Source organism: Halorhabdus tiamatea SARL4B, assembly GCF_000470655.1.
Taxonomy (GTDB): domain Archaea; phylum Halobacteriota; class Halobacteria; order Halobacteriales; family Haloarculaceae; genus Halorhabdus; species Halorhabdus tiamatea.
In genome coordinates, this window is sequence record NC_021921.1 from 55,747 (window position 1) to 168,102 (window position 112,356).

At 59.1% G+C, this 112,356-nt stretch carries 119 protein-coding genes and 1 pseudogene (2 of these 120 cut by a window edge); 50 read left to right on the forward strand and 70 right to left on the reverse strand.

Translation table 11 applies throughout. The features are described from left to right. Positions 1-454 carry the 3' portion of a hypothetical protein gene (locus HTIA_RS00280; protein ID WP_008525220.1) on the forward strand. The gene continues 263 nt to the left of window position 1, outside the view, so 454 of the gene's 717 nt are visible here — the last part of the coding sequence; its start codon lies off the left edge, out of view; it ends in the stop codon at positions 452-454. Between the two features lie 38 nt (positions 455-492). On the opposite strand, the gene HTIA_RS00285 is transcribed toward HTIA_RS00280, so the two are convergent. From HTIA_RS00285 to HTIA_RS00295, 3 genes are all read right to left on the reverse strand, one after another. Continuing rightward, positions 493-933: a cyclin family protein gene (locus HTIA_RS00285; protein WP_008525218.1), complete on the reverse strand. Its 441-nt coding sequence runs from the start codon at positions 931-933 to the stop codon at positions 493-495. Positions 934-1,522: 589 nt separating this feature from the next. Then, on the reverse strand, positions 1,523-2,887 hold the full coding sequence (locus HTIA_RS00290; protein WP_008525216.1) for a hypothetical protein: 1,365 nt from the start codon (positions 2,885-2,887) through the stop codon (positions 1,523-1,525). A 44-nt stretch (positions 2,888-2,931) separates the two neighbouring features. Next, entirely contained in the window at positions 2,932-3,909 is a 978-nt protein-coding gene (locus tag HTIA_RS00295) for a hypothetical protein (protein ID WP_008525215.1), read from the reverse strand. 138 nt (positions 3,910-4,047) lie between these two features. On the opposite strand from HTIA_RS00295, the gene HTIA_RS00300 reads away from it, so the two are divergent. Continuing rightward, entirely contained in the window at positions 4,048-5,046 is a 999-nt protein-coding gene (locus HTIA_RS00300) for a transcription initiation factor IIB (protein WP_008525213.1), read from the forward strand. Positions 5,047-5,298: 252 nt separating this feature from the next. Here the strand turns inward: HTIA_RS00300 and HTIA_RS00305 are convergent, their stop codons facing one another. The 3 genes from HTIA_RS00305 to HTIA_RS00315 form a co-directional block, all read right to left on the reverse strand. Continuing rightward, on the reverse strand, positions 5,299-6,636 hold the full coding sequence (locus tag HTIA_RS00305) for a hypothetical protein (protein ID WP_021029473.1): 1,338 nt from the start codon (positions 6,634-6,636) through the stop codon (positions 5,299-5,301). Positions 6,637-6,704: 68 nt separating this feature from the next. Continuing rightward, on the reverse strand, positions 6,705-7,262 hold the full coding sequence (locus tag HTIA_RS00310; RefSeq protein WP_198408533.1) for a DNA N-6-adenine-methyltransferase: 558 nt from the start codon (positions 7,260-7,262) through the stop codon (positions 6,705-6,707). A gap of 269 nt (positions 7,263-7,531) precedes the next feature. Next, positions 7,532-7,732: a hypothetical protein gene (locus HTIA_RS00315; protein WP_008525208.1), complete on the reverse strand. Its 201-nt coding sequence runs from the start codon at positions 7,730-7,732 to the stop codon at positions 7,532-7,534. A 125-nt stretch (positions 7,733-7,857) separates the two neighbouring features. On the opposite strand from HTIA_RS00315, the gene HTIA_RS00320 reads away from it, so the two are divergent. After that, positions 7,858-11,460: an Eco57I restriction-modification methylase domain-containing protein gene (locus HTIA_RS00320; RefSeq protein WP_008525206.1), complete on the forward strand. Its 3,603-nt coding sequence runs from the start codon at positions 7,858-7,860 to the stop codon at positions 11,458-11,460. Continuing rightward, a complete protein-coding gene (locus tag HTIA_RS00325; protein WP_008525204.1) occupies positions 11,460-12,008 on the forward strand; it encodes a TATA-box-binding protein in 549 nt (182 codons plus the stop codon). The genes HTIA_RS00320 and HTIA_RS00325 overlap by 1 nt, the downstream gene beginning before the upstream one ends. A gap of 230 nt (positions 12,009-12,238) precedes the next feature. Here the strand turns inward: HTIA_RS00325 and HTIA_RS00330 are convergent, their stop codons facing one another. The 4 genes from HTIA_RS00330 to HTIA_RS00340 all read right to left on the reverse strand — a co-directional run bounded on the left by HTIA_RS00330 (position 12,239) and on the right by HTIA_RS00340 (position 13,728). Next, entirely contained in the window at positions 12,239-12,466 is a 228-nt protein-coding gene (locus HTIA_RS00330; protein WP_008525203.1) for a hypothetical protein, read from the reverse strand. A 38-nt stretch (positions 12,467-12,504) separates the two neighbouring features. Continuing rightward, positions 12,505-12,651, reverse strand: a complete 147-nt coding sequence (locus HTIA_RS16545) for a hypothetical protein (RefSeq protein WP_008525200.1) — start codon at positions 12,649-12,651, stop codon at positions 12,505-12,507. Positions 12,652-12,856: 205 nt separating this feature from the next. Next, entirely contained in the window at positions 12,857-13,228 is a 372-nt protein-coding gene (locus HTIA_RS00335; protein WP_008525198.1) for a hypothetical protein, read from the reverse strand. A 17-nt stretch (positions 13,229-13,245) separates the two neighbouring features. Continuing rightward, on the reverse strand, positions 13,246-13,728 hold the full coding sequence (locus HTIA_RS00340; RefSeq protein ID WP_008525195.1) for a hypothetical protein: 483 nt from the start codon (positions 13,726-13,728) through the stop codon (positions 13,246-13,248). Positions 13,729-13,834: 106 nt separating this feature from the next. Between HTIA_RS00340 and HTIA_RS00345 the strand changes: the two genes are divergently transcribed. The 4 genes from HTIA_RS00345 (at position 13,835) to HTIA_RS16935 (ending at position 16,165) form a co-directional block, all read left to right on the forward strand. Next, complete coding sequence (locus HTIA_RS00345) at positions 13,835-14,845, forward strand: hypothetical protein (RefSeq protein ID WP_008525193.1); 1,011 nt, start codon at positions 13,835-13,837, stop codon at positions 14,843-14,845. Between the two features lie 89 nt (positions 14,846-14,934). Continuing rightward, positions 14,935-15,129: a hypothetical protein gene (locus HTIA_RS00350; protein WP_008525192.1), complete on the forward strand. Its 195-nt coding sequence runs from the start codon at positions 14,935-14,937 to the stop codon at positions 15,127-15,129. Continuing rightward, complete coding sequence (locus HTIA_RS00355; protein WP_008525191.1) at positions 15,129-15,440, forward strand: hypothetical protein; 312 nt, start codon at positions 15,129-15,131, stop codon at positions 15,438-15,440. Before HTIA_RS00350 ends, HTIA_RS00355 begins: the two co-directional genes overlap by 1 nt. Further along, the gene (locus HTIA_RS16935; protein WP_008525190.1) at positions 15,437-16,165 is read left to right on the forward strand and encodes a recombinase family protein; all 729 of its coding nucleotides are present in this window, start codon (positions 15,437-15,439) and stop codon (positions 16,163-16,165) included. The genes HTIA_RS00355 and HTIA_RS16935 overlap by 4 nt, the downstream gene beginning before the upstream one ends. 46 nt (positions 16,166-16,211) lie before the next feature. On the opposite strand, the gene HTIA_RS00365 is transcribed toward HTIA_RS16935, so the two are convergent. Both HTIA_RS00365 and HTIA_RS17270 read right to left on the reverse strand, forming a co-directional pair. After that, complete coding sequence (locus HTIA_RS00365) at positions 16,212-16,445, reverse strand: hypothetical protein (RefSeq protein WP_008525189.1); 234 nt, start codon at positions 16,443-16,445, stop codon at positions 16,212-16,214. Positions 16,446-16,447: 2 nt separating this feature from the next. Continuing rightward, positions 16,448-16,576, reverse strand: a complete 129-nt coding sequence (locus HTIA_RS17270; protein ID WP_275040304.1) for a hypothetical protein — start codon at positions 16,574-16,576, stop codon at positions 16,448-16,450. A gap of 111 nt (positions 16,577-16,687) precedes the next feature. On the opposite strand from HTIA_RS17270, the gene HTIA_RS00370 reads away from it, so the two are divergent. Beyond that, positions 16,688-17,305: an RNA polymerase sigma factor sigma-70 region 4 domain-containing protein gene (locus tag HTIA_RS00370; protein WP_008525188.1), complete on the forward strand. Its 618-nt coding sequence runs from the start codon at positions 16,688-16,690 to the stop codon at positions 17,303-17,305. Positions 17,306-17,347: 42 nt separating this feature from the next. Here HTIA_RS00370 and HTIA_RS00375 read toward each other — a convergent pair whose 3' ends face one another. From HTIA_RS00375 to HTIA_RS00410, 7 genes are all read right to left on the reverse strand, one after another. Next, positions 17,348-17,758 carry a hypothetical protein gene (locus HTIA_RS00375; protein WP_008525187.1) on the reverse strand — a complete coding sequence of 137 codons (411 nt, stop codon included), beginning with the start codon at positions 17,756-17,758 and terminating at the stop codon, positions 17,348-17,350. A 287-nt stretch (positions 17,759-18,045) separates the two neighbouring features. Further along, positions 18,046-18,684, reverse strand: a complete 639-nt coding sequence (locus HTIA_RS15380) for a 3'-5' exonuclease (protein ID WP_008525186.1) — start codon at positions 18,682-18,684, stop codon at positions 18,046-18,048. Positions 18,685-19,517: 833 nt separating this feature from the next. Beyond that, entirely contained in the window at positions 19,518-20,297 is a 780-nt protein-coding gene (locus HTIA_RS00390; protein ID WP_008525184.1) for a DNA cytosine methyltransferase, read from the reverse strand. Between the two features lie 77 nt (positions 20,298-20,374). Beyond that, the gene (locus HTIA_RS00395; RefSeq protein ID WP_021029469.1) at positions 20,375-20,812 is read right to left on the reverse strand and encodes a hypothetical protein; all 438 of its coding nucleotides are present in this window, start codon (positions 20,810-20,812) and stop codon (positions 20,375-20,377) included. Positions 20,813-20,897: 85 nt separating this feature from the next. Further along, on the reverse strand, positions 20,898-21,302 hold the full coding sequence (locus HTIA_RS00400; RefSeq protein ID WP_008525179.1) for a hypothetical protein: 405 nt from the start codon (positions 21,300-21,302) through the stop codon (positions 20,898-20,900). A 77-nt stretch (positions 21,303-21,379) separates the two neighbouring features. Then, positions 21,380-21,769 carry a hypothetical protein gene (locus tag HTIA_RS00405; RefSeq protein WP_008525178.1) on the reverse strand — a complete coding sequence of 130 codons (390 nt, stop codon included), beginning with the start codon at positions 21,767-21,769 and terminating at the stop codon, positions 21,380-21,382. A 51-nt stretch (positions 21,770-21,820) separates the two neighbouring features. Continuing rightward, the gene (locus HTIA_RS00410) at positions 21,821-22,258 is read right to left on the reverse strand and encodes a hypothetical protein (RefSeq protein WP_021029468.1); all 438 of its coding nucleotides are present in this window, start codon (positions 22,256-22,258) and stop codon (positions 21,821-21,823) included. Positions 22,259-23,143: 885 nt separating this feature from the next. On the opposite strand from HTIA_RS00410, the gene HTIA_RS00415 reads away from it, so the two are divergent. Beyond that, positions 23,144-23,899: a hypothetical protein gene (locus HTIA_RS00415; protein ID WP_044950578.1), complete on the forward strand. Its 756-nt coding sequence runs from the start codon at positions 23,144-23,146 to the stop codon at positions 23,897-23,899. Between the two features lie 205 nt (positions 23,900-24,104). Here HTIA_RS00415 and HTIA_RS16550 read toward each other — a convergent pair whose 3' ends face one another. Both HTIA_RS16550 and HTIA_RS00425 read right to left on the reverse strand, forming a co-directional pair. After that, positions 24,105-24,245 carry a hypothetical protein gene (locus HTIA_RS16550; protein WP_153802429.1) on the reverse strand — a complete coding sequence of 47 codons (141 nt, stop codon included), beginning with the start codon at positions 24,243-24,245 and terminating at the stop codon, positions 24,105-24,107. A gap of 544 nt (positions 24,246-24,789) precedes the next feature. Further along, positions 24,790-25,395, reverse strand: coding sequence for a hypothetical protein (locus HTIA_RS00425; protein WP_021029466.1), 606 nt, complete (start codon positions 25,393-25,395; stop codon positions 24,790-24,792). Between the two features lie 178 nt (positions 25,396-25,573). Between HTIA_RS00425 and HTIA_RS00430 the strand changes: the two genes are divergently transcribed. Continuing rightward, complete coding sequence (locus HTIA_RS00430) at positions 25,574-26,872, forward strand: hypothetical protein (protein ID WP_008525168.1); 1,299 nt, start codon at positions 25,574-25,576, stop codon at positions 26,870-26,872. Between the two features lie 73 nt (positions 26,873-26,945). Here HTIA_RS00430 and HTIA_RS00435 read toward each other — a convergent pair whose 3' ends face one another. From HTIA_RS00435 to HTIA_RS00490, 13 genes are all read right to left on the reverse strand, one after another. Further along, positions 26,946-27,152 (reverse strand): hypothetical protein, encoded by a 207-nt coding sequence (locus HTIA_RS00435; protein WP_008525166.1) that lies wholly within the window; start codon positions 27,150-27,152, stop codon positions 26,946-26,948. 315 nt (positions 27,153-27,467) lie between these two features. Beyond that, positions 27,468-27,689 (reverse strand): hypothetical protein, encoded by a 222-nt coding sequence (locus tag HTIA_RS00440; protein ID WP_008525165.1) that lies wholly within the window; start codon positions 27,687-27,689, stop codon positions 27,468-27,470. Beyond that, entirely contained in the window at positions 27,686-27,880 is a 195-nt protein-coding gene (locus HTIA_RS00445; RefSeq protein ID WP_008525164.1) for a Sec-independent protein translocase subunit TatA/TatB, read from the reverse strand. The genes HTIA_RS00440 and HTIA_RS00445 overlap by 4 nt, the downstream gene beginning before the upstream one ends. Beyond that, positions 27,880-28,038: a hypothetical protein gene (locus HTIA_RS16555; RefSeq protein ID WP_008525163.1), complete on the reverse strand. Its 159-nt coding sequence runs from the start codon at positions 28,036-28,038 to the stop codon at positions 27,880-27,882. Before HTIA_RS16555 ends, HTIA_RS00445 begins: the two co-directional genes overlap by 1 nt. Before the next feature lie 499 nt (positions 28,039-28,537). Next, positions 28,538-28,705 carry a hypothetical protein gene (locus HTIA_RS16560; protein WP_158413112.1) on the reverse strand — a complete coding sequence of 56 codons (168 nt, stop codon included), beginning with the start codon at positions 28,703-28,705 and terminating at the stop codon, positions 28,538-28,540. 2 nt (positions 28,706-28,707) lie between these two features. Beyond that, on the reverse strand, positions 28,708-30,183 hold the full coding sequence (locus HTIA_RS00450; RefSeq protein ID WP_008525161.1) for a hypothetical protein: 1,476 nt from the start codon (positions 30,181-30,183) through the stop codon (positions 28,708-28,710). 2 nt (positions 30,184-30,185) lie between these two features. Beyond that, positions 30,186-31,673, reverse strand: coding sequence for a hypothetical protein (locus HTIA_RS00455; protein WP_020935892.1), 1,488 nt, complete (start codon positions 31,671-31,673; stop codon positions 30,186-30,188). Then, positions 31,670-33,406 carry a hypothetical protein gene (locus HTIA_RS00460; RefSeq protein WP_008525159.1) on the reverse strand — a complete coding sequence of 579 codons (1,737 nt, stop codon included), beginning with the start codon at positions 33,404-33,406 and terminating at the stop codon, positions 31,670-31,672. Before HTIA_RS00460 ends, HTIA_RS00455 begins: the two co-directional genes overlap by 4 nt. A gap of 4 nt (positions 33,407-33,410) precedes the next feature. Continuing rightward, the gene (locus HTIA_RS00465; RefSeq protein WP_008525158.1) at positions 33,411-33,590 is read right to left on the reverse strand and encodes a hypothetical protein; all 180 of its coding nucleotides are present in this window, start codon (positions 33,588-33,590) and stop codon (positions 33,411-33,413) included. Continuing rightward, positions 33,590-35,698 (reverse strand): hypothetical protein, encoded by a 2,109-nt coding sequence (locus HTIA_RS00470; RefSeq protein ID WP_008525156.1) that lies wholly within the window; start codon positions 35,696-35,698, stop codon positions 33,590-33,592. The genes HTIA_RS00465 and HTIA_RS00470 overlap by 1 nt, the downstream gene beginning before the upstream one ends. Before the next feature lie 28 nt (positions 35,699-35,726). Further along, positions 35,727-36,545, reverse strand: a complete 819-nt coding sequence (locus HTIA_RS00475; RefSeq protein WP_021029462.1) for a hypothetical protein — start codon at positions 36,543-36,545, stop codon at positions 35,727-35,729. A 3-nt stretch (positions 36,546-36,548) separates the two neighbouring features. Beyond that, positions 36,549-36,740 (reverse strand): hypothetical protein, encoded by a 192-nt coding sequence (locus HTIA_RS00480; RefSeq protein ID WP_044950585.1) that lies wholly within the window; start codon positions 36,738-36,740, stop codon positions 36,549-36,551. A 678-nt stretch (positions 36,741-37,418) separates the two neighbouring features. Continuing rightward, positions 37,419-38,507 (reverse strand): tyrosine-type recombinase/integrase, encoded by a 1,089-nt coding sequence (locus HTIA_RS00490; RefSeq protein WP_008525149.1) that lies wholly within the window; start codon positions 38,505-38,507, stop codon positions 37,419-37,421. Between the two features lie 1,034 nt (positions 38,508-39,541). Here HTIA_RS00490 and HTIA_RS00495 point away from each other — a divergent pair. The 4 genes from HTIA_RS00495 to HTIA_RS00510 all read left to right on the forward strand — a co-directional run bounded on the left by HTIA_RS00495 (position 39,542) and on the right by HTIA_RS00510 (position 43,815). Continuing rightward, on the forward strand, positions 39,542-41,143 hold the full coding sequence (locus HTIA_RS00495; protein ID WP_008525148.1) for an oleate hydratase: 1,602 nt from the start codon (positions 39,542-39,544) through the stop codon (positions 41,141-41,143). Between the two features lie 41 nt (positions 41,144-41,184). Next, positions 41,185-41,835, forward strand: coding sequence for a helix-turn-helix domain-containing protein (locus HTIA_RS15560; protein WP_021029461.1), 651 nt, complete (start codon positions 41,185-41,187; stop codon positions 41,833-41,835). 88 nt (positions 41,836-41,923) lie between these two features. Continuing rightward, complete coding sequence (locus tag HTIA_RS00505) at positions 41,924-42,823, forward strand: nucleotide-binding protein (RefSeq protein ID WP_008525146.1); 900 nt, start codon at positions 41,924-41,926, stop codon at positions 42,821-42,823. Between the two features lie 617 nt (positions 42,824-43,440). Continuing rightward, positions 43,441-43,815: a hypothetical protein gene (locus HTIA_RS00510; RefSeq protein ID WP_008525137.1), complete on the forward strand. Its 375-nt coding sequence runs from the start codon at positions 43,441-43,443 to the stop codon at positions 43,813-43,815. A gap of 24 nt (positions 43,816-43,839) precedes the next feature. Here the strand turns inward: HTIA_RS00510 and HTIA_RS00515 are convergent, their stop codons facing one another. Together HTIA_RS00515 and HTIA_RS00520 are read right to left on the reverse strand one after the other, a co-directional pair. Beyond that, complete coding sequence (locus HTIA_RS00515; protein ID WP_008525136.1) at positions 43,840-44,214, reverse strand: hypothetical protein; 375 nt, start codon at positions 44,212-44,214, stop codon at positions 43,840-43,842. Positions 44,215-44,331: 117 nt separating this feature from the next. Beyond that, positions 44,332-44,685, reverse strand: a complete 354-nt coding sequence (locus HTIA_RS00520; RefSeq protein ID WP_044950591.1) for a winged helix-turn-helix transcriptional regulator — start codon at positions 44,683-44,685, stop codon at positions 44,332-44,334. A gap of 73 nt (positions 44,686-44,758) precedes the next feature. Between HTIA_RS00520 and merA the strand changes: the two genes are divergently transcribed. Continuing rightward, positions 44,759-46,210 carry a mercury(II) reductase gene (gene merA, locus HTIA_RS00525; protein WP_008525134.1) on the forward strand — a complete coding sequence of 484 codons (1,452 nt, stop codon included), beginning with the start codon at positions 44,759-44,761 and terminating at the stop codon, positions 46,208-46,210. Between the two features lie 107 nt (positions 46,211-46,317). On the opposite strand, the gene HTIA_RS00530 is transcribed toward merA, so the two are convergent. The 10 genes and pseudogenes from HTIA_RS00530 to phnG form a co-directional block, all read right to left on the reverse strand. Continuing rightward, positions 46,318-46,590, reverse strand: coding sequence for a hypothetical protein (locus HTIA_RS00530; protein WP_008525133.1), 273 nt, complete (start codon positions 46,588-46,590; stop codon positions 46,318-46,320). 133 nt (positions 46,591-46,723) lie between these two features. Beyond that, positions 46,724-46,846, reverse strand: a pseudogene (locus tag HTIA_RS17375) (RNA-guided endonuclease InsQ/TnpB family protein); the annotation flags it as partial. 218 nt (positions 46,847-47,064) lie between these two features. After that, the gene (locus tag HTIA_RS00535; RefSeq protein ID WP_021029460.1) at positions 47,065-47,841 is read right to left on the reverse strand and encodes a sugar phosphate isomerase/epimerase family protein; all 777 of its coding nucleotides are present in this window, start codon (positions 47,839-47,841) and stop codon (positions 47,065-47,067) included. Next, a complete protein-coding gene (locus HTIA_RS00540) occupies positions 47,838-49,004 on the reverse strand; it encodes an alpha-D-ribose 1-methylphosphonate 5-triphosphate diphosphatase (protein WP_008525131.1) in 1,167 nt (388 codons plus the stop codon). Before HTIA_RS00540 ends, HTIA_RS00535 begins: the two co-directional genes overlap by 4 nt. Continuing rightward, positions 49,001-49,729, reverse strand: a complete 729-nt coding sequence (phnL, locus tag HTIA_RS00545) for a phosphonate C-P lyase system protein PhnL (RefSeq protein ID WP_008525130.1) — start codon at positions 49,727-49,729, stop codon at positions 49,001-49,003. Before phnL ends, HTIA_RS00540 begins: the two co-directional genes overlap by 4 nt. Positions 49,730-49,731: 2 nt before the next feature. Beyond that, complete coding sequence (locus tag HTIA_RS00550) at positions 49,732-50,562, reverse strand: ATP-binding cassette domain-containing protein (protein WP_008525129.1); 831 nt, start codon at positions 50,560-50,562, stop codon at positions 49,732-49,734. Next, positions 50,559-51,566 carry an alpha-D-ribose 1-methylphosphonate 5-phosphate C-P-lyase PhnJ gene (locus HTIA_RS00555; protein ID WP_008525128.1) on the reverse strand — a complete coding sequence of 336 codons (1,008 nt, stop codon included), beginning with the start codon at positions 51,564-51,566 and terminating at the stop codon, positions 50,559-50,561. The genes HTIA_RS00550 and HTIA_RS00555 overlap by 4 nt, the downstream gene beginning before the upstream one ends. Further along, positions 51,559-52,689 (reverse strand): carbon-phosphorus lyase complex subunit PhnI, encoded by a 1,131-nt coding sequence (locus HTIA_RS00560; protein ID WP_008525126.1) that lies wholly within the window; start codon positions 52,687-52,689, stop codon positions 51,559-51,561. Before HTIA_RS00560 ends, HTIA_RS00555 begins: the two co-directional genes overlap by 8 nt. A 1-nt stretch (position 52,690) precedes the next feature. Next, positions 52,691-53,242 carry a phosphonate C-P lyase system protein PhnH gene (gene phnH / locus HTIA_RS00565; protein ID WP_008525124.1) on the reverse strand — a complete coding sequence of 184 codons (552 nt, stop codon included), beginning with the start codon at positions 53,240-53,242 and terminating at the stop codon, positions 52,691-52,693. After that, complete coding sequence (gene phnG, locus HTIA_RS00570) at positions 53,239-53,682, reverse strand: phosphonate C-P lyase system protein PhnG (protein ID WP_008525121.1); 444 nt, start codon at positions 53,680-53,682, stop codon at positions 53,239-53,241. Before phnG ends, phnH begins: the two co-directional genes overlap by 4 nt. Positions 53,683-54,075: 393 nt before the next feature. On the opposite strand from phnG, the gene HTIA_RS00575 reads away from it, so the two are divergent. Genes HTIA_RS00575 through phnE form a run of 3 tightly spaced genes read left to right on the forward strand, consistent with a single transcriptional unit; the run spans position 54,076 to position 56,772 of the window. After that, a complete protein-coding gene (locus HTIA_RS00575) occupies positions 54,076-55,020 on the forward strand; it encodes a PhnD/SsuA/transferrin family substrate-binding protein (RefSeq protein ID WP_008525119.1) in 945 nt (314 codons plus the stop codon). 10 nt (positions 55,021-55,030) lie between these two features. Then, a complete protein-coding gene (phnC, locus tag HTIA_RS00580) occupies positions 55,031-55,810 on the forward strand; it encodes a phosphonate ABC transporter ATP-binding protein (protein ID WP_008525117.1) in 780 nt (259 codons plus the stop codon). Beyond that, complete coding sequence (gene phnE, locus HTIA_RS00585) at positions 55,807-56,772, forward strand: phosphonate ABC transporter, permease protein PhnE (RefSeq protein ID WP_008525115.1); 966 nt, start codon at positions 55,807-55,809, stop codon at positions 56,770-56,772. The genes phnC and phnE overlap by 4 nt, the downstream gene beginning before the upstream one ends. Here the strand turns inward: phnE and HTIA_RS00590 are convergent. Next, positions 56,769-57,638, reverse strand: coding sequence for a helix-turn-helix domain-containing protein (locus HTIA_RS00590; protein WP_008525113.1), 870 nt, complete (start codon positions 57,636-57,638; stop codon positions 56,769-56,771). The two genes, phnE and HTIA_RS00590, sit on opposite strands and share 4 nt — an antisense overlap. Positions 57,639-57,841: 203 nt before the next feature. On the opposite strand from HTIA_RS00590, the gene HTIA_RS15625 reads away from it, so the two are divergent. From HTIA_RS15625 to HTIA_RS00605, 4 genes are all read left to right on the forward strand, one after another. After that, positions 57,842-58,864 carry a phosphate signaling complex PhoU family protein gene (locus HTIA_RS15625; RefSeq protein ID WP_008525111.1) on the forward strand — a complete coding sequence of 341 codons (1,023 nt, stop codon included), beginning with the start codon at positions 57,842-57,844 and terminating at the stop codon, positions 58,862-58,864. A 331-nt stretch (positions 58,865-59,195) separates the two neighbouring features. After that, on the forward strand, positions 59,196-60,857 hold the full coding sequence (locus HTIA_RS00595; protein ID WP_275040305.1) for a response regulator: 1,662 nt from the start codon (positions 59,196-59,198) through the stop codon (positions 60,855-60,857). Between the two features lie 72 nt (positions 60,858-60,929). Continuing rightward, complete coding sequence (locus HTIA_RS00600; RefSeq protein ID WP_008528742.1) at positions 60,930-62,234, forward strand: IS4-like element ISHti13 family transposase; 1,305 nt, start codon at positions 60,930-60,932, stop codon at positions 62,232-62,234. Between the two features lie 21 nt (positions 62,235-62,255). After that, complete coding sequence (locus tag HTIA_RS00605) at positions 62,256-62,489, forward strand: ATP-binding protein (RefSeq protein ID WP_008523886.1); 234 nt, start codon at positions 62,256-62,258, stop codon at positions 62,487-62,489. On the opposite strand, the gene HTIA_RS00610 is transcribed toward HTIA_RS00605, so the two are convergent. Further along, positions 62,486-64,585, reverse strand: coding sequence for a PAS domain S-box protein (locus HTIA_RS00610; RefSeq protein ID WP_158413113.1), 2,100 nt, complete (start codon positions 64,583-64,585; stop codon positions 62,486-62,488). The genes HTIA_RS00605 and HTIA_RS00610 overlap by 4 nt on opposite strands. Positions 64,586-64,775: 190 nt before the next feature. Between HTIA_RS00610 and HTIA_RS00615 the strand changes: the two genes are divergently transcribed. Next, on the forward strand, positions 64,776-65,981 hold the full coding sequence (locus tag HTIA_RS00615) for an MFS transporter (protein WP_008523884.1): 1,206 nt from the start codon (positions 64,776-64,778) through the stop codon (positions 65,979-65,981). Positions 65,982-66,271: 290 nt separating this feature from the next. On the opposite strand, the gene HTIA_RS00620 is transcribed toward HTIA_RS00615, so the two are convergent. Beyond that, positions 66,272-66,646: a hypothetical protein gene (locus tag HTIA_RS00620; protein ID WP_008523883.1), complete on the reverse strand. Its 375-nt coding sequence runs from the start codon at positions 66,644-66,646 to the stop codon at positions 66,272-66,274. Positions 66,647-66,783: 137 nt separating this feature from the next. Between HTIA_RS00620 and HTIA_RS00625 the strand changes: the two genes are divergently transcribed. Both HTIA_RS00625 and HTIA_RS00630 read left to right on the forward strand, forming a co-directional pair. After that, positions 66,784-67,020 carry a hypothetical protein gene (locus HTIA_RS00625; RefSeq protein WP_008523882.1) on the forward strand — a complete coding sequence of 79 codons (237 nt, stop codon included), beginning with the start codon at positions 66,784-66,786 and terminating at the stop codon, positions 67,018-67,020. A 94-nt stretch (positions 67,021-67,114) separates the two neighbouring features. Then, the gene (locus HTIA_RS00630; protein ID WP_008523881.1) at positions 67,115-67,900 is read left to right on the forward strand and encodes a TSUP family transporter; all 786 of its coding nucleotides are present in this window, start codon (positions 67,115-67,117) and stop codon (positions 67,898-67,900) included. Positions 67,901-67,964: 64 nt separating this feature from the next. On the opposite strand, the gene HTIA_RS00635 is transcribed toward HTIA_RS00630, so the two are convergent. The 4 genes from HTIA_RS00635 to HTIA_RS00650 all read right to left on the reverse strand — a co-directional run bounded on the left by HTIA_RS00635 (position 67,965) and on the right by HTIA_RS00650 (position 70,569). Beyond that, entirely contained in the window at positions 67,965-68,741 is a 777-nt protein-coding gene (locus HTIA_RS00635) for a methyl-accepting chemotaxis protein (RefSeq protein ID WP_008523880.1), read from the reverse strand. A 394-nt stretch (positions 68,742-69,135) separates the two neighbouring features. Beyond that, a complete protein-coding gene (locus tag HTIA_RS00640) occupies positions 69,136-69,753 on the reverse strand; it encodes a helix-turn-helix domain-containing protein (RefSeq protein WP_044950595.1) in 618 nt (205 codons plus the stop codon). 62 nt (positions 69,754-69,815) lie between these two features. Then, a complete protein-coding gene (locus HTIA_RS00645; RefSeq protein WP_008523877.1) occupies positions 69,816-70,076 on the reverse strand; it encodes a hypothetical protein in 261 nt (86 codons plus the stop codon). A gap of 61 nt (positions 70,077-70,137) precedes the next feature. After that, entirely contained in the window at positions 70,138-70,569 is a 432-nt protein-coding gene (locus HTIA_RS00650) for a hypothetical protein (RefSeq protein WP_008523876.1), read from the reverse strand. A 625-nt stretch (positions 70,570-71,194) separates the two neighbouring features. Between HTIA_RS00650 and HTIA_RS16565 the strand changes: the two genes are divergently transcribed. Genes HTIA_RS16565 through HTIA_RS00675 form a run of 5 tightly spaced genes read left to right on the forward strand, consistent with a single transcriptional unit; the run spans position 71,195 to position 74,143 of the window. Then, the gene (locus HTIA_RS16565; RefSeq protein ID WP_020935904.1) at positions 71,195-72,109 is read left to right on the forward strand and encodes a midas domain-containing protein; all 915 of its coding nucleotides are present in this window, start codon (positions 71,195-71,197) and stop codon (positions 72,107-72,109) included. Between the two features lie 33 nt (positions 72,110-72,142). Next, positions 72,143-72,451 carry a hypothetical protein gene (locus HTIA_RS00660; RefSeq protein ID WP_008523874.1) on the forward strand — a complete coding sequence of 103 codons (309 nt, stop codon included), beginning with the start codon at positions 72,143-72,145 and terminating at the stop codon, positions 72,449-72,451. A gap of 24 nt (positions 72,452-72,475) precedes the next feature. Continuing rightward, positions 72,476-73,327 carry an FAD:protein FMN transferase gene (locus tag HTIA_RS00665; RefSeq protein WP_242401905.1) on the forward strand — a complete coding sequence of 284 codons (852 nt, stop codon included), beginning with the start codon at positions 72,476-72,478 and terminating at the stop codon, positions 73,325-73,327. Further along, positions 73,311-73,598 carry a hypothetical protein gene (locus HTIA_RS00670; protein ID WP_008523872.1) on the forward strand — a complete coding sequence of 96 codons (288 nt, stop codon included), beginning with the start codon at positions 73,311-73,313 and terminating at the stop codon, positions 73,596-73,598. The genes HTIA_RS00665 and HTIA_RS00670 overlap by 17 nt, the downstream gene beginning before the upstream one ends. Further along, positions 73,598-74,143 (forward strand): hypothetical protein, encoded by a 546-nt coding sequence (locus tag HTIA_RS00675; RefSeq protein ID WP_008523871.1) that lies wholly within the window; start codon positions 73,598-73,600, stop codon positions 74,141-74,143. Before HTIA_RS00670 ends, HTIA_RS00675 begins: the two co-directional genes overlap by 1 nt. On the opposite strand, the gene HTIA_RS00680 is transcribed toward HTIA_RS00675, so the two are convergent. Next, positions 74,137-74,658 (reverse strand): winged helix-turn-helix transcriptional regulator, encoded by a 522-nt coding sequence (locus HTIA_RS00680; protein ID WP_008523870.1) that lies wholly within the window; start codon positions 74,656-74,658, stop codon positions 74,137-74,139. The two genes, HTIA_RS00675 and HTIA_RS00680, sit on opposite strands and share 7 nt — an antisense overlap. A 3-nt stretch (positions 74,659-74,661) precedes the next feature. Continuing rightward, on the reverse strand, positions 74,662-74,838 hold the full coding sequence (locus tag HTIA_RS17065; protein ID WP_242401906.1) for a hypothetical protein: 177 nt from the start codon (positions 74,836-74,838) through the stop codon (positions 74,662-74,664). 1,118 nt (positions 74,839-75,956) lie between these two features. On the opposite strand from HTIA_RS17065, the gene HTIA_RS00695 reads away from it, so the two are divergent. The 5 genes from HTIA_RS00695 (at position 75,957) to epsC (ending at position 80,333) form a co-directional block, all read left to right on the forward strand. Further along, on the forward strand, positions 75,957-76,514 hold the full coding sequence (locus HTIA_RS00695; protein ID WP_008523867.1) for a carboxymuconolactone decarboxylase family protein: 558 nt from the start codon (positions 75,957-75,959) through the stop codon (positions 76,512-76,514). Positions 76,515-76,516: 2 nt separating this feature from the next. Beyond that, positions 76,517-77,470, forward strand: a complete 954-nt coding sequence (locus tag HTIA_RS00700) for a sulfite exporter TauE/SafE family protein (protein WP_008523866.1) — start codon at positions 76,517-76,519, stop codon at positions 77,468-77,470. A 76-nt stretch (positions 77,471-77,546) separates the two neighbouring features. Then, positions 77,547-78,407: an SDR family oxidoreductase gene (locus HTIA_RS00705; RefSeq protein ID WP_008523865.1), complete on the forward strand. Its 861-nt coding sequence runs from the start codon at positions 77,547-77,549 to the stop codon at positions 78,405-78,407. Between the two features lie 20 nt (positions 78,408-78,427). Continuing rightward, positions 78,428-79,396 (forward strand): patatin-like phospholipase family protein, encoded by a 969-nt coding sequence (locus tag HTIA_RS00710; RefSeq protein WP_008523864.1) that lies wholly within the window; start codon positions 78,428-78,430, stop codon positions 79,394-79,396. A 61-nt stretch (positions 79,397-79,457) separates the two neighbouring features. Then, positions 79,458-80,333 (forward strand): serine O-acetyltransferase EpsC, encoded by an 876-nt coding sequence (epsC, locus tag HTIA_RS00715; RefSeq protein WP_020935907.1) that lies wholly within the window; start codon positions 79,458-79,460, stop codon positions 80,331-80,333. Positions 80,334-80,387: 54 nt separating this feature from the next. On the opposite strand, the gene HTIA_RS00720 is transcribed toward epsC, so the two are convergent. Then, positions 80,388-81,407 carry an NAD(P)/FAD-dependent oxidoreductase gene (locus HTIA_RS00720; protein WP_008523862.1) on the reverse strand — a complete coding sequence of 340 codons (1,020 nt, stop codon included), beginning with the start codon at positions 81,405-81,407 and terminating at the stop codon, positions 80,388-80,390. A gap of 123 nt (positions 81,408-81,530) precedes the next feature. Between HTIA_RS00720 and HTIA_RS00725 the strand changes: the two genes are divergently transcribed. After that, positions 81,531-82,076: a peroxiredoxin family protein gene (locus HTIA_RS00725; RefSeq protein ID WP_008523861.1), complete on the forward strand. Its 546-nt coding sequence runs from the start codon at positions 81,531-81,533 to the stop codon at positions 82,074-82,076. 28 nt (positions 82,077-82,104) lie between these two features. Here HTIA_RS00725 and HTIA_RS00730 read toward each other — a convergent pair whose 3' ends face one another. The 3 genes from HTIA_RS00730 to HTIA_RS00740 all read right to left on the reverse strand — a co-directional run bounded on the left by HTIA_RS00730 (position 82,105) and on the right by HTIA_RS00740 (position 84,892). After that, positions 82,105-83,472 (reverse strand): dihydrolipoyl dehydrogenase, encoded by a 1,368-nt coding sequence (locus tag HTIA_RS00730; RefSeq protein ID WP_008523860.1) that lies wholly within the window; start codon positions 83,470-83,472, stop codon positions 82,105-82,107. After that, on the reverse strand, positions 83,473-83,856 hold the full coding sequence (locus tag HTIA_RS00735; RefSeq protein ID WP_008523859.1) for a winged helix-turn-helix transcriptional regulator: 384 nt from the start codon (positions 83,854-83,856) through the stop codon (positions 83,473-83,475). A gap of 217 nt (positions 83,857-84,073) precedes the next feature. Continuing rightward, the gene (locus tag HTIA_RS00740; protein WP_020935909.1) at positions 84,074-84,892 is read right to left on the reverse strand and encodes a HesA/MoeB/ThiF family protein; all 819 of its coding nucleotides are present in this window, start codon (positions 84,890-84,892) and stop codon (positions 84,074-84,076) included. Positions 84,893-85,208: 316 nt separating this feature from the next. Here HTIA_RS00740 and HTIA_RS00745 point away from each other — a divergent pair, with 316 nt between their 5' ends. Next, the gene (locus HTIA_RS00745; protein WP_008523857.1) at positions 85,209-86,396 is read left to right on the forward strand and encodes a redox-regulated ATPase YchF; all 1,188 of its coding nucleotides are present in this window, start codon (positions 85,209-85,211) and stop codon (positions 86,394-86,396) included. 38 nt (positions 86,397-86,434) lie between these two features. On the opposite strand, the gene HTIA_RS00750 is transcribed toward HTIA_RS00745, so the two are convergent. The 3 genes from HTIA_RS00750 to HTIA_RS00760 form a co-directional block, all read right to left on the reverse strand. Then, entirely contained in the window at positions 86,435-87,547 is a 1,113-nt protein-coding gene (locus HTIA_RS00750) for a DNA topoisomerase IV subunit A (protein ID WP_008523856.1), read from the reverse strand. Beyond that, positions 87,544-91,686, reverse strand: coding sequence for an ATP-binding protein (locus HTIA_RS00755; RefSeq protein ID WP_020935910.1), 4,143 nt, complete (start codon positions 91,684-91,686; stop codon positions 87,544-87,546). Before HTIA_RS00755 ends, HTIA_RS00750 begins: the two co-directional genes overlap by 4 nt. Before the next feature lie 67 nt (positions 91,687-91,753). Beyond that, the gene (locus HTIA_RS00760) at positions 91,754-92,824 is read right to left on the reverse strand and encodes a TrmB family transcriptional regulator (protein ID WP_008523854.1); all 1,071 of its coding nucleotides are present in this window, start codon (positions 92,822-92,824) and stop codon (positions 91,754-91,756) included. A gap of 257 nt (positions 92,825-93,081) precedes the next feature. Here HTIA_RS00760 and gyrB point away from each other — a divergent pair, with 257 nt between their 5' ends. Together gyrB and gyrA are read left to right on the forward strand one after the other, a co-directional pair. Further along, positions 93,082-94,995 carry a DNA topoisomerase (ATP-hydrolyzing) subunit B gene (gyrB, locus tag HTIA_RS00765; protein WP_008523853.1) on the forward strand — a complete coding sequence of 638 codons (1,914 nt, stop codon included), beginning with the start codon at positions 93,082-93,084 and terminating at the stop codon, positions 94,993-94,995. Beyond that, complete coding sequence (gene gyrA / locus HTIA_RS00770; RefSeq protein WP_008523852.1) at positions 94,992-97,463, forward strand: DNA gyrase subunit A; 2,472 nt, start codon at positions 94,992-94,994, stop codon at positions 97,461-97,463. Before gyrB ends, gyrA begins: the two co-directional genes overlap by 4 nt. Positions 97,464-97,483: 20 nt before the next feature. Here gyrA and HTIA_RS00775 read toward each other — a convergent pair whose 3' ends face one another. Next, a complete protein-coding gene (locus HTIA_RS00775; protein WP_008523851.1) occupies positions 97,484-98,053 on the reverse strand; it encodes a hypothetical protein in 570 nt (189 codons plus the stop codon). A gap of 84 nt (positions 98,054-98,137) precedes the next feature. Here HTIA_RS00775 and HTIA_RS00780 point away from each other — a divergent pair, with 84 nt between their 5' ends. Then, positions 98,138-98,428: a DUF211 domain-containing protein gene (locus HTIA_RS00780; protein ID WP_008523850.1), complete on the forward strand. Its 291-nt coding sequence runs from the start codon at positions 98,138-98,140 to the stop codon at positions 98,426-98,428. Between the two features lie 3 nt (positions 98,429-98,431). Continuing rightward, on the forward strand, positions 98,432-99,013 hold the full coding sequence (locus HTIA_RS00785) for a VIT1/CCC1 transporter family protein (protein ID WP_008523849.1): 582 nt from the start codon (positions 98,432-98,434) through the stop codon (positions 99,011-99,013). An 81-nt stretch (positions 99,014-99,094) separates the two neighbouring features. Here HTIA_RS00785 and HTIA_RS00790 read toward each other — a convergent pair whose 3' ends face one another. Then, positions 99,095-99,598 carry an RNA-binding protein gene (locus HTIA_RS00790; RefSeq protein WP_008523848.1) on the reverse strand — a complete coding sequence of 168 codons (504 nt, stop codon included), beginning with the start codon at positions 99,596-99,598 and terminating at the stop codon, positions 99,095-99,097. A 79-nt stretch (positions 99,599-99,677) separates the two neighbouring features. Here HTIA_RS00790 and HTIA_RS00795 point away from each other — a divergent pair, with 79 nt between their 5' ends. The 4 genes from HTIA_RS00795 to HTIA_RS00810 all read left to right on the forward strand — a co-directional run bounded on the left by HTIA_RS00795 (position 99,678) and on the right by HTIA_RS00810 (position 103,628). Next, positions 99,678-101,015 carry an RNB domain-containing ribonuclease gene (locus tag HTIA_RS00795; RefSeq protein WP_008523847.1) on the forward strand — a complete coding sequence of 446 codons (1,338 nt, stop codon included), beginning with the start codon at positions 99,678-99,680 and terminating at the stop codon, positions 101,013-101,015. 296 nt (positions 101,016-101,311) lie between these two features. Continuing rightward, positions 101,312-102,136: an IS5 family transposase gene (locus HTIA_RS00800; RefSeq protein WP_008528768.1), complete on the forward strand. Its 825-nt coding sequence runs from the start codon at positions 101,312-101,314 to the stop codon at positions 102,134-102,136. Positions 102,137-102,198: 62 nt separating this feature from the next. Then, positions 102,199-103,173: a phytoene/squalene synthase family protein gene (locus tag HTIA_RS00805; RefSeq protein ID WP_008528461.1), complete on the forward strand. Its 975-nt coding sequence runs from the start codon at positions 102,199-102,201 to the stop codon at positions 103,171-103,173. A gap of 95 nt (positions 103,174-103,268) precedes the next feature. Further along, positions 103,269-103,628, forward strand: coding sequence for a cell division protein SepF (locus HTIA_RS00810; RefSeq protein WP_008528460.1), 360 nt, complete (start codon positions 103,269-103,271; stop codon positions 103,626-103,628). 9 nt (positions 103,629-103,637) lie between these two features. Here HTIA_RS00810 and HTIA_RS00815 read toward each other — a convergent pair whose 3' ends face one another. Further along, a complete protein-coding gene (locus HTIA_RS00815; protein ID WP_008528459.1) occupies positions 103,638-104,030 on the reverse strand; it encodes a DUF5611 family protein in 393 nt (130 codons plus the stop codon). Between the two features lie 48 nt (positions 104,031-104,078). Beyond that, a complete protein-coding gene (locus HTIA_RS00820) occupies positions 104,079-104,876 on the reverse strand; it encodes a DUF7093 family protein (protein WP_008528458.1) in 798 nt (265 codons plus the stop codon). 87 nt (positions 104,877-104,963) lie between these two features. Here HTIA_RS00820 and HTIA_RS00825 point away from each other — a divergent pair, with 87 nt between their 5' ends. After that, positions 104,964-105,257, forward strand: a complete 294-nt coding sequence (locus HTIA_RS00825; RefSeq protein WP_008528457.1) for a DUF6432 family protein — start codon at positions 104,964-104,966, stop codon at positions 105,255-105,257. A 1-nt stretch (position 105,258) separates the two neighbouring features. Here HTIA_RS00825 and HTIA_RS00830 read toward each other — a convergent pair whose 3' ends face one another. Together HTIA_RS00830 and HTIA_RS00835 are read right to left on the reverse strand one after the other, a co-directional pair. Further along, entirely contained in the window at positions 105,259-105,624 is a 366-nt protein-coding gene (locus HTIA_RS00830; RefSeq protein WP_044950600.1) for a DUF5658 family protein, read from the reverse strand. Between the two features lie 214 nt (positions 105,625-105,838). Next, the gene (locus tag HTIA_RS00835) at positions 105,839-106,018 is read right to left on the reverse strand and encodes a hypothetical protein (RefSeq protein WP_008528455.1); all 180 of its coding nucleotides are present in this window, start codon (positions 106,016-106,018) and stop codon (positions 105,839-105,841) included. 11 nt (positions 106,019-106,029) lie between these two features. Between HTIA_RS00835 and HTIA_RS00840 the strand changes: the two genes are divergently transcribed. Next, positions 106,030-106,632: a YIP1 family protein gene (locus HTIA_RS00840; RefSeq protein WP_008528454.1), complete on the forward strand. Its 603-nt coding sequence runs from the start codon at positions 106,030-106,032 to the stop codon at positions 106,630-106,632. 30 nt (positions 106,633-106,662) lie between these two features. Here HTIA_RS00840 and HTIA_RS00845 read toward each other — a convergent pair whose 3' ends face one another. After that, positions 106,663-108,156: a carboxypeptidase M32 gene (locus HTIA_RS00845; protein ID WP_008528453.1), complete on the reverse strand. Its 1,494-nt coding sequence runs from the start codon at positions 108,154-108,156 to the stop codon at positions 106,663-106,665. Between the two features lie 1,727 nt (positions 108,157-109,883). Here HTIA_RS00845 and HTIA_RS00850 point away from each other — a divergent pair. Together HTIA_RS00850 and HTIA_RS00855 are read left to right on the forward strand one after the other, a co-directional pair. Beyond that, on the forward strand, positions 109,884-110,285 hold the full coding sequence (locus HTIA_RS00850) for a DUF5805 domain-containing protein (RefSeq protein WP_008528451.1): 402 nt from the start codon (positions 109,884-109,886) through the stop codon (positions 110,283-110,285). After that, positions 110,282-111,349, forward strand: a complete 1,068-nt coding sequence (locus HTIA_RS00855) for a tyrosine-type recombinase/integrase (protein ID WP_008528450.1) — start codon at positions 110,282-110,284, stop codon at positions 111,347-111,349. Before HTIA_RS00850 ends, HTIA_RS00855 begins: the two co-directional genes overlap by 4 nt. 188 nt (positions 111,350-111,537) lie before the next feature. Here HTIA_RS00855 and HTIA_RS00860 read toward each other — a convergent pair whose 3' ends face one another. Beyond that, positions 111,538-112,356, reverse strand: the 3' portion of a protein-coding gene (locus HTIA_RS00860; RefSeq protein ID WP_008528448.1) for an energy-coupling factor ABC transporter ATP-binding protein. Its footprint extends 12 nt past the window's final position; only the last 819 of its 831 coding nucleotides appear in the window; the start codon falls outside the window, past its right edge — the gene reads right to left on this strand; the stop codon is at positions 111,538-111,540.

The window sequence follows — 112,356 nt, forward strand, 5'->3', positions numbered from 1 at the left end:
ACACAACAGATCCTACGACGAACTCTTCCACCGACTCGTCACCCGAGCGTGCGGTGCACAACCCACACCAGAACACGCCTACCCCGACAACATCCCCGAAGAAGACCGTGAAACCCAACCCGCACCCGACCCGTGCGCAGAGACAGACACTACTCTCGTCCAACTCTACAGGCACGTCTACGACGGTCTCAAAACCCTCCACGACATTGATGGCGTCACTATCCCCACAGATTTCCGCGAACGACTCCCACCCACCGACGATGGTAACATGGCGAGCGCCGGCGACGCCGCAGACACCCTGTACACCCTCCACTTCCACGGGTTCGCCGAACGGCGTGACGACATGGAAGCCTACAGTATCACTGACGACGGCCGGCAGTTGGTAAAACAAGACCCGGACCCGTCAACCCTACAGCACGGCGTCCCGCGCGACGAACTCCTCCCCAGTAATTAGTAACCACACACGCGCGTGTGTCCTCCGTCTCAGAACACCTACTCCTCACCAAACGCGGACGCGTCCGGAAGCTCAGGAATACCGCCCCCTCCCGCCAAGTGACTGAGCCTATCCCACGCCGCTCGCGTCTCAACGTTGGTATCACAAACCACCGCAACATCCACCGAATCCTCCGTCACCGCACGCTCCGCCATGTCATGCATCCATGAGCGTATCGAGACGGCCGTTGTACCGGTCGCATCCGCCACGGTGTCCTGCGACACTCCCGTACCAGTGAGCGCCACGCACGCGGCGTACAACGCCGCGCCAGCGAGCGCCGACCGGCGCGCGCCAGCGAACTCACCAGCGGGGAACGTCGTGTCTAAGATGTCTTCTGCGAGCCCGATCGCTCGTGGCGGGATATCGGGAGCAGCTGCAGGGGTTGGTAAGTACTGTTTCGGGTCGAGGTGTTCCGGTGGAACGGTTGTGTCTGTGCTCATATCCACACGTACGTCCCCTACCGGGATAACTTACAGATACGTTATGCGGTGAGTGTTCGTGTGGTGGTGACCGGGCGGTTCGGCCTCTACTATAATACGGGTTCTCAGAATCTAAGCCGAACAAGGGGGTGAGGGTTTATGTGTCTTTAAGTGTGTTCTACTATCACCCCCCATTTAATAGTATATAAACCCTCACCCCCTTATCGAATAGAATCCTGAGAACCCGTAGTATACAGTACGAAAAATCACGTCGGTAGTAACCCACTATGAGACAGAACGCTCGATAGGGAACAGCAACCGTCACACCGGCCGTTAGGCACCGCTGGGCAGTGAACGTGTTACGCAAACCGTTCACCACGACTGCCAGGGTTCGTTCTGTCAGTAAGATACCCAGAATATAAGTGACCAGTCGGGATGCGTCGACGTGCCGCCGTGACCGGCGCGGCGGTCTCACAGAGAGAGTGATGCCGGGAGTGTGTTCCTCCCGGCAACCCCTGACGGGGCAGTGGTTGTGGTGGTCGTGGTGGGCCACCACCCCGCCGCAAAACGACAGTCAGTCAGGCGTTATAAGCCTCTTCGTTTTCCGTTGTCACTCGTCTCGCGGGACTCGTGCTGCAGCGGCGAGGTTGTTCCCGTCCGGGAGTCGCACGAACGCTGGGACGTTGTCTCCACCGACGATCTCTGTGTCAGCTGCATCCGCGGCGTTCTCAAGGAACTCGATGTACTCGTCCTCGAATTTTGCCGTGTCGCCGTTTTCCGTCTCAACTAACGCGTAACCTTCTGCGTCACCGCGGTCCTCGCTTTTCGTGATATTAGTAACGCGCGATAAGTCTGTACTGTCACTGACGCTGTCACGCATTTCCCCACCGTCGTCTATACCGAATACGTTCGATGCACCCGACCACCGCGTATTAGAATCGGCGTCACGCCGGTCCATCAACCCGAGGAGCCGCCCGATCGTGTCACCGGTGTGGTCTTGGTCTGCTTCGGGGACAGTGCTGGCGATTCCGGTCGGGATGTCGTTGTCCAGTGAGTCCATCCCGTCCATAGTATCCGTGTCTACGAGTTCCTGCTGGCGTTCGGAGAGGTCGTGCAGGTCCTCGATGGCCATGACATCGTCGCTCGGGTGGATGTCAGCGGCTGTTTTCCCGCCGATGTACGGAATGTCGGTGAGCGGTGTCCGTCCGGGGTCGTCACCGCTCGCGGGGACGTCGGACGGGAGTGCGAATCCGAGCGTGTCAGGGTCTGTTACGGACTGTTTGATGTCGTGAATGGTTTCTTCACCGACGACATCGGCCCAGTCTTTCATGATGCGTTCTTGTGCAGCTGCTTCGTTGGTAGGATAGTCGCCGTACTCTGCGAGGTCGTTAGCGGCGTCGTACATGTCCTCGGTGTGCTCCGAGACAGCGTGTTCCAACAGGTCAGCGTTCAGGTCGGTGTTCTCGGTGAGCCACACGTCGTCCACGTCCAGGCTGATCATCGGGTCTTGGTGTTCGTTCTCCGGGTCGGTGAGTGTAAGATCGAACGGTCGGAACCCGAGCTGTTCTTCGATGTAGTCAGCTTGTTCGCGCGTGACTTCGGCGTTGAGGTCGGGCGTGAACCCGTTGATATCCTCGATTGCGGTTTCAAGCCGGTTGTCGTCGGTTACTTCTTTGACGGCTTGCAGGATGTCTTTCTCCCCGCTGAATTCTTCGATTGCGTCTGCGAGTTCGTCGGTGGTAGCTTCGCTGGCGACGGCTTGCAGTCCAGGGTCGTCCAGCGCTGCGGTGAGCGTGGTCCGGGGACCGTTCTCGTATTCCGTGTCCGGGTCGTACGAGTCTGGGACTTGCCCCGGTGTTTCGTCTACTGCACCGGCTGGGCCGAGGTACTTCCAGTGATGCTTCCCTCCGCTGTATTCGACGTGGTACAGGTACGGGCCTGCACCGTCGATGGTTTTCTTTACGATAGTTGCCATGCTACGCGTTGGTAGAACACGGGAGGGGATGCGCGACAGATACGTTACTCTGTGAGGATGTTATCGGCTTCGACGGCGTGCATAGCGTCATGCACGTCGGTTGGTAAGTCCTCCCCGCGCATGTCTCGGGACCGGGCTTCTGCGTAGAACTCTATCGGGTCGTGGTCCAGTCCTTGCCCGAACTCCTCGCCGATCGCGTCGCGGTAAGGGTCCATGGAGGCGTGCATGCGGTCCCATACGCCGCCGTCGTTGGCGTCCATGACTGACTCGATGTCCACGTCTGCGTCGTGGTACTCTCGTAAGTGAACGTGGTGCGCGGCTTCGTGCCAAAGCGCGTGCCGGGTGTCCTCAATATCAGTTCCGTACGACGTCACCGACCCGTCGTCGCCGTCACGGTACGTGTCACCGTTCAGCGTTATCGTGGGTTGGTAACCGAGACTGTTCCCGACGATGTCCTGCGGTTCCGGTTCGTACTCCGCGTTCACCCCGGACACGCCCCCGTGTTTCTCCGCGAGGTTCTCTCCCGGAGTGGTCGTGATTTTGTGGATCCCGTCCAGCACACCGGCGTCCCGGAGTTCCTCGATGTCCGCGACCGTGTCACGGAGCCGGTCCATGTCGTCGATGTTGGTGAGTGAGACTCGGATGTCGTGTTCGTGGTAGTGCTCGGTGATTTGATCGACTGCCCACCGAGCTTCTGAGTCGTACCAGTCGTCAGCACCACCGTACGATTCACCGTCCAGTATCCGGTCAAGAGTCCCTTCGTAGTGTGCGCGGTCACGTGGGGCGTCAGCGTGCGTTGTAGCCGCCCCTCCCGTGTCCGGGTCCGTGTGGTCGTCGTCGGTACCGTCGCCGTCAGCACCCGCATCACGGTCCTCTTGCCTGGTCGTCGTGACGGGGCCGGGTGACGTGTCTACCTCCCCGGCTTTTCCGAGGTACTCCCAGTGGTGCTGCCCACCGCCGTAGGTAACTCGGTACGCGTACGGCCCGTACCCGTTGATGCGCTTGTGAACGATCGTCGCCATACTCAGACGCAGGACACCGGGAGGGAAGCGCGACAGATACCGTCTTGAACCGCAGGACACCCGCCCGCCAGCGGCGCGTCGTTAGTAAACCGGCGTATCTGTCAAACTTGGTCATGGGGTGTGTATACTAACATACCCATGGCAGGCACCCCTACACGCCTCAGAACCCGTGAAAACGGTGAAACACGTACAAACAGTGAACAAAACACCGAGTCCAGCGAGGACACGACATCCCAGCAGACGTGCGGCGAATGCGGCGGTGACCTCACCCGCGACAACGGAGAAATCGTGTGCGAGGACTGCGGATTAGTAACCAGCGAGAACCGCATCGACCGAGGGCCGGAATGGCGAGCGTTCAACCAGCAAGAACGCGAGGAGAAAAGCCGCGTCGGAGCCCCTACCACGGACAAACTCCACGATAAAGGCCTCTCCACGAACATCGACTGGCAGAACCGCGACGCGTCCGGGACCCCACTCTCCAAATCCAAGCAGGAGCAGATGGACCGTCTCCGAGAGTGGAACACCCGCAGCAAGACAGCGACAAGCGCCGACCGGACGAAGCAAACCGGGTTAGCGGAAGTACAGCGCATGGCGTCCGCGCTCGGACTCCCCGAACACGTCGAAGAAACGGCGTGCGTGATGCTGAAACAGTGCGTTACCCAGGACCTGATGCGCGGTCGGTCGATTGAAGGCATGGCGACAGCGTGCATCACGCTCGCTGCACGGCAGTGTAACTGCCCGCGGCAGCCTGGTGACGTGTACAGCGTGTCACGGTTACAGGACCCGTCGCGCGTAGATTCTGACATCCGGTACGTCGCACGCGAGCTCGGTGTGGAAGCCGCGCCTGCAGACCCGCGCGAATACATTCCAGGGTACGTCGATGCCCTGGACGTGGACGACCCGGTAGCCGTCCGGGAAACAGCTGTAGACATGCTTGACACCGCCGAGAACGAGAACCTGCACTCCGGCCGCGCACCGACCGCGATCGCGGCCGCAGCAGTGTACTCCGCGACCGTTATCCACATTGAAGGCATCACGCAAGTTGACGTCGCACAATCAACCGATGCGTCCGCCGTCACGATCGGGAAACGGTACCCAGAAATATTGAACGCGTACGGCGTCCCGCAGTCAGCATAACACGGACCCTGCTGGTTGGTAACTGTGTTACGCAGGTTCTGGCGCGTTCAAACCAGGCGTGAGGGTATCACCGTCCCTGTCGATGTACTCATTTTCCACGAGTCGTGGGAGCACCGCTCGAACTGTGAGCTGCGTAACACCAGTCAGTTTGGTAAGACCACGGATTGTGATGGAACCGTGCAGTACAACGACCGCAACGATTGCCTGTGACCGAGCGTGTAACTCTCTCATTAGTAACCGTGAGAGACCGTGTTATTCGACCTTCGGTGCGAGCACGATCGAATCATCGTTCCCGAGCTCGATTTCGAGCGGGTGCGTGTCGTCGTTCCCGGAACGCATCACCGCGTCGTCGGGCAGCACAGGGTCGAGTAACTCCCAGTACGTGCTTGAGTACCGCGACTCCCCACCGCCCGCTGTCTCCATGTGCACCTCGCCGTCACGGTGTTCCACGGACTCCACGCGAGACATTTCATCCTGACTTATCCCACCCCAATCCTCACCGGTCGGACCGACTGACACCGTGTCACCCTGATCGGACGCGTACAGGTCGTCTATCCGCGAGTCAGTCATTTGCAGCGCACCGATAACGGCCGTCGCCGGGTCACCAGAACGGTCTGAGACGCGTGCGACGACGTCACCGACTGCGTCCGTGTTCTCCTTGATGTCAACGTCCACGGCAACGCGCTCACGCTGCAGGCTGGATAACTCACCGTAGTCTTCTAACGCGATCTCGTCACCGTTCGGATGGTTTTCTTTCGCCGTCGCGGGACCGACACCGTACAGGTCTGTGACCGGTGTTTTCCCCTTCTCGCCGGCGTTCGTTGGTATCGTGTCCGGGTGCGCGAACCCGAGTGCGTCCGGATCGCTCGCTGTGTCCTTCGCCTTCCGGACTGCGTCGACGCCGACTGTGTCCTCTAACGCCGCTTGCACGCTCGCTTGCTGATCCGGTTCTGCCACGCGCCACGAGTCAGTGACGGAGTCCACGACACCGTTCACGAGGTCAGCGGCAGCGTCCGCGTCGGTCGGCATCCGAATATCCGTGTTGGTAAGCGTGACACTGTACTCGTCGTCTTCATCAATCTCACCGGGCCGCACACCGATTTTCGCCTCAATCGTATCGAGAGCCTCACGGACTTCGTCTTCGTCCGCGGGGATGTATTCACTCGTGGTGGTACTCGTTCCGAACGAGTTCGACCGTCGTTCGGTTTGGATCGTGTCGATGGCGTCTGCGAGCTCCGGGTCGTCGGTGTCCATCAGGTTGAGGAGTGACCGCATGTCCCCGGAGTCGTATGCTTTGCTGCCTTCGACTGCGAGGGCGTCTACGAGGTCCTCGTACGTGCCTGCAGCGTCGTCTCCGTCCAGTCCGTCAAGGAGTGCGGCCGCTGCCGGGTCGTCCACACGCGACCGTGTAACCCCGTTCACGGCGTGTTCCGTCTCCGGTTGGTAATCATCCGGAACCGGACCGAGTTCCTCGTCAACCGCGCCGGCCTTCCCGAGGAATTCCCAGTTCTGCTTCCCACCACCAAGGTGCGTGACCTTATACAAATACGGCCCGTACCCATTCACCGTCTTGCTGATTATTGCTGCCATTACACGTGTTAGTAACGTGTAGACCGGGATGCCCGACAGATACGCCCGTAAAAACCACGAGCCACCGGTCAGTCAGCCGGGGATTCCGAGTACTCACACGCGTTAACCCCGGGCGCGAACGAGTCTAACCGGTCCTGCGCGCCCACGTCCCGGTCACGGAGCTTCACGAGGAACCCTTGCGACGATAAGTATTCCACTACGTCCGTGTTCTCAGCTGCGTCGCCCCATACGAGCACGAGAGACGGTGCAGGCGCGGAATTCGCCGCCTCACCGAACGACAGCCGGCCTTCAACGAAACACGCTAAGTCAGCTGTCGTCGCGTGGTTGTGGAACCATTGAGTACTGGTTCGGGCGAACACTAAGGAGATGATCGAGTCCACTGCACCGCGGTGGTACTCGTTGCGCGCGTACTCTAACCAGTCACTGACAGTCGAATACGGCGGGTTTAGCCACACGTCACCGTGCCACGGAATAGACAGCCCATCTTCGTCTTTGGTAACGTTCCGTTCCGCGAGGTTCGATGATGTGCTTGCCGACGGGTCTAAGTCGAATCCGGAGACTGCATCGATGAGCGGTTCGACGAACTCACCTGGTGTGTCGTGGTCGTCGTCGCCTTCCTCGTACACGTGCCCGACTGAACTGAACGTCATGTACGTTGGTAACCCGGACACGGGTAACACCGGGAGATACGCGGAGTGTACGGAGACCGCGTAACACTGAACGTGATCGGAAAAGCAACGGGTAGGGGTAAAGCGAATGGGAGAAGCGTTGATGGTAGCAAGCAACCCAAGCAGATGCTGTCAATCTGTGTTGGAGTGCTCCTCCCAGTTACACGTAAGTCGCGGAGGGGGATAAACGACAGATACGGTGCTGCGACCGTCACTCGCGCCGCCGGTCACCGCATGTCGTTGTAGAGTTCGTTGGCTTGCTCGTCCACCCACGCTTCCGCAGCGAATCCTGAATCACCCCACAGGGCCAGGGCATTCAGCACCGCTTCACGGCACTCCACTCGATTCGGCGCGGTGTCAGTGTCAGTGTTGGTAAGCTGGTCAGCGGCCGCGCGTTGGACGGCACTGGGGAGGTTTTCCGGTGTCATGATGTGCTCGTAGGTAACTCGTGTGATGGGGAGAACGACAGATACGCTCGGGAGAGAAGACTGAGAGATACAGCCAAACGAAGGACGCACACTTATAACGCGAACGTGAGAAGAATCTCTCATCAATGAGCGGTCTCACGGAATCTCTCGCAGAACACCTCCCCGACGACTTTGACGAAAAAGTCACAGACCCGGACCACGGCGAAGAAACAGCAGCGAAAAACTACGGCGTCCCGATACTGAAAGAACTCGGGTTAGAACACGCAGACTACGAAGAAATCATCGAATCCGGCGACCGTCCAGACTTCGTTTGGGAAGACAAAGACGGTGTCACACGAATCGTTGGTGAACTCAAGAAACCGTGGGACGAAGAACATAGTGACGATGACCCCCGGTACAAAATCGAGCAAGCGATCAGCGAAGCCCGCGTCTACAACGACCAACTCCGTCTCAAATACATCCTCGCAACCGACGGGCGGTACATCTTCTTCAGCAACGAATACGAAGACCCGCCAGTAGAACTCGAACTCGACCTACTCCAAGTTTTCAACGACCCGGGCGACGACGACGTCGAACAGACCGCAGCGCAACTCAAAACACGTATCACCGGGACGTACGACGGCGAATGGAACGATGAACCCAGCCAACGCGATATCAGCGACCCGGAGATATTCGAGGAATTCATCGAAGCGTCACGCGCTGCACTCAACGACGACCTACTCCCGAGCATCGAACGGTTATTCGAAGTATATGAAGACCAGTACGAACAGTTCGAAGAAGAACGAGCGGAGATAGAAACGGAACGCGAAGAACTCCGTGAACAGTACCGCGAACACATCGACTGGGGACCGTACAAGGAAGCGATTGACCATGTCGCAGACGATCTGCAATACGATTACGAAGAACACTTGTCCGGTGCTGCGTCCGGGAATCTTGACGAGGACCGGTGGATTGACGAAGTGGCAGAATTCCGCGAGGAACTACTCGGGCTCCGGAATCAACTGTCCAGTAAAGAAGCGGAGTACGAGGAAGCCCGTGCATGGCACGACAAGTGGCAGTCGTGGTTAATCCTCACCGGGAAAGACTACGAGTCCGCTAACAAATCGGATAAAGAAGACATCCGCGAAACGTTCCAGTTGCAGACGCTAAACACGCTGTACAACCGGTTGCTGCTCATCCGGACGTTCGAAGACATGGGGATTATCGGTCAGGTAATTAGTAACGGGTTCATCAAATTCTACGACGAAAAAGTCCAACTCCGAGATAACAAGTTCCTCGAACCGTTGAGCACTGCGTCCCGGCAGGCAGAAGAAGTGTACTCCCCGTTGTTCCGGAGAGACACCCCGCACGACTGGTACCACTACGAAGAAGACGTGCTGAAAACCGTTCTCAGACGGTTTGACAACTTCAACTTCCGGGAGATAGATCGGGATATCTTCGGTGAAATGTACCAGCAGTGCTTGGACAGTGAGAAACGAAAACGACTCGGAGCGTACTACACGCCACCGACCGCCGTTGAATTCCTGCTGGATTACTCGTCATTCACCCCGCACGAACGGAACATCAAACAACGCGACGAACCCGTCCTTGACCCGGCATGCGGCAGCGGAACGTTCGTATTAGCGGCCATGAGTCGTGTGATTGACGCGTTAAAGGACTCCGGATACGATTTGACACGGGACGACGACTTACTGGACGCGATCGAATTGGTTAACGAGAAAATCCGTGGGTTCGACGTTGACCCGTTCGCCATTCAGCTTGCGCAGTCGAACCTCCTCATCCGTGTCCTGCAGGAACGCCGTAGCGCTGGTGACGACGCGCACTTGGAACTCCCATCGTTCTCCACGTTCGACACAGACTCGTTGTTAACCGCGAAAGGATCAGAAACCACGAGCATCGACCGGTTCTACAGGGCACGAGAGGACAACGCAGAAGACTTGGACGAGATCATCGAAGCAAAGCAAGATGATTACACGTGGGTGATTGGTAACCCGCCGTACGTCCGGGCGGAAAACCAGGACCAGCACCGCATCGACGAATACGAACGTCTGCACGACGTGTTCGGTGAAGACCAAGCGGACATCTTCACAGCGTTCATTGAACAGGGGCTGGACTGGTTAGAACCAGGCGGGCAGCTGGCATTCGTTGTCTCGAACGCGTTGTTGGTAACTGACCCGTCGGAACCCGCCATGAAGTACATCCGCGACAACGCGACCATTGACCTTGTCGCTGACCTTACACGATGCAAGATATTCGGTATTGACGTCAACACGTTCCCGATCCTCATCGTACTGACGAAACGCGCAGGGGAAGACAACGAAGACGTTCGGAAAGAGAACGAAACTGAGGTCGTGAAAGTGTTCCCGAAAGGCTCTGACGGGAACGAATGGGGGTACGCATTAGACCACGCCGCAGCAGACCTTCTCGATTGGCGTGACGAACCCGACTACGACTTTGAAACGGACTTTGAAAGCGACGAGTACCCCGGAATCACTACGGAAGACACGTACGACCGGTACACCGTCAGTCAAAACCGGTTCATTGAGGAGTGGAGTGACTGGTCTGACCGCCTCACGTTGAACTTCCAAATCACGGACGAGCTCTGGGGCGTGGCAACAGACTTGGAAGACGGTGACGAGTGCGTTCCGCTGAACGACCTGTGTAAAATGGACGGTGGTGGGCGCGGTGGACCGGTCTCTCGCGGTGAGGAACCCCGGTTCTTCCGCCCGTACACGTCCGAAGAGAAAACAGACGACCATGACACGCCTGTCGTCGGTGGGAGGAACCTCGAACAGTTCTACCTGGGTGACGCACCGGGTGACGTTGAGGAGTACATCGATCTTGACGCCGTCGAAGCGGACGACGACACTGACGTGTCCAGTAACAAGATGGAAGCGTTCGGGAAAGACAAAATCGCGTACCGTGAGACCGCCCCGGAACTAACGTTCGTTGTGGACGCAGCGGATGAAGACCCGAAATTCTACAATAAGACGGCGTACTTCCTACAACTGCAGAACGACGGCGGATTAGCTGAATTCTCCGAATCGAGCGCCGCGCTTGATCCGCACTACATTGCTGGCCTGCTGAACAGTAACCTGCTTGACTTCTATTACAAAGCGTACTACGAACACCTGAGTTTCCGTCACGCACCCGCGGTCCGAGTCCGCCCATCACACCTGCACCACGCACCCATCAAACTCCCGGACGACGACACGCGAGAGACGATCGCCGACCACTCCAAAACACTCCACGAAGCCAAACGCGAGGTGAAGAAACTCCGGCATGAACGCGAGACGCTGTTCGAATCGTTCAAAGAAGACGGTCGTACGGTGTCATTCCGTTCGAAAATCCGGTCGGTCGAAGAGTCACGGGATTACAACATCAGGACGTTCTCCGTCGAACAAGACGGGACCGAAGTGAGTCTCAACACGCATTACACGGTGAAGATGCACAGTACGCACGAAGCCGCTGCGCTCACCGAATTCCTCGAAGAGTACGGGAACGAGTACATAGCCGGTGATAAACTCCGGAACTTGGAGTTACCGGAGAGTTTGGATTCGTTCGCTGATGAGCACAGTGATTTGGACAGTGCGATTGGTGACTTAGAAACACGGATTGACGCGGAGGTAGATGCGTTGAACGATGCCGTGTACGACCTGTACGGTGTTACGGGCCACAAGGATGAGATTGAAGCGTATCTTGATACGTTCTTGAAAGTGATTAAGTGATGAGTGAGGGGTTAGAAGTCGTTAATGTGGTCGGGTCCGGGGAGTTCGATTTGGAGCTTGATTTAGAGGTTCTTGCACGCGATTTAGGCGACGTTGCAGAGTACGACCCGGACGGGCACACAGGGATGCATATCCGCCTCTCCAACGGGGCGTTGGTAACACTGTACCGGACTGGGAGTTACCACATCGTCGGGATTGAATCGGAGCAAGGTCTGACCGAATCGCGTGAGGAGCTCATCGAGCGATTACAGAGACTTGAGATCCAGTTCGACCCGTCGGCAGACGGGTTCGGTGTCCGGAACATCGTTTGTACTGGGGACTACGGAGAAGCTGTGAATTTGAACGCGCTCACGATCGGGTTAGGGCTTGAGAATGTCGAGTATGAGCCTGAACAGTTCCCCGGGTTAGTGTACCGGCCGGAGGGCTTCGATGCGGTCGTGTTAGTGTTCGCATCAGGAAAGCTCGTGATTACGGGTTTAACTACTCTTAACACGGCGTCCCAGGTGCTCGATTCCGTGAGTGCGGATATCAGTGAGTTACTGCCGTAGGACGAACGCCCGTCCCTGGTGTCGTTGGTATCTACGAACCTGTGCTTGTTCGAACGGATGTACACAGGTACGTACACGAGAACGTACCGACGAACGTACACGAGTCCGTCAGTACACACGCCCACGCAACCAAACGGTGTTTACTGCAGAGTATCTAAACCGGCTCACGTCGGCGCGAACCCCTGGTTCGGGAGCGTGTGATCCCGCGAAAACCGGCCTGTGCGCGTCGGTTAGTCGTCTATCGGTGGGCGCACGTCACGCCCCCGAACGTCCACCGTCCGCCCGGAATCTAACGCGACTCGGTACAGGCGACTATCTACATCAACACCAGTCACGTCTCCGGCGTCGTCGTGGAGTACAGTCACGACCTCACCGTGCGCCCCGTGCAGATCGTGGTCCACGTCTGCTTCGTCGGGGATGTCAATCCGGACGCGGTCTCCTTCGCCTGCCTGTTGCACACTCTGGTCGTGTGTCGTTAGTAACGTAAATCGTTCTGTTACTCGTCCGCGTTGTTTCTGAGTGCTTCCCGGTGCCGGTCAATGCTCGCTTCCATTTCATCCGAGGATTCGAACGCGTCCAGTTCTTCCAGGAACGTCCGGTATTCCTCACGGGAGAGTCGGGGGACGGATTTCGGGAATGGCATGTGTGTTGGTAAGTTGCCGAGCGGGATAACGTAAGGATACGTGTTCGCCTGAGGGTGCGTACGTGAGTACGGGCGGTCGGGCGGACTCGGGTAGGTACGGACGGGTGTACACGCGCACGTACACGGCCACGTACTCGGGTACGTACCTGCGCACGTCCACACACCCCGGAGAACACACGAACGGTCCTGCACCCCGTTGAGCGCGTTAACGAACGTACGTGAACCCGCGAGTCGGCGGTGTCTTCGTCTGCGGGGCATCGACGAACTCCACCGGGTCGAACCAGATGCGCCCGTCCTCCACGCGCCGGATGCGCGAGCGAGCGATTACACGATCGCCGTCGCTGAACAGGATGGACGCACCGCGCCCGGTTTGCCGCGGGGTGCCGTTGACGGTCCAGTAACACTCGGTTGTGTCGGGGTTGGTAATGTTCTCACGGGCTTTGTGCTCGATGTCCTCCCGCGTCGTTCGGATGAGCACGTCTTGAATGCCGGCTGCTGCTTTCGCTTCCACTTTGAGTTGTTCTTCGGTCGCTCCGGTCACGTCTGCGAGTTCTTCGATCGTCGGAACTTTGGACATACCGGTTGGTAAGACGGTTACAGGTATGAGCGGCAGATACGGTACACTCGGTACACGACTCGGATTGGGAGGAGTAGTGTTGCCATCACAGCAATGAGTAGAAACAGGATTGCGTTTTTCCACATAACCAGGTTTTGTCGCACCGGCCACACGATAGTCTCTGCTGCAGTCGTCGTGCCGGTAGTGTCTTCTTCCGGTTCTGGTTCTAAGCTGGGGAGTACATCATCGTGGAAGGTATCGACGGCGTCCGGGTCAACGAACAGCACGAATAAATCCTGGGTACACGCACGTTCCCGCATTCCTTCCCGGAGTTCTGATGAGAACGTTACGATCTCGTCAATCTTGTCGGCGTGTGTTTCGAGCAACGATTCGAATTCGTCTGCTGGGATGGTCCAGTTCAGGTCGTGTGTCGCACACCCGGAGTCAGTTGCGGGTACGGCACCCACTCCTACACGGTCAAGTTGATCTTCGAGTTCGAGGTCCTGCGGGTCTACTCTCATATTGGTTGGTAAGAGACTCAGGGGGAAGGGTGACAGATACACCACACCGGGCGCGACACCCGAACCAGGCACCACGCTTACAGTCACGGCATGTCCCACAACAAACATGCCGCCGGTAGTATTCCTTGACCAACGAGATTGGGTGGATCTGGCCAAGGAACGAAAAGGAACGTTAGAACCACACAAATCGGATTTAGAGGATGTTTTAGAATTCGTTATTAGCACTGCAGACACCGGAGACGTCGTTTACCCGATTGATTTGACCCGGTTCAGAGAGACCGCATACCACTCACGTCCTGAGCACCGTGATTCGTTCTTTGATTTTCTGTTCGATGTATCGAACGGTTACACAATAGCACCGTACGATATCGTTCGGAAAGAAGAAATCACGTGGCGTCTTGACCGGGTACGAGGGAATGCAGGATACATGACCGGTCGTGTCGTAAATCAAGGACTCCCGCACCTATTTGGCGGGCAAAACTACCAGATTGTCCCGACCGACGGTGAGAAGGATCCCTCGGATATCCCGGACCGAATTCTGCAGGAGATATACGACTCTATTGAGAGTCGTGATGTGTTCGACTTGGCTAAGGACCCTGATCACGGATTGATTGATATGCTCGCGGACCAGGAGGGGTGGGAAGCTATGGCACAGGAATTGAACGAAACACGGCACGCTCATGAAGAGAAGTATAATGACAACGAAAACCGGCGGCGGCGGGAAAAGATCCGGTCCTTCATGAGTGATACCATTCCTGAGTATTTCATCCGTGGTTTTGAATCTGGATTGTCGATACAGGAGTTAGGTGTTTTTCTCGGTGATTATTGGAGTGGTGCCCCGGATGTTGATGATGCAGAAACGTTCCTTCAGAGCTTCCCAGCGGAATACTCCTTCACAGAATTGGTGTATCAACGAGATATTCAAGGGTCGGACTGGGAGTCAAATGATATTGCGGATATTGAGTCGTTGTCGGTTGCGATTCCGTATTGTGATGTTGTAACCGCAGATAACCAGTTCGCTGATTTAGCACACCGGTCGAACCTTGATGAAATCTATCATGCTGATATCATCACGGACTTGCACGAGTTGCCGGGCGTTGTGAGTGAACGGTTGTGAGCGTTTTCATAGATGGGTGTCTATGAAAGACACTACACCGTATCTGTTCTTTAAGTATGTATAACACGTAGTATACTATGTAACAGAACATGGCAGAATCGTTCGAATTCACCACGAAATTGTGGCAACGATCACCAAACTCGTACGCCAGCACCATCCCCAGAGAAATCCTCGCAATCAAAGGCGCACCCACCGGCGACGACGCCCGAGTCAAATGGTCCATCAACCCGGACACCGGGAAGGTCGAAGTAGAATTCGCCGAAGAAACCGAAGGTGATGATTGATGCGACAAACAACACTCAACGAAACCGCGCCCACCGACCACGTAATCGAAACACTACAACAACTTCAGAAAGGCGACGTGATCCGAGTTGATGCAATCAACGAACCGATCCGAGTGCACAAGAACGGAGAGTTCCTCGGGGACGCCGATATCATAGAAGCCTACCGTGAATCTGGTGCGCGGGCGAACATCGGGATTGTGAATGGTGAGGCGTGGTTCGACTACTCACAACTCCAGGGTTTTGATGAACAGCGGGACAGAATGCAGCGGATCGAGGAAGCAACCGTTATTGAGGGTGGTGGCACTGGATGAAACGAGCGCTCGCGTGGATTCGGAAGAGTAAGGGCAGCGACGACGACGTCGGGTTAGAGCTCCAACGCGAGGAAGTACACGCATTAGCAGAAGAACTCGGTGACGAAGTTGACACGCTCGACCTTGGCGTCCAAACCGGGTTCAGCACACTCACCCGCGACCCGGACGCCAGCACCACATGGATCGACCAGCACCTTGACGTGCAGGACACCGTCGAAGAACTACGCAGCGGAGCATACGATGTCCTCGTGGCGTTCGATGACCGGCGGGTCGCTCGGGACGAGTACTTCTCTGTAATCGAACACGCAGCCGTTCAGGGTGGCTGCGACGTCGCCTTCGTCAGCGACGACGTAGAGACCGACGACTTAGCCTTCGACATCCAACGCCGGGTCGAACGGAAGACCAAGGACGAGGAAATCAAGAAATCGAAGGCTGCAGTGAAAGAGAAGCAAGAGAACGGGCACTTCCACGGAACCGTACCGTTCGGACTCGCGTTCACTGCCGACAAGATGCACCTGGAAAAGCACCCAGTCGAGTGGGATCAGCTGCTTGACGCGATCGAGCGGCGAGAGAATGGTGAGACGCTCGCGTCAATCGCAGACGATATTGGAACGTCCGCGCCGACCGTGTCACGAATGACGAATCGCGGTGTTGAGTGGTATGAGGAGAAACTCCGGGAATACGGGCGGGAAGAACCGGTCCCGCACGCCTCGAACCAGGGGTGAAGGGCGTGTGTCCAGTGCCCCGGGAACAGACACGCCGAATCACGGGCTACGGTGGCAGGTCGTCAATCGGGTAGTACTGACAGTCGCACGTTAGAATCAAACCGTTCTCATCGGTGTCGTCGTCAAGGACAGTCAAATCCGAACGGTTGGTAAGGATGATAGCACTCCCGCACTCGTCACAGTGGACGGCGTCGATTCCTTTCCCGATCATCGAGTAAATCACATCGGACACGATTCCATCGAACCGTGGTTCGTTGTTGAGTTCTTCTCTGCTCCCCATCGTCACTCGTCACCCCCGTTCTCTTCTCCCGTGTCGTTCACGCGGTCGGCGACGGCTTCCCGGGCTCTCTCCAACATCTCCAACTCAAACCTGGATTCAGCTACTTCTTCTGCAGTTGGTGCATCTCCCATACTCATTAGTAACCGGTCCCAGGGTTAGAGTGAGAGATACGGCACCTGCAGACACGACACGGCCACCCGTAGATATAAATAGGATGCTTGATTACCGTTACAGTAATCAACATGCCCGACACCGACACGAGCGACAAAGACACGATCACAGAACAGGACTTAGCCGTCCTCCTCCGCGACGGCCACAACGGACTCGATGCGAACATGTCCCGCATGGCACTCGAACGAGTCGTAGAAGACTGGGAAAACCACGCAGAGAAAGACGAGAAACTCGAATTCCTCCGCGACTCCCCGATGGACATCGATTTCGTAATCCCGGACGTCCGATGGGATGCTGACAAAGAGGAATTCTACGTCGGCACGAACCGCGGCCCCGGAACCCTCGGAGAACTCACCGTTGGCGGCGGGTTCCACGTCGCCGGTGAATTCAGCCGTGACTACGTCGAAGCGTACCGGCAACAGTACCAGGACTTGCTGGATGAATCGATGCTCAGTAAGAAGCAGTTCATGGCGTACGTGATGCGTGAAGCGAACAAGAACGAGCACGTAATCGCTGACGCGCTGGGCGTGAAGACCGGGACCGTGCGCAGTCACGCTGGCCGGGCTCGTGAGAAAGTGGAGAAAGCGGAAGCAACAGCGCGCATCCCGGAGTTATTCACGTTCGAAGGGTACGACGAACTGCAGGAGAACATGGCGGAGTTGCTTGAACCGCAGCCACAGACCGGGTAACACTGGGTGGGAAGGGAGACAGATACTGACCGGCGAGCGCGTTCAGTCCTCGTTCTCGGCGACGTAAGCTAATGCGTCACGGATATCTACCAAATCCTCCATATCCTCTTCCGTGCTCATTCCCGGGGGTTCTGGCAATTCCCGAACTTCACCTATCACTTCAAGTAACTCGTCAACATCCTCAACTTGAACAGAACCGTTTTTGTCCGAGTGGGTTGCCATGTCTGCCCATTTCTCCTTGAGCCCTACTCCCGATTCAGCGGACAAATCAGTGGGTATCCCAGCATCCGTCGTTGGGTCGTTCACATCATGCAATATCAACGACAGTGTTCCGAGTACACTGCCTTCTACGTCTCTGATTTCCCCCATAATGAGGTTTAACTCGTCTGTGTACACCTTCGCTTGTGACGATAACCCGCCTGAGTTATCGTCTGCGTTGATCGCTCGTACCATCTTACTACACTCATACCTTACCTCCCGTCCCTAATAAACGTTTGCCGTCGTACAATCACTGATAACACAAACATAAACCACTCCCAAAACCGGACACGCAAACAGCCGAACGGTGAAAATCACGGAGTACACGGCATCTCACGCCCGGATAACACATCACCGCGCGGAGAAGGGGGCGCGGATACCAAATGAAAACCCGGGCACTACCCAGTGTTCTCCCAGTCCTCGTTGGTATCACTCACAGAACACAGTACACGGCCGGCGGGTAACACGACCAGATACGCCGGTTACTCAGACAAGGAATCGAGCAACCGGAACAACGGTTCGACGTCGGACTCTGCGTACTCTTTGACAGCTGCCCGTTCGTGGTCGGTCGCGTCACCAGCCAGCATCCGCAACCCGAGATCCGGCATATCCGCTCCCGACACTTCCTCCCCGTCCAACTGCACGTCGGGCGTTGGTATGTCGTGGTAATCGAGCGCTGAGTCGAGCGGGACGTTATACCCTGCGTCCTCCTTCACTTCCCGGAACAGGTCAGTGTGCTCCACCGCATCCAGTACTAACTCTAAATCCGTTCCTGCGGTGTGTGACCCGGGGCACTCATGCGCCGTGACACCGGCACGGTGCCGGAGAATCGGGAAATCGTACGATGCGCCGTTGTACGTCACGATTCGGTCGGGGTTACGTTCGCGGATCCAGTCGGTGACGCGCTCGATGAGCTCTAATTCGTCGCAGGCCGTGGATCCGCGTCGGAAGAGTACTCGTGTCTGCACGTTGGTATCCCCGGCCGGGCGGTGTCCGAGCGGCACACAGAACACCGACCAGTGATCAGGGGATTGGAAATCGAGGTCCGGTGGTTCTACGAGGTTGATTGCTTCGATGTCGAGCGCGACTGCGCCGCCTGTCCCGGTCGGGCCGGGGCGCATTGACGGTCCTTCTGACTTGTTCGTGTAATGCATGTGGTTGTGGTTTGACAGTGGATTTATTGACTTATACGCTCGCAAAACTATCCAGTTCAATGATTCGTTGGTAACCGCGTGACGGGGACGTGTTACGCAGGGTCTCGGATAGTTACTGACAGCTCGAACGCGCCGCCACAACCCCCGCGGTCCTCCTCACACGTCAACAGGCCAGGCGACTCACCCCACCGCTCAGGAATCTCCGCGCGAGCGGTCCCGTCGCATAACGGGCAGTCGATCGTCAACCAAACGTTCTGCTGCGTGAGTTCCAAAACCGGTTGTAACATCGTACCCGTTAGTAACGCATACTCGGATAAGCGCGACAGATACGCCGGAACGCGGGTAGGAAAGTTCCGGACACACCCCGTCCCCCGCTGGCGAAGAAAAACACTCGTCTCAAAGGAAAACACGTCCACGCAGCCAAACGTCACCGGTCACACAACACCAGGAATCACTCTATTAGTAACGTGAACCCCGGGGTTACGCCGGCACACGGTCGGGGAAACGGTCGTCCAGCGCCATCGAGACCAGGATACCCAGCGATTCCGGGACACGGTACCTCTCCATGATCTCCGTCACTGTCCGGCGGCGGCAATGGTGTTCTGCATCTAACTCAACGAGCGTTTGGACAGCGTGCTCGTGCCATTCCGGATCGCGTGACGGTCGGGCATCCCCGTCGTCGTGCAGCTGGTCATGACACTGTCTGCAGAGCTCTACACCGCGTGGCGCGGCGTACGTCCAGTGATGGTAGTCCAGCCCCTCATGCTCGCGCGACCGGCACAGCGGGCATGCACGGCGTGTCACGACCCCCCACCCCAGTTACTGACCGCGTCGGTGTGTCCTGGCGTGGTGTGCGCGATTTGCTGCTGTTCCGTCTCACCTTCGACCGCGTCAAGGATTGCTTCCGAGAGCCCGTACGGAACGGCTGCACGTTCGCCGTACCCGCTTGGCATGGATGCGATTGCCGAGTACCCGTCGTCCTCAGTGTTACTGTTGTGACAGTCCGCGCCCGGACTGCACGACAAGTATTCGAATCCGGGAGGGTGCTTCCCCCACAGATCGGTCGGTTTCTGATAGTTCATCCCGAATTGGCAGTACGTCACTGTTCCCTCCGGGTCACGGAACGACCATCGGAGACGTCCGCGAGGGTTTTCGAGGAACCAGTACTCTGGGTTGAGGGCTTTGATGATGCCGACGGCGTGGTGCGCGAGCGCGATCGCGTCTCGTGCCTCATCACTCGTTGGGGTCCCGGCTTCGAAATCCCAGTGGTCGTGATTCCCTGCAGTACTGAATTCCGTGCATGGCGGGGATGCCAAGACGACGTCCGGCTCGGTTGGTAATCGAGGATCGGACGGTTGGAGTTCGTGAACGTCCGCGACGATATCCGGGTCCAAGTCCGGGTCGATGTCCACCGTCGTCACCTCCCACGCTGGGTGTTCTTCGAACGCTTGTGAGAACCCGCCGACCCCGGCGAACAAGTCCACGCACTGCTTCTTCTCACCAGCGTCGTTGGTATCCGTGTTACTGACTGAGACACGCCCCCCGTCAGTGTTCTGTGCTGTGATTGCGTTCTGTGTCATTGCCGTTTACCTCGAAGCACGCCCGGGGAATCGAACCCTCGGTGAAAGCACCAGCACGTGCGGACCGACCCGGTGCGTTAAATCCCGTCGCGTCCGCGCCAATTCTCCGCGTACACTTCCTCCGTGTCAGTATCCGTGAGCGGTTTGAACTCTCCCTTGATACCTGCAGCAGATTCGATCACGTCCTCGTACAAGTGCAACACTCCCGGCATCGGGCCCTGAACCATCACGTACCCAGCGAACCCGCCTCTGGACGTTCTCTCACCGTCCTCCTTGACAGTCACAGAGTCCTCGCAACGCGGGTCTGTGTTCGTCATCAACACGAGCGGGGTGTCGAAGGCGTAGGACACGAACACGTGGTTGTGCGCTTTCGTGTGATTCGTTCGGCCTTTGTATTCGAGTCCGTTCCGGCGGCACAGTTCTTCGAACGTTGTGGCGTCGCCATAGTCCATGTAGTGCAATTCCGCTACTGCATCCCCGGTGTCCGTGCTCACGTCGTCTGTTGTTGCTACCATTGTCTTTCAAGCACGTCCAGAGGGAATCGAACCCTCGGTGAAAGCACCAGCACGCGCAACCACACCACACCGCTCCGTGTTCGTGTTAGTCAGCTCCCGAGCGGATGTCCGGTTCAACCTCGAACCAGAAACACCCATCCACGACCCGGTCCGGGTGCGCCCAGGCATCTTTCTCAACCACGTCCAAGTCACGCACATCAACCCCGTCCATCCGAACGCCTGTTTTGTTCTGCAGGTGGACAGTGTGCCATGGTCCTGTAGAGTCCACTCCCCACTCTTCACCCTGGTACTCCACGATATCCCCTACCTCAACGCCCGACTCGCGGATGATGCGCAGGCTTTTCGCCGTGTTGTCATCCCGATTCTCCAATTCCTTGCACGAGTTGCACTTCGGGTCGTCCGGGATCTGGTCCACAGGGACGCTCATCCCGCTCTCGCAGTAGTTACAGAACAGTACCGTGTGTTTCTCGCCGGTCTGTGTTGCTACCATTGTCCTTCACGACCACCCCAGGAATTCGATTCCCGGCATCACACCGTAGAGGTGGCTCAACCGCCGGCGTGTCTGTGTTACTGGATTACACTGACCGTCACGTCGTCGTCCTCACGCTGCACGTACACCGCGCGAGGATACCCGTCAACGGCCAGGCCTTCGAGCGCGTCCTCCCAGTCCACCACGTCAACGTCCACAACACTGCCGTCCGCGCTGATCGTTACTGACCCGCCGTCACCGTGCACGTCACACGACGCCCGTACATCGGGCCGGTCGAGCGACTCGTTCAACTCGCTTTCAATGTCTGCAACGACCCCTTGCAACGCGGTCTGCACAGTGTCTGCAAGTTCTGCAGGGGACGTGTTCGTCCCCACATTCCACGTGTTCTCTGCGTCGTCGTGGAACACGCTGAGTTCCACTGTGACTGTCTCTGCTTCCGTGCCGGCTGCGTCTGTTGTTGCTACCATCGCATGCCCGTCCGGGGAATCGAACCCCGACGTTAGCCTACCAAGGACAGGTTAGAACCGACGGACGACGACTGCCGTCGTAGCGTGCCACGAGTCACCAGTCACGTCCTTCGCGTACGTGTCATGAGCGTCGCGTGCTGCCACGAACAAACGCTCAGACCTGTCGAACCCAGCAGCACCAGCAAGCGTTCGGAACGCCGTGTCGTTCAGGATGAGCGCTTCATCCTCCGTCAGCGCAACGTGCGTGTCCTGCTGGTCCATGTACAATTCCAGGTTATCCATCCGAGCTTCGTGCGTGTCCGGCAGCGCCGCGTCAATCGCGTTCAACACACCGTGTAACCGCTCCGTATTCACGTTGTGATACCGCGCGACCGTCTCCACGTTCTCGACCGGAATCGCGTGAGCGATCTCGTCCTCGAACATCACGGGGAGCGCGTCGTAGTTCATGTCCTGTGCACCGTCGTCGCCTGCCTGGGTTGCTCGTGCCATCTTACTACACCTACACATACCCCCGCGGCACTAATAAACGTTTGCCGTCACACAATCATCCCCTACATAACACACAATCCCACCACCAACACACCATAACCCGACACCCGCCCACGCAACCAAACGGTAACAGGCACGGGGTACAAGCCGTCACGCGCCCGTTCAGTGTCACGGGCACTCGGCAGTAACACCAATCCGAGAACCCAGAACACCACGTGAAAAACATACTGAGAACGGTTATCGCCAGTGTGAAACAACGCTCGCGCCGTAACCGACGGCCCACACCCCTTTTCAAGTGTTCTCCGTTCGGTGAGCCACACGGCGACTGAGCAAACCCAGCCCCTGCGTTAGTAACAGCTGCCACCCGGGACCACACAGTCGGAGTGATAACGAGACCATCCGGTCTGTCGTGATGGTTGGTAAACTACGACTGGGTCTGTAAGGGAGGGCACGCAGTACTGATTCCATGGAGCACGCGCGGCGTTTGAGGGCGGCGCGTCGTGCGCCAGTAACACCCCGCCTGACCCATCTCAGATATCTAACACAGGAGGTAAATCCTCTACTATACACCAAACACCATCTTCCGACGAAAGAACCCTGTCAGAAAGGCTCTGGGAGGGGGTATTACACCCGTTATCCCGCCAAAAAAGCTTTTTCAGGCGAATCTAAGCCCTGGCACGAAAAACACCCTCTCAGAACACTCAGTTAACTGAGATGGAGGGGGTAAACAGGGGGTCGTGAAAATCACCAATTGAAACAATGAACGAAGTTTGCCATGAGAGGGGTGAAAATCACTCTATTGAAAATCCTGCCCTGTCAAGAAGGAATGTGCCATGTCAAGAACCCCTGTCATTTATGCTTCTGTGGGTGTTATACCCAAACACAATGGCACAAGACAAGGACTACAAAACAATCACCACAATCATCTACGTCAGCGGGGACTCCCCAGCAGAACGCAAAGACGATCTCAGAACCTGCCTCAAACACGCCACCCACCACACCGGTGAGACATGGCTCACCGAACCCTCCCTCACGAAAAACACAGATAACGCAACGGAAGCTATCGAGAACGAAACACCAGGGAACTCAGTGACAATCGAAGAGGGAGACTGGCACCCACCCATCAACCAGCTCCTCATCTGCCACGACAAAACCACGACCAAGAACGGACTGGACGGTATGATGCAGGGCGCAACGAAAAGCAACCAACCATACTCCCTCATCGTCGTCCACCCCGACGAACTCATCGACCGGGCGAACGGCGCTGAGCGTATCCAGGAACTCGTGGACTGCGCAGTGGACGTACACTTGGCTGAGGCAGGGATGGTCGTCACGTCCGGCACTGCCATCAAGGGTGCGACGAAACGCGCTCTCACCACGCTCAGCGACGCTCTGCATCCATCGCATGACCACGATACTGACGCCACGTACGCGTGGTCCGGTGGACGGCCACCACTTGGGTTTGAGGTGGATGGTGGGCGGTTGGTAGAGACTGACGAGTACGACCGGATCTGTACTGTGTTACAGCAGGTTCGTGATTCAGAGACCAGTAAGCGTCGTGCTGCAAAGCGTCTCGGGTGTTCGCGTGGAACGATTATCAACGCGCTTGAGGACCGACCGTCGATGTACGGATTGGTGTGACCGGGTGTACGACGGCGTACACGCCCATAACACCGATCCCGTGTTTTTCCCACACCGAACGTCCACGAACATTGATATGAGGTAGCGCGCGTGTTATGCAACCACTCAGAGGACCCGTGGAGACCCCACGGAACACACTACAGTTTATCCAGAACAGACTCCACCACAGCCCGCCGACCGCTCACATCACGATGTACCACCAAACTCAAACGGAGGAACTCCACCTCCTCACCAGTAAGATCGACCGGGCGGCCACGCGCTCGCTGCACTTTGAGTTTAACCCATGTGAAACTATCATCCCGCCACGGATCCCGGTAATCGCCTGGATGTCGAGCGTGGTGCTCACGTCCCTTCTCCAACGCTGCGCGCGCAACAGCTGCCTCGCGTGCTGACAGATCGAGCGTGGTTGCGGTGGCTGTCACCGCCGCTGCTTCTGACGCTGGCGGTGGGTCCACGTCAGTGGTTCCCCCGCGTTGGTTTGCGATCTGATCACCGTCTGGAGCGTGTGTGCTCATATATCATGGTAGTGGTTCAAGAACCATTAACCTTCACCAGCATAATACTTGGATTCAAATAGGAAAACGGTACTGTAGGTTGTTTCCATCAATTCTACCCACCCTACATCTACGAGTTCGAGCGGTCGCTCTTCAGAGAGACTGGGCGAGCAGGTCTATACTATACTACGGGTTCTAAGATTCTAAGCCGAGGAAGGGGGTGAGGGTTTATGTGTCTTTAAGTGTGTTCTACTATCTACCCCTATTTAATAGTATATAAACCCTCACCCCCTTATCGAATAGAAATCCTGAGAACCCGTAGTATACAGTACGAGAAATGATAGTGATAACGATTAGCAGAACACCGTTTGGTAAGAGCGTCTGCGTGGGAAGGAGTCACCCGTCCAGGAACTGCGTCAGCTCCTCCGCGTACTCCTCCTGCAAACCTGGCCCACTCACGTCCGGTTCATCGTCTTTCATCTTCGCTACAGCCTTCTCAGCTGCCGCAACAGCTTCTTCGCGGTCTTCGGACTCTGCCACGCCGAACCCTGACCCGAGCGTATCGTACTTCGTATCCTCATCAACCAGGCTGTTCTGAATGAACACGGTCCACATCGGTTCGTCGTAGTTCATCCCGGTGTCCTCAACAGCAATCATACCGCCTGTCCCGGGTACATCGACACCTTCGACAAGATCGGCGTCGCCGTCCGGTTTGCCGGGGTGTTCTGAGATGACGTTGAGATCGTCCCAGGATTCGATTTCAAGCCCGTCTTCGACGTCCGGTGCGTCCGGTTCTGGGAGGTCTTCGTTTTGGTAAGCGTCGCCGTCTTCGACTTTTCCGAGATACTCCCACTCGGCGTCTCCGTTCTCGCAGGTGACGCGGTACGCGTACGGACCATACCCGTTAACCAATTTGGTAATTATCGTGCCGGTGCCGGCGTCCGCCTCACATGGATCGCATGTCTTGGTCATTGTTTTGGTAATTCCCGTGTTTCCCTGCATGTGGGACTACCCCGGTACTCCGGATAAGCGAGGGATACGAGGGCTCAACGGCGTAGAAAGCACTCACCTCTCGCTCACCAGGAGGGGGTGTGTCCGGAACTCTGCACCGGCACAGAACTGTTCGACGTGGACAGGGTCACGCGCAACCATCAAGTCAACACGGTAGCATCAACACCGTATGACCGACGCTGAATCGAACTTAGAAAAAGCCATGGACTGCATCGAACACCCACCCCACCCAGGAATCTATACCAGTCCAGGGCGGCCCTTCGCCTTCCACATGATGAAGCTCATCCGCGAGGATTTACCCATCAACGTCGAAGAAGACAAAATCGCAGTCCAAACCGTCAGCGAAAACCTCGAACCTATCCTGAAAGAAGCCGCCTTCGAAGACAATCCAGAAGACGCGTTCTACGACGAATTCGAACGGTACATCAAGGATTTACGGACACGCGACCCGGACACGTACGAGATTGCATTCCCTTTGAACCTGCAGGATTATCAAGATCCACCGGACGAGTTCAGCGTTCGAGGAACGGTTATTCACCGTATCACACGGGATGAATGGGAAAATGAGTACTTGACACCAGCCCGGTTCGAAGCAGACAAACTATCGAGTTTCCTGCGGAAAACACCGAACGACCCGTTGAACGACGAGTACACGTTCTGGAAAGTAACAACCGAAGGGCGCGGGCGGCGATACGCAATGTTCGAAGCGAGTAATCTCGTGAAACTGATGCTCGCTAAAATCAACTACGCGTTCCGTCGATGGTACCTGCGGCCAACGAGCTCGTTACCCCGTGTCCAGTGGTCACGGTTAGAATCCCCGTTCTTCCTGGTCGCGTTCCAAGACGGTGACTTCCAGCATTTCCACGTTTCTGACTACGATTCACGGCGACCGATGTCGATTCCGTGGGAGCACATGGACGTGTTGGACGTGTACAACTCGCTCCCGGAGTTTACTGGTGACCTATCACCGGTTGATACAGATATCGTGAACTCGTTGTATGAGTTCCAAGACGCGTTGACGGCACGACGGCAGAAAGAGTCGTTTTTCTGTTTCTGGCGGGGTGTCGAAACGTTGTGCCAAACAGAGCGCGGGCAAGCGACAGAAGACACGCTTAACCGAGCAGTGTTCGCTGCAGAGTGCCAGCAACCGCGTGAGGAATGGAATGAACCGTTCGACATTACAGCGGATGAAATCGATGATATGCGGAACGATGTCGCGCATGGAAGCGGGCGCGTTCCGTTAAGTCAGCATCATCAAGAGTTCGTGAAACACTTGTTCGATTCATTGCTGGATTTGTACTTCGAGTATCGTGGTGAGTTCGGAGAGGATGAGTTCCGGTATTTCTTGGAGTACGGGGGGTCGGAGGATCACAGGGTTGCTGATGTGGAATCGGGAATGCAGAGTAAGCGGACGGCGTTAGACGCGTTACAGAACCGCTCTCCTTCGTCTTCCACCGGTGACCGGTGACCTTCACCGTTATCGGGCGTCCACAGGGAAGTATACGTAAAGAGACGTGGTTTTCCGGGCTGCTGTGGAAAGTTTAGTTTTCCTTACCCGGTTCCGGGCGGTCGCCGGACAGGTAGACAGTCTGCTCATCAAGGTCGGAGAACGAGTCGAAGAACGTCCTCTTGTGACCACAGCGGGGACAGTTGATCTCGACCCATACCTCATCACCTACCGGGTCAACGTAGGGAGTAACCGCCTCTTCAGGGTGTCCGAAAACCCAGCAGTATATTTTCTCTATCATCGGTCCTCACCGCCCTCTCTGTATCGCTGGAACCACTCCTCTTGCTGTCTGATTCGCCACATAACACCCAGTCCTAACATAACGACCAGTCCTAACTGAACCGCGGGATGGAGTGACGTAACCCACAGCTCAAAAACGGTCATCGCTTCTCACCGTCCTTGTCGCTCATACGATACATGGCTCCGCACTCGTCACACTGGAACCGATAACGGTCTTGCGGGGGTGCTGACGTGAGATGACGGGGTACATACCACCACAACGGGATGCCGGCAAGCGAGGTCACGATTACTCCTCCAAGAAACGCGGCGATTTCGGTCATCGCCCTTCACCGCTCATGTCACGCCACCGCTGCCGTTCCTGGTGCTCGCGCCAGATTGCGAGCGCGGCAAGAGCCAACGCGAACCCACCGACTACGGCCGCGCCCGTCTGCCCGGTGTCGATCCCTACTGCAACGCACACTGCGCCGAGCACTGTCCACACTGCGGTCCACTGACGGAAGGACGATCGGTACTCGTCAGCTGGGTCTTCCCCGGTCATCGGCCCTCACCGTCCGTATCCCCGTCCAATTCGTCCTCGATCTCCTCACGACCACGTCGGAATTCACCCATAGACTGACCGACACTCCGCGCGAGCTCCGGGATTTTGTTCGCACCGAAGAGGAGCACTGCCAGCCCGAGAACAACGATCAATTCGATACCCCCCGGGAACCCACCGATAAACGCCGTCATCAAGCGTCTCCCTCCAGTTCTGCGGCAATCTCGTCAGCATCCACATCGGCGTACGCCAGCTGCGCTTCGATGCCCATCTGCGACGCACCGTCACGAACGGGGAGTGGCGTGAGCTCGTACCGGGCACCACACCCACCGCGGTCTCTATCGCACGTCATGACCGGCACCACGTCACTCGGTCGGGATGGAACGTGCGTTCTCGCTGTTCCACCGCATTCTGGGCACTCAACAGTTAGATAACACTCACGACCACGGTATTCCGGCGTGATTTCGTGGAGTTGCATACATGATCGTAGGGTGTATGGAGGGAAGAGAGGGAGATACGCGCGCTATACCGGCATGTGTACTTGTCCATACAGCGTGTTGGGGTGCTGCAGCGCAGGCGCTTGGCAGTCGTGCCCGAGGGCAGGGTTCCGCAGTCCAGTTGACGTGCAGGCAGTCAGGCAGGCAACGCTCGTCAATTACTGACCAGGATACCACTGGAAAGGGGGAGGGGGTTACCCCCACCCTATGCGCGCTCGCGTCGCGCCCGCGCGCGAGAACACCGAAGCGTTGGTAACGACGACCGTACCGTCTCTCACCCTACCCTCACGTCGATAACAACCGCTCCTCCCGCCTACAGAAACAGGTTATCGAGTATCGTCACGGTACTCCAAGTCACGCCACCTCCTCACAGTCGCCGTCGACGTCCTCAACGAACAGAGACGTTGGTAACTCATCCACCCGTCCGAGATATTCCCAGTCCTGCTCCCCATCCCCTGCGTAGGTAACACGGTACGCGTACGGCCCGCACCCGTTCACCTCGCGTTGAACGATCGTTGGCAAGGTCACTCACCTCCGTCCGACCCGCCAGATTGCCGGGTTAACGAGTCGGCCATGCGTTCCGCTTCCTCGTCCGTGAGGTCGTCGGGGTGTTCAGACTGGAGCGCAGCAGCGATCAACGCACGGTCGTCCTCATCTGCGTCGTGTTCCCCTGTCGCTGCTTGGAGTGCCGAGAGAGCGTCCTGTGCGCCCTGCGCGGCGTCCCGGGCATCGTCACGTGTATTGCCACTCGTTCCTGTGTCGGGCGTGTCACGCGCTTCACGCGTCGTCTCACCGCCCGCGTCGTCAGTGGTCCGCGGGTCCGGGTCACCGCCCCACTGCGCTCGATGCGTGCCGCAGAAACCGCTCTCGTGCGTCACGTACTGATTCCCGCACTGATCCCCGTCAGTGTTCGTGCCGCGGCACTGCACGGCCTGCTGACGCGTCTCACCGCTCGCTGCATCGCCCTCACCGTCGTCATCCTGGTACTGTTCCCAGTCCTCAATCAGTTTCCCGTGGTCAATCTGATTTTCAGGGTCATCGAGATCCCATTCGAGATGCGCGAAGTAGTTCGTCTCGTACCGCCACGGTGATTCACCCGGCACGTCACGCACACCGCGGACTTTGAACCACTGATTCCCTTTCAGGTACTTCTCCCAGTGATCGTAAATCGTTGCCAGGTCCGCCATGCCTTCGTCCGCTTTCCCGTCCTTACTAATGATGACGTCCGACTGTTTTCTGACGAGCGGGTGAATGTCGCTGTCGTTCTTGTGCCCGACGTAGATCGTTCGCAGCGACCCGTTCGGGGATTTACGGAACGCGTTAATACACTTGCTCATAATCGATTCGACATCCCCCTGATTCGTGTACGCGTTCCCACTGCTACTGAACTCGTCAAACAACGCGAGCTTTTCACCAGGTTCACGCGCGAATTCGAGGAACCCAGAGATATCGCACTCAAACCGGACGTGAGGGGCGAGCGTTCCGAGCGCGTCGTTCTCGTCCTCGTCAAGCCACCAGTCCGGGATGTTACTAATCTCCCCGGCGCGTTCCAGGTCCTCACGCGACATCCCGCGGACCGGGACGTTCATCATCACCTTCTCCACCACATCCTCCCGGAACAGCCACCGGATGAGCTCTAACGCGGTCCCAGTCTTCCCAGTGCCCTTCTGCCCGCGGAACACCGCTTGCTGCGCAGCCGGCCGTAACGCGTTGATGAGCCGGTCGTACCCGGTCGCTTCCGACCGGGTTTCCGACAGTCCCGTAGCAGCGTTCATACTGCTCACGTGACCGTTCTTCCGCGCGGAACGGAGCATGTGCGTCGTCTCCGCCCGCTCAAGTATTTCTCGGAGCGGTGCGTCTTCCGGAAGGTCCGCTTGTTCCGCGGCGAGAAGCGCGTTCGCCACGGGCTTGTTATCAGTGAGAACCCCTTCAATCAGGGCTTCAACGTTACCGTCTCTGATTTCGTCAGCCGTTTTTGCGCTGTCGTACCCGCTTGACATTGTTACTCGTCACCTCCATCGTTGACAGTGTCACCGTCACCGGCACTGTCACCGCCGTCAACGTCTTCATCGTACGATTCCTCCTCACCGTCGTCATCACCGCCGGTGAAGTACCCGGAGAACCGCGTGCTCGCCAAGGCACGGTCAAGGATGTTGTCCATCGGTCCTGGGTCGATGTCGGTCGCTTCCGCCAGCTGCTTGTTCAACGCCACTGCAGCGGAGGAGTTGGACGCGGACCGCATTGCTCCCACACCTCCGAGGAGCGTTCGGAACGCGTCTGACTCGTCTTCGAGGACTTCACGGTTCCAGTCGATCGCGGACTTCAGCGCAGCGATGAGTGCATCGTGAGCCGTTCCAGGCCACGTCCCTGTTGCGCGATTTCGTTTCGGATCGAACTGCCTGACTAAGTGCGTCTGTCCGCCCGGTGAACGCACGTCGGCAGGTTCGCCTTCCACGACGTCTAAGTCACTCACACGCTCAGGTGCACCGCTGTATACGCTGATTGCGACCGAGTCGTTCCCGTTCACAACTTCCTCGATATCTTCCTCAGTTTCCGCTTCACGGACGTCATCGAGGAATTCCTCCACGCCACCTTCAGACCCAGCGCTGACGGTGAGGGCGTCGGTGATGTCGAAGGACACGATGTATTCCTTCGCTGGCTCCCAGAGCCGTGTTGCGAGCGCGTAGACCGGGACGAACATGATGACGGTCATTGCCCCGGATCCGATTGCGATGACGCGCTGTGCGTCAGTGAGACCGGCCCAAACCTCCCCGGTGGAGGGAAGGACACCTAACCGGACGGCGACAAGGTACGCGACGACAGAGGCTGCCGTGAGCAACGCGTACCGGTGATGACTGACGAAACGCCGGGCTTTCCCGAGGACACCTTCGACTGCGTCCTCTTCAACACGGATGCGTTCCTGGGTTGTGAGTTCCTTGTACGTGTTCTCGTGCCGTCGTCGCAGATACCCGACTGCGAGACCGAGACTGAGCGTGGTGCCGATACCACCGGAGAGAACACCCCACTGTACGATTTGGACGGTTGGTGCGCTGGAAAGGACGTCGGCTGTTCCGCGGTCACCGCTCGCGGCCATCATTTCTCCGCCTTCTTGGATTGTGATGAGTGCGTCGTCACTCGCTAAGTGGAATCGAAGGACGTGCGTCCCATCACCCGGCCGGTAGACTTCGAACGGAACGCTCGCACGTTCATTACTCCCGATATCGACCGCGCCAGAGTCTGTAACGGCGATTGGACCGGAGTGTTCCGTGGCTGTGACGGTGATTCGGACTAACCCGTCATCGGCGAATTCGACTTTGTGGACTGTCACGGTCCCGAGTTCCTGCACGATCTGAGACGTGTCCACGCTTGAGGCGTTGACCGCCTCGCTCCCCGTCGCCGTTTCATTCTCAGCCTGTGCGGCTGCAGGCGCGACTCCGGCAGCGAGCGCTAACGCCAGCACTGCGAGCGTGAGGAGTGCAACTCGTCTCACTCCCCACCGCCCTCCTCGTTATCTGCCGCCAGCCCCAACCCGAGGAGCCCTGCAACCCCCCATGGAATCCACTTCACCACGGAATCCTGCGACGACGCGACACCGCCACCCGGGGGTATCGGTTCCTCCGTCGTCGTCTCATTCCCAGTGTCGTCATCGTCAGTTGACGGGAGGTTCGCGCCGGTACACCCGACCGACTGGATGGACTCAACAACAGGATAATCCCCGTCGCGGACACCCCACACCGAATCGAAATCCAGCGCGGGCATGTTACCCGTCGCAGTGTCACCCGTCGCCTCAGACGTCGTTAACTCGTACATCTGCCCCGTAGCCGCCCGGTCAAGGTCAGCGATAGTGTCACCGACCGTCCCGATCTCACCAGTAACACCGGCCACATCACCGTCCCAGAACACGCTCACCGCCGGGTCAGTGACACGACCACTCTTACTATACGTCCGTTTTCCGATTACACCGCCTGCAGAGTTCGCGGTGGAATCCACACTTGCAGCAACGACGACGGAATGTAGAGCCGTGGAATTGGACGACAGGTGCCCGATAAGCCCGCCTGTCGCCGTCCCGCCCGTGACAGGCGACCGGGCGGCAGCGTTCGTCACGATCGGGGCGATTGCCTTCCCAACCAGCCCGCCTACCTGACTATCCCCAGTAACACCTGCGCGTGACGTGGCGAGCTCGATCTTGGCTGGCGTCTCAGCGAACCCAGTAACACCGCCAACGTACTGTGACCCGTTGACTGTCGCGTCCACGAATACACCACGGATCGTTCCAAGACACTCGCCAACAGCACCACCAACCATGTTCCCACCTGCCGTCACGGTGCCTTCGACATCGACCGCTTCGATTACACCTGACTCGCCGTTGATGCCAGCCACCCCGCCTACGTCATGGGAGTCGCTTCCCATGTCGATATCCGCGGTAACGCAGCACCCCCGGATAGTGCCGTAATTCCCGCCTACGATCCCGCCAACACCGGTTGCTCCCCCTGTAATCGACCCGCTGACAATGCAGTCTTCCATCGTTCCGTCGAACGCTCCTGCAACTAACCCGACTGCACCGTTTTCGGACTGGGCTGAAACGTCGATTGTGCACCGCTTGACCGTCTTAATCCCGCGCATCGCGGTGATTGCACCGACTTGCGTGCCTCCTGATATTGTACCGCTCAGTGTTACATCGCGTACTGTGAGCGACCCCGCACCTTGGTGCTGCGCGGCGATGATCGCCGCTTTGTAGCCTTGGCTGGTGATGTCCGCGTTGATTGTGATGTTCTCAACGACTGCTGTGGCTTTCCGGAACAGCGCGCACTGGGCGCTCCGGTCGATGTACAGCCCGTTAATCGTGTATCCGCGGCCGTTGAGGCTGCCGGTGAACTCCTGGATGGGATCCCAGCCGGCACCGGATTCCCAGGTTTCTGTCGGGGTTGCATCGATGTTGCTGGTGAGGGCGTAGTGCGCTCCCGGGGCATCACGCATCTTATCGAGGTCATCGATAGTCTCGATCTGGTACGGGTCGGCTTCGGTTCCCGACCCCGCCAGCCCGCCCGTGGTCGTGCTGGTACTGGTTTGCGCGGCCACGCTACCAGTCACGTACTTGCTACCGAGCGCGAACGCTGACAGCGACGCGCCTGCTTTCAGCGCGTCACGCCGCGTAACACTCGTGTTCTCGCCGTCGTTGACAACCGAGCGTTCGTCGTCGTGGTCTGTATTTTCAGATACCATAATCTTACACCCCGAACAGCGACCGGAACAGCCCGCCAGCGATACCTCCCACGTCAATCACACCAGTCGAAACCGCCACCCACGCAACAACCGCGAGCGCAACGGCGACAAACACCACCCTGACACCGAGAACCGCGGCTTTCATGTACCAATACCCCGGATTCAGCATCTTCAAGAGTGACACTACTGGTCACCTCCGGAGTCGCGGTCTTGGAGTCCGAGTACTGCAGCGCCGGTCGCTGCAGCACCACCGAGCACATACAGTAACGCGTTCCCACCGTCACCGCCAGCACCGCCACCACCCGGCGGGTCATACCGGCCCTTGTGCCGCGTCCGTTCAGCGGCCGTGTGGATCTGCCGGCGCATCAGTTCCTCCGCACCATCACTGGACAACTCCGCCTGCCTGCCATCTCTCATCCACAACGCGTCGATTTCCTCGCCTTCCGCGTTCGTCACGCTATGGATGTGGATTCCTTGCCCAGGGTTCGTGAGCGAGCGCCACATCGAGTCGTAATCCGCGACGACGAATTCGGCGTTCACGTCGTTCGGATCCGGGATCCGGTAGGTCTCGCCAACGAACAGGGCTTCGTCCACGCTCGCAGTGAGCGATTTAATGTCGCTCAACGCGTAATCCGCTGAATCGAGGCGGATGTAGAAGCTCGCATCCCACTCGCCCGGGTCCTCACTGGACATCCACTCCCCGCTCGTCATTAACTGCCCGTATTGGACCGCCTGAGTGGTTCCGTCGGCGAACTCGATTATGTGCTGGCCATTGGCCGGTTGGCCTTTGACGTGCAGTTCCACGCCGTCGATCTTCGCACCCTCGCTCAAGTCGTACTCAACCGTCTTCGCACTACCAGGAACCCAGCCTTCGTCACCCCCGAGAATCGGGACTGTGTCGTCAATTCGCTGCCCGTCGCCAACGCTTTCGCTGGGTTCCAGGATCTCAACGTCCGCGTTCATCTTCGTGTTCCCTCGCTTCCCGCGCTTCAACGCGCTAATGATTGCGAACCCGGTACTGCCGGTTTCCGCCCAGTCAAGCCCTAACTCGCGTCGAACTGCAGCGTTCGACAGTGCGCTCATCGGGATGCGACCCTTCCCCTCGTACGCCGTGTACATCGTCTCAACGTACGCGTCAATCTCTGAGTCGAACGTTCTAACCAGATCCCAGAGCTTCGTGTACATCTCAGACGCCAAGTCCCCGAGTCGCTGATTGTACATCCCCAACTGGTATTCGCTATCACCCAAGAAGTCGGGTGGAGCGTACAGGACTGGCGGGATCGGGTACGTCTTGCTGTCAGTCGTGCTTGGCACCCAGTCCCAGCGTCCCTCCGCGGCGATTGCGTCGTGGAGGGGGTGGACGATCATCTCGTCAGTGTCCTGCTCTGGGATCAACTGCATGACACCGGTTTCGAGGATTCGACCATCCATCAGCGACACTCTGGCTGGATGCATGCTCGGCTGGTGGAGCGTGAAATTGGAGTGTGTGAGGTTAGCGGCGCTGTTGAAGCTCCAGTAGTCCTTGAGCGACGTGTTATCCAACTCTGACGCAACCCGGAAGAACACGCCGTTGATTCGGATGAACAACTCCTCGACCAGGACTAACAGATTGAGTTCGTTACTGGCGAACAACTCTCTGACTGCAGCGCGCGCGTTGCTCTTCGCAACACCCATCGATTCCCCGCTGTTGAACGCTGCTCGCGTCGCTAACTCGATTTCAGCGTGTGCGAGCTGCTCGTTCTCGCCCAACGCAGACTGCCACTGCGTAATCCCGCGCTCAAGCAACTGATGGGCCTCAGCGATATCATACCAGGCTTGCTGCAGGACAGTCCCTCCGGCAACGTCACCCGGGCTGAACGGGTCGAAGAAGACGTCGCTGAAAATGTCACGTCCTGCCTCGAACACACCAGTGTTCTTCTGCGTGATTGCTCGCGTAGTCGCCCCGCCAGCGACAGCGGCCATGCCGAGCCCTGACGCCATGAAGAACATTTCCGTGGTTTCCGCAGCTGACGGTGTTGAGAACAGAGTTTCGTGATTGTCGTTAGCGACGTAATCACTGTAGCTGTCCTCCATCCAGTACTCCTCTGGGGGAGCGTCTGGATCCACAGTGTTACTGTCAGACGTCGTCGTGTTCTCTTGCGCAGCGACTGTAGAGGTCAGCGATGACCCTGCAGTCGCCGTCACGCCCGCGGCTGCCATTGCCTGCATTAGTTGGCGTCTCGATACCGTCACCCCGTCACCGCTCGCGTCGCCGTCATTGACAAGTTCGCTGTCGTCTTTCTCCTTGGTCATGTTTGTATCAAAAAATTGGTTGAACGTGTTACTCAGCGCGCGCAGCAAGCCCGATGAGGACTATCACGACTGCCACACCGCCCAGCGCAACCGGGTCGCCTGCGGCGTCACTGATGACACCGCCGCCGACCGGGGCGTCGTCGGTGTTCTCCACTGTCAGCGGTGCGGACGCTGACGTGCCTGCGTACACGGCTTCAACCGTGTAATTGCCCGCGTTAACGTCTGCAGGCGCGATTGTGAACGACTCGTCTGCAGTGCTCGATGCACTGAGCGAATAGTCGTCCATCGTCTCAGAATGCACGACGCCACCGGAATCGTTGAGAACAACGAACTCAACAGGGCCAACGCGGTCCTGTCCGCCAGCGCTCAGGGTTGCGTTCACCGTCGCTGCACTGCCGTTCACGCTGTATTCTGACTGGTCAAGGGTGACTGACGGGTCAGCAACCTCGTTGACAGTCAGTGTGCTCGTGGCAGTTACACCGTCAACGTTAGCCTGCAGCGAGTACGTCCCAGGTGCAATTCCCTGCTGTTCAGGGGACACGTCGATCGTGACTGCCTTCGTCTGATTCGCTGCCACGTCCACCTGGCGTTCGTAGGTGGCAGTCGTTGAACTGGCAGACTCGTCTACGACAGCGACTGACAGCGTCTGATTACTAATCCCGCCAGCGTCCGCCGTCACGTTGAACGTGACGCCCGCGGTGGTGGGTTCGTCAACGTCGTAGTCTGTCGCCTCGATACTAACGTTGGATGCTGCAGCCGCGGCGGGTCCTGCAGCGAAGACGCTCATGATGAGCGCTGCTACGAGCGCAAGAGCGCCGACTCTCTGCGTTACAGTTCCTGTACGCATTGTTTACTCGTCGAAGAGATCGAACTGATCGGCGAGGTCATAACCCCCGCACAGCGCAACGACCGTACCGATCATGACTGCTGCTTGCGTACCGAGTGCGCTGAGCGGGTCAACGCCCATCGTGTACCCAAGAACGGCGATACTGGATGCACTGGTAACCGTGTTTGTGAATAGTGCCGGAAGGTCAGGTGCCATGAGTGTCCGTAACCCGTACATCAGTAAAACCAGAGGTAGAACCCCTCTCAAGCACTAACACGGACAATAACACGGACAGGGTCGCGCGGCGATGTATCTGTCACCGATACCCCTACACCCGGTACACGAACGCAATGGAACCCGCGCACACCAACGACAAGGACGGAGTGCCCCAGGCCCCGGTCCACACAAGCACACGAACCCCGCAAACCGGGAGTAGCAGCAACGCCCTTTACATCAACATCCCGCTCACAGCACACCGAACGGTAGGTTTCACGTCGGACTCCATGGTCCACGTCTCACTCCATGACGACGGGGAACACGTCGTATGGTACGGGACACGGAGCATTCAACAACACTCAGACGGAGGGAGTCTCTACGTCAATATCCCGGCGGACGCAGCAGAATTACTCGGGATTGGGGAGAGCACTTGCTTGGATGTTGCGGGGTACCGCGACCGTGTCGAGTACACGGTCCCGGACAAAACCTACGCGTTGGTAGTACACACGGACGGGGAGAACACTCGCTCGGTGTAATGTCACCCGTTACACCTATTAGTTGGTAAGTGCCGGTGTCACGCGATTCTCTGGGACGACACGTGTTCTGCAGGACGGAGGACGAGTCATTAGTAACGCGAACCCGTGGTGTGAGGCCATGCGAACCCGTCCTCCACGCCCATCACTCCCCAGCGAACCGGTCGAGGAACCGACGGCGTTGCTCCATCCGAGCTTGCTTCCCGCGCTCATCGTAATGCTTGTCGATCGTCTCCGGGTCCACGTTCGCCCGCCGTCCAACCTCAGACGGCGGTACGTCCTCGGACAACCAGTGCGTAATCGCACCCCTGCGGACCGCGTGCGGACTGACTGACACCGGGCACCCGGACGCTTTCTGCCTCTGCGCAGCGGCGTCACACTCATCGATATCCCGGCCTTCCGGGCATTCGTTGGTAGACACGCACGGTCGGGTGACGCCCCATATCCAGGATGCGATCGTCATGACGTGCGGTCTCCCGTACCTCGTTGTTAACAGAGAGTTGCGGCCGTGGTCGTCAGTCGTGTCATGCCGATCCGGACTGTTGAGGTAATCATCCAGCAACTGCGCGGTATCGTCTCGCAGCGCCACGAACCGCTCTCCGGCGTCCTTGTTCTTCAACGGAGTATCCGTCTCGGGCCGGTGCTGGACGTCTAAGTACTTCTCATCGGCGTTGTAGTCGTCCACGTCAAGCGCCCGCAGCCCACCGCGTCGGAGGTGGCAGCGCCATGCGAGCGCGAGCGTGACGTGCTGCACAGAAGCGTACCGGTACCGTTCCATCCAGTCGAGAATGCCGTGTGCGACGTCGGCGTCCAGCATCACGTCACGGGCGTTCTCCCCCTTATCGAGCGTGGGTGACACGACTTTCGTTGATAAGTCCTCGCGGACTGCTGAAATGCTCTCACAGAACCGTATGAACACGCGTAGCGTGTCCATCTGTGTTTTCTCCGAAACCGTGTTCAGGTCACCGTCGTCGCGCCGCCAGAGTCGGTACCGGTGTAGGTCGCGCCCGGTTATGTTGTTCAGGTTGGTAACGCGTGGTTCGCTTTCGTCGTCTTCGGTTTCTGCTTCGTCGGCGTCGTCGGTGGTTCCGTTGCACCAGCGGACGAAGTGCCCTAATCGTGAGGAGTGGGAGTAGATCGTGGCTTGGGATTTGTCGCCTTCGATTGTTTGGATATACAGGTCGAGCGCGTCTTGAGGGTCGATTGGTTCCAAGTCGTCTTGTCGTCGGGTCATGGTTGGTAAGTCTTGGAACCGGTGTCCTGCGGGTCGGGAGCGGGTCTTCTGGACAAGATGCGAGAGAACCGACGGACCCAGTCGGGGTGGAAGCGCAACCGGCGACGCGGTTTGTCGCCGGTGAGAACCGCGAAACCGGCCCGCGGCAGCGCTGGTCGCCCGCAGCCGCCGACGCGGGTTGTCGGCGGCGAGGACGCAAGGGTTCAAAGGTGGAAGCCCGCCCGGCGCGCGACGAAGGAGCGCGCCCGGCAGGACCCGCGAAATCGTCTGGAACGCTGGAGTCCCTGCAGCGCCCGTAGCATTTTGCTGCGAACAATCCGTGAGCAGCAAATGCGCCACCTGAGGGATTTGAATGAGAGAACGCAGAGCAAAGCGAGGCGTTCGCGTAGTTCAAATCCATCAGCGCCCGTCTTTTCGCGGTCGTAATCGCCCGATTGTGTCGGGTTGGATCGTGTCAAACCCAATGCTGTTGCTTTCGTTCGATGAGCAAACGGCCGAGTGGGTGTCACGGGATTTCGCGTACAGCCAAACTGGCCCCCGTCCAGAAAATCAATCGCCGATTGACACGACAGCGTCATATTCTGTCAGAATCAGCGTGACTGACTCAGAGGGTCTATGCAGTAGAGCGACTGCCGGAGCTGAGCCGTGGGATCCTACCCCGAGAGGGCGATGATAACTGAAACGGGATGACGGAAGCGCGTCCGATTCGCCACGCGAGACGATTTCGCTGACGAACTCGATACAACAACTTCGGCGCTCTCTGAGCAGATACAGCGGGGACCACGTCGGTTGGCCACACGGATGATCGTCGGGTCTGCCTGCCTCTCGACGAAGGGGCTCACTCATAAGTGGTAGGATATATCCTGCAAACTGTTAGCCACAGAGCGGCTGTACTGCTATGTGTGTAGAGCCGACGGACGGCGCGAGTTGCAACCCGTCGCCATCTAACACAAGAGACTAGCTATGATCACACTACTGACGGTCGGCCCGAGCATCGGACGTACAACCGTTAATCACGCCCTGGAGGGAGACCAATGAGCGTCCGGAAGCGTCCCCGGAAGCTACGGGCCAGTGAGCGTGAGGCACATTTTGCGGGCGGTGGCATTGCGGGACTGGCTGGGGCCGCCTTCCTGATCCGGGACGGGAACGTCCCCGGCGAGAACGTTCACGTCTACGAGAAACTCGACGTGATGGGGGGCGCAATGGACGGCGCGGGCGATCCCGAGGAGGGGTACGTTATCCGGGGCGGACGCATGTTCAACTTCCCCGCCTACGAGTGCACCTGGGACCTCTTCCGGACGATTCCCTCCCTGGAGGAGCCGAACATCTCCGTCAAGGAGGAGATGAACGAGTTCAACCGGATCCACGAGTCCGACGCCGAGACCCGGCTGATGTCGGGAAGCCACCGAATCGACGCCGCGAAGAACCAACTGGATACCCGCCACCGACTCCAGCTATCCCGTCTGGCGGTCATCCCGGAGGAACGCCTGGGCGACACCCGGATCGAAGAGTGGTTCAGCGACGACTTCTTCGAGACGAACTTCTGGTACGTCTGGGCGACCATCTTCGCGTTCCAGCCCTGGCACAGCGTCGCTGAAATGCGCCGCTACATGTACCGGTTCTTTCACGAATTCCCTCGCTTGCACACCATGGAAGGCATCGACCGGACGAAGTACAACCAGTACGACTCGATGATCCTCCCGCTCCGGCGGTGGCTCGACGACAAGGGCGTCGACTTCCAGTACAACACCGAGGTGACCGACATGGACGTCGTCACGTCGCGTGAGGGTCGGACAGTCGAGCGCATCCACATGGAGACCGACGACGGTCACGAAACCGTCGGCGTCGATCCGACGGACATGGTGTTCGTCACGAACGGCTCGATGACCGACGGATCCGACCTCGGTGCGATGGACGAAGCGCCCGAAACGAACGAGACGGGGGCCTCCTGGGAGCTCTGGCGAAATCTCGCCGAGGACAACCCGCAGTTCGGGAATCCCGAGGTCTTCGCTGGCAACGTCCAGGAGACCAAGTGGGAGTCCTTTACCGTCACGCTGCACAACACCGACCTCTTCGACCACATCGTCGAGTTCACCCAGGAAGAACCCGGCAACGGCTTGACGACCTACGTCGACTCGAACTGGCTCCTGTCCACGGTCGTCGCCGCCCAGCCACACTTCGCGAACCAACCCGACGACGTGACGGTCTTCTGGGGCTACGCGCTCTTTCCCGATCGAAAGGGCAACTACGTCGAGAAGAAGATGTCCGAGTGCACTGGTCGGGAGATTCTCGAAGAATTGTGCTATCACCTCGACTGCGAGGACCGACTCCCGGAGATGCTGGAGGATGTCAACTGCATCCCTTGTATGATGCCGTTCATTACGGCACATTTCCAGCCCCGGACTCCCGGCGACCGGCCGCAAGTGGTCCCGGACGGGTCGAACAACCTCGCCTTCCTCGGGCAATACGCTGAGATGGAGCGTGACGTTGTGTTCACCGTCGAGTACTCAGTCCGTTCGGCGATGAATGCCGTCTACGAGTTGCTCGATCTGGACAAAGACGACATCCCGCCGGTCAGGAAACACTATCACGATCCCAGTGTCCTACTGGACGGAGTCAAAGCTGCATATCGATAAGACCAGTCAGCGTAAGAGGAGCGCGAGAACAATATCCCGGTATGAGTCTCGTGTGTGATTTTACGCTCGGCGGGGACGCTCTCCCGTTAACCGATGTGGCAGCCACAGTTTCGGGGACCGTCCATGTCGAACGTGTGATTGCAGATCGACCACACAATCCACATATCATCGTCACGGGGGAAGGCATTTCACCGAAACATCTTGAGACGGCAATGGCAAACGGAACACGAGTCCGTGACGTTGTCCGCTTGGAATCGTCGTTCGAAGCGACGCGTTTCCGCATCACGATTGACCAACCTGTCCCTGCTGTATACGAACGGTTAGTTTCATTACGGACCTACCCCGAAGGAGCGACGATAACTGAAACAGGATGGCGGACGCGCGTCCAATTCGCCACGCGAGACGATCTGCTGTCTTTTCGGAACACCTGCCAGGAAATGAGCGTCAAGTTTCACCTGCACCGACTATTCCAGTCGGATTCTGATGATATCGACGAGTACGGATTGACAGCACAACAGCACAACGCCCTAGCAGTAGCCTACGACGAGGGGTACTTCGAGATTCCTCGGGAGGCCACGCTTGAGGATCTTGCTGACGAACTCGACACCACGACCTCCGCACTGTCGGAATTATTGCGTCGTGGCCAGCGTCGTCTAGTGGGCCGAACAGTCGCTGCGCTGGAAGGGACCTAAAGTGCAGGATATTTCCGGGTTATCGTTACTCGGCACCGATGGCTACCGGGCAATGCGGTGAACGCCACTCTCAGTGGTGACTCGAAACATGACTGGTGATACGATCTTTGTCAGCGGTACCGGATTTGGAACAGGCGTTGGAAAGAGCTTCGTCACGAGTCTACTCTGTCGGCTCCTTGACGACGAAGGATACGAGGTCGCTCCATTCAAGACCCTCAATCTCACCCCGGTCACCTACACGAAGAATGGAGCCGAGTTCGGGTATGCACAAGCGTTACAAGCGGTTGCGGCTCGGACCGATCCAGACCCGCGGATGAACCCATTCACGCCGAAACCGAACGAGGACGGGACGATCGATTTAGTGTTTGGTGACGAAACTGTCGAAGAGAACGTCGATATCGTTGCTGGGTTCCGGGGTGAAGACGCAACTCTCGCCGACCCGGATCACCATGAAGCCGTGCTGGACACCGCGGATACGGCCCTTTCAGAACTTCGGGCCGAGAACGATATCGTCGTCATCGAAGGGTCCGGTCCAGCACAACTGGTCGGCTTCGGCCCGATCAGCGAGTGGTTCGATCTTGCTAACATGCAGACAGCCGCCATGGCTGACGCGGCAACCTTCCTGGTGACAGACAATCTCGATGCCGTTCCAGGGACGCTCTCGGATCTGGAGCCCGAACATCGAGACCTGGTCGAGGGTGTTGTCCTCGATATCCCCGAACTCGCGCAGGATCTCGTCAATATCGGCATTGATCAGGACCTCCTCCTTGCAGCCGGTGGGGCCCAAATTCGTGAACAGCACGGAGACGAGATGCCCATCGTCGCCACCTTGCCGAAGTATCCACAGCTCGCAGACCTTCCTGACCTCGACCCCCTTACGCTCGGCCCCAAGATCTCCTTCGAACAATGGGAGGTGACAATAGACAGTATCGCAACGGAGGCGGCACCGTATGTTGACCTTGCTGAGATCGTACAGAAAGCCGAGTAAGTGAGAGAGCGTTTGCCCTGCCGTACGACGACGTTGTCCAGGATACTTCTGGAGTTCACCGGAGATCCATCGGATTGTGACCCATAAGCAACGCGAGAGAACGAGCGAAACATCTGAAAACGAGCTTGCTAAATATGCGCTGTGTATCTCGCAGCGTCACTTCAATAGACCGTTTCTGAGATCTTTTCGTTCATCAACCCTCCGAATTCGGACTCCTCACACTCTGCAATGGGATCCGTTCGACGATCGAACGCCCTCAGCGCCCGTCTTTTCGCGGGCGTAATCGCCCGATTGTGTCGGGTTGAATCGTGTCAAACGCAATGCTGTTGCTTTCGTTCGATGAGCGAACGGTCGAGTGATACTGCCGGCTGTAACAGACTGAAGGAATTCGCCACCCCGGTGTGGCGAATATCTTTACGAACTTACAGCCGGCAGTATGAGTGTCACGGGATTTCGCGTACAGCAAACCTTGTCTCCTTCCAGAAAATCGATCGGCAATTGACCGTGAGTAGCCCCAGTCCCCAGGGATCCATCGCAGTCCAAGCTATACCGACTCGATAGTATATTTATCCGTTGAGACCCCAATACAAAAGACCCAGACTAGCGAACCTCACGACATGCCAGAAGAATTCGAAAATGTTGTCGAGCACGTGAAGGCCCATGCTGGAGAGGCGTTGCAAGCCATTGTCGTCTACGACGAGACGCGCCATCGTGATGTCTACCGGCGCGAGGGCAGCGATGGGCTCCACGCTTCGGACTTAGAAACAGAGGTTCTCGAAGACGTTCGCGCGGATCGCAGGCGACGTGAGAGCCCGGCGGCCAGCGAACACGAGGGTGAATACCGCGCGAGTGCACATGTCTTCGACGAACGGGTAATCTTGCACCTCCCGCGCGGCGAGAACACAGGTACAATTCTCATTCTGGATACCACCGCTGCTCGTAACCTTGCCGAATTCGTCGCGGACATTCGTAGCGACATTTACGACGAGTGATAGGCGACTCGAAATCGGTGGTCGTCACATCCGCATGAGCACGGCGAGGGCGACCATGCCAGCGTCCCAGCCCATTCCAGTCGCGACCGCGCTCCCTCCTATGTCGCCGTCCATTCCCATCCCGCTGCCGTCGTCGAGCATCCCGTTCGCTAACAACGCCTGGTTGAGGAGCATGATCGCCGCGTAACCGATCATCAGCAGCCCGCTAGTTGTCCCGAGACGGTCGGCGTCGGCGTATTTCGTCAGCAGGACAGTGCCGTGAACCAGCACGACGCCGCCGAGGATGGGCATCAGCCAACCACCGGTCACCATTTCGTCCGTCGCACTGGCGCTCCACAGCGAATAGAGCCCTGTGGCGAAGGCGATCGACGCGCCGTACAGCCGCGTGTTCGAGATCATGCCCGAGAGCACCGTCGGAGCACGTAAAGAGGCGCGTGAAACGTCAACACGGTAACTTAACCGTAACCTGAAACGAGGCTTGGAACTGTCGAGCTGCGGTACCAGTGTCGTCCGTCATCAAGAAGTATCCGATCGGGCTTGTACCCAGGCTAGCAGTGGTTCGAGTTGCTCACGAAGTTCTTCCCCCTCGTCGGTGAGCGCGTATTCGACCCGCGGCGGGATCTCGTCGTACTGGGTGCGTGTGACGAGCCCCGCCTGCTCGAACTCTGCGAGTCGCTTCGAGATGGTCGAAGTGCTCGCCGTCGGCAAGTGGGTCTCGATCTCGCCGAAGCGTAGCGACTCGTGGGCACCGACGACGCTGACCAGCTGCATCGCGTATTTCCGGCTCAACGTCTCCATCAAGTCTGTCAACGGACAGTAGCACGTTCCTTCGACGTCACACATAGACGCCTGCGGGGTCGAATCTGCCATTCCTTCGTAGCCTCCAACCTACTCAATCGCTTTGGACTCCACAGTATAATAACTCTGCTATCGAAAGTATCGTATGACGACGGACAACGCGTACGATCTCGTGATTCTGGGCGGCGGGGCAGCCGCATTCGCGGCCATCACCGAAGCGAGCCGGCGTGGACTCTCGACGGCGATGGTGAACACGGGCCTACCGATCGGTGGGACCTGCGTGAACGTCGGCTGCGTCCCCAGCAAACACCTGTTGGCAGTCGCCGAACACGCCGCCGCGCCGCGAGAGAACCCCTTCGATGCCGTCCAGTACGGACACGAACCGACCGTGGACTGGGTGACCGCTCTGGACCAATCCGACGCCCTCGTCGAGCGGTTCCGGCGGACGAACTACGTGGACGTCGCCGAGCATTTCGAGATCGACATCTACGAAGGCTACGGTGAGTTCGTCGATGGCACAACCATCGCGGTCGTCAACGGTGCTGACGAGGGTGCACAGATCACCGGCGAGAACGCACTCGTCGCCACCGGGAGTTCGCCGTGGACGCCACCGATCGACGGCCTCGATGGGATCGAATATTACACCAGCGAGACCATCCTCGAAGAACGTAATCTCCCCGAGAGCATCGTGATTATCGGGGGCGGCTACATCGCACTCGAATGGGGACAGATCCTCCACCGCGTCGGCGTCGAAGTAACCATCCTCCAGCGTTCGGACCGACTCCTTTCGGGAATGGAAGAGCAACTCGGCCGCGAAATGGAACGCGCTTTCGAAACAGAGGGGATCGACGTGCTCACCGGCAATGAATTTCGGCGCGTTCGCGGGTCAGTGGCCGACGAAGGAGACACGATGGAATCGGCCGTGACTGTCGAGACAGTCGCCGACGGTGCCGAACGCACGGTCACCGGGAAGGCGCTGTTCGTCGCGACCGGCGTCCAGCCAAACAGCGAGGACATCGGCCTGGAACCCGTGGGTATCGAAACGAACGACGACGGAACGGTCCGTGTCAACGAGCACTTCCAGACGACGAACCCTGACGTCTACGCCGCCGGCGACGTGATCGGCGACCCCGAACTCGAAACGGTCGCTGCCAAGGAGGGCAACCACGCCGTCAAGAACGCCTTCGGGAATGCAGATATCAGCATCGACTACGACGCAGTGCCGGCAGTCGTCTTCACCAGCCCGGAGGTTGCCACGGTCGGGACGACCGAACGCGAGTACATGGACGAACACGGCACCTGTTCGTGTCGAACGATTCAGATGGCAGACGTGCCCAAGGCCAAAGCGGTCCAGGACACGCGCGGGCTCGTCCAAGTGGTCAAACACCACGAAACAGACGCAATCGTCGGCGTCCACATGGTCGGACCCCGCGCCGCCGACATGATTCCAGAGGCGACACTGGCGGTCAAATTCGGACTGACCGTCGATGACATCATCGACACGATCCACCCGTTCCCGACGTTCTCCGAGGCGTTCAAACAAGCCTGCCAGGCGTTCCGTCGGGACGTCTCGACGATGAGTTGCTGTGTCGAATGAGCGACCCAGGAGTTCGTCAGGAGAATACGCCGGACTGTTTTGCTACCGTCGGTCCGAATAAGGAGAGGTTTCCGTCAACATATCGTCGTCTGTCTCGTGGTCCGTTCTCACGCGCAGGTCAGTTCGCAGTCGTAGGTTTTGCTGTAGAGCCAGTACCCATCGGCGGCAGGTTCCATCGGAGTCGTATAGGTCAGAGACAGCCTGGGGCCGTCCTCGCGGGCCAGCGTTTCGACGAAGTGCCACTCCTCGGTCCGTTTCGAGAGTGTAATACGATACTGCCAGACGTGAACGTGGTCGTCAGTCACGTACACGGCGTACGTTTCCGGCATCACGTTCTCCCGGTCCGGCGTGATATCGGGTCCGTTCGTGTCGGTGGTCATCGGCGTTCCTCCGGTTGGAAGCGGCCGACGTAGATGCTTCTGCCGAGCCGACCATGGTGGTCCCGTCGCCTCCCATCCGATCGAGGATCGAGCGTTGGTTCTGTCCCAAGTCAACTACCTCACCCTACTTGGCTCACCCTGACGGGTTCGCTCGTTGAGGGTGGGGCTTGTCGGTGGACTCCGCCTCTGACTCTGTAGCAGAGTACGAGACAAATCCTCGGTTCGGCTTCACAGTCCCCGACTTCAGGGCGAGTTGAACCACACGAGAACGGAAAAGAACAAGGCGACAGACGTAACCACGAGAACACGATTGGAGTCTTTCATCGGAGACATCCAGACCACATCTCACTTTCAGACGAGAGTACCAGCGTAACCGGCGTGGACGAACAAATGGCTGAAACATGGAGAGGCAGTTGATCCGCTCGCACCGACGATCCCAACATAAATACGAGGCAAAGATTCCTGACAGGAGGCTTAATTGGTCGCTCCAGGACGGACACACTGAGCGATATCACTCGTGTCTTTCATTTCGAATATAAATGTGTCAGCCGGGATAGCGTCTACGAGATGCGTATACTCGGTCAAGGGTTCGTGAGTGTCCTCGGTCCCATCGTTATCGTGCAGGTGACAAATGTGTATTCGGTCGCCAAACTGGTCTACGAACTCTTGCCAGTGTTCACCGTTCGCTTTCGCGTGCCCGATGTCGAGAGTGACCCGAAGCGTTTCAGCCGAGACGGGGACCGCTGCAAGCATCTCGGCGAGAGCCGTTGGCGTGGTCGTATAGCGTTGCTTCGAATCGTTTCGAGGCTGATTCTCCAGGCAGAGTGGGACTCCGATGTCATCAGCGTATTCGGCGCATTCGACCAGTGAGCGACGTGCGTTGGCAGCCGCCTCTTCACGGACCCACGCTGGGTAGCGATGCGGAACCGAGCCGCCATGGAGGACAACGCCCTCGGCGTCTGCGGCGAGTGCATCGTCGAGCGTGTCTCGGACGTGATCGACGCTTGCTTCCCGGACAGCATCGTTGAAACTACCGATATTCCAGTCCCTGAACGGCGCGTGGTATGTCACAGAGATGTCGTACTGTTCGGCCAACTCGCCGACTGCGGCAGCCGACGGTGCGTCGGGGTGTCCTTCGAGATACTCGCGTTTGAGTTCGATGTGGTTCAGGCCTAATGAGGTGATGAGTTCGATGAACTCTTCGACCGACTCCTCGAATCGAACGTCCATTGCGGCCCCAAGTCGGGTCATTGCGTACCCTCCGCGTGATAGACTGGGTCCCCGGCGACGAACGCACGGACCACTGTCGGCGTCGGTTCCTCGTCGACCACCACGAGATCAGCCCGGGCATCTTCGACAATCCGCCCTCTATCGGTCAGTCCAACGGCTTCGGCCGGGTTCTTCGTGACGCGGGCGACTCGTGTCGGGAGCGATTCGCCTGTGTCCACAAACGGCGCCGCCAAGAGCGACATCGGGTAGTAATCTGCGACCAATGCGTCGACAGCGCCGGCCTCTATCGTATCAGCTGTTCGAAGGTTCCCCCACTGGCTCTCGCCACGGACGAGATTCGGTGCCCCCATTGTGACAGTCATGCCGATGTCGTGGGCTCGCTGTGCGGTCTCGAGCGTGATCGGGTACTCACTTATGTCGACACCGACATCGGCGAGGTGTTCGACCTCACCGGTATTTTCGTCGTCGTGTGAGGCTACGGGAATATTGTGATGGGTGGCCGTCGAGACGATATCGGTCACTCGGTCGCGTATCGTCTCGATATTCGGTCGCTGTCGCCGCTGAATTATGCTTTCTATCTCCTCGACCGAGTGATCGCGTGTGCCCTGGTAGTACTGACGAAACGCCTCCTCGTCCTCGAACTGTCCTTTTCCTGGCACGTGGCTCATCACCGAGACGAGGCTCACCGTTTCGTCGTTGATGACAGCGGTCACCGCGTCGACTGACTCCTCCTGCGTTACTTCACACCGGGCGTGGATTCGGTGATCGGCGATGAGGTCGTCGGAGTCTCGGACGGCAGCCGTGATTTCTGACGCTATTTCGGGTGACCGATCGGCCTCGTGATCGACCTCGAACGAAATCGCGTGGAACTTCGTCGTGATTCCGGCGGCGACATTCGCGCGATCACTTCCAGCCAGGGCGAGCCCCGTGTCCATACGTGCCCCTGACCGCGGATACAGTTCGGTCTCGATGTCGTCACCGTGGAGGTCGATCAGTCCGGGGAGTACCAAACACCCTTCGGCGTCGATACGCTGGTCCGCCTGACGGTCGACGTCCCCGATGCCGGCGAGGCGGTCACCCTCGATTCGGACAGCCCCTTCGATGACATCAGTGGGCGTAACGATGCGGGCGTTTTCGATGACCGTCGTCGCGGTCGAGACTTGCTCGTCGTACTGGCTACTCATACGACCGCCTCCTGATACTCGTCAACGTCGACGATGCGTTGGAGCCGTGCCTGGTCGACGACGACGACACGGTCTGCCACTGCCTCGACGACGTCAGCGTTGTGGAAGACACCGATAACGGTGGTGCCGTCGTCAAGTGCGTCACGAAGGAGTTCGATCGCTGCTTCCCGGGTATCCGGGTCGAGGGCACTGGTCGGTTCGTCGAGGAGCAGGAGGTCTGGATCCGTGGCTAGGGCCTGTGCGAGGTTCACTCGCTGTCGTTCGCCACCACTGAAGGTTGCAGGATATGCCTCCCACAGTTCCGACGGCAACTGTAACCGAGAGAGTAACTCTTCTGCACGCTGGCGGGCAACGTCGGTGGCCATTCCCTGCTCGCGGAGTGGACGAGCGACAACATCGACTGCGGGCACCCGCGGAATCTCTGTGAGGAACTGGGAAGTGTACCCGATGGCGTTCTCACGGAGTCGGAGAATCTCGCGCTCGTCACAGGTCGCCAAATCGACTTCACGCTCGCCGTTCTGATAGACGATCGCTCCACTCGACGGTTCGTAGGTCCGATAAATGCATTTTAGCAGCGACGACTTTCCGCTGCCGGATTCACCGACGACGGCGACGAACTCTCCATCGTCGACGGTGAACGAGATATCGTCTACCCCGACGACTCGCTTATTGTCCAGAATGTGCATCTCGAAGGTCTTGCTCAGGTTCTCGATCGATAGGGCCATTATTATATCACCGAATTGATCAGCGTCTGCGTGTATTCGTGGTGTGGGTCTTCCATAATACGGTCAGTGAGGCCAGACTCGATGACGCGTCCGTGACGCATCACGAGCGTCCGGTCGGCCAGTAACCGAACCACTTCGAGGTCGTGCGAGACGACGATCGCAGCCACATCTTGTTCGCGTTGGATACGTCGGAACGTATCCAGAACCTGTGCCTGGACACTCACGTCCAGCCCTGTCGTCGGCTCGTCGAGGACGACGAGTTCGGGATTGGTAGCGAGCGCACGGGCGATCTGGACGCGACGTTGCATCCCACCGGAGTACGTGTGTGTGGGGTCGTCCATTCGGTCGACCGGGACTTCCGTTTCTTCGAACAGCTCTCGGACGCGTGCTCGGACGTCTTCGTAATTACGCCATCCGGCAGCGAGGAGTTTCTCGGCAACGTTCCCACCGCCGGAGAACTCCAGTTGGAGCCCGTCACGGATGTGTTGGTGGACGAGGCTGATGTGGTCGTTTCGCAAACGCTGTCGCGTCTGGTAGTCGGCCTGTCGCAGGTTTCCGTCGTACTGTTCGTACCGAATGTCACCGTCGACGGTCCCCTCCTCAGCGGGTTCGAGCGCGAGCATTTCGGCGAGACTCGACTTCCCCGACCCTGACTCGCCGACGATACCGAGCACTTCGCCCGTTTCGACGGTCAGGTCGACGTCGGCACAGGCGACGATGCTTCCGCATGTCGGACACTGGTTCGTCCCGGCCGTGTCACCGGTTCGAGTGAGACAGTCCGAACAGCCGTCACCGTATCGTTTCGTCAAGCCCTCGGCTTCGAACAGAGTCATCTCCCCTCACCTCCCGAACTGCCGGCCGCATCTGGCGTCCCGGGACCCCAGTCGACGCCGTCCCTGTCACAATGGTGGTCTTTGGTGAGATGAGGGGCATCCTGTCGTTTCAGGCAAAACGACGTATCGTTGCACGCATAGACGCGCTGGCCGTCGTCGGTCTCGACTTCCGTCAAGAATGTGTCCGTCGACCCGCAGGCGTGACACGGCGTTTCGGGGAACCGCTCGACCTGAAACTCGCGGTCCTCGAAGGCCAGCGGCTCGACGTCAGTGTGCGGTGGCACGGCGTAGATGCGGGCCTCACGGCCGGCAGCGAACACGAACAGGTTGTCAGCATCGTCCAGCTTAGGAACATCCCAGCGTGGGATCGGCGACGGATCCATCAGGTAGCGTCCGGCGACCATCACCGGGTACCGGGCTGCGATGTTGATTTCGCCGTATTCGACGACGTTCTCGTAGAGGTGCACCCACATCTTCCCGTAGTTCTTGTGGGCATGTCGCCGTCGGTTGGCCGCGTCCGAGCCATCGACCTTTCTGAGCGCGTCCGTGATCGGCACCTGTAATACGAGAATCTGATCGTCAGCCAGCACTTCCTCGGGGATGCGGTGACGGGTCTGAATAACGTCTGCGTCTGTCGCATCGGTTGTTGTCTCTACATCCGCGGTGTTGGCGGCTAATCGGCGGATATTTGCCGCGTTGACCGACTCGTCCGAGCCCTGGTCGATCACTTTGAACGTATCGTCGGGACCCAGAAGCGACAGTGATGCCTGAATACCGCCGGTCCCCCACCCGCGAGCGAGCGGCATCGGTCGCGATGCGTACGGTACCTGATGGCCCGGGAGTGCAATAGCTTTGAGAACGGCACGCCGGACCTCGCGTTTCGTGTGTTCGTCCAGATAGGCGTAGTTGTATCCCTCCAGTCCGTCACCTTTGAGCGCTTCCAGAGCCGCATCAACCGAAGCAGCGGAACCTGTCCCGTCGGAAACAGCGTTGCTGTCAGTCATCGGCGTTCACCTCTGGGCTGTCCGCATCGGATTTGCCTGATTTGGACCCGTTCCTGAGCCCCTTCCGGTCACGAATACCGCGAATTCGGTCGAGGATCGACTGGAACGTGACGTAGTGGGGGAGTTTGAGGTGTTCGATGAACCCGAAGGAGTCCATCCCATCGATCGTGTCGAGGACGAATTCGGGGTCTTCAGCCGGTTCGTCTTCACCGTCGAGTTGCATCGACGCGTCCAGAATGGTCATCGAAATCGCTTTGCGTTCGTTGCGTCCGAACGTTAGCCCGTACCCGAACGCGAACTGCGGGTCGTCACGCTTTGCATACACCGGGACAACCGCCTCGCTTTCGCTCACCTCGATTTCGGTAACGGTCACTGAATCGCCAGTGTACGGATGATCGATCGTCACCGGTAATCGACCGACCTTGACTTCCGCGAGTGTCGGGTGAACCTGCCCGTATCCCCGGAGCGCCGAATAGCCGAGTGCAGTTACAGCGCCGGTTTCACCGCGAGCAAGTTCTTGTAAGATCGCATCACGACTTGTTGGGTGTGTTACGGACTCTCGTGTCGTGTCCGTTGGTGCGGATTCGTCCTCGCTATCCGGTTCGTGGACGAGCCCTTCCTCACGCAGGATGTCCATCACGTTCGTCAGTGTCTCGGGGGAGTCTTCATCGATAGCCCACTCATCTGTCGGATCTGCGGATGTATCGGTTTCAGTCTCTTCGGCAAGCTCAAAATCGAGTAAGCGCTGCGTGTAGTCCTTCGTGGGGCCGAGAATCTGTCCGCCCGGAACGTCCTTGTATGCAGGAGAGACCCGCCTGATCGCGAACATTTCGTCGGGATCGACGGGATCTGTTTCTCCCCAGCGTTCCAACGTTGAGCGGTATGCGCGCAACAGGAACGAAGCCTCAACAGTGTCTCCCTGGGCCTGTTTCACCGCAAGGGCAGCGAGTCGCGGAGCGTAGAGACCGCTATCGCTCATGACCTGTGCACTCAGACGCCCCAGCTGCCCCTCGATTTGTTCAAGATCGAGGACCTCTCCAGTGGTATCTAAACGCTGTTTTTCGAACAACTGCTCCGCACGATCGATAATTTCCTCGCCGGCCTTGACGGCGACGTACCCCATCTCACGCCACCTCCAGAGAGACAGACCGTGGTACTGCGACAATCTGGTCACCGACAGTGAACACTACGTCGATACCGCGCGGATACGTCGACTGCGCTTGGCGAATCGAATCGAGTTCGGCGGCTGGTAGCCCAATGTGCACCGTCGTTGCATCTGGGACGCCCGGCCCTGACAGCGTAACGCTCGTCGAACCCTCGGTAGTGCTGTTCGAAACCGACTCGACACGATAGACCACCGTCGCCCCGTCACTGGGTTCAACGAGCGATCCACGGTCCAGTTTACCGACATCCCACGATGGCGCGCCGTGGGTGTGAACGATGTCAGCGTCTTCTGGTTGTGCGTCCTGGAGGCGGCCCTGCTCCGAAAGAGCCTTTTGTAACGTACCATCTGACGTATGGGTTTTGATTTCGTGGTCAACGAGGGTCGCCACAACGGCATAGTCGGCCGGTTCGGTCGGCGTCTGCTGGATCGTTCCAGGCCGACTCATCGCATCACAGAGTGTTCGGAAGGTCTCACGTGTCCCGTGGACGGGATCGATACCGAGTGCTCTCATAGTTCGTCCTCCATCGTCTCGAATTCGACTGCAGTATGCTGGCTCTCATTCCACTCCTGTGTCTGTTCGGCTCGGCGGTTCCTCCCGGCCGCTTCGAGCGCTTCCACGATTTCATCGCTCAGCTCGTGGCGGGCCGCGACAGCGGCATCGACGATAGCCCCGGAAAGTGCGGCTCGTTCGGACTTCCCAGGCTGCATCGCAAAGCCACGGTTCTGAGTGAGCTTCACCTCTGCAGGCGTCACCACGACTTCGCCCAGGTTGAACGGGCGATGCTCAACAGGCTCACGTACCTGCTGCATGAGCAACTGTGGCTTCGGTTCCTGAAGGACCGTCATATTCGGATTCGGCTCGAGAATTTCATTTGCGAATCGAGCGAGTACATCCTCATCGCATGCAGCGATGAGTTCGAACCGATCCGATCGGTCGTAGGCGTCGTTCATACAAGCAACTTGAAGAACCTCCAACAATCCATTAAGACTTCTCTGAGTACTCTCTATTGGAATTCTCGAATGGAGGAAATATGGCCACCCGATAGCTGAGAGTCTATATGTCTATGTACGAAAGTTCAAGTCCCATATTCAAACCCAAATCAAATACGGTCAGTATCGAAAACAAGTCCTGTAGACGGTGATAGTAGCATAATTTCCCAACAGGGCAGGTTGCCTATACTCTACTCAGACAACGGTTATTGGGGAATCACCTGACCACCAGTATGTATGCCCACTAACCCAGAGGGATCCGATACCGAGCCAACATCCGACACGAACATCGTATCGAGTGACCATGCAAAAATGACAACGCGGCGAGAATTCATTGCTGGAAGTGCTGTGGCAATGGCCGGCGTTGCGGGGTGTCTCGGCAGCAGCCAAGGGTCCGCAGCGGACGATGAGACGGTAACGTTCCTCCTCAAGCCCGTCGAGAATCCACAGGACATGAAAGCCCAGTACGAGCCGGTCAAAAAACATCTCGAGGCTGAAGTCGACGGTATTACCGTCGAAACGCCGGTATCTAATGGATACTCCGGTGTCGAGCGGTCTTTAAAAAGTGGACGTGCTGAGTTATCAATTGGCGATGTCGTCGCGTTCTCGTTTCCCGACCTGGTCGATGTTCTCGGAACCCAGTACCTCGCGGGGGCGTCATCGTTCTATTTCTCCATGCTCGTCACGAAACCCGAGTACAATATCGGGAATCTGACCGATCTCAAAGGCACAGAGATCTCATTCTGCGACGTCTTGTCGACGAGTGGATCAGTGTACCCGCTCTCTGCACTCGAGGAAGCTGGACTCGACATCGGTGATGCGCCGACCGGAGACCCTGTCGACTTCAGCGGCACGTGGTCGAATCACGACCAATCGTTCAGGACCTTCATCGACAGAGAAAATATCAAAGCGAACGCCAACTACGGGAAGCCTGCCTATCCCTATCTGACAGAGAGTCACCTGCAGGACATCGGTGCCTTGGATCGAATTACAGCACACTCACCGTGGGCGGACAAAATCGGAACGAAGACTGATGAGCAGGAACTCGAAATCGCCTGGATCTCCGAGCGCGTTCCCTACGAACCGGTAATCACGCGCGCTGGCTGGGACTCTCCGAAACGTGAGGCAGTCGAACAGACTCTCCTAGAGATGACAGCGAGTGATCTCGAAGAGTACAGATCCGGTGAAGACGTGTCACTGCCCATGACGGGGCTCACAGACACGAGTATGGAGGACTACGAGGCAGTTCGGCGGCGAGTCACGGAACTCGGCGTTTTGGAGAGCAAGAAGGAGGAATGAGATTCAGCTCATGTTAAATATATCAAACTTATCAAAGCAGTACGACGATACAGTCGCATTAGATGATGTCTCGTTCGAGGTCAGCAACGATGAGTTCGTAGTTCTCCTCGGACCATCCGGCGCAGGAAAATCGACGCTCCTTCGGTGCTTGAACGGTCTCACTACCCCGACATCAGGGGAAATAACAATCGACGGGAAGACGCTAAAGGACTCCCGGGCGGACGTCGGGATGGTATTCCAACAACACAACCTTGTCGAGGATATGAGTGCTTTCAAAAACGCGCTAACCGGCGCGTTACATGACACGCCGTTCATCCGGAGTCTCCTCGGGTGGTACGGAGCGGACTCAGAGGCTGCAGCGCTGGAAGCCCTCCAAACTGTCGGGTTATTGGAAGAATCCCATCAGTCCGTTCACAGCATGAGCGGCGGTCAACAGCAGCGAGTCGGAATCGCCCGCGCTCTCGTTCAGGAGCCCAGCCTTATGTTGGCCGACGAGCCAGTTGCGAGCCTCGATCCGGGGAGTGCAGAGGAGGTGATGGACTGTCTCCGCAGAGCTTCCAGGGGCTGGAAAACGCCGGTGATTGCAAGCCTCCATCAAATCAATATCGCTCAGGCATTCGGAGACAGATTCATCGGCCTCCGCGAAGGCCGAGTGGTGTTCGATGGTGGTCCAAGTGAATTGACGACAGCGGTTCTCGACGATCTGTATCAAGGCGTTACAACAGTAACTGGCGCACCGTCGACAACCCCGAGCGACAAGGATCGTCCCGCTATGAAGCTCAAAACATGAAAGAGAGGGTATTCAAGCGGATTGGTCTCAGATCAAATAACTCCGCGAGGGATCGTAAACTGGCAGAACTCAAGCGACGGGCGTTTTTGAGTTGGATCAGAACAGTTGGCATATTTATACTGTTGGGAGTTGGGCTGCTGTTCGCGTACGATCAAGTCGGCTTTTCGCTCCGCGAGCTGGCAACGTTTCTCCCTGACTTTCTGACTGCAATGGGAGACTATTTCCCGACCACAGCGGTATTCGGACTGCCAGTCCTCGATTTCGGACGGTACTGGGCCTTTATTCAAGCGGAACAGCTGTTCCGCGCAGCCATCGTTACGGTTTCCATCGCGTTTGCGGGGACGCTAATGGGGACCCCCGGCGCATTCCTGCTGGGTGTACTCGGGAGCGAGCGCGTAACACCGTTCCCGTTCAATTTCATCTTTCGGTCGGTTATGAGCGTTATTCGGTCGATCCCTGCATTGGTCTGGGCACTCATTTTCATCCCGCTTGGCGGCGTCTCACCGCTGACCGGGACGCTCGCGATCACTGTCGACACAATGGGGTATCTCGGGCGGCTGTTTACTGACGAACTCGAAGAGATCGATACCGGGGTAATAGAAGGGGTGGCGAGTACTGGAGCGAGCAAACCCCAGACGGTTGCTTTCGGGATGATTAGTCAGGTCGCACGTCAGTACCTTGCGTGGTTTCTCTTCATCCTCGAATTCAACGTTCGGGTGGCTGTTCAACTCGGACTGATCGGGGCTGGTGGACTCGGGTACACCTTGCTCGTCCAGCGCCAAACGTTCAACTACACCAATATGATGGCGACGATCCTGGTCGTCATCGTCGTCGTTTTGAGCGTCGAAATCACAAGTACACGAATCAGGGCTCGCCTCCGAAAGGAAGCGCCCCCCGGCATAATTGAACTCATACGTGGGTTACCAGAGCGGTTAGCGAAGGTGTCCCGTTCAAAAGATTAGAGTTCGACGTGGCCGGGATCGAGTCCAGTACGAATCTGGACGGCGAGTTCACCGACATTGACCCAATGGTGGATGACCCGTTCGACCGTTCTGATCAGGACCACCAGATGACCATATATGTCGACATCAAACGCAGTTGCCAGTTCGTATAATTCGGATATCTGACGATGAGTCTGCTTCTCGGTACTGTGTAGTGTTGATATCTGGGAGACCTCGCTCCCGAAAAGGATTGTCTCAACGATATCAGAAATGTTCTCACCCGATTCAAAAATGTCGATGAGTCGGGTTTTGACGGTACCAGAAGGAGCAACTGCTGCCTGGGAGACGACCTCTGAAATAAAGCTGGAACGGTCGCCGACGATTTCGAGGTCTTTCGCGATCGATGCCAGATCTGCCGCTACCCGATTGCCTGGCCACTTAGTCGAGAGCGTGTACGATCGAAGTTCACTTAATACTGCGCCGTAACGTTCGTTTGTGACAGGCTCTAATTCCTCAGCTGTTCGTTGTGGATTATCACCCAAAAAGAGAGTCTTTGCGGCTTGATATTGTTTCCGAACGATATCGTAAAGCGATTGGAATAAATCAAGGATATGATCCACATCGTCAGTCCCATCTGAAGTCTTGTCCCGCAGAGGTGAGACAGCGTCAGCTGTCTCGTATACCGCCTCGTTATCGATGACGTAGGACTTCGAAATTATTCCCTCTGACTTCAGCTCTTGAAATATTTCTGATACATAATGAGTGGACAAATCCAGTTGGTCCGCCAGCTCCTCCTTGGTTTCGGGGGCAGTCGCATCGATCGCTTCGATAACGTGTGCAACGGTCGCTTCTCTTCCAGTTGGCCGGTTCGATTGGTGCCAAGGCATCTCTGTTACCTAGCATTCATCCATCGAGTGTTAACAGTGACCTGTAGAGAGTATAGAGAGTATGTACCGCAGAACTCGATCTGGGGCAAACACAGAGAGTACTCAGAAATAAGTATACCTATGGTACTATTAGAGAGATATGTACAGTACTATATTGGTGTTATAAGATTTTAAGGATAATCCTTCGAGAGTGTAGAGTATCTATGGAGACACGAAAGGCGCAGTTAACCGGCGGCACGACGTACACAGTCTCACTGCCAAAGCCGTGGGCTTCTGAACACGGCATCGAGTCCGGATCGCTGTTATATCTGTATCCGAACGAGGACGGGTCCATTCTTATCGAACCTGAAGCGTCTTCTGAAGGCGGTGCATACACAGCAACCGTCGATATTCAATCATACAGCGAAGATGAACTAATCCAAGCAGTCTATGCGTTGTATCTTTATGGATCCCATTCAATCACGCTCGTCGATTCAACAGGAGATGTGTCTGACCGAAAACAAACTGTTCAGTCTTTTCTCCCCCATCTCATCGGCTTCGAGATCATGGAATCCTCAAATGAAAAGTTAATTTTAGAGAACCTTACTAATGCGGAGAGTATTTCTGTTCGGAAGAGCGCACTACGCCTACGACTTATCGTCCTCTCCATGCAAAAAGATGCACTCGTCGCTTTCGTTGAAAATGATCATGAACTAGCTGAACAGGTTATTGACCGTGATGATGAGGTCGATAAACTCCTTGCACTCGTAATGAGGCATTTTCAACGGTCCCTGGAGAGTCTGGATGAGATCACACAACTCGATATATCGCGTGCAGAACTCTTCGAGTATTATTATACCACACGACAACTTGAACGCGTAGGCGATCATGCTGAAAAAATAGCTGAGTTAGTCATGAGCCAATCGGAACCGAGCCCGGACGAGTTATGTGAGAAAATTCATCATCTTGGAGAGGAATCACGCAAAATAATAGAGGAATCATCAAACATCATCTTATCCGATGTTACTATTTCAAAATCATTCGATATATTGCAGAAGCGAAATGATGTCGTATCCGAAATCACGCAGTTGGATCGCGAACTCTACGATCACGAGAGTTCGAAAATCGCGCATCAACTCGGACTAATTCTTGATAGTCTCCGGAGGAGTGCTGACTATGGGGCGAATATTGCTGAAGCAGCAATTCAAAATGCAGCCCGTACTGGCACGCTTCCGGACCAACGGTAAGTGGTGACGATTCAGGTATACTTTGTCCAATAGTCAATATAAAGTGGCAATGCAGGATTGACAATCGTAATGGGTAATCGCGACGGGCATCCCGTCACAGGACACCGGCTCGACTCGCCCCGACGGGAGTTCTCCGGGATCGAGTGCCTTGTGCCAGTGGATCTCCCTCGCCTCGTCGCAAGTGTTATTTGAGGACATATACCCCGATACACGCCGACAACCCAACTAAATCCCTGGTTACGGATGGGTTAGTGACCCGTCTTACCAGATGCTACCATGAATATACATATAGTAGTCGGGAGTCACATGTCGGTATGGACATCCCTTCCGGATTCTCTCGGTAGGCGATGAGCCGGCGTTTGTAGATGTAGTCGTGGATGGGCTACGGCGGAACGAGGACCGGTTCGACGTATTGGAGACAACGAATCCACACGAGGGGATCGAATACATCGAGGCGGAAGCGATCGACTGTGTGGTCTCAGCGTACGAATTACCCGACATGGACGGTATCGAATTCCTCGACACTGTCCGTGAAACGTATCCCGAGCTGCCGTTCGTGCTCTTCGCCGGAGACGGCTCGGCAGCGACCGCTCGTAATGCGTTCCTCGCGGGCGCAACGGACTACCTCCAGAAAGAAGCGCTACGCGACACGTCTACGTCGCTCTCCGACCGGATCATGGACGCCATCGACCGAGGCGATCGGACCGGACGCCGCTCGCAACGCTCACACGAGAGGGACCATCGGACAGCACTGTTCGACAACTCACCCGATCCGATCATTGAAATCGAATTCGACGGCGAGACGCCGATCATCACGGACGTCAACGCCGCATTCGAGGAGACGTTCGGATTCGATACGGCCGATACCGTCGGCCAGCCAGTCCGCGAGGTCGTCGTTCCGGAGGCGGAAGGTGCCGAACACGAGCGGCTGAAACGCCAGGTGTTCGAACGAAATTCCGTCGAGACGGACGTCCGCCGGGAAACGACACGCGGGATTCGGGAGTTCCATCTCCGGGTCATGCCGATCGACATCGGCGACGTTTCCGATGGCGCGTACGCCTGGTACACCGATATCACCGAACGAACGGAGCGTGAACGAGTGCTCGGCGAACTCCATGACGTGACCCGAAAATTCGCCCGAGCATCCTCGTCCGAAGAGATTGCTACTCTGGCCGTCGAAGCGGGGCGTGACATCCTCAAGCTACCGTACACACACTTCTACAAATTGACCGATAACGGGCAGAAACTGACGCCGATGGCGGCGACGCCAGAAATGGACGACCGATTCGGCGACCTTCCGTCGTTTGATCGAGGCGATGGATTACTGTGGAAGGCACGTGCGGCGGGCACGATCCAGCGGTACGACGACGTACAGGCGGAGGACGACCTGGCGAGCAACCTGCCGATCAGGGGCGCAATCATCGCACCGGTGGGTGACTTCGGGGTATTGGGGAGTGCATCGCCAGTGCCGGCTGAATTCAACGCGTTCGATCGGGAACTCGCCTCGATCCTGATCACCCAGATGGAAGCCGCGCTGGAAGCAGTACAACGACGAGAATCGCTCCGTGTCCACGAGCAGGAACTCGAACGACAGAACGAGCGCCTCGATGAATTCGCCAGCGTCGTCGCCCACGACCTTCGAAATCCCCTGAACGTGGCCACCGGTCGCGTCGAATTGGTACAGGCGGAGTCCGATTCAGACCATCTCGATGTCATCGATCGGGCGCTCGATCGGATGGACGCATTGATCGACCAGACGCTGACGCTGGCACAGAGCGGACAGGTTATCGGTGAGACTGAATCGGTGGATCTGTCCACCCTCTCCGAACAGTGCTGGCGTAACGTCGAGACGACCGATGCGACGTTGCGAACGGAAAACGCCCCGGTGATCGACGCCGATCCGGAGCGGTTACAGCATCTCTTCGAGAACCTCTACCGAAACGCGATCGAACACGGCAGCGACGACGTTACCGTGAGAGTCATGCGTCTTTAGCTAAGCGAAGAACCGCCTGACAGCAGCGGCTTATCGAGGTACCTTTGCAGGAGGATTGAGGAGGTTGCGAGTGTGCACAACGCTCCCTCCTCAGATCAGATTGAACGTCGGCTCACTACCCTCTTTCCCTCTGCTGCGCTGGAAGATCACGCCGAGGCTGTCGGCGTGATCGAACGAGACGGAAAGCTCCAGATCCCGCCGCTCGTGTGGTCGTTTGCGTTCGGCTTCGCCACTGGCGAGAGCCGAACGCTCGCAGCCTTCCGTCGGAGCTACAACTCCACAGCTGACAAACCGCTGTCTCCCGGTGGGTACTACCAGCGATTGACGCCGACGTTGGCAGAGTATCTCCACGACCTCGTCGAGTACGGCCTCGACGAGGTCGCTGTCCCCCACACTGTGACCGACCAGTTCGACCGATTCAGAGACGTGATGATTGCTGATGGGACGGTGTTGCGCCTGCACCAGTTCCTCTCCGATGAGTTCGAAGGACGCAACGAGGAGCAGGCTGGAGCACGGCTCCACCTGCTCCACAACCCGAGCGATCAGATGCTGGAACGATTCAGCATCACCGACGAGAAAGCCCACGACAGCACGGAGTTCAACACCGGCTCGTGGCTCGAACAGCGGCTGGTACTGTTCGATCAGGCGTATTTCAAATACCGGCGGTTCGCGTTGATCGACGAGAACGATGGCTACTTTGTGAGTCGGCTGAAACCCGACGCAAATCCGGTTGTAACGGACGAGTTACGGGAATGGCGTGGCGACGCCATTCCCTTGGAAGGAGAGAAGATCCACGATGTCGTTGAGGATCTCTACCGGAAATACATCGATGTGGAAGTCGAGGCTGAGTTCAAGCGCGGGCCGTACAACGGAACACGGTCGCTGGACTCCAAGCGGTTCCGCGTCGTCGGCGTCCGCGACGAGGACGCCGACGACTACCATCTGTACATCACGAATCTGCCGCGTGAGGAGTTTCTCCCGGAAGATTTAGCGACGATCTATCGGTGTCGGTGGGCTGTCGAGCGGTTGTTTCGGGAGCTCAAGACGCAATACGGACTGGATGAGTTCGACACAACGAAAGAGCACGTTGTGGAGATTCTGGTGTATGCGGCGTTGTTGTCGCTGTTAGTGAGTCGTGAGTTGCTGTCGCTGGTGACAGAGTGCGCCGATGATGAAGCTGTCTTCCCTCCAGGGCGTTGGGCGGCGACCTTCCGGTCGCACGCCCAACTCATTCTCAACGATTTGGGTGAATTCCTCGGCTACTCGCCACCTCCGCTGTTGGAACGGCTGATCGAAGATGCACAGAAAATCCATAGCCAACGACCGATACTACAGGAGACGCTCGCTACCGCTACACAACCGAGGACTGAGGCTTAGCTAAAGACGCATGCCGTGAGAGTGGGCGGACTGGACGACGGCTTCTACGTCGCGGACGACGGGCCGGGAATTCCAGTCGAAGAGCGCGAAGACGTTTTCGAGACCGGGTACTCGACGAACGAAGACGGGACGGGCTTCGGATTGAGTATCGTCCAACAGATCGTCGAATCCCATCACTGGGAAATCCGGTTGACAGCGGGGGCAGAAGGGGGCGCACGATTCGAGATTACCGGTGTCGAATGTAGTGCGGCTTAGTCAGTCGAGAACACGATTCGGACAACGCTCCCACGGGGCTCGTTCTCGTCAAACTCCAGGACTCCATCAGCACGCCGAACGACAAGGTTAACGAACCATAGATCCAGGCCGCTCCCGTGGTACAGTGGTTCGATGCGTTTCTCTCCAGTCAGTACCTCTTGTTCCATTTCCGGGATTCCGGGGCCGTCGTCTGTAATGATCACTGACGTCTCGTCCGCAGACCGTTCGAGTGTTACCTCGACCGACGGCTGTACTCGATCGGAGTGTTCGATGGCGTTTTCGATCAACTCTCTGATCGCTTGCTCAATCTCCGGAGGGACACTCACTTCACAGCTTTCCGGTGCGTGGAGCCTCACGTCTGCAGCCGAATGACTGTCAGCAATAGCCGAGACGAGCGTCTCGAGCAGCAGGGCAAGATCGATCGCCTCGGGGGCAGGCGGATCAGCCAGCAGATTCGTCACCTGTCGCTCCTTATCGACGGCATCGAGGAGGTTCTCACCTGTCCTGAAAATCCGTTTTGCACTGTCTGCAACCGACCCCGACGTTTCGTTCTGGATAAACTCCGAATTCCCCAAAATGACTGTCAGGGCATTGTGGAAGTTGTGGCGAAGGACTCTATCGAGAATTTGCAACTGTGTCACGCGTTCTTGCTTGTCGGAAACATCACGGATAAGGCCAATAAATCCAGTCACTTGCCCCTCGTGATCGCGCAAATAATACACGTTCGTCTCGCCGGGAAACATCTTCCCCGACTGTTTCTCGTACCTGACGATGGTGGTGAATTGCGGATCGCCGAAGTGGCCATCGATCGCCTCGCCCATCGCTTCGTATTCCTCTGCACTCTCGTAGACACATCTCGTGTGCTTCCCCTTGATGTCGTCCGGTTCGTATCCGAACAGCTCGGTGAATGCTGGGTTGCAGTCGACGATTTGACGATCCGTATTGGCGACCAGGATTGCATCACGGATACTATCGAACAATGATTCGTAGCGCTCTTTTTGTGCCTGTAAATTGCGTTCCTGCTGGATCCGGTCGGAGATATCCCTCTGGATAGCGACGAACCCCCGGGCCTGTCCGTTGGCGTCGGTAATCGGTGCGATCGTTTGATAAGCGTGATACAGCTTGCCGTCCTTCCGTTGATTCACCAACTCCTCTTCCCAAATGTCGCCGGAACGAATAGTTCCCCAGAGTGACTCGTAGTAGTCCTCGGACATCTCCCCGGAGTTCATGATCCGGGGATTCCGTCCAATCGCATCTGACGAGCTAAATCCAGTGATCGACTCGAAGGCAGGATTGACGTATTCGATACGTCCGTCAGCGTCAGTGAGGTATATTGCGTGACCAGCCGCTTCGGCCACCCGCCTGAAGCGGCGTAATTCGAGTTGCATGTCCTCCTTTTCGCTAATATTTCTAAAAATCAATAGTATCGCATCTGACCCATCCCACTCGATCGATATTGCAGTGATTTCGACTGGTGTCCGTGTCCCTTTGTGACCGGTAGCAGTCACGTCGAACCGATCCACGCGAGCGTCGCCGGTCCGTATTGCGTTCAGGCTTCGAGCGACGGTCGCTCTGTCAGCGGCCGCGATATACGCAGTAACGCTGTTGTCAGCTATTGCTCCGAGTGACGTGACCTCAAACAAGTCGAGTGCACATTGATTCACATAGGAAAAGGCAGCGTCTTGAACAATCGCTATCGAATCTGGACTGGCTTCAAGCAGTATCTTGATACGTGACGCAGAATCCGTAAGTGATCGCTGTTTCTGTTGATAGGCAATCGAATCATTGATCAGTGTCGCAAGTTCGTCCCATTGATCCTGAAATCGATCTTTAATTAGATACTCAGTCACGCGCGCGCTGACCGCTTCACTCGCAACCCGCTCGTTGCCTTCGCTTGTAAACAGCACAAATGGAATATCGGGATACTGTGCTCGAACCGAACGGAGCAATGCCAATCCATCGACTGCGGGAACAGTGTAGTCACTGACGATACAATCAACGGGGTCTCTCGCGTCAAGTATATCGAGTGCGGCGGTGACAGTCGGCGCTGTGGAGACGGTGAAATCGCCCGAAGCAGATATTTCGCGAGCGAACACGTCGGCCCACGCAGTGTCGGCACTAACGTGAAGGATTGATCGCGCCTCGGATCGTTGACCCACCGGACCCATAGTCTAAATTTACGTGGTCGTGGATCATATAATCCGGGGACGTATCAGAAGAACACGTATAGTCCACGATACATACAGATACAACGCTTATGCGGGGCCAGCGTTGAAGCGGAAACGGATGAACCTCAGCAGATACCGGGTCCTCCTCATCGTCGCTATCGCCGAACTCCTGGCGATGGCGCTCTGGTTCAGTGTGTCGGCAGTCGGCCCGGAACTCGAAGCGGCCTGGAATCTGTCGAGCGCCCAGACAGCGTGGTTGACCAACGCAGTGCAACTCGGCTTCGTCCTCGGTGCCGTCCTGTCCGCGACGCTCACCCTCTCGGATACGATTCCGCCGCGGTATCTCTTTGCAGTCTCGGCTGCCATCGGTGCCGGAGCGACGGCGGTTATTGCACTTGCGGTGTCGTCGTTCCTTCCCGCGGTATTTTTGCGACTGCTGACTGGTGTCGCACTGGCCGGTGTGTATCCGACTGGGATGAAAATCATGGCGGGCTGGTTTCAGGATGGTCTCGGGTTTGCCATCGGCACGCTCGTCGGTGCATTGACAGTCGGATCGGCATTGCCGCATCTGCTTCGAGCGATCGGGGGCGTCGGCCGCCCGCGTGCCGTCCTCCTGGGTGCGAGCGTGCTTGCAGCGGTCGGTGGTGTGCTCGTGCTCCTGGTAGGGCCAGGCCCCTACCAGGCACCGGCAGCGCCGTTCGATCCCGGTGCCGTTCGGCGGATGCTCGGCGACCGCGGGACGATGCTCGCAAACATCGGGTACTTCGGGCACATGTGGGAACTGTATGCCGTTTGGGCGTGGATTCCGGTGTATCTGACTGCGAGTTTCGCGGCTCGGGGCGAGCCAGCACCCACACTCGCTTCCCTGCTCGCGTTCGGAACGATTGCAGTGGGAGGTATCGGCGCGCTCGTCGCTGGTGCCTTCGCCGACCGGATCGGACGGACCAGCGTCACGAGCGCAAGTATGATTGTCAGCGGCGCTGCATGTCTCGGTGCCGGTTTCGTGTTCGGTGGCCCTCTGCTCGTCCTCGTCCCGTTCCTGATGATTTGGGGCTTCGTGATTGTTGCTGACTCCGCGCAATTCTCGGCGGCCGTCTCCGAACTCGCCGAGGACAGTTACGTCGGCTCGGCCCTGACACTGCAGACTGCCATCGGCTTTCTCCTCACGGTGGGGTCGATCCAGGTCACCCCGATCATTGCGGACGTCGTCGGTTGGCAGTGGGCGTTTGCACCGCTGGTCATCGGCCCGCTCGTCGGGACCGTCGCAATGCTGTGGCTCCGTCGGCTTCCCGAGGCAACCGCGTTAGCTGGCGGTCGGCGCTGATCTCGGCCGATGGTGCGATGAGCGGTCCCTTCCGCGGACGGTGATCCAATTCCCGGCGGAACAGCCTGTGAGTATGCATGGCGCTCGGTGAGACGAACCAACCGAACAGCTACGTGAGTGTGTTCAAACCGTCCGACCGTCCCAATTGCATGGTGAGGACGCCGACAGCGACGGTCATTTCCTGCCGAAGCGAGCGACGAACTCCTCAGAGAAGGGAACAAGCGATCTGACTGGGAGACACTGTCTCGCTCGAAAGTCGATCGGTTGGATTGGGTCCCGGCGCTGAGGAACTACCCCTCGCGTGCCCATTCGATAGCGTCCGAACGGTCATCAGTGACGGTGATATCCAGGCCGCTCGTGTGCATCTTGCCTCGGAGAGACAACGCTTTGATCCCGTCTGCGACAGTCGCCCAGCGACTGATTCCACCGGTGACTGCCCGTTCGGCCGTCCGCTCCCAGACGTCAAACGTCTCGGGCGTAAAGGGATCCGCAAGTTCGACGACGGTCACTAACCCATCGGCGTCGTGCTCTGTGAGTAGCCGTTCGTACGTCTCGTAGGCTTCTTCGCCGAACGTCTCCAGGTCCATCCCCAGGAGGAACTCGAAGACGATGACGCCATCGTCGAACTCCGCGGTCCATCTGTCGCCTCGCTCGGCCTCGGACATACGTCTAGAGTGCGGTGGCCCGCCATTTCAACCCTCTTGAGGGACGGGAAAGCGAGTTACGACGCCGTTACATGGAGGCTCTTTGTGCGTGCAGTCACTGACGATGGTCCTATTGTCCAGGCGGTCATGGGCGCAGTATGGAACAACAGATACAAATCTCGGATGATCTCGCCAGTCATATCAACAGGTTCGCGGCGGACAACGACATTGGAGTTGACGACGCGTACGAGTTGCTCATCGCGGTCGGGTTCGAGACGATCGACGGGATCGCCTTCGACGTGTACGTGGAGGACGACCGACTGTTGTTCGAATGCCCGGCGTGTGGGGAAGCGTTCGAACATCCGGAGAGGGCCCTGTCACACACGTGTGAATAGGTAAGGCTCGATCGCTAAGTGATCAGTCTCTCCACGTTCGGCCTTACTTCGAAGTAGCCACACTGTTTAGCAGCGTGGTGTCGTAGCAAGACGCATGCTCTCGGCGTTCACGCCTGAATTGATCGTCGCTATGGCCGTCGTCATTGTCGTCGCCGGGGCGGTTAACGGCCTCGCTGGCTTTGGGTTCGCCCTCGTCGGAACGATGGCGCTGGCGACGGCCATCGACCCGACGACGGCCGTCGTGTTCATGATCGCGCCGATTCTGGGCGTGAACCTCTCGCTGCTGGGCGACCTCTCGATCGAAGACCTCCAAACGTGCGGCCGTCGGTTCTGGCCGCTCATGCTCGCAGCGCTGGTCGGGACGATCACCGGTCTCGTCGTCCTCGACCGTGTCCCCCAGGGCCCACTGAAGCTCGGCCTGGGCGTCATCTCGCTGGGGTTCGTCCTCAGCACCCAGCGAATCGTTCCGATTCCGGGCCTCGATCGCGCCAAAGACGGCTGTTTCGTCGAATCGACCGCGGGCATGCTCGGCGTGGGTGCCGTCTCGGGCCTGCTCTTTGGTGGGACGAACGTCGGCGTCCAACTGGTCGCGTACCTGCGCAGCTGTAACCTCTCTCACGGCCTGTTCGTCGGCGTCGTCGCGATGGTCTTTCTGGGCCTTAACGGGATTCGGATCGGTGCTGCGGGTGCACTCGGACTTTACCCCAGCGCCGGACTCGCCGTTGCCTCGTTCGTTGCTGTCGTCCCGGCCGTCGCCGGCGTCGCCGTGGGGAAGCGACTGCGGACGGCTGTGGACGAACGCGAGCGCCGGATCGTGGTTCTGGCACTCCTGACCGTGATCGGTGTTCGACTGGTTCTCGGTGGCCTGGGAATCGCCTAAGCAATCCTCCAAACCAACCCACTCCCAAGCAGTTACCGCAGGTGATGCAGAGAAGATGGCGAGACTACGTCCGGGAACCGTCGAGACGCTCGTCGAGTTCGTTCGCCTGGCTGATGGCGTCGATGACCTTGCTCGCAAGCGCTTCGATGTCGTCCGCATAGGTCTGGGTCGTCTCGGCCATCGAATCGACACTTTCGGAGGTCTCGACCGCACTGTTGGCGATGGCGTCAAGATCCCCGACAGTTTCGGAAATGGACGCAGTCGCGCTCGCAGTCCTGTCATCGACGGTGTCGATGTGTTCGATGGTGTCGGTCGTTTCCTCACGAACGTCCGCGACGATCTCCTCGATACTCCCAGCGTGGCTCTGTGCTTCCTCTGCCAGGTTCTTGACCTCATCTGCGACAACGGCGAACCCCTCGCCGGCCTCGCCGACCCGGGCGGCCTCGATCGAGGCGTTCAGCGCCAGCATGTTCGTCTGGTCGGCAATCTCGTCGATGACGGCGACGATCTCGTCGATCTCGGACATCGTCTCCCGAAGTTGTTCGAGTTCTGCACAGGCCGTGGCCGCCGCCTGCTGGGCGTCGCGTACGTCGGCGTGTGCCTCGTGGGCCGAGGACTGGGCGCGCTCTGCCAGGTCGGCCGTCTCCGAACTGGACTCGTTGGCCTGTGCGGCGTTACGAGACAGCGAGTCGATAGCGTCGCTGGACTCGCTGAGTTCCGACCCGATGATAGATAGCAGTCGGGAGTGTTCCGTGGCGAGTTTGCCGAGACGGTCGTCGTCAATGCCCGCAGTGTGGCCCCTGTCATCAGCTGACGGGAGAGTCGCTCCTGGATCGCTCATCGACGCGCGCCTCCGATTCTCACGGGATTCAGGAACGTCGAACCGGGTAACCCGGACCTCAGTCCCGCTTTTATCTGCCGTGTGTGAACGTCCAACAGTAATGTCCGACGACGAACACGCCTGCAAGTGCGGCGAGACGTTCGACACCCTCGATGAACTGAAAGCACACGCCGAGGAGAACCATCCCGACCGCTACGAGGAGAAGTTCGAGTAGATCCCGAACAGTCGGCGTCGGAGTGTTCTTCTCGCTGGTGCCACTGGCCGGGGCGCATCACGCCCACCTCGTTCTGTGACGGTTGAAATGCATGAGCTACCCGAACCGACGGTGAACGCCATTCTAAAGATGGCTCCGATGGGTAACTCGCCGACAGATCTCCGGTAACTATATAAGAGGTTACTGATCGTCGGCTCGCGCGCCGTCGAACTCTTCCCAGAAGACGGTGTCAAGCGACTCCTCGTGGTCGGCGTCGAGATACTCCGCCTTGGTGAGATTAGCTTCCTCAATGAGCGCGGCGGCTTCGCCGGCCCAGGCGTAAAAGCCCGTCAGCGTCTCACGGCGCATTTCGTCGAGATCCACCGAGTGAAACACGGAGACGAACCCGCCCCCCTCGCGGTTGAGCTGGGATTTCTGGAGCAAGCCCAGATCGACGAGCTCGTTCAGATACGACCGGATCGTACTCTCGTCGTAGTCCAGTTCAGCGGCCACCTCCGCCGGCGAGAGCGGTCCCTCGCCGATGACGCACAGACAGATGTCCAGGCCAGCCTTAGGAAGCCCGAAGGCGTCGAGCAGCACCTCCCTGATGTCCGGCGGCTCGATGTCCATCGTCGTCTCGGTGACGCGTTCCATCGGTTCGTCGTGGCAGGTCATGCCGCCCTCGCAGTCCTGCATCGAGAGGACGACGTTCCGGCAGTCGGTACAGCGATAGATCGCGTACGGACGGTCGCTAATGTCGCTGTTCTCGCCCATCTGGGAGCGAAACGCCATTGCTTCCTCGGAGTTTTTGTGACTCATCGATCGTCTCAGCGTACCTATATCACTAAGTGGATCGCGTAAAGAGTTTTCGTGCACATCGGTCAGCCGGAGTCCTTGGTATCGACAATTATCGGCCCGCATTCGACATCGAGTTCAAGGAACTCCCGACCGGTCACCGTCGGTCGATATCCGTCATCGACGACGGCGAGTAACTCACAGTCGACCAGTTGGCGAAATCTCGTCGCGATCGCAGCCTTGGAACGGTCAAGATTCCCCGTGATAGCCGCTGGAGTGACTGGCTGGTTGGTGCTGTCGAAATATTCGACGGCAGCAGCCAGTACCGGGCAGTTTTCGTGTTGCATTAGCGGTCTCTAGTGTAAGCCATTGGTCGTGGGCAGTAGCTATCGTTTGTCAGCTGTCCACTTAGACGACACCCGCGCCGAGGATGCCCCCGAGGATGACCCCGTAGACCAGATGGAAGAAGAGGAACAACCCGACATCCTTCGGCTCGGGATCCAGCGCGAGGACGACATTCATCCAGAAGCCGGCAGCGCCGATGAACAGCACGACCCCATAGGCAAGTCCGGCACCGAGGGCAGTCACGAGCGCCACGTCGCCGAATCCGATGGCCGGCAGTACAGTCGCCAACACGACGCCGGCCCCAACGCCGTAGAACATGTGCAGGATCATCCCCTGGAGCATGTACGACTCCGGTCCCTCGCTGCCCACGTACTTCGACCAGAACAGCGCCGTGGGCGGCGGGGAGTCGTCCCCGAGGGTCATCATGAAGACGGTCATGACGACCGTCGCGATCAATCCACCGACGAGCCCGCCGAGCAGCGTGATTTCGACCATTGTATGTCTCCAGTGTGCCCGGTCTCCCGGGTCACGTTGTCTATCCAGAGGGACTACCACACATAACGTCTTGCTGAGGGGCGAGAAAGGCAGTCACGGGAACGTAACCATCCGGACCCTCCAAGGACTCATTACGAAATTTTCAGGAATTGGAGATGATAACGGCCGTCTTCGAACTGGAAGAAAACAGGCCGGATGCTAACGATTCGACGGTTGGACGACGATTCGACGGTTGGACGCGAACGCATTTTTCTATTCGTAGGTAGGTACAGTTGCAATGACGAGGCCCACCCGACGTGGTATGGCGGCAGTGCTTGCAGCCCTGTTCGTGACGAGTGCAGGACTGGCAGGTGTTAGCGCGGCAGTAGCGACCCCCACCCAAAGCGGTGGTGAATCCATAACCACGGGATCATACACGGATACAACAGCGTCGAATTCCACCGCTGCAAACCCGTCACAGTCACCGAAGATATCCCCCATCCAGCAGAATCTGCTCCTGAGGCTGTTGGGAGTTTTCGATTACGAGAGTGTATCCGAGACGACAACCAGTCCGTTCGCTGTCGCTACGCTGCTGGATCTCGACACCACAGCTGGAAGCGGGAACGAGTCGGGCGAGGTCTCTCTCGTGGACGAGTTGAACGAGACCAGTGATGACGATCTGAACGAGACCAGTGATGACGATCTGAACGAGACCAGTACTGACGATCTGAACGAGACCAGTACTGACGATCTGAACGAGACCAGTACTGACGATCTGAACGAGACCAGTACTGACGATCTGAACGAGACCAGTACTGACGATCTGAACGAGACCAGTACTGACGATCTGAACGAGACCAGTACTGACGATCTGAACGAGACCAGTACTGACGATCTGAACGAGACCAGTACTGACGATCTGAACGAGACCAGTACTGACGATCTGAACGAGACCAGTACTGACGATCTGAACGAGACCAGTACTGACGATCTAAACGAGACCAGTGATGACGATCTGAACGAGACCAGTACTGACGAAGTTGAAGAAACACCGCTCAACGAGTCTGACGAGGGGATTAACGAGACGGAAGACGACCTGAACGAAACTGATTCGCAAAACGATGACGATAACACGCAGGCTGACAGCAATGAGTCAGTGACCAACGACTCCTCAGAAGAGACCAGCGAAGACGAGCGTAGCAACCAGTCTCGAGAAGAGTCACAAAACGACAACACCGACGAGAGCAGCGACGACCAACACGAAGAGTCACAGGACGAGAGCAGCGACGACCAACACGAAGAGTCACAAAACGACAACACCGACGAGAGCAGCGACGACCAACACGAAGAGTCACAGGACGAGAGCAGCGACGACCAACACGAAGAGTCACAGGACGAGAGCAGCGACGACTCCCAAAGCGAGAGCGACGATTCCCAGGACGATAGCAACGCTCAGGATAGCAGCAACGACCAAGACGACAGCAGCGACGATTCGGACGAAGAGAGCACGGACGAGAGCGATACCGAAACCGGCGAAGACACCGACAGCGACGACAGCTAACCCCACGACGGTACATACGACCGATTACTACCCATGAACATTCCAATCCCCAACAATCGACTCGTTGCGCTCACCCTCGCTGGCGCACTCTTGACCACGGTCGTCGCCGCCGCCCTCGCAGTCCCCGGTCTCGGACTTGCCTCCCCTGGAGACTCAGATACCGCACCGACCGGCACGAACGTATCCGGACAGCAGGTCGCCGCAGACGCGCTCACCCCGAACCAGGACTTCAGCCCCGCTGTCCAAACCCAATCCAGCTATGAAGACGGCGAACACGAAGCGGAGGAACACGAAGAAGACGAAGAAGACGAGGAAGGCGAATATGAGGAAGGCGAGGAATAGGTCACGATGAGGGCACGTCTCCCAATGGCATACGAGCGTCTCGGTAAGGACGCCGGGGAATTCCGCTGCTGTGATACTGATTTCCGTATTCAAGCGATGGGGCTGCGAGCCAGCTATGCAGTAGCTGCGGTCCGGCGCACCGCGAAAACCCTCGAACAGCAACTCGACGCGTTCGACGCGACGAGCGCCGTGAGCGAACTCAACAAGAAAGGGGCCGTCAAGAACGACCACGTCGCACGCCTCGTACGTCGTGGCCTCGAATACTACGACCGTACCGACCACGTCTTCGACATCCACCAGGGCCGCGTCGAACACGACCTCAAGGACTTCTTGCGTGGCACCCAGCATTCACTCCCCGACACCTTCGAGACAGGGACCGTCACAGTTGATAACGACCACGTACGGACGAGCGCGCCACTCGACCTCAACGGGCTTGCCAAAGGCTACATCGTTGATCAGGCCGCAGAGACACTTGACGGACTCGGCCGCCATGGATTCGTCAGTGGCGGCGGTGACATGTCTCCACCGACGGGGCCAGTCGCGATCGAGAGCCCGTACGGCGACGATACCCCGCTGAAAACGCTGGATACCGACTGGGCGGTCGCTACCTCCGGCGGCTACCGGCGTGAGCGGGACGGGACGGATCACATCTACGACCCTACCGCAGAACGCCTCGGCTCCCGCCACGAGTCTGTCACCGTCGTGGCTCGGCGCGACTGTATGGAGGCTGACGCCGTTGCCACGACACTCGCGGCCCTCTCCCTCGCTGATGCGAAGTCACTTGCCCAGGAGTGGCCCCATCTGGACGCCCTCATCATTCACGACGGCGTCTTCCATCCGACGACGAATTTCACAGATCATGTCGTGGACACATAAGCAACGTGTCTCCATCGTTGCACTCGTAATCCTGGTTGTCTCGGTACCAGTGCTCTGGCAGGTTAGCAACGTGCGGGCCGCTTATGCGTCCGAAGACCAACAGAGTGAGCTCCTCACCCAGACGGTAACGACACGGCAGGCACCCACTGACTACGACGGGGATACTGTCACCGATTCGACCGACAAGTGCCCGACGCGGCCGGAAGCCGAGAATGGATTTCAGGACACGGACGGGTGTCCAGACGTGGTCGCAACCACGGGGGCCTCGTAATGTCCCAACTCGTCTGGCTCCTGGACCGTGGCGCGGGACTCGTTGCCTACCCGGCGTTGTACCTTGCGGTGCTCACGGGGATCTTCTACAACACTGAGGCATTCGGTGTGCTCCACACGGCGGCCCGTCGCGTCCACATCGAGATCTCGGTGTTTGCGATGCTTGTTACGCTTCTCCACGCTGGCCTCGGACTTCTGGACGCGTGGTTCGTCCTCTCCGGGGAAGCGCCCGCCCCAGCGTACTCGCTGTCGTACTTCCTCGGTGGCGTCGTGGTCGGAGTTGGCGCTCTCCTCATGCTCGTCGTGGCCGTGCTCGGCTTTACCGATGCCAAGCGATTCGACGACCCGTGGGGACCCCGCGTCGTGCACAGCTTCGCCTACGGCGGCTTCGGATTCGGGACGATTCACGTCGCCGCTATCGGCACTGACATCGCGGGTCTGATCGTTCCAGTGCTCGCTCCCTCAATGATGTTTCTCGCGTACGTGCTCCTGTTGCGACTCTTCGTGCTCCGGAGGAGCGAGCGGGCATCGCCGGCTAGTCAATAGCCGTCCCAGAGGCCGAGGAGCCGGTCAACGACGCGGTCAGTGAACGATTGCTGATGGATCGTATAGAGATATTTGACGCGATCCGGATCGGTCACCTCGTAGACGACGCTTCGTCCGTCCCGTTCTTTGGCGACGAGCTCAGCGTCAGCGAGTTTTGAAAGATGCCAGGAGATCGTCGATTGGGCTTTGTCGAGACGATCGCTCAGGGTAGTCGTCGAGAGCGGCCCGTCCGCGAGTAAGTGGGCGAGAATGCGGCGGCTGTACTCCCGGCGCAGGGCATTCATCACCGTCTGTTCCGCCTCTGCGAAGTCCGCAGCCGGGTAGTACCGCGTGTACTTGCCATCGTCAGAAATATCGACCAAGTCCTCGTCGACCAGCTGGCGGAGGTGGTACTGGAGCGTCCCCTGCGCGTATGAAAGCGTGTCCAGAAGCGCCCGGAAGTGAATCCCTGGAGTATCAGCGATCTCCTGGTAGATAGCTCGTCGTGACTCCAGCTCGATGTCTCTGTCAGTCATTGATCACTCTCTCGTCAACGCGATGAAAAACGTGAACAGGCCGCCGAGGATGAGGAGTGCACTCCCGTGTTCGAGCAACTCGGCCGTGCTCGCGCCAAGAGATGACAGCAGGGGGTATTCGAGGAAGACGACGAGCCCGTAGAGAGCGAACATCGCGTAGCCGGCTGTAACGATGCCCATACGGCGGTCACGTTCGCGGCGCCACGCCAGATAACTGAGCACGCTGAGTGCGACTGCCACGAGGAAGATACCGAAACTGATGTACTGTTCGAGAAGCGACGCAAGCGTCATATTTGGTAGGGGTGACGCGGAGTTTTCAGTGACCGGCTATTTCTCAGCATGTCCGAGGGTACGGTCGGATGGTGCAAAACAATTGGCGTCCAATCGTCGAATAGACGAGACAGAACAGAGCCAATTAATTCGACAGCCCGAGCAGGCCGAGTACTCGGGATCGTTGGGAAACGCTTCGATCATCCGTAATGAGCGCTCTATTCCGTCCACTGAACCGGCGAACGGACGGCGAAGTGGGTTCACCGCCTCGAGTTCGCGGCCCTTGAGTCGCACATGGCTTGCGAACAGAAGACGAAATCCTTCGTGTCTCAAAGCACTCGACTCTGCGGCAGTCACCAATACGCGTATGCAAAAACCTGGGCCGAATACACTCATACGTTGACGGAACGGTTCGCGTCACGAGCAACGAGAGTGACTGAACGTGGCAGCGAGCGGTGACCTGATCGCAACCATTGAGGGTCTCGCTCGTCGCGGTCCCGTTCTTATACTGGTGGCGATACTATTTCGAAATGCTCTGGCACGCCGTCGTGCCAGATATCTCTACGAACGTATAGCCACCAATACAGTGTCACGGCGAATCTTTCGGTCACTGTCAATGATATCGACCTCGCCGTCAGTACTGTCCAGGATCGTATTCGGGTACAGGCATCAACGGTGTGGGACGCGTTTCGTCTGCTACGGAGTGAACCTAGCCGGTTGCGGGGCCACTCACGAGTCCTGTCCGAGGCTGAGCTGACCGTCGAGATACGAATAGGCAGTGCCGTGATTGAGAGTCCCGGAACGGACGCCGTCGCCGGGTGGCTGGCACACCAACTCAGACTGGGGCCAGTCGAGGTTTGCCTCCGGACGATACTGCCAGCCATCCTTCGGTTCCGATAACGGAACCACGGTGTTGCCCGAGCAGACGACCAGAACTCGTTGACCCATCCTGAATTTGACTGGTGTCAACGAGAGAAGGTTACCACGAGGTGAGGTGGAGATTTAACCCATCCGGGTGAGTTTCAAGTGTGACTCGACTCGATCTGCTCGACATCGACGAGATTCCCGAGGAGTATCATCACCTGTTCACCGACGATTACCTCGGCGATCGACACATCTTCCGCGTCTGGGCGCACAACCCGGAAATCCTCGAAGCCACGCTGGAGTACCTCAACACGCTGTACGATCAACTCACTCCGCGGACGAAGGAACTGGTCATCCTCACGGTCGCTCGGACGCGGAAGGCGCGATACGAGTGGCACCAGCACGTCGGCATTGCGCGGCCGAAAGGCGTCGAAACCAGCGAAATGCGCGCGATCGGCGGCGACGACTTCTCCGTGTTCCCCGACAAGGAGTACGTCCTCGTGCAGTACGCTCGCGCGGTCGCAAATGGCGACGTTACCGACCAGATTCACGACGCACTCGCAGAGGTCTACGATCCCGGCGAGATCGTCGCGATCGGTCTCATCGTCGATTTCTACGTCGGGCTGTGTAACTACGTCGCGTCGGTCGATCTGCCCTTCGAGGGCGGCGAGTTCGTCGGCTGGACGCCGAGCGACGAGCGGATCGCCGACTTCTTCGAATAAGGATGGACGTGCCAGTGCGGGCCAACCGGTTCGTCGCGTTCGGGGCCGTGACCTCGCTGAGCATGGTCGCCGTCTCGGGCCAACTCCCGTCGATCGGAGCGTTCCCGACGACGCAGTTCCTCGCTCACTGGTGGGTGTTCCCCGCCTCGATCGTCTTCTCGACGATCGCGCTAGCCGCCGGTGTCTCGGGGGCGCTCTTTTTCAGCCCATTCTTCATGCTCGGCGTCGGGCTGACCCCCGCCCAGGCGATCGGTGCCGGTCTCCTGACAGAAGTCTTCGGGATGGGCAACGGCCTCCGGTCGTACGTCAAGCAGGGCGTCGTTGATTACGATACCGCTAAATGGCTGCTCCTCGGTGCGATCCCCGCGGTCGTCGTCGGCGCATTGCTCGCTCATGCCGTCGATCCGACACTGTTGAAACTGCTGTTCGGAGCAGGGCTAATCGCACTCGGGGCATTCCTCGTCTACTACGATCCACCGGAGGACTGCGAACCCGGGGAATGCGAGGGTGAGTTCCTCGAAGCACAAAACACGGGCCGCGGCACGACGACGATCGAAGCGGCCGACGGCGAGACGTTCACCTACGAGACGTGCTGGCGAGCGCCCGGATTGACACTCTCGACCGTCGGTGGGTTCATTACCGGACTCATCAGTGCCGGATTACCCGAGATCGTCACGACACAGTTGATCGTTCGGTGTCGGCTGCCACCGCGCGTCGCGGTCGCGACGAGCGTCTTCACGCTCGGGATCGCCACCGGTGCGGGCGCGCTCGTCCACGCCCTCTCGGCCTCGCCGGTCTGGTACGTCGTCGCGTGGTCGATCCCGGGCGTGCTCGTCGGCGGGTCGATCGGGACTCGAATCGGCAAGTACGTTCCGAGCGATCTGATGGAAGTCGGCCTCGGGATCGTCTTCGGCCTCGTGGGCGCGCTGGTGCTCGGCGTCGAACTGCTGGCCTGATCCGTCCTGAGGGGGGCTTCCCTCCTTACCTGGACGTGAGCTACCGTTATCAGTGAGGGACGCAAATTCTGTCTGTATGAGTGATGACTTCGAGTTGACTGAACCTGAATTGACTCCCGAGGACCTTCTGGTTCTGGAGGACCCCCGATTCACCGAAGAGAGCGTCGCCCTCGTGACGGGCGCGGCGTCGGGTATCGGCCAGGCGACGGCCGTCGCACTGGCCGCCAACGGCCTGACGGTCGTCGGTGCGGACGTAGACGAGGACGGTCTCACTGAGACGGGCGATCTGATCGCCGAGTTCGATCTACCCGGCCCGTATCACCCAATCGAGACCGATCTCACCAGCGACGATGACGTGGACGCCGTCGTTGAGGCCGCCGCCGAGCAAGGCGACCTCCGATACGTCGCCAACATCGCCGGGATGCAACACATCGACCCGATCGCGGAGTTCCCGATGGACAAATACGACCTCCTGACGGACATCATGCTCCGGGCCCCGTTCTACACCGCAAAGCGAGCAATGGCTCACATCCGCGAGACCGACGACGGCGTGGGAGCCATCGCGAATATGTCCTCGGTGCACGGCCACTACGCCACGCAGGCCAAGCCGGCCTACATCACGGCTAAACACGGCATTACTGGGCTGACACGAGCGATCGCTGCCGAAGGCGAGGGATCCCTCCGCGGGTTCTCCGTATCGGTGGGGTACGTCCTGACGCCGCTGATGGTCAACCAGATCCGTGACACTGCTGAGGAACGTGGAATCAGCGAGCAGGAAGTCGTCGAGGACGTCATGCTCGGCCAGGCCCGCACCAAGGAGATGATGACGCCCGCCGAAGTCGCGAACCTCTTCGTGTTTGGCTTCTCGTCTCACGCCAGTCACCTCAACGGCGGTGACCTCCTGTTCGACGGCGGCTACACCACCACCTATGAGTGAGCCCCACGAACGTCAGCGCGATGACTGAGACGACAAACGTGGCCATCGCCTGTCAGGGCGGCGGCAGCCACACGGCGTTTACCGCGGGCGTTCTCGAAGAGATGCTTCGAACGTGCGACTGGGACGAGGAGTTCGAACTCGTGGGCATCAGCGGCAGTTCCGGCGGTGCGTTCAACGCCCTCGCCGCCTGGTACGGCCTCGTGACCGACGGGCCCGAGCGGGCGGCCGATCTCGTCAACGCTATCTGGGACGACCTTGCGGCAAGTGATTACGACGATCGACTGCTCAACTCCTGGCTGAAAGGAATCAACAGACTCCAGGCGAGTGGAATGCCGCTTCCCCAGATGAGCCCCTACCAGGTTCCGGGTAAGGAGATCGGCAAGGAACGCATCCGCGATGTCTTAGAAACCCACATCGACTTCGAGGCAATCCCCGACTACTGTCGGTTGAGCAACCCGGAACTCGTCGTCGGGACGGTCAACGTCAACGCGGGAGTATTCGAAACGTTCGTCGACGAGGACGTGACCGTCGAGGCCGTCCTCGCGTCGGCGGCCGTTCCCAACGTCTTCGAGGCTGTCGAGATCAACGGCCACTACCACTGGGACGGGCTGTTCTCCCAGAACCCGCCCGTCGGCGACATGATGCATCAGCCACCCGATCGCAAACCCGACGAACTCTGGATCATCCAGATCAATCCCCAGGAGTTCGAGGGCGAACCAACGAGCGTAGAGGAAATTGCGGATCGGCGTAACGAGCTCTCGGGGAACATCTCGCTGAATCAGGAACTGGGCTTCATCGAGCAGATCAACGACTGGGTCGAGGACGGAAAACTCCCTGCCGAGGAGTTCTCGAAGACCGACATCCACCGTATCGATATGGGTGAGCGATTCCACTGTTCGACGAAAATCGACCGTGATCCGGCGTTCATCGACAAACTGATCGATCTCGGGAACCAGCGGTGTGAGCAGTTCCTCAGGGAGCGTCAATGACTCGGCAGTCACTGATCCGACAGCGCAACGAATCTAAGGAGACATCTCCAAGACCAGACGAATGACATACGAATATACAGGCGACATACATAACAGTCTCGTCGAGTCGTATCGAGCGGACGAATCGCCGTTTCCAACGGATGGTTCACGGACGTATCCTCGCCGTGAGTTCCTGCGTGAGGAACCCCCGCTTTTGAAACAGCTCCTGTTCCCCAGGTGCTGGAACGCATCGGAGTTGCTGGACGATCCCGATGCAACGCAGAGTCGTCTGACCGAGCTTGGTCGCTGTATGCAGATGGGTATCTCCGCCTATTCGGATCACGACGAAGCAACCGTGACGGAGATCGTCGACAGGACGCTGGATCAATTGTCGGCAATTCGACGTACCCTCAAAAAGGACGTCGAGGCGGCGTACAAGGGCGATCCGGCAGCGAAGAGTTACTGCGAGATCATCCGGTCCTATCCCGGGTTTCACGCAATCTTAACCCACCGTGTCGCGCATGCTCTCTACGAGGAAGATATTTTCGCCTACGCCCGGGAACTCGCCGAGTATGCGCGAACCGAGACGGGCATCGACATCCACCCGGGTGCCGAAATCGGCGAGCACTTTTTCGTCGATCACGGGTCGGGCGTCGTGATCGGCGAGACCGCGACCGTCGGTGACTGGGTCCGAATCTATCAGAACGTCACGCTCGGGACGCTGCACTTCGAGGAAGAAGAGGAGGGCGAGGGCCATATGCTCGCAAAAGACTACAATCGCCATCCCGACATCGGCGATCACGTCGTCATCGGTGCTGGAAGCAACGTGCTCGGGACGGTCGAGATCGGCGATCACGTGAGTATCGGTGCGAACTCCTGGGTGACTGAAGACGTTCCCGACAACACGAGCGTGGTTATCGCCGATCATCCCAAACAGACGCGGAAACCGAACCGGTGACTGACTGATACTCGCGTCGCACGAACCTGAGAGCCTCAGTACACGACGAGTTGTCTACTCTCCGTAGGTATGGAAATCCACGGCCTGTTCGAGAAGCTGGTCGGGAATCCCCGGGACTTCCTCGTCTCGAACCGGCCCCTGTGAATCCAGCACGTCGGGATCACGCGGGAAATCACGCAACGAGAAATGAATGTCAATCCCCGCTTTCGCGCCTGCTCCGAGAGCGACAGGGAGCTGGTTGTGGCTCGGAGTCAGATCCCCGACTGCATAGACGTTCTCGACACTCGTCCGGCCGTGATCGTCAACCTCGACAGTCCCGTCACCGTTGATTTCACACCCGAGCTCCCGCGCGAGACCGTTGTTGTATTCCGCGCCGTACATGGCGAAGCCGCCTTTGTACTCCCGTATCTCGCCATCTTCGAATTCGAGGGCTTTCAGCCAGCCGTCCTCGCCGTTCTGGACTCCGGAGATGTCCTCGTGGATCACGTCGATCGGATGGGCGTCGAGCGTCTCGGCGGTCTCGTCGCTCCACTCGAGGTCGTTCCCACGGGTCAGCAGATCCACTTCGTCGGTGAAGTTGAGCATGATCCCCGCAACGTGGACTGCGCTCTCACCGTGACCCATGACGTAGACCGGCTCGTCAACGAACATGTGGGCGTCACAGTGCAGACAATAATGGAGTCCCCGGCCGGTCCGAGGGAGCGGCGGGTCGGGACGGACGTCGTTGAATCCCGTGGCGAGGACGACGGCCTCGGCGGTGTACTCATTCGAGTTTCCGACGAGGGTTATCCCGTCGTCGTCACGCGAGCAGGAGGTGACGCGGTCGCGGTAGAAGTCACACCCGTAGTTCTCCAGTTGGTCGCGGCCCACCTGAAGCAAGTCCATCCCGCTGTCGTCCTCGGGAACGCCGATCAGGTTGTGGACCTCCTGGATCATCGCGGCCCGGCCACCGCCGACATCGACAATGGCGGTTCGGTGGCCGAGCCGGGTCGTGTACAGTGCGGCGGACTGGCCGGCGGGACCGCCGCCGACCACGATGACGTCGTACTCGTTGTGACCACTCGTTTCGTCCATACCTGTGGGAGACGGTCATGCGACACAAATAGCTACGCTTGACGGAACCCCGGTTACGCTTCCCTCACCCCCTCACGGAAACGCTACCGGTCGTTGATGGCTCTTGAAGGGGAACAAGTGACCATGTCAGAACAAACGCTTGCCAACGATGCCCTGGACTTCGAATTACCGAACGTCGGCGTCGGTCCCGATCCACTCTCGTTGGCGGATGTGATCGACGCCTCGGACTTCGCGGTATTGCTCTTCCTGCGGGACTATCACTGCCCGAAGTGTAAGGCGCAGGTATCCGAAATCAGCGAGCATGCCCGGACGTTCAACGAACTCAAGACAGCCGTCCTGCCGATTCTGCCCGAGCCACGCGACCGGGCGGCCGACTGGCGGGACAACGTTGTCGAGGACTTCCCGTTTCCATTACTGGCCGACGGCGAGAAGCGCGTCGCCGAGCAGTACGATCAGCCGACACGGTACGGGCCAGTCGGGAAGCTCCACGACCTCCTCGGACGACTCCCCCAAAGCGTCGTCCTCGATACGCGCGGCGATGATGCCGACGTGATCTTCACCCACCGCGGGGACTCGATCGACGATCGCCCGGCAGCCGAAGAACTGATCGGGACCGTCGAGGACGTCCAGGAATCGTTCGTCTTCGACTGTTCGTTGGTGGAGTGTTGAGAACTTCACCGTCGGTATTGCGACAGAACTACTCGTTCAGGGCGTCCCGGAAGGCGTACTCGACGGCCTTGTTCAGCGTCGGGTGGGCGTGAATCGTGTCCGTGATGTCGCTGACCTGTCCAGCCCCGGCCCGCATCGCCACCAGCACTTCGTGGATCATTGTGGAAACTTCCTCACCGAGCATGTGACACCCCAGGATCTCGCCGTCCGGGGTAGCGAGCACTTTCACGAAACCGTGCTCTAGCTTCTTGGCCCGACCCATCGGCGTCTCGGGGAGTGACTGCCGGCCGACCACGTACTCACGGCCCGCTGCTTCGAGTTCGTCTTCGGTCTTTCCGACGCCGGCGATCTGTGGTTCGGTGAAGACGGCGTGGGGCATCGCCGAGAGATCGACCGACCGGTCGGCGTCGTGGACCACATTGTCGATCGCGACTCGGGTTTCGTAATCGCCGGCGTGTTTGAACATCGCGTTGCCTGCGATGTCACCCTGTGCCCAGACGTTCTCCGCACTCGTCTGTAGCCGTTCATCGGTCACGATGAATCCGCGGTCGTCAGTTTCGATCCCGGCCGCCGCAACATCCAGGGTGTCCGTGTTCGGTCGCCGGCCCGCCGCAACCAGTACCTCCTCGCCCTCGACGGTAATGGCGTCGCCATCGTTGCTTTCGGCGGTGACCCGGACAGAACCGTTCACTGACTCGACTGCTGTCGCGCGATACCCGGTGTGAACCCCGTGGCGATCGCGGGCGATATCGGTGAACGTCTCGCTCACGTCGGGGTCTTCCCGGCCAAGCAGGTTCTCACCGGATTCGACGATCCGAACGTCCGTCCCAAGCGTTTCGAAGAAGTAGCCCAACTCCACCGCGATGTATCCGCCACCGACGATGACGAGGCTCTCAGGTTGCTCGTCAAGATACAGCGCTTCGCGACTGGTGAGATACTCGACAGAATCGATCCCCTCGATCGGCGGTACGAGTGGGCGACTCCCGGCCGCGACGACGACTTTCTCCCCGCTGAGACGTTCGCCATCCACCACAACAGTTCGGTCATCGACGAAGACTGCTTCGTCGTTGTACAGCGTGAGGTGCTCTTTCTCGTGGTAGTTGTCTTCCATCCCCTGAGCGAGCGCGGACAGGGTCTCGTCCATGTCCGCGACGACAGCCGAGAAGTCCACGTCGTCGAGTGACGCGTCGAGGAAGAACCGATCAGCGTCTCGGATATCCTGGGCCGCACTGGCGGCCTGGATGAGCATCTTCGAGGGATTACAGCCGCGGTTGAGACAGGTGCCACCGAGCGGCCCTTTCTCGACCAGTGCGGTATCGAGTCCGGCGTCGGCCGCGGCCGCCGCGACGTTGTTCCCGGTTCCGCCACCAATGACGAGCACGTCGTAGTGAGTCATTCAGACATCCTCCTCGCGGTCGAACTCGCTGTCCCACCTGAGGAGTGCCGCGATGGCGGGTTCTAGTGCTTTGCCCCGTTCGGTCAACGAATACTCGACGCGAACCGGCTGGTCGCTGACGATTTCTCGCCAGACGAGGTGTTCCTCCTCCAGAGAGGAGAGGCTCTCCGAGAGCATCTTCGAGGAGACGCCGTCCAGCGAGTGCTTGAGTGCACTGAACCCCATCGGCCCGTCTTCGAGCAGGTGGTAGACGATCCGGAGGTGCCACTTCCGTCCAGTGACTGTCTGGATAGTGTCAAACGACTCGCTCGGTTCGACAAACCGCGGCGGAGTCACCGTCAGCTGTTCGGGAACGCTCGTCGCCGTCTGCGCGTCGGAACTCATGGTGTAGCTCACAATGGCATCGGTAGCCTCCTTAAGCTCCCTCGCGCGAGGACTGGACATCCGGATCACCACAAGCGTTAAATACGAAAACGTGGCCGACGGATTCACGCTTGGTTGACCACGATCCAGTTATGATCTAGCAGATCGCCGTCGCTGTCAGCCCCTAGTTCGATAGTACCTCCGTCGGACGGCTCGCTTCTGACTCGATACAGGCAACTCACTCCGCCGGAACGCTGCAGGAGTCTTCGTAGGTAACGTCCTCGAGTGACTGAATCGCGGGGTTCTCGCCACACAGAGGACAGTCGGGCCGGGCGTCGAACGGAATCGTCTCGGTCGTCAGCGACCGGGCGTCGTACTGGAGGAGCCGTCCGACCAGCGAGACGCCGACCCCGAGTAACTGTTTGATCGCCTCGGTCGCCTGCAGGGTTCCGATCGTCCCGGGCAACACCCCCAGGACGCCCGCAGTCGCACAGTCCGGGACGGCACCGTCCGGCGGCGCTTCGGGGAAAAGACACCGGTAGCAGGGTCCTGAGCCGTCGAACGTCGTGACCTGCCCTTCGAAGCGATACACTGCGCCGTTCACCAAGGGCGTCTCGGTGAGTGCACACGCGTCGTTGAGGAGATAGCGCGTCGGGAAATTGTCGGACGCGTCGACGACCACGTCGTAGTCCTCGACCAGTGCCGTAGCGTTGTCCGGCCCGAGAGTACTCTCGTGCGTCTCGACCGTTACGTCCGGATTGAGGTCGGCGACGAACTCGGCCGCGCTGTCGACCTTGGGGCGGCCGATGTCGTCGGTCCCGTGGATCACCTGTCGCTGGAGGTTGCTCCGCTCGACGACGTCGCCATCGACGAGACCGAGTCGACCGACGCCTGCCGCCGCCAGGTACTGCGTCACGGGTGACCCGAGACCACCGACGCCGACGACGAGGACTGCTCCCTCACGCAGTTGTGCCTGTCCCGCCGGCCCCACGTCGTCCATGACGATCTGGCGGGCGTACCGGTCGAGGGTTTCGGAGTCGAGGTCCGGGTTCGGCATGTCGAGGGGTACCTGACCCACAGGCAAAAACACCTCGTTCGGGTCCGTCGCGTCGCCTGCCGTGTCGCAGTACCTCGGTCAGTTTTGCCCTTCGCAAGCCACTCCCACGTCTCCGATCGCCGTTTCGGGATACTGCCCCTCCTCGTCTTTCTCCACGGCTTTGACCATGTCTGTCCTAAAGGCGGTGTTCAGATAGGGATTGAAGAGTGAGGCGTGGGGGTTTCACAGTGATCGTGCCCCCGCCCATGCGTGGCACTTACACTCGCTGTCGCTCCGATTGAGAACGTTTTAGCCGCCCATCGCCCGCTAGTCACCAATGAGCTACAAGATCGGACTCGTGGGCAAACCCTCGGTGGGGAAGTCCACGTTCTTCAATGCGGCGACGATGAACGACGTGCCCGAGGGGGCCTACCCGTTCACGACGATCGACCCGTCGGTCGGCGAGGCGTACGTCCGGGTCGACTGTGCGGCCCCGGAGTTCGGCCACACCTGCACGCCGAATCACGGGTACTGTGACGACGGCGTTCGCTTCGTCCCGACGAAACTGGTCGATGTCGCGGGACTCGTTCCCGGCGCTCACGAGGGCAAGGGTCTCGGAAACCAGTTCCTTTCGGACCTGAACGAGGCGGATGTCCTCGTCCACGTCGTCGATTTCACTGGCGAGACCGACCTGGAGGGTGAGCCGACGACGGACCACGACCCGCGGGAGGACATCGACTTTCTGGAGAACGAACTCGACATGTGGTATCTCGACGTCTTCGAGAAGGGTATCGAGCGCTATCGCTCGGGGTACAACGGAGACGACGGCGATATTGAAGTCGACCTCGCCGAACAGCTCTCGGCGTTCGGGATCGGCGAAGACGAGATCAAGCAGGTCATCCTCGGCGAAGGCCTCGCACTCGATCCAGACACGTGGGACGAGACAGATCGTGAGGCGCTCGCCCGCGAGATCCGGATGCGAACCAAGCCAATCGTCATCGCGGCCAACAAGATGGACACCGAGGCTGCACAGGACAACTGGGAGACGGTGACGACCGACCCCGGGTACGAGCACCTGACGTTCGTGCCCGTCTCCGCCCACGCCGAGAAGGCGCTGAAAAACGGCGACGAGCAGGGCGTCCTGGAGTATCGGCCCGGCGACGAGGACTTCACCGTGACGGCTGACCTTCCCGAAGAGAAAGCCGCGGGACTCGAGGAAATTCGCGAGTTCATCGGGGCCTACGGCGGAACTGGCGTCCAGAACGTCATCGAAACGGCGCTGTTCGACGTCCTCGACGCGATCGCTGTCTTCCCTGGCGCACGAAAGCCACAGGACGACGGCACGTTCCTCCAGGACTGTTTCGTCCTGCCCGACGGCTCGACGGCCGAGGACTTCGCGTACTTCCTGCATACGGACATCGGCGAGGGATTCCTCCACGCCCACGACGTCCGCTCGGAACGCCAGGTGGGGGCGGAGACGAAACTCGATCACCGGGACGTGGTCGAGATCACGACGACGAACTGAGGTGGCGTCCCTCGCGAACGGAAGTCGGGCCGCACTCGCTACAGGATACCCATCTCGTCGAGTCGCTCAGGCAGATACGTATCAGTCACGAAGTCAAGGCCGTAGGAGGCAAGCGCCTGCTGTTCGGACTTCTTGTCGATATCGAGTTGGAGTTCGATCTGTTCTTCCCAGTAGTCGGTCTGGAAGCGGGGGTCCTCGAGTTCGGATTCGAGGGCGTTGACGTCCGAATCCGCGAGGGGGTCGGTCGGCAGGTCGTACTCGACAATGTCCTCGGGCTGGACGCCGATGAACTGCGCCTCGGGCGTCGCCAGGTACTTCGAGAGGTGCGCGGACTTGATCGACCCGTACGCGACGGAGCCGTAGATTCGATACGACCACGGGTCGCCGTCAGTGAACACCGTCACCGGCAGATCGAGTTCGTCGTGGAGGCGCTTGGTCAACCGCCGGGTCGCACGGGCGGGCTGGCCGCCGAGGTGGACGACCAGCGCGTTGTACTCGTCGTCGAAGCCGTTCTCGACGAGTCGATCGCGCATGCCGCCGGTCTCGACACAGAGGACGAAGTCGGCGTCATTGTCCAGGAAATCGATGGTGTCGGGATCGTTCGGGATCTGATAGCCGCCCTGGCCCACGTCGTCCTGGCAGTGGATCTCCCGGTCGCCGCGGTTGGTCTGCTCGCGGAGACGGAGGGGTCCCATCACCTTGGCACCCGATTCCTCGGGGCGCATGTGGAACTCCTCGCGGCGCACGTCCGAGACGATCTCTAGGTCCTCGATGAGCTGATTTGACTCGTCCTGGCTGTTGAACTGCGCTTCGTCGAGGTCCCACGATTCGCTCAGGTAGTAGAGTTCACGCAGCGTCGAAGAGCGGTCTTCTTCGAGCTGGTTTGCCAGGAAGTCGATCGAATAGATGACCTTCAGGAGTTTCTGTGCCCCCCGGACGCTGTTGGCAGAGCGCGTGCTCTTGCGGTCGCCGTAGACCCAGACCTTCTGTTCGGGGTCGTACTCGATGTTGGTCTTCGTCCGGGTCGGGACGTCCATGTGGGGCACGTCGCCGCGCTCGAACTGGTCGTAGAACTGTGCCGCCAGTTCGATCAAGCGCTCGCGGGCGTCCCCGTCGCTTCCGTCTGCCGTTTCGCCTGTGTCCGTGCTCATTGTTCACCGTCCACTGTGAGTTTCTCCTCGGCGATACCGTCGATCGAAATGTCGAATTCGGCGTCGTCGCTTACTTCGTACGTCAAAGCGGCGTCGTCGCCGCTCGAAACGGTCGGCGACCACTTGATGAACCACTCGCCGTCCATCTCGACGACGCGCGCGTCGTCGGCGTCGGCCTCGACGTTCGCCGGTTCGGCCGTCACGATGTCCGTGATCTCGACGTCGGCGTTCGTGGTGTCGTTGTTCTCGACGACGAGCCTGACCGTCCCGTCCTCGCGCTGTCGCTCGAGCAGGACGTTGTTCATGATCCGGGCCAGCGAGTCGTCGATGTGCAACTCAGCGCGGCCGGTCACTGCGGCCAGTTTCGTCGCCATCTCCGGGAGGATCGTCCCGAGTTTGTCCTGTTTTTCCCGGCGCTGGCGACGCGACCGGCGCTCGTTGAGGAAGGACTTGAGTTCGCGGGCCGCCTCGCGGATCGCGAGTTCGATCTCGTCTTCGATCTCGGGAATGTTGGCGATTGCGTCCTTGGATTCGCTCGTGAAAGGGACGTTCGTCGAGGCGACGTGGATCATCACGACGGCCGGGCCGTTCGGAATGCCGCTACCGCCCGGCTGATCGAGGCCGTAGTTGCGCCAGTTGATCGTCTTGACGACGTCCGTCGTCGCACAGGCCCCGCGCTGATAGACCAGTGGCACGCGATTCGCGAAGCGCATCACGTCGACCGGGCCGCCCTCCTCGAGTTCGCCGCCGTAGGCGATCCCCGCCTCGACGATGAACGGATCGCCGCCGTGGACGGAAGCGTCCCGCGTCGAGGCCGCGTAGAAGTCGGCGTCGAACTCCTTGCGGAGTCCTTCTTCGACGAGCCGTTCGGAGATCGGGGCGAGACAGCCGGTCGGCGGCGCGATGATGTCGGTCTCACGCATCGCTTCTAAGAGTTCGGCGGCCGCGTCGCGGTCGTCGGCGAGTGTCGAGACGTTTGGCACATCGTCTGGGACCGTTGCCATCACGCCCCAGATCTCCTCGAGGACGTTCTCGCGGGCCGTCTCGCCGATCGTCGCGTCGTCGTACTCCTCGGTGTTCTCGGCGGCGCGCTCGACGTATTCGGCGAGTTCCTCGCGGGTAGCCCGGTGGCGCTCGTCGTCACTGTCCTCGAACTTCGCGGCGATCCGGTCGGCCAGCCCCTCGATCGTCGCGTCGTCCTTGCGGTCGCTGGTGGCTCGATCGACCAGGCCGTAGAGATCCGAGGCGAGCGTCTCGCGCTGATCGGCTTCGTCCGTGTCCCCGATGATTTGAGCCCACGCGGCCGCGGTCGCCTTCTCCCGGACGGTACTGCCGAACGTCGTGCCGAAGCCCTCGGCGGCGGCTTCGGCCGCCTCGTCGACGATCGCACGGAGTTCGTGGTGAGCGAGGCGTTCACGGTCGTCGACGGCGTCGGCCACTTCGCGGGCGAAGGACTTCGTCGCGTCTTTGCTCTTGTTGGCGACGGCAGCCCTGACGGCCACCTCGACGTCGCCCTCGTGGACCTGCGGCGGCCGCCAGGCCATCTCGCGGCCGTCGTACCGATCCCGGAAGTTGTCGAGGACCTTCTCGGACGTTTTGCCGCCCACGCGGGTGAACTCGCCCTGCAAGAAGCCGGACACCGAATACGAATCGGTCGCTTCGAGCATCTTCAGGAGCGTCCCGAGTTCGACGCCGTGTGGATGCGGGCGGATCTCCTCGGTCTCGGCCGGGAGGTCCGCGCCCTCGACGCGTTCGAACTTCGCCGGCTCGGCCATGTTCGGCTCGTGGAACTCGATCCGTGCGTGGGGATTGACGACGGCCGTGTGCTTGATGTAATCGTGGAGCTGTTGGCGCGCCCGGAGGTTCGCCTCCAGCTCGAGTTCGATCCGCGTGCCGTGGGGACGGTCCCACGCCGTCGTCTCGTCGACGTCGATCTCGGGCTCGTTGGTGTCGGTGTCGATGATCAACTCGAAGTAGTGGGCCTCCTCGGAGCCTTTGGTCCGGGAGGTGATCTTGGCGGGCTTGCCGCTCGTCAATTGCGAGTAGAGGACGGCGGCGCTGATGCCGATGCCCTGTTGGCCGCGACTGTTCTTCACCGAGAGTGCCCCGTCGTTGACCACGACGAAGTTCTCGTCGTATCCCGTTGTTCCGGGAACTGAGATGTCATACACGTACTCCGGTGACTCGGTTCGCTCTACGTCCTTGACCGGGAGGAGACACATGTCGGTATCGGTGATCCCGTGTAGATCGTGGATCGTCTCCCAGATCTCTTCGAGGCGCTCGGTCGGCTGATGGTCCCGGTCCAACAAGCCCATCTCTTTGAGATTGTGTACGTACCGGGGTTTCGTTACGTACTCCCCCTCCAGTGCATCCTCGATGAGTTCCCGATAGACTTCGGCATGTTCGGGGCTCGATCCGATACCGACGCCGAGGAGTAATCCCGGAATCGTATCCGGAACGGTGTCCCGACCGACGTGACCGACCTGATAGTCGGCCAAGAGTGACGTCGGGACGCGCTTGTACTGTTGTTCCCCCGGCGGGAAACGTTCGCTGAAGACGTCCGTGAGAGTCACGTCCTCGCTATAGACCTTCGTCCGGTAACGTGTGCTCGGATCGTCGGCGTAGCCGTTGTCCGACGTCGCAACCTCCGTACTCGCGAGGACACCCTGCATGTTCCACAGCACCGACAGTTGTCTGGCGAGCCGTTCGCTGGTCGTCGTGTGTGACAGCTCGTTGCTCGGATGCGAATCGGACCCATCACCCTGGTAGAGCGCCGTGATGAACTCCCGTTGTAGTTCCGGCGGCGACCTGAAGACGAATTCAGGGATCTGTTTGTCCTGGGCCCGGTCGCCACAGGCCTCTTCGAAGAACATCGAAAATGGCGACCCGAACGCTTTCACGCGTGTCGAGTTCCGTGCTCGATCGACTGTCGTCGTTCGGCCACCGATACCGGCGATGGCTTCTTCGGTCGCTGTGATCAACTCCTTCTCGTGGGAACCGAAGGTGAACCCGACCTGCCGATCCCCGACGTGCCCCTCGGCGACGTAGTATCCGAGCAGTCGCATGAACGACGTGTCGAGCGGAATAGAGACGGGCATCGTCGTCTCCTTCCCGCCGACCTGATACGTCTTGAACTGACAGTCGGCAGCCTTCTCCTCCCAGCCGAGTTCGATCACCGTCTCTGCCGGCAGGTACCCCTTTTCGAGGTAATTGGTTTCGAGACTGTCCTTGAGTACGTCCACGCCGTTATAACGGTGATAGGTCCGCTTTCGGTCGCTTTCCGGCGATGGCTTCTTTCGGATTCGCTCCCCCTCTCGAAGCTGTTCCAGCGTTTCCGTCTCGAAGCCATAGACGTAGACTCGCCGCCCGTCGAGTTGCTCGGTAGTGATGTATTCGAGCAGGTTCACCGACTCGACGTGCTCGTCGAAGGAGGGGATCTCTCTCGGGGCGAGAACGACATCACCGGTTTGCAGGTCGCCCGCTTTCACTTCTCTCGTTTCGCCCGAACTGGTCAGGGAAAACAGGCTGTGATTGCCCGTCACTTCGACCGTCCGGCCCTTCTCGGTGGTGATCTCGTAGGTGTCTTCAGTCGTCTCGTGACGGATCGCATGCGTCACTGGCTCCCAGGACAACTCGTGAGTCTCCCGGTCGAACGACGGCACTTCGATTCCTTCAGGGATTGGTCGCGTCGCTTCTCCGTTTTCGGGGAGGTACGCGTCACAGAGCACACCGATCGGAACGGTATCGACGACGCCATCCCGTCGAACCAACACCTGCTGGTCCGGTGTCAGCGACTGCTCGCGCTTGTGGAACCGGCTGCCGTACAGCAGCTTCCCGAAGACTTTGGGGAGTTGTTCGCGCGTGATCCCCGGGCCGTTGTCCTCGATGACAAGCCGGTAGTACTCACCGACGTCCTCGATCTCGACGTAGACGTCGGGGAAGATGTCAGCCTCTTCGCAGGCGTCGAGGCTGTTGTCGACGCCCTCTTTGACGGCCGTGACGAGTGCCCGGGCTCCCGAGTCGAACCCGAGCATGTGCTTGTTCTTCTCGAAGAACTCGGCGATGGAGATCTGGCGCTGACTCTCGGCCAGCTCCTCGGCGATTCCCTCCTCGCCGAGCGTCGACTGCATCGATGGCATTCTCTATGCAATCAGCGACCGCGGTCGGGCTAAAGCCTTCCGGGTGTTCGTCGCTTGGACTCAGTGCCTACTCCGCGTCCTCGAGCGTGATCGTCCGGGCGGCGTATTCTTCGAGGAACGCCCCGTGGCCGCCGATCGTCGTTCGGCCCTCGTCGGTCTCGAGTACCAGGGAGTGTTCGATCGGGAACTCGTTGGTTACCGGCTCGGCGATGCCCTGATTGGTTTCGAGGACGCGGCCGGTAACGGTCTCGGTGGCTTCGTGGTCGGCATTCGACGTCGCTTCGACGCGGGCAGTCACCGAATTGCCCGCGCGCAACTGCAGGGTCGCCTGGAAGACCGCGTGTTCGATGCTCTCGTAGGTTCGACCCAGGGGTGCCGGCTCGATCACGTACACCTCGTCTGCGCTGAGCCAGAAGTTCGCCAGGAACGACCCGAACAGCGTCGGCACGATCCGCTTCTGGGCCAGCGAGATCGCGCGTTCGTCGCTGTTGGCGACCGTCATCATCTCCGAAGAGGAGATGACGCCCAGCTCGCGATCGACGGCGATCATCACCGGGATCGGGACGTTCCAGCTCCGGATGGCGCTTGCGACCGGGCGATCGTACTCGGCAAATTCCGATCCGTCTGTGTCCGTGTCCGTTACCAACAGGAGGACCAGGACACCGCGTTCGACGGCGTCCTGTAGTGCCTCACGGACCTGCGGAAGAGTCGAATGCGGGATCGAAATGGCCACGCGGTATTCGGCCTCGCTGATGTACTCGTTGATCCGTTTGACAACGGTGACCCGCGATTTGATCACGTCGAAACGCTGTGGCCGGGTTTCAGCCGCCGAAAAGCGTCGTTCGAGGGCCGGTTCGATCTCCTCGAGGCGGTTCGAGAGTATCTCGATGACGTCCTCGGGTCGCTTGGCCCGGATCTTCGTCGGGACGACGTGATCGTTGACCTCGACGAACCCCTGGTCTTCGAGTTCCTCACAGACGCTGTAGACGTAGCGTTTGGAGACGCCCGTCGCGTCGGCGATCGTGCTCGCCTTCGCCTCGCCGTTCTCGAGGACAGCCAGATACGTCTGGATCTCGGTGTCCGACAGTCCGAAGTGCGCGAGTTGTCTCGCCAGCGCTGAATCGTCGCTCTCGGTCATGCGTGTCCCTCGGTGCCGGAGAAGTCTGTCGACTTGCCGTGACTGTCCCGGCCCACCCCACCGGACATCGGGAGATTGAATATGTTCGACACTGACGGTTCCGTCAGTGACCCACCTCGCTGTTCGATCGCCATTGTATGGCACCGTAGGCGGCCCCTTCGGATAAATTGTGTGTATCTTTTCTTCGTATTTCACACGCGTTCGCGCGCGCACGAGTCATTTAAGTACCTTCGGGCGGTACCCTACAGCAGGCTTTTATGAGTGACGACAACGACTATGGGGCCGGCCAGATTCAGGTCCTGGAGGGCCTACAGGCCGTCAGGAAACGGCCGGCGATGTACATCGGTTCTACCGACACCAGGGGATTGCATCACCTCGTCTACGAGGTGGTCGACAACGCCATCGACGAGGCGCTCGCGGGACACTGTGACACGATCGCTGTCACCATGCACGACGACGGGTCCGTCTCGGTAGTAGACGACGGGCGCGGCATTCCGATCGACACCCACGAAGAATACGACCGGCCGGCCGTCGAGGTCATCATGACCGTCCTGCACGCCGGCGGGAAGTTCGACAACAAGTCATATCAGGTCTCGGGTGGCCTCCACGGCGTCGGCGTCTCGGTCGTCAACGCGCTCTCAGCGAAACTCGAAGTCGAAGTTCGCCGGGAGGGCAGCGTCTGGAAGCAGACGTTCGATCACGGCGCGCCCGCAGACGACCTCACGGAGATCGAGGCGCTCGAAGATTCGTCGGAGACGGGCACGTCGATTCGATTCTGGCCCGACGGCGACATCTTCGAGACGACAGATTTCCAGTTTTCGACGCTCGAAAACCGCCTTCGGGAACTCGCCTTTCTCAATTCCGGCGTCGAGATCACACTCGCAGACGAGCGAGACCAGCGCCGGGAAACCTTCCAGTACGACGGCGGGATTCGGGAGTTCGTCGAGTACTTAAACGAGACGAAAGACCCCCTGCACGACGGGGTCATCTACTTCGAAGACGAGAGCGAGGGCGTCCAGGTCGAGGTCGCCCTCCAGGCGACCACCGAGTTGCAGGGCTCGATTCATGCCTTCGCGAACAACATCAACACCCGCGAGGGCGGGACACACCTAACCGGGTTCAAAACGGCCTTGACTCGGGTCGTCAACGACTACGCCACCGACAACGACCTCCTCTCGGACATCGAGGAGACGCTCAAGGGCGAGGACATCCGCGAGGGGATGACGGCGGTCATCTCGGTCAAGCACCCTGACCCGCAGTTCGAAGGCCAGACCAAGACCAAACTCGGCAACAGCGAGGTCCGGGGCGTCGTCGAGAGCGCGATGCACCAGAATTTGGGGACGTACTTCGAGGAGCACCCGGACGTCGCGGGGGCGATCGTCCGGAAGGCTGTCGAGGCCGCCAAGGCCCGCAAGGCCGCCCAGAAGGCCGAGGAGCTCACCCGTCGAAAGAGCGCCCTCGAGTCGACAGCGCTGCCCGGGAAGCTGGCGGACTGCCAGACGAAAGAACCCAGCGAGGCCGAGCTGTTTATCGCCGAGGGGGACAGCGCCGGCGGCAGTGCCAAGCAGGCGAGAAATCCGGAATTTCAGGCTGTCCTGCCGATCCGCGGGAAGATCCTCAACGTCGAGAAACACCGCCTCGACCGGATCTTAGAGAACGACCAGATCCGCAACATCATCACCGCGCTGGGGACCGGCGTCGGCGACGAGTTCGATATCGACGAGCTCCGCTACGAGAAGATCATCTTCGCGACTGACGCCGACGTCGACGGGGCACACATCCGGACGCTGTTGCTCACGTTCTTCTATCGGCACATGCGACCGCTACTGGAGAACGGGCACATCTACGCCGCCCGCCCGCCGCTGTATCGGATCCGGTATCGCGGCGAGACCTACGACGCGATGACCGACGCCGAGCGCGACGAGATCATCGAGGAGAAGTGCGACGGCAACCCCACCCAGATCCAGCGGTTCAAGGGCCTGGGCGAGATGAATCCCAAGCAACTCTGGGACACGACCATGAATCCCGAGAACCGCTTTTTGAAGCAGATCACGATCGACGACGCCGCGGCCGCCGACAAGATGTTCTCGGTGCTGATGGGCGACGCCGTCGAACCGCGCAAGCAGTTCATCAAGGAGAATTCGCCGGAAGCTAACTGGGTCGATATATGAGTTCGGATCTACCCGACAGCCCGGAGGTGTCCGCCGACGCCGCGCGCGTCGAGCACGTCCGGGTCGAAGACGAGATGGAGCAGAGTTACATCGACTACGCGATGAGTGTCATCGCCGGGCGCGCCCTCCCGGACGTTCGTGACGGCCTCAAGCCCGTCCACCGGCGCATCCTCTATGCGATGCACGAGATGGGTGTCTCGAGTGGCTCCTCTCATCGCAAGTCCTCCTCGATCGTCGGGGAGACGATGGGTGATTACCACCCCCACGGCGACAGCGCGATCTACGACACGCTCGTGCGGATGGCCCAGGACTTCTCGATGCGGTATCCACTGGTCGACGGCCAGGGGAACTTCGGGTCGATGGACGGCGATCCGGCGGCGGCGATGCGCTACACGGAGGCCCGGATGGCCCCCGTCGCCGAGGAGTTGCTCGAGGACTTAGAGAAGGACACCGTCGACTTCGGGGCCAACTACGACGACCGACTCGAAGAACCCGAGGTTCTGCCCGCTGCCTTCCCGAACCTGCTGGTGAACGGGTCTTCGGGGATCGCCGTCGGGATGAGTACGAACATCCCGCCGCACAACCTCGGCGAGGTCATCGACGCAACCGTCCACCTGATCGACAACCCCGACGCCGAGGTGACCGATCTCATGGAGTACGTCAAGGGGCCGGACTTCCCGACCGGCGCAAACATCGTCGGGAAGAACGCGATCCACTCCGCCTACGCCACGGGCCGTGGTCGGCTCACCGTCCGCGCCGACTACGAGATCGACGAGATGGAATCAGGGCGACCCCGGATCGTGATCACGGAGATCCCCTTCCAGGAGAACAAGGCCCGTATGGTCGAGCGGATCGCCGACGACGTCAACGAAGGGATCATCGAGGGCGTCTCGGACCTCCGGGACGAGTCCGACCGGGACGGCGTCCGGATCGTCATCGAGTGCAAACGTGGTGCGAACGTCGACGTCGTCGAGAACCAGTTGCTCGATCACCACCTCGAATCGACCTTCGGCGTCATCAACCTCGCCTTGGTCGACGGCGAACCCCGCGTGCTCACCCTGAAAGAGACTCTCGAGGAGTACGTCGCCCACCGCAAAGAGGTCGTTCGCCGGCGCTCGGAGTACGATCTCGCCGAGGCCGAAGATCGCGCACACATTCTGGAAGGGCGTCTGAGAGCCCTGGAGAACGTCGACGATGTCGTCGATTTGATTCAAGATTCCGCGGACCGCGACGAAGCAAAGGCCGCTCTCGAAGAGTCGTTCGACTTCTCGACCGAGCAGGCCCAACATATCGTTCGAATGCAACTGGGCAGCCTCACGTCGATGGAAGCCGCCGAGATCGAAGACGAGTACGAGGACGTCCAGGCCGAGATCGAACGCCTAGAGACGATCCTCGACGACGAGAGCGAGTTGCTCGGCGTCATCAAGGACGAACTCCGGGCCATCAAAGAGGAGTACGACGACGACCGCCGGACGAGCATCGTCGAGGACGACGGCACGGTCACTCGCGAGGACCTCATCCCGGAGGAGGAGTGTCTCGTCGTCGTCACCGAGGACGACTACATCAAGCGGATGCCCGCCGACCGCTTCGACGCCCAGCACCGCGGCGGCAAGGGCATCATCGGGGCGGATCCCAAGGAAGGCGATCGCGTCTCGACGGTCTTCCGGGCGAACACCCACGACTATCTGCTCGCCTTCACGAACCACGGCCAGGTTTACCGGCTCAAGACCTACGAGATCCCGGAGATGTCCCGGACCGCTCGCGGGAAATCCGCCGTCAACCTCATCGACTTCGACGACGGCGAGGAGATCACGGCCGTCGTCAACACCGACGAGTTCGACGACGACGAGTACGTCACGATGGCGACCCGCGACGGGTACGTCAAACGGACGTGTTCGTCGGCGTTCGAGAACGTCCTCTCGACGGGGATCATCGCCGCGAAACTCGAAGACGGCGACGAACTCGTCGACGCCGTCGTGACCGACGGCGACAGCGACCTCGTGATCGCCACCGAGGACGGCATGACGATCCGCTTCGACGAGAGCGAGGTCCGCGAGATGGGCCGGACCGCCCGGGGCGTCCGGGGGATCGACCTGCAGGACGGCGACAGTGTGGCAGGGATCGTCGCGACCGACGAGCACGACGACCGGGCACTCCTGACGGTCACCGAGCGAGGGTACGGCAAGCGAACGCCCCTCTCGGAGTATCGCACCCAATCCCGGTACGGGAAGGGGCTCATCGACATCAAGACCGGTGATCGCAACGGGTCGGTCACGGCCGCCAACACCGTCGCCGACGACGATCACGTCATCGTGATGAGTGCCGCCGGCCAGATCATGCGGTGTCCGGTCGAAGACGTCTCGACGGTCGGCCGCAACACGATGGGCGTCACGATCATGGACGTTGCTGTGGATGACACCGTCGCCAGTGTCGACGTGATCCCCGGGACAGTGATCGAGGACTCGTAGCGACCGTCCAGTGAGCTGGATCAGAACAGGGGCGGATTGTACTCGTCCGGAACGACGGCTCGCCTGACGTTGGTGCCGACGGCGCACCCGAGCATCGCGAGCAGCGCGCTCGCCGGGATCAAAACGAGGGAGAACAGCACCAGAAAGGTCATCGACGTTTCCGTGCTTAATTCTCTCACGGACGAGTTTTCGGACGTAGATTCGTTTGGGCCAGATTCTTCCAGGCCCGGGTCACCCGTGTCCATCCCTGGGCTTTCCTCGGAGAAATCCACCACGCCGACGTTTTCTGGCCCCCATTGCAACGTCCAGAAGCCACCCGCCATTACCAACAGACCCGCACTGACAAGCAGGATCGCTCCGATCACACCGACACGGAACCCAATGGCAGTCGTCCCTTTCCAGTGCTTCCCATAGACGAACCCGGCGACCAGTCCGCCGATCCCTCCGGACGCGAAGAGCAACCCCAGGATGTCGATGACGATACTGGCAAACCCGATCACCAACACGACGGCAATGCCAACGATGACTGGTCGCCAGTTGTCCGTGAGAACAGTGGTGCGAAGCGACTGGAGAAATGTCTGCAAACACATATAAGTGCCTATTGACGTCCTTATGATAAAAACGTTCTGAAGCGTTACCGTTTGAACTATACGGATCGACTCGCAACCGCCACAATGATGAGTTCCATCAGACGGCTGGTTCTCGATCTGCTGAAACCCAACGAGATAGAGAACGTCGAGTTCGCACGGACGCTCGCCGGCCTCGACGGCGTCGACGGGACGAACGTCTCGTTGCTCGAGTCCGATAAGGATGTCCAGAATCTCAAGATCACGATCGAGGGTGAGAACATCGACAGTGACGTCGTCACGACGGCGGTCGAGGATCTCGGTGGGACGGTCCACTCGGTCGACGAAGTCGTCTGTGGCGATCGCATGGTCGAGGAAAGCTCGACCCATCAGGACTGACCCGTGTCGTCGAAACTGGCCGATCTTCGGGAAACCCTCGAAGACGAGTCGGTCCGGTCGATCTCCCGTCGGTATTTCATTTCAAACGGGTTCGACGGAACACTGACAGCGATCGGTATCATCGTCGGGTCGTTCCTCGGCGGGAGCCAATCGAGCATGGAGATCGTGCGGGTCGTCGTCGGCGGGACCGTCGGGCTGGCCGCCTCCGGCGTCTGGAGCGTCTGGGAGATCGAACGCGCCGAGAAACTCGCCGAGCTCAAGCGCGTCGAGGAGAAGATGCTCACTGGGCTGGAGGGAACGGAGCTACACGACCGGAAAGGAGACGCCCGGAAGGTCAACGCCGTGATGAGCGGACTCGGCCCGACGATCGGGATGCTGCTTCCGATCGTCCCCTATTTCTTCGTCGGAGTGGCGCTGTCGATGTTCTGGGCGACAGTCATCGGTGTCCTGATCGGCGTCGGCCTCCTGTTCGTCTTCGGCGCGTACATGGGCAACCTCTCGGATCAGAACTGGGTGATTGCCGGCCTCAGAACTGGCGTCGTCGGGCTCGTCGTCGGCGGAATCAACATCGTCCTGCCCGGGTGATCTCACACCGGTAGTCCTGTCCCAACAACACGGTCGCTTCTCATTTTTGACGACTGAATCAGCGTGATCGGTCTGAGGAGTCTACCCCGAAAACTCGTAGAGGTCGTCGCCGACGTGATGGATCGTGTCTACCACCTTGCCCTCGTCGCCGAGCATCTCGGTGCCGGCGATGCGTGCGCGCCCGACAGCCAGGATCTTGCCGTGGGTCTCCTCGCTGATGACCACGAGATCGCCGCTTTCGATCGACTCGTCGGCGTCGACGATGCCAGGACGCATCACGTCTGCCCCGTCGGAGACGAACGAGATCGCCCCGGAATCGACTGTGACGACGTTCTCGGCGGGTGGGTACTCGTTCGCGCCCCGGACGGTGAGAAACGGATCGTCCGTCGCGTCCGGCGATTCGTCGTCTGAGACGTAGAAGACTGCGGGTTCGCCTTCGACGAGGACGACCTCCCAGTCACTGTCCTCGAAGCTGACCTTCTCGTAGGTGTCCGCGTCGAGTTCGACGCCCAGCCCCTCGGCGAGTGCGTCTTCGATCTCGCTGATCGCGTCGGCCCGGAGGTGGTGGCGGGATTTGACGTTCATATGGAATCGCTTGTCGCGTGTCGGGATAAATCGATTGTTTGTCGAAACGCCTACCTATCGGGTCCCCGTAGCGAGGAGCATGACCGCCCAGCAGGACGACGAGCAGGCCGCCGCGGGCACCCCCGAGGGGCAAGGCCCCGTCGAGATCGACGAGGAACTCGCCCGCCATCTCGAGAACAAACGCGAGGAACTCTTCGAGAAGTTCGAGATTCCGGACGGATTCCCGCCCGAAGTCTTAGAAGAGGCCGAGGAAGCGACGACGGACTACAGGGAGGATATCGCCGACGCCATCGACGAGCGCCGGGACCTCCGGGAGATGACGACCTGGACGACCGACCCGATCGACGCCCAGGACTTCGACGACGCGATCTCGATCGAGCACCGCGAGGACGAGATCGTGCTGTGGGTCCACATCGCCGACGTGACTCACTACGTGAACCCGGAGACTGCGATGTGGGACTCGGCCGTCGAGCGGGCGAACACCGTCTATCTACCGGGCTACACCGTCCACATGTTGCCGCCGATTCTCGCCGAGACGGTCTGCTCGCTGGTCCCCAACGAGGACCGTCTCGCTCACACCGTCGAGATGCACCTCGATCCCGAAAATCTGGGGTACGAAAACATCGAGATCTACAAGTCCGTCATCCGAAGCGACGCGCGACTCACCTACACCGAGGCCGAGCGCCTGCTCGAGGAACCCGAGACGGCCGAAGACGTCCTCGAGGACCAGTCGGTCGACCTCGCCGAGAAGACCCAGCAAGTGTGGGAACTGGCCGATCGGATGCACGAGCAACGCAAGGCAGACGGCTCGCTCGTGTTGAATCCCCGGCGCGATCGCGCGCACACGATCATCGAGGAGTGTATGCTCAAGGCCAACAAGGCCGTCACGCACGTCCTGATGTGGGATCGGGGCGTCGAGGCGATGTACCGCGTTCACCCCCAGCCGTCCCCGGAGGAGTGGAACGAGGCCCTCCAGGAGATCCAGGACCTCGATGGCGTCTCGATCCCGGGCGGTGCCTGGGACGACCCGAGACAGGCCGTCAACGCAACGCTCGAGGACGCGCCCAAGCGCCAACTCGACAAGATTCAGTGGGCCGTGATGAAGGTGATGCCGCGCGCGAAGTACATGAACGACCCCTTCGGTGGCCACCACGCGCTCAACTTCGAGATTTACGGCCACTTCACGTCGCCGATCCGGCGACTCTCAGACCTCATCAACCACTGGATCGTCCACACTAACGACGTCCCCGAGGACCTCCTCAAGCTGTGTGATCGTGCCAGCGACAAACAGAAAGACGCCGAGCAGTGCGAACGCGAGTACAAGCAGTTCTTAGAGGAGGTCGGTCTCGACCCGGCGGCTGTCAACAACCGCGGGATCGAGGTCATCGACTCAGACGGCCCCGATCGCACTGAGTGACTGTTTGGCGAGCGTTCGGTAACGGGATGGTCCCTCGTCGAAGGACCATCCGGCTCTGAGAAGCGACACTCTCGTTGCCGATTCGCTGTTCGACGAATGTCCCCGACAGGTGACCCGAAGTAGTTGGGTATGGTACTTACCCAGTCGACGGTTGTATTTTAAAACAGTGAGACCGTTCGTTCACGTTGCAGGTGTCGTCAACATTACAAGCACGCCATTCCTGCCGTGTTGAATAGCGACCTAATCGGCTTATATCACGGAGTAAAAGGGCGAAGCCGAGGAAATCGATTCTGTCCATGGAAGTCGATATCCTCGACTTCGTTGAACAGTGTCGGCACCTAGTCAAACAAGCGTTGGGGAAGCACGCGGGCGAGCCCGCCAGCGGCGGGTTCGCCCGCTGGAAGCACGTTGTTCTGCACTGTTTTCGGCTCGAAGAAGACCATAGCTACCGCGAAACGCCGAATCGGCTGGAATACATGGCTGAGATTCGTGACGTACTCGACTTAGATCGAGACGACCTCCCAGACTACAGCACGATTTACAAGTCGTTCGATCGGCTGAAAATGTGGGTGTGGCGGGCGCTGCTGCGCGTTTCAGCGCAGCAGCACCCGCAGTCTGGACATGCAGCACTTGACAGCACGTTCTTCGACCGCCGCTCAGCTTCGTCGTACTACCGCCAGCGGTCGGGAAGTAACGTACAGACACTGAAAGTGACGACACTAACCGATACGGAGTCACTTGCCGTTCTCGATGTGCAGTGTCACGCCCAATGGAGGCATGATACGAAGACTGGTCCGCAGATCGTCCGCCGGAACGCGGACGATCTGCATACTGTCGCCGCCGATAACGGGTTCCAAGACTGGCACACCGAATACGAGATTACTGCACTGGATCTCGACTATCTCGTTCACTATCGCGGTTCGTCGCTGATGGCAACCGCGAACAACGCGCTCATCCGGTCAAAAGGCTACTCTCAGCGCTGGATGGCAGAAACATCCTACTCGACAACAAAGCGCTCGCTCGGCGATGCCGTGCGAGCGCTTGGCTGGTATCGACAGTTCCGGGAAATCGTCCTGATGTTCGCCATTACGAACATAGAATCGCTTTGTGAGCCACTCTAACTATGGTTCAGAATCTATTCAACAGAGCAGCCATTCCAAACCTGGGGTAATACATTGTTGCTATGACACGCCGATCCGTCAAAACGAGCAAGGAGATTCACCGGCGGACCGGGAAGACGTTTTACGTCGCCACCCGATTGCTCCCCGAGCGAATCCGCGAAGCGACCTACGCACTGTATGCGTTTTTCCGGATCGCCGACGATGTCGTCGACCGGCCGGACCCACCGGACGACCAGACGCAGCGACAGCATCTCGAAGCGATCCGGGACGCGGCGAAGGGGAAGAGCCCTCCCGAGGGCGTCCTCTCAGAGACGGACCGCGAGGTCCTCTCGACGTTCCGGTCGCTGTCCGAGGGGGCCGACATCGACCCAGCGGAGGTCGACGTCTTCATCGACGCGATGGCCCAGGACATCGAACGGTCGCGCTACGAGTCCTATGATGAGCTACGGGGGTACATGCGCGGGTCCGCGGCCGCCGTCGGGAACATGATGCTGTCGGTCATGGACGTCCCCGAGCGCGACCAGGCGAAACCCCACGCCAGGTCACTCGCCGAGGCCTTCCAGTTGACGAATTTCGTCCGTGACGTCCGCGAGGACATCTGTGAGTACGACCGCGTCTACCTGCCCGAAGAGACGCTGGACCGCTACGGCGTGACCGAGGAACAACTCCGGCAGGGTGAGATGACCGACGATGTCGCTGCAGTCGTCCGAACTGAACTCCACCGGACTGAATCGCTGTATCGCCACGGGGTCGCGGGCATCCGGTATCTTCCCGAGGACTGTCAGTTCGCCGTCTTGCTCTCGGCCGTGTTGTACGCCGACCACCACCGGAAGATCCGCCAGCTCGGGTACGACGTCCTTCATGGAGACGCGTCGCTTTCGATGACCCGGCGGCTGTGGCTGGTGGCTCGGACCTGGTATCACTGGCGACGAACGCACGAACCCGAGGCGACGTTCTACGCGGCGAGTGCGATCCCGGAGAACGGACCGACGACCAGTCATCCGGATCCACAACTGCGGCCGGAACACGCGATCTGAGCACGGGGGAACGAACGCTGTGTGACTGTCCCCTGCTCGCTCACTCGATCGTGTCTGACGTAAAACCTATACCCGTCCCGACCACCGGGATAGATATGGGACTGATGAGCAAAATTCTGGGGGGCACAGGTGCCTCTCGCCGGACGGACGATTACGTCGAACTCGACGCCGGCGACGCCGAAACGGCCGCTCCCAAGGCTGATACGGAAGTACGGATCGCACGGATCGGTGACAAACAGGACGTCATCGAGATCAAAGACGCCGTCTACGACGGCGACATCGTCCTCGCGGATATCACCCGCCACACGACCCAGGACCGGACGATGGAACACATCACCGACGAACTCAAACAGGTCGCAAACGAGGTCGGCGGCGACATCGTCCAGAAAGACGACGATCAACTCATCATCACGCCTTCGGGCGTGGCCGTCAACCGCGAACGACTCGGGCGGTAGTCGCCGTTTTCAGACTGAGTCGGGTTTGTCCGCGTCGTCTTCGACCGACCGTTTCATCGAATCGCGCCGCGCCTTGGCGTCCCGGCCTGTCGCCATCTCCAGAAAGTCGTTTTTGACGGTGACAGCGTCTTCGGCAGCCTCAACGTGGCCCTCCGCGATGACGTCTTCGGCGGGTCGCTCCTCGATGTCGAGGGCGAGTTTGTCTTTCTTGCTCCCGTAGGGCACTCGTCCGACGGTGACGCGGTCGAAAACCGGGTTATCGGGGTCTTCGACGACCAGAAGGTCCGTATCGTTGTACGATTCCGTTCCCGAAATCGGGCCGAAATACTCCTCGACTGTGTCTTCCATGTCCGCAATTCTGTCTTCGAGATACTCGCCGCGTCGCATCTTGTACTCTCGCATAGGGGGAGATTCGACAGTGTCGGGTTTACCCTTTTCGCGTCGCCCCGATCAGGCGTCCTCGACGACGAGCATCCCCTGGTGACACTCCGGACAGTAATCTCCCTCACGAAGTGACGACGCTTCGATCGGCGTCGTGAATCCGCATTTCGCACACCGAAACTGGCCGTCTCGAACCGTCTCCGCGTCGGGATTCTCGACATCGGCGCTCGCCCTTTCCAGATCTGGACGGGTACTCGACCAAACCTCGGCGTCGTCTCCCGACTCCTCGTCGGTCGCGCTGTCAGTGGACGCGTCCATCACGACGGCCGGGTCGACTTCTTCGCGTTCCGGTTCGTCCTCGACAGCCGGGTCGGACTGTTCGGAGCCCATCACGACCCCGTCGTCTGATCCGGGGTCATCTCGTTCTGTGCCCTCGGGGGACCCGGAATCCGGCCACTCGCCCGGATTTCGGTCCGGCTGTTCGTCAGTGTCGTCCTCGAGAATCACACCGTCGTCCTCGGCGGCGGACTCGTAATCCATGTCTTCCTCAGGCGGTGGTGATTCGCCCGTCTCAGTCGGTGTGACGGGTTCGTCCGCCTCGGCGTCGACGATGTCCGCTCCCGAATCCGGTTCCGGTTCGGTCACGTCGGATTCCGGTTCGGTCGTCTCGGGATCTTTCTCGACGTCCTCGGGCGTCTTGATCGTCGTCACTTCGGTGTTCTCCGAGACGACCCGTGTCTCTCCACACCGCCTGCAGGTTTCGACCTCCCGGATCGTGCTGACGACCTCGTTTCCCTGTTCCTCGCGGTCACGCTCGACGGTGGTCTCACCGAAGTCGTGACCGAAAAGCGAACACTTGATACCCATTGCCATGAAGTCGCCACCTGCGAGGTATAAGCGTACTGCTTGGAACGCGGGGACAAGTGTAAGACCCGCCACGGCGAACGGGTAGCTATGCAAGCGAAGCCGGAGTACCGTGATCGCGAGGAGACGGAAGTGGCGGTACTCGATGCGCTGGCCGACCGTGGCGAGGACGGAATGACCGTCTTCGAGTTGCGGTCGTCCGTCGAAGTCGACATCGACACTCTGGAGTCAGCGCTCGCGAATCTCAAGGCCGACGACCTCATCGAAGCCACTGACGACGGCGATGGCACCCATATCGTTCCCGACAGTGACGTCATCGGGCCCGAAACCGAGAACGAAGCGACCACCATCGTCGACCGCATCCGTGACCGACTCCCGCTGTAGGTCAGTAACTGGCCACGAAGACGACCGAGAGGTTCTGGGCGACGATCAGCGTCCCGACAGCGATCATGCCGAGAAACCAGACCCGCCAGCCCGGGACGTCAGTGACCTGTTCCCGAGCCGCGACCAGGACGACACAGGCAACGACCGCAACACCACCCTTCAACAAAATCGCCACCGCCGGATCCGCCTCGAGGAGCGTCCGGACCAACGGATTGAGTTCACCCGCCACTGACCCGGTCACGTGTGCGGCAAGCACCGTCGTAACCGTATCTCCGACACCCCAGACGAACCCCAGAAACACCACCAGCTCGGCGTACTCGGGTAGCCTGATATGAGGGAAGGAACGCAAACGGGTTCGGGCGGCCATGTATCTGGTGGATAGAACGATCTCTCGACTGAAAAACATCCGGTTCAAATTATCGTTTTTGATTTTATTCCCACGTGTTATCAGAATTACTGCGTGGAAGCTCCGTCTCGTTTACCACAAGGCAACCATCGGGCAGTATCAGCATAGAGAATTCGACGGCCGCTTTCCGAACGGAACAGAGCGACCGACACGCAGATCAGCAGGGATCCGAGCGTTACCCTTCGATGGCCCACTTCACTCGCCGAAGTCGCTGTTTGAATTCTGCGGTCGTGAGCTCGAGTCCGAGTTTCGCGAGTTCTGCGTCTCGATCTCCGTCCGGGGTGGACTCGTAGATTTCGTCGACGCGGCCGACGACGCGTTCGGCATGGAAACTATTTTTGAATGTGACGTTCACCGCTACCAACGATGCGAAAGACCCCGCTACGAAGCCCTTCCGAGTACTATCGCCAGACGGATCGCCCCTCGCTGTCAGTCGGGACGGCCGTGGTCCTCGTCGAAGCCACCCTCGTCGCCGTTGTCGTCTGGGTGTTCGTCCGACGCGTCATGGCCCAGATCGACCTCACTGCCGCCGAGCGTGCCGACGTCAGTGGCATGATCGTCGGCGGGGCCGTCGGCGTATTCGTCGCCGTCCTCCTCGGATGGCTGCTCTTCGGCGCTATCCTCCACGTCTTCGTATGGTTTGCAGACGGCGATCGGGGGTTCGGGACGACGCTGGCGGTCGTCGGCGAGGCCGACCTCGTTAGCATCCTCCTGTTTCCGGTCGCCGCCGTGGGGCTGTTCACCATGGTCGGCGACGTCCCGTCGGACCCGGCCGCGGCGGCGAGCTTTCTCGAACGCGCTGGCCCGTACTCGTCACCACTCGCGGTGCTGTCGAGTTTCGTCGGGTTCGTCTGGCGAGCGGTGATCCAGGGAATCGGACTCGCCGAGGCACACGACCTGCCGGTCGGGAAGATGCTGACGCTCACGTTCGTCCTTGGATTTCTCGGATTCGTGCTCAACCTAGTCTGAACACTGGTAGGTCCCAGTTCAGCAGTTGACTCAGAGATCGTATAGGCCACGGTATTTCTCGGTGACGTACGCGAGGAAGTGATCGGCGCTGAAGGATTCGCCGGTCGCCTCCTCGACGAGGTCGTCGGTCGTGTATCGTTTCCCGTGGCGATGGACGTTCTCGGTGAGCCACTCGTGAAGGTCGTCGAACTCGCCGTCTCGAACGGCGTCGTCGATAGGTCCGATCTCGGACTCGGCAGCGTCGTACAGTTGCGCCGCCAGGACGCTACCCAGTGTGTACGTCGGGAAATATCCGAACGTTCCGTTCGTCCAGTGGATGTCCTGGAGACAGCCTTCGGCGTCGGATTCTGGACGGATTCCGAGGTACTCCTCCATCTTGTCGTTCCAGACTGCCGGCACCTCGCTGACGTCGAGATCGCCCGCGATCAGGTCGCGTTCGATCTCGAAGCGCACGAGGATGTGCATGTGATAGGTGAGCTCGTCAGCCTCGACGCGAATCAGGTTGTCGTCGTAGACTCGGTTGGCTGCACCGTATGCCTCGTCGGCGCTCACGTCGACCCCGAGGTGGTTCTCGACGGTCGGCGTGAAGTACTCCCAGAAGGCTTTCGAGCGACCGACGTGGTTCTCCCAGAGGCGCGACTGGGATTCGTGGACCGTCAGATCTCGAGCGTCACCCAGCGGGGTCCCGTACTCGTCATCCGGCAGTCCGAGGGCGTACGTCGCGTGGCCGAACTCGTGGATCGTCGAGGACAGCGAGTCGAGGGGCTTTGCTTCGTCGAAGCGGGTAGTGATTCGGGCGTCGAACTGCGTGCCGGACGTGAACGGATGGGTCGACGTGTCCAACCGCCCGCGACCCCAGTCGAATCCGAGGTCGTCCAGTGCCGCCCGGACCAGTTCCTCCTGGTCGTCGACGTCGAACGTCCCCTCGAAGGGGTGGGGTTGGGGTACGTCGCTATCGGCGATGTCGTCGATCAACGGGACGAGCTCTTCCCGGAGGCGTCCGAGGATCCGTTCGGCGGTGTCTAACCCGAGGTAGGGCTCGAATTCCTCGAAGAGTACTTCGTAGGGGTCCCGGTCGGGGTCGATAGCTTCGGCGTATTCCCGACGTAACTCAACCAGTTCCTCGAGAACCGGTGCGTAAGCCTCGAAGTCGTCTTCCTCGCGGGCCTGCTCCCAGACTGGTAATGCCTCGCTCGTCGTCTCGGAGATCTGTTCGACCAGATCACGTGGCACCTTCCGCGCTCGCTCGTGTTCACGCCGAACCTCGCGGACAACCGCTCGCTGTGCGGGATCGAGTGACCCCTCGTCGACATCTGCGAGATAGCCCGCCAGGTCGTCGTCGGTCAGCAGGTCGTGATGGAGCGTCGACAGGGCGGACTGCTGTTTCGAGCGTGCCGGCGTCCCGCCTTCCGGCATCATCACCTGCTGGTCCCACTGGAGCAAGCCGCCGGCGTCCGCGACGTAGTTGAGTTGCGTGACGTGTTCGAGGAGGGTATCATAGACAGGGGGTGTCTCGGCTGACATACGCCAGTGTTTGACTGGCGCTGGCAAAGACCCGGCGGTTCGAACTCCTCTCTGGCGAGCAATCGATCTGCTGGTACAGGTTGAGTTGACCAGGGAATCTGAACATTCGCCGATCGTAACGGCCGATAACACGCTGACGCTGTTGAAGAAGGAAACCGAGATCGGATAGCGGGAATATATGCCTGCGGTAGCGCGGGGTCTGAGTGGCTACACTACCCGTGGCCTCGGTAACACTCCAAATAAGTAACTAATTTAACAAGAAGTCCGTTCAAAAAGTGTTCTGAACCACTCATCGATTCGGCTAAGACACCCATCACACCCCTACTAATCCCGCTGTAGTCGCAACTCTCCTACCGCAGAGTTAGTATACCGGAATATGGTTTATGGGTATGGTGCGAAACGAGTCGTTCGCCCGAAGCTCTGATTCTGTATCGAGCGTTCCTGAGAGTTTCCTGACCAGCGCTTGCTCGGTACCTGGCAGTCATGGCCTGTGGCACAAACTCTAGCGGTGGCCAGTCGCCCAGCACAGAGCTGTCTTGGACTGGCAACGAGAGTCCTGTGGACGTGATCCGAAATCCGCCGCCCAATCGCGCAGGCGACCTCCCCAGAGTCTTTTATTTACGTACCCCGGGCCGTCGGGTAGCTATCATTTTTCGTCGTGAATCCCTACCCGGGATAGGACGGACTGCCTCACGCCTTCCTAATACTGCCGGCTGTAAGTTCGTAAAGATATTCGCCACACCGGGGTGGCGAATTCCTTCAGTCTGTTACAGCCGGCAGTATAAATCGCTGAACAGAGTTCCCTGTGGCACTCGTCGATCGGCTCTCGATCGCGCGTGATGAGCAGTGTCGCGAGCAAAACGGTTCAAATCGAGTCGGTTAGAGCTCAGTCGGGCCAACCACCCGGCTTGCCCAATTCACGGAGCGAACACCACACGGCGAAGAAATCACGAGGCTTCCGAGACACCGCTATTCTATCGAGTATAGATCATTTCCTCGGAGAGGATGGCCTCCCGACAGGGGCAAGACACCCAGGAGTATCGAATATATATTCAGTACCGGTGGGTATCCAACAGCAGTTTGCACAAAACAGCGCGTCGTCGGTACACTACCAGCCGCTGTTGGTGAACGGACCGCCTGTTCGGAATTACATCTGGGGGCTCCTGGAAGGCGGTGTGTAGGTACCCAGGTTGCAGTTGCGAACAGCAAGCGGTCTGGGTGGCCCCGGAGGGGCGGTGACGGCGCTGCTCGAGCGGTCGTATTCTCGTTGCGGGGCACGAAGTGACTTGTGAATCGATGACAAAAGAGTGCCGTTCTTTCGAACCAGAGTGTCCGCTCACGAGTCACCGGTCCGTTCGCGCGTGCCGGCGCTACTGCGCCTCGGGAGTTGCGTCGGCTGTCGTCTCTGAGCACCCCCTCTGACTCCTATTCCGGGGGTACACACCACTTGTGGAGCTGGGTTTTCGACGGCTTACCCCCAGGGGCTAGCCGGCGAAAGGACCGGTCTCTCAATCCAACCGATTACAGCGGCTGGCAGACACTTCACGAGCCAATTCCGAGGTGATATTTTTATCAGTATATGTGGGACCAATATTCTACGAAGTGGTGCTACCTTTCAAGGATAATCTGTGTATTTCGGCGATTTACCAGTGCTATAAAGACAGATAACTCTCCTTATCTGGGTTAGTAGGGATACTTTGAAGAACGGGTGGCTCGAACCCCTACCCATGCCGGACGAAGAGCCGATGTCTCGAACAGCTGTCAAGACGTACGTCCCGGCCTATCAAAAAGAAGCCTGGCAGTCACATGCGGACGAACTCGATATGAGTCAAAGCGAGTTCGTCAGGACGATGGTCCAGGCCGGCAGGCGTCAGTACACTGCAGATGAGGGCACACACGAGTCGCCACAGTCCACTTCTGGGGACAACCGTTCACCGGACGAACACGGTCTGGCAGACCGCGTCCGACAGCAGTTGTCAAGTGAGGACGCACTGACGTGGGACGAGTTGGTCGCCGCCCTGACCGACGACGTCGAGTCCCGACTCGAGGAAGCGCTCGATGAACTCCAGGCGGACAACGTCGTGAAGTACAGCGGCCGTGACGGCGGATACATACTCCTCGAACCATGAGTGCCGGCACTGATATTCCTGAAGCGGTCGAAGACCCGATAGAGTACTTTCTGACGGACATTACCTATCAGGGCAAAAGCGAGCGGACCAGAGACGCCTACGAACGTGTTCTCCGGGACTTCGAGACGTCACTGTCTGGGGCCGAAACCGGCGAACAACCACTCGCAGACGCCACACATCGTGACTGTATGGCGTGGATTCACGACCAGCGTGGCGGACTCTCTGAAAGCACTGTCGCGACGTATGCGTCCTATCTTCACCGGTTTTATGCCTATATGGTCCAGATCGGGGTCTTCGACTCGAACCCGATGGCGATCGTCGTCGAGGAGATGGACGAGCGCATCGACGCTGATCCGGCACGCCGTGACGTTTCCGTCCCGGAAATGCGGCAATTCGTCTCCGGGATCCGCCATCCGTTGGACAGAGCGGCAATCGTCACGCTATTGAAGACCGGGATGCGAGTCGGTGAACTGTGTAATCTGGATCAGCGTGATCTCCATCTGATCGACGATCCACGCGAAGACGTGACGGTACGACCGAGTCTCGATGGCCGGCCGAACTCGTTGTTCGTCGCAAGCGAGCCCGCACGCGGTTCGACGGTCAACGGCGAGGAACGGACAGCCTCGAACAAGCGCCGTCGAGACACGGTCATACCGGTCGACGACGACCTGGCCGAGACGCTGCAAGCCTGGCTCGACGTGCGTCCTGATCCCGTCTCGTCGGCCCGGCCACTGTTTAGTAGTACGTCGGACAACTGGGGGCGTCGACTCACGCCGGATGCTGTTCGGCATATCGTGACAACGCACGCGAGCGAGGCGGGGTGGTACGACAACGGTGGGGGGGTCGAAGAGAACGTCACACCCCATTACTTCCGGCACTTCTTTACGACGCACCTCAGGGATCGCACTGGCGATCGCGGCATCGTCAAGTACCTCCGCGGAGACGTCGCCCAAGACATCATCGACACCTATACCCACGACTGGGGCGATCGGGTTCGCGAGGTATACGAAACTCACATTTACGAACTGCCGGTGGCTGAATATCGTTCTACGTGCGGTGTGTAAACTTTATTTCGCTATATAGAGATTGGATGGCGCTGTCGAGATATCGAACCAGAGTCAGCGTGAATTGGGCAAACCCGACTGCGTCGACGCTCGAAGGCCCGTCGTCGAACTCGTCGCGGCCGAACGTCCGTCTTCGAGTAGAATCTGGACGACGCGGCCGTTCTTGAGAGGTACTGAGACGGAAACGGCTACTGCTCGTCGGTCATCTCATCGGACTCCGCACTGAACGCCCTAAGCTTCTCGACGGCATCCTCGACCGAAAGCGGTGGATCGTCGGAACCCGCTCGCTGGAAGGTGGAGACGAGCCTGGGCGGCGAGACACCGACGTCTCGAAGAGTGGTGCCGTCAGTGAGGACGTCACGGACTGGGCCATCACGGGCGATCGAGCCCGCGCGATCTAGCAGGACGACGCGATCGGCGACCCGAGGGACAAGATCGGCGCTCGGCGTTGACACGACAACCGTTGTTCCTGCCTCGTTACGCCGGTCGAGCGCGTCGAAGATCGTTTCGCGGTGGCCGGCGTCGACGTCCGCGACGGGTTCGTCCAGCAGAAGCAGGTCGGGTTCGACGGCGAGGGCGGCAGCCAGCGCGGCCCGGCGCTGTTCCCCACCGCTCAGCCGGAACGGCGGCTTATCGACCAGCCCGTCGAGATCGAACTCGGCTGTGAGGTCCGCGATTCGTGCCTCGGCGTCGGCGCGATCGACATCGAGCTGTGCGGGACCATATTCCAGATCCTCCCTGACTGTCGCGTTGAAGAGGTAGTCGGCCGGCGCTTGCGGGCAGTGAGCGATGCGATCCCGAAGCGCGTCGGCCGGATCGTCGGTCTCGAAGTACGTGACATCGCCGCTGGCTGGCTCGCGCAGGCCGGCAAGCAGCGACAGCAGCGTGCTCTTGCCCGCGCCGTTCGGACCGAGAATCGCCACGCGCTCGCCGGCTTCGATCGTCAATTCGATTCCGTCGAGCGCGGTGGTCCCGTCAGGATACGCGAACTGGAGATCGCGAGCGTC

Bases quoted from the DNA above. Each gene is read 5' to 3' on its own strand.
- HTIA_RS00470 (WP_008525156.1), bottom strand. From the start codon at position 35,698: ATGACCAAGGAGAAAGACGACAGCGAACTTGTCAATGACGGCGACGCG.
- HTIA_RS00490 (WP_008525149.1), bottom strand. From the start codon at position 38,507: ATGACCCGACGACAAGACGACTTGGAACCAATCGACCCTCAAGACGCG.
- HTIA_RS00795 (WP_008523847.1), top strand. From the start codon at position 99,678: ATGACCGCCCAGCAGGACGACGAGCAGGCCGCCGCGGGCACCCCCGAG.
- merA (WP_008525134.1), top strand. From the start codon at position 44,759: ATGACGACGGACAACGCGTACGATCTCGTGATTCTGGGCGGCGGGGCA.
- HTIA_RS00845 (WP_008528453.1), bottom strand. From the start codon at position 108,156: ATGTCAGCCGAGACACCCCCTGTCTATGATACCCTCCTCGAACACGTC.
- gyrA (WP_008523852.1), top strand. From the start codon at position 94,992: ATGAGTTCGGATCTACCCGACAGCCCGGAGGTGTCCGCCGACGCCGCG.
- HTIA_RS00805 (WP_008528461.1), top strand. From the start codon at position 102,199: ATGACACGCCGATCCGTCAAAACGAGCAAGGAGATTCACCGGCGGACC.
- HTIA_RS00505 (WP_008525146.1), top strand. From the start codon at position 41,924: ATGACTGGTGATACGATCTTTGTCAGCGGTACCGGATTTGGAACAGGC.
- HTIA_RS00630 (WP_008523881.1), top strand. From the start codon at position 67,115: ATGCTCTCGGCGTTCACGCCTGAATTGATCGTCGCTATGGCCGTCGTC.
- HTIA_RS00615 (WP_008523884.1), top strand. From the start codon at position 64,776: ATGAACCTCAGCAGATACCGGGTCCTCCTCATCGTCGCTATCGCCGAA.
- HTIA_RS15380 (WP_008525186.1), bottom strand. From the start codon at position 18,684: ATGCGCCCCGGCCCGACCGGGACAGGCGGCGCAGTCGCGCTCGACATC.
- HTIA_RS00820 (WP_008528458.1), bottom strand. From the start codon at position 104,876: ATGGGTATCAAGTGTTCGCTTTTCGGTCACGACTTCGGTGAGACCACC.
- HTIA_RS00430 (WP_008525168.1), top strand. From the start codon at position 25,574: ATGACCGACGCTGAATCGAACTTAGAAAAAGCCATGGACTGCATCGAA.
- HTIA_RS00760 (WP_008523854.1), bottom strand. From the start codon at position 92,824: ATGACCGAGAGCGACGATTCAGCGCTGGCGAGACAACTCGCGCACTTC.
- HTIA_RS00740 (WP_020935909.1), bottom strand. From the start codon at position 84,892: ATGCCGAACCCGGACCTCGACTCCGAAACCCTCGACCGGTACGCCCGC.
- HTIA_RS00775 (WP_008523851.1), bottom strand. From the start codon at position 98,053: ATGTGTTTGCAGACATTTCTCCAGTCGCTTCGCACCACTGTTCTCACG.
- HTIA_RS15560 (WP_021029461.1), top strand. From the start codon at position 41,185: ATGAGTCTCGTGTGTGATTTTACGCTCGGCGGGGACGCTCTCCCGTTA.
- HTIA_RS00520 (WP_044950591.1), bottom strand. From the start codon at position 44,685: ATGGCAGATTCGACCCCGCAGGCGTCTATGTGTGACGTCGAAGGAACG.
- HTIA_RS00555 (WP_008525128.1), bottom strand. From the start codon at position 51,566: ATGACTGACAGCAACGCTGTTTCCGACGGGACAGGTTCCGCTGCTTCG.
- phnE (WP_008525115.1), top strand. From the start codon at position 55,807: ATGAAAGAGAGGGTATTCAAGCGGATTGGTCTCAGATCAAATAACTCC.
- gyrB (WP_008523853.1), top strand. From the start codon at position 93,082: ATGAGTGACGACAACGACTATGGGGCCGGCCAGATTCAGGTCCTGGAG.
- HTIA_RS16935 (WP_008525190.1), top strand. From the start codon at position 15,437: ATGAAACGAGCGCTCGCGTGGATTCGGAAGAGTAAGGGCAGCGACGAC.
- HTIA_RS00480 (WP_044950585.1), bottom strand. From the start codon at position 36,740: ATGGCACCTGACCTTCCGGCACTATTCACAAACACGGTTACCAGTGCA.
- HTIA_RS00755 (WP_020935910.1), bottom strand. From the start codon at position 91,686: ATGCCATCGATGCAGTCGACGCTCGGCGAGGAGGGAATCGCCGAGGAG.
- HTIA_RS00855 (WP_008528450.1), top strand. From the start codon at position 110,282: ATGAGTGCCGGCACTGATATTCCTGAAGCGGTCGAAGACCCGATAGAG.
- HTIA_RS00475 (WP_021029462.1), bottom strand. From the start codon at position 36,545: ATGCGTACAGGAACTGTAACGCAGAGAGTCGGCGCTCTTGCGCTCGTA.
- HTIA_RS00460 (WP_008525159.1), bottom strand. From the start codon at position 33,406: ATGGTATCTGAAAATACAGACCACGACGACGAACGCTCGGTTGTCAAC.
- HTIA_RS00710 (WP_008523864.1), top strand. From the start codon at position 78,428: ATGACTGAGACGACAAACGTGGCCATCGCCTGTCAGGGCGGCGGCAGC.
- HTIA_RS00320 (WP_008525206.1), top strand. From the start codon at position 7,858: ATGAGCGGTCTCACGGAATCTCTCGCAGAACACCTCCCCGACGACTTT.
- HTIA_RS00790 (WP_008523848.1), bottom strand. From the start codon at position 99,598: ATGAACGTCAAATCCCGCCACCACCTCCGGGCCGACGCGATCAGCGAG.
- HTIA_RS00665 (WP_242401905.1), top strand. From the start codon at position 72,476: ATGGCATACGAGCGTCTCGGTAAGGACGCCGGGGAATTCCGCTGCTGT.
- HTIA_RS00365 (WP_008525189.1), bottom strand. From the start codon at position 16,445: ATGGGGAGCAGAGAAGAACTCAACAACGAACCACGGTTCGATGGAATC.
- phnC (WP_008525117.1), top strand. From the start codon at position 55,031: ATGTTAAATATATCAAACTTATCAAAGCAGTACGACGATACAGTCGCA.
- phnL (WP_008525130.1), bottom strand. From the start codon at position 49,729: ATGGCCCTATCGATCGAGAACCTGAGCAAGACCTTCGAGATGCACATT.
- HTIA_RS00810 (WP_008528460.1), top strand. From the start codon at position 103,269: ATGGGACTGATGAGCAAAATTCTGGGGGGCACAGGTGCCTCTCGCCGG.
- HTIA_RS00725 (WP_008523861.1), top strand. From the start codon at position 81,531: ATGTCAGAACAAACGCTTGCCAACGATGCCCTGGACTTCGAATTACCG.
- HTIA_RS00800 (WP_008528768.1), top strand. From the start codon at position 101,312: ATGGAAGTCGATATCCTCGACTTCGTTGAACAGTGTCGGCACCTAGTC.
- HTIA_RS00435 (WP_008525166.1), bottom strand. From the start codon at position 27,152: ATGATAGAGAAAATATACTGCTGGGTTTTCGGACACCCTGAAGAGGCG.
- HTIA_RS00350 (WP_008525192.1), top strand. From the start codon at position 14,935: ATGGCAGAATCGTTCGAATTCACCACGAAATTGTGGCAACGATCACCA.
- HTIA_RS00670 (WP_008523872.1), top strand. From the start codon at position 73,311: ATGTCGTGGACACATAAGCAACGTGTCTCCATCGTTGCACTCGTAATC.
- HTIA_RS00635 (WP_008523880.1), bottom strand. From the start codon at position 68,741: ATGAGCGATCCAGGAGCGACTCTCCCGTCAGCTGATGACAGGGGCCAC.
- HTIA_RS00650 (WP_008523876.1), bottom strand. From the start codon at position 70,569: ATGGTCGAAATCACGCTGCTCGGCGGGCTCGTCGGTGGATTGATCGCG.
- HTIA_RS00510 (WP_008525137.1), top strand. From the start codon at position 43,441: ATGCCAGAAGAATTCGAAAATGTTGTCGAGCACGTGAAGGCCCATGCT.
- HTIA_RS00830 (WP_044950600.1), bottom strand. From the start codon at position 105,624: ATGGCCGCCCGAACCCGTTTGCGTTCCTTCCCTCATATCAGGCTACCC.
- HTIA_RS00645 (WP_008523877.1), bottom strand. From the start codon at position 70,076: ATGCAACACGAAAACTGCCCGGTACTGGCTGCTGCCGTCGAATATTTC.
- HTIA_RS00355 (WP_008525191.1), top strand. From the start codon at position 15,129: ATGCGACAAACAACACTCAACGAAACCGCGCCCACCGACCACGTAATC.
- HTIA_RS00425 (WP_021029466.1), bottom strand. From the start codon at position 25,395: ATGCAGGGAAACACGGGAATTACCAAAACAATGACCAAGACATGCGAT.
- phnG (WP_008525121.1), bottom strand. From the start codon at position 53,682: ATGAACGACGCCTACGACCGATCGGATCGGTTCGAACTCATCGCTGCA.
- HTIA_RS00515 (WP_008525136.1), bottom strand. From the start codon at position 44,214: ATGATCTCGAACACGCGGCTGTACGGCGCGTCGATCGCCTTCGCCACA.
- HTIA_RS00700 (WP_008523866.1), top strand. From the start codon at position 76,517: ATGGACGTGCCAGTGCGGGCCAACCGGTTCGTCGCGTTCGGGGCCGTG.
- HTIA_RS00640 (WP_044950595.1), bottom strand. From the start codon at position 69,753: ATGAGTCACAAAAACTCCGAGGAAGCAATGGCGTTTCGCTCCCAGATG.
- HTIA_RS00375 (WP_008525187.1), bottom strand. From the start codon at position 17,758: ATGGTACGAGCGATCAACGCAGACGATAACTCAGGCGGGTTATCGTCA.
- HTIA_RS00575 (WP_008525119.1), top strand. From the start codon at position 54,076: ATGGCCGGCGTTGCGGGGTGTCTCGGCAGCAGCCAAGGGTCCGCAGCG.
- HTIA_RS00390 (WP_008525184.1), bottom strand. From the start codon at position 20,297: ATGACACAGAACGCAATCACAGCACAGAACACTGACGGGGGGCGTGTC.
- HTIA_RS00680 (WP_008523870.1), bottom strand. From the start codon at position 74,658: ATGACTGACAGAGACATCGAGCTGGAGTCACGACGAGCTATCTACCAG.
- HTIA_RS00750 (WP_008523856.1), bottom strand. From the start codon at position 87,547: ATGAGCACGGACACAGGCGAAACGGCAGACGGAAGCGACGGGGACGCC.
- HTIA_RS16555 (WP_008525163.1), bottom strand. From the start codon at position 28,038: ATGACGTGCGATAGAGACCGCGGTGGGTGTGGTGCCCGGTACGAGCTC.
- HTIA_RS00340 (WP_008525195.1), bottom strand. From the start codon at position 13,728: ATGAGAGTAGACCCGCAGGACCTCGAACTCGAAGATCAACTTGACCGT.
- HTIA_RS00445 (WP_008525164.1), bottom strand. From the start codon at position 27,880: ATGACGGCGTTTATCGGTGGGTTCCCGGGGGGTATCGAATTGATCGTT.
- HTIA_RS00395 (WP_021029469.1), bottom strand. From the start codon at position 20,812: ATGGTAGCAACAACAGACGACGTGAGCACGGACACCGGGGATGCAGTA.
- HTIA_RS00550 (WP_008525129.1), bottom strand. From the start codon at position 50,562: ATGACTCTGTTCGAAGCCGAGGGCTTGACGAAACGATACGGTGACGGC.
- HTIA_RS00345 (WP_008525193.1), top strand. From the start codon at position 13,835: ATGCCGCCGGTAGTATTCCTTGACCAACGAGATTGGGTGGATCTGGCC.
- HTIA_RS00300 (WP_008525213.1), top strand. From the start codon at position 4,048: ATGGCAGGCACCCCTACACGCCTCAGAACCCGTGAAAACGGTGAAACA.
- HTIA_RS00450 (WP_008525161.1), bottom strand. From the start codon at position 30,183: ATGTCAAGCGGGTACGACAGCGCAAAAACGGCTGACGAAATCAGAGAC.
- HTIA_RS00440 (WP_008525165.1), bottom strand. From the start codon at position 27,689: ATGACCGGGGAAGACCCAGCTGACGAGTACCGATCGTCCTTCCGTCAG.
- HTIA_RS00335 (WP_008525198.1), bottom strand. From the start codon at position 13,228: ATGTCCAAAGTTCCGACGATCGAAGAACTCGCAGACGTGACCGGAGCG.
- HTIA_RS00295 (WP_008525215.1), bottom strand. From the start codon at position 3,909: ATGGCGACGATCGTTCACAAGCGCATCAACGGGTACGGGCCGTACGCG.
- HTIA_RS00745 (WP_008523857.1), top strand. From the start codon at position 85,209: ATGAGCTACAAGATCGGACTCGTGGGCAAACCCTCGGTGGGGAAGTCC.
- HTIA_RS00840 (WP_008528454.1), top strand. From the start codon at position 106,030: ATGCGAAAGACCCCGCTACGAAGCCCTTCCGAGTACTATCGCCAGACG.
- HTIA_RS00535 (WP_021029460.1), bottom strand. From the start codon at position 47,841: ATGACCCGACTTGGGGCCGCAATGGACGTTCGATTCGAGGAGTCGGTC.
- HTIA_RS00850 (WP_008528451.1), top strand. From the start codon at position 109,884: ATGCCGGACGAAGAGCCGATGTCTCGAACAGCTGTCAAGACGTACGTC.
- HTIA_RS00815 (WP_008528459.1), bottom strand. From the start codon at position 104,030: ATGCGAGAGTACAAGATGCGACGCGGCGAGTATCTCGAAGACAGAATT.
- HTIA_RS00400 (WP_008525179.1), bottom strand. From the start codon at position 21,302: ATGGTAGCAACACAGACCGGCGAGAAACACACGGTACTGTTCTGTAAC.
- HTIA_RS00780 (WP_008523850.1), top strand. From the start codon at position 98,138: ATGATGAGTTCCATCAGACGGCTGGTTCTCGATCTGCTGAAACCCAAC.
- HTIA_RS00540 (WP_008525131.1), bottom strand. From the start codon at position 49,004: ATGAGTAGCCAGTACGACGAGCAAGTCTCGACCGCGACGACGGTCATC.
- HTIA_RS00410 (WP_021029468.1), bottom strand. From the start codon at position 22,258: ATGGCACGAGCAACCCAGGCAGGCGACGACGGTGCACAGGACATGAAC.
- HTIA_RS00590 (WP_008525113.1), bottom strand. From the start codon at position 57,638: ATGCCTTGGCACCAATCGAACCGGCCAACTGGAAGAGAAGCGACCGTT.
- HTIA_RS00530 (WP_008525133.1), bottom strand. From the start codon at position 46,590: ATGACCACCGACACGAACGGACCCGATATCACGCCGGACCGGGAGAAC.
- HTIA_RS00495 (WP_008525148.1), top strand. From the start codon at position 39,542: ATGAGCGTCCGGAAGCGTCCCCGGAAGCTACGGGCCAGTGAGCGTGAG.
- HTIA_RS00620 (WP_008523883.1), bottom strand. From the start codon at position 66,646: ATGTCCGAGGCCGAGCGAGGCGACAGATGGACCGCGGAGTTCGACGAT.
- HTIA_RS00660 (WP_008523874.1), top strand. From the start codon at position 72,143: ATGAACATTCCAATCCCCAACAATCGACTCGTTGCGCTCACCCTCGCT.
- HTIA_RS00735 (WP_008523859.1), bottom strand. From the start codon at position 83,856: ATGAGTTCCGACGCGCAGACGGCGACGAGCGTTCCCGAACAGCTGACG.
- HTIA_RS17270 (WP_275040304.1), bottom strand. From the start codon at position 16,576: ATGGGAGATGCACCAACTGCAGAAGAAGTAGCTGAATCCAGGTTTGAG.
- HTIA_RS17065 (WP_242401906.1), bottom strand. From the start codon at position 74,838: ATGGGCATCGTTACAGCCGGCTACGCGATGTTCGCTCTCTACGGGCTC.
- HTIA_RS00705 (WP_008523865.1), top strand. From the start codon at position 77,547: ATGAGTGATGACTTCGAGTTGACTGAACCTGAATTGACTCCCGAGGAC.
- epsC (WP_020935907.1), top strand. From the start codon at position 79,458: ATGACATACGAATATACAGGCGACATACATAACAGTCTCGTCGAGTCG.
- HTIA_RS00675 (WP_008523871.1), top strand. From the start codon at position 73,598: ATGTCCCAACTCGTCTGGCTCCTGGACCGTGGCGCGGGACTCGTTGCC.
- HTIA_RS15625 (WP_008525111.1), top strand. From the start codon at position 57,842: ATGGAGACACGAAAGGCGCAGTTAACCGGCGGCACGACGTACACAGTC.
- HTIA_RS00720 (WP_008523862.1), bottom strand. From the start codon at position 81,407: ATGGACGAAACGAGTGGTCACAACGAGTACGACGTCATCGTGGTCGGC.
- HTIA_RS00825 (WP_008528457.1), top strand. From the start codon at position 104,964: ATGCAAGCGAAGCCGGAGTACCGTGATCGCGAGGAGACGGAAGTGGCG.
- HTIA_RS00290 (WP_008525216.1), bottom strand. From the start codon at position 2,887: ATGGCAACTATCGTAAAGAAAACCATCGACGGTGCAGGCCCGTACCTG.
- HTIA_RS00405 (WP_008525178.1), bottom strand. From the start codon at position 21,769: ATGGTAGCAACAACAGACGCAGCCGGCACGGAAGCAGAGACAGTCACA.
- HTIA_RS00415 (WP_044950578.1), top strand. From the start codon at position 23,144: ATGGCACAAGACAAGGACTACAAAACAATCACCACAATCATCTACGTC.
- HTIA_RS00315 (WP_008525208.1), bottom strand. From the start codon at position 7,732: ATGACACCGGAAAACCTCCCCAGTGCCGTCCAACGCGCGGCCGCTGAC.
- HTIA_RS00560 (WP_008525126.1), bottom strand. From the start codon at position 52,689: ATGGGGTACGTCGCCGTCAAGGCCGGCGAGGAAATTATCGATCGTGCG.
- HTIA_RS16545 (WP_008525200.1), bottom strand. From the start codon at position 12,651: ATGCCATTCCCGAAATCCGTCCCCCGACTCTCCCGTGAGGAATACCGG.
- phnH (WP_008525124.1), bottom strand. From the start codon at position 53,242: ATGAGAGCACTCGGTATCGATCCCGTCCACGGGACACGTGAGACCTTC.
- HTIA_RS00285 (WP_008525218.1), bottom strand. From the start codon at position 933: ATGAGCACAGACACAACCGTTCCACCGGAACACCTCGACCCGAAACAG.
- HTIA_RS00730 (WP_008523860.1), bottom strand. From the start codon at position 83,472: ATGACTCACTACGACGTGCTCGTCATTGGTGGCGGAACCGGGAACAAC.
- HTIA_RS00325 (WP_008525204.1), top strand. From the start codon at position 11,460: ATGAGTGAGGGGTTAGAAGTCGTTAATGTGGTCGGGTCCGGGGAGTTC.
- HTIA_RS00305 (WP_021029473.1), bottom strand. From the start codon at position 6,636: ATGGCAGCAATAATCAGCAAGACGGTGAATGGGTACGGGCCGTATTTG.
- HTIA_RS00370 (WP_008525188.1), top strand. From the start codon at position 16,688: ATGCCCGACACCGACACGAGCGACAAAGACACGATCACAGAACAGGAC.
- HTIA_RS00625 (WP_008523882.1), top strand. From the start codon at position 66,784: ATGGAACAACAGATACAAATCTCGGATGATCTCGCCAGTCATATCAAC.